Raw genomic sequence first — 114312 nt, forward strand, 5'->3', positions numbered from 1 at the left:
ACGCCGCCGAACGCGGCGAATGCGCGGGCGTGTGCGTCGAACAGCATCTCGTGACTCTGGGTGGGATAGGCGACCAGCCAGAAGGCGCGGCTGACGTTCAGCTTGACGTGGGCGACCTCCAGGCGTCGCCGCAGGCCGCCGATGAAGGCGTATTCACAGCTCCAGTCGAACTGGAACGCCTCGCCGGGCTCGAAGGCCAGTGGTACGTAGGCCTTTCTGCGCGGAGCTTCGGCCAGCTCCTCGTGCCAGCGCCGAACAAACGCGCTGACGCGGCCGTGCTGCCGGCATAGCCCTCGCCGCGGATCGCCTCGAACATGAACCGCGCAGTGCGCCGGTCACGCTTCGGGCGATGACTGTCAGCCCGCAGCCAGCCCGTCAGCTGTGCGGCCCACTCGTCGACGACGCTTGGACTGACGCGCTTCGGATACTTCGGCTCGACGGCATCGGTCTGCCGCAGCCAGCTGCGCACCGTGTTTCGGGACAGGCCCGTACGCCTCGCAATCTCGCGCAGCGGGTCCTTCTCGCGGAAATACATCCGCCTGATCTTGGCCAATATGCCCACCGTGATCACCTTTGTATCCCCTGCTCAAGGATTGAGCAGGGCATTCAATCACGTGGGTCAAAATTCGATGAAAATTGCACCCCTTAGTGGGTCAGTTCTGCGTGGACATCAACAAAAGTACGCTTGCCCCCAATACTGCCCCCAGTTGCCCCTGGCTGTCCATGGAATCGCTTGGACACATCTGGAATTAAAAAACCCGCGAAGCCTTGCGGCCTCGCGGGTTTCGAGACTTCCTTGGATAGCCTTGGAAGGGAATTTGGTGGGCCCGGCGGGGTTCGAACCCGCGACCAATCGATTATGAGTCGACTGCTCTAACCGCTGAGCTACAAGCCCTGATGAGAAGCGAAGCGTATTACACGCCGCCCCGACAAAGAAGCCGGGCCGGCATTGTAACAACAAAGGAGACAAACGCCACCGGCATCACGCGGATGCCGGCGGCGTTCGCAGGAGAGACGCTGGAAATCAGTTCCCTTCGAGGAACGACTTCAGCTTGTCGGAACGGCTCGGGTGACGCAGCTTGCGCAGCGCCTTGGCCTCGATCTGACGGATCCGCTCGCGCGTGACGTCGAACTGCTTGCCGACTTCCTCGAGCGTGTGATCGGTGCTCATCTCGATACCGAAGCGCATCCGCAGCACCTTCGCCTCGCGCGGCGTCAGCGAATCGAGCACGTCCTTCACGACGTCGCGCATGCTCGCATGCAGCGCGGCATCCGCCGGCGCGACCGTGTTGTTGTCCTCGATGAAGTCGCCGAGATGGGAATCGTCGTCGTCACCGATCGGCGTTTCCATCGAGATCGGCTCCTTCGCGATCTTCATGATCTTGCGGATCTTGTCTTCCGGCATCTCCATCTTCTCGGCGAGCGTTGCCGGATCCGGCTCGAGACCGGTTTCCTGCAGGATCTGCCGCGAGATGCGGTTCATCTTGTTGATCGTCTCGATCATGTGAACCGGAATACGGATCGTGCGCGCCTGGTCCGCGATCGAACGCGTGATGGCCTGACGGATCCACCACGTCGCATAGGTCGAGAACTTGTAGCCACGACGGTATTCGAACTTGTCCACCGCCTTCATCAGGCCGATGTTGCCTTCCTGGATCAGGTCGAGGAACTGCAGGCCACGGTTCGTGTACTTCTTCGCGATCGAGATCACGAGACGCAGGTTCGCCTCGGTCATTTCGCGCTTCGCCTGGCGTGCCTTCAGCTCGCCGGCCGCCATCTGGCGGTTGGTTTCCTTCAGGTCCTTCAGCGGCAGCACGACGCGCGCCTGCAGGTCGAGCAGGCGCTGCTGCTGTTCGCGGATCGCCGGGACGTTACGCGACAGCACCGCGCTGTACGGATGGCCTTCAGCGGCGATCTTCTCGGACCAGTCGAGATCCGTCTCGCTGCCCGGGAAGCGTGCGATGAATTCCGAACGCGGCATGCCGCACTTGTCGACGACGATGTGCAGGATCTGGCGCTCGACCTGACGCACTTCGTCCACCTGCGCACGCAGCGTGTCGCACAGGCGTTCGACGGTACGCGCGGTGAAGCGGATCGTCATCAGTTCGGTCTGGATCGTTTCCTGCGCCTTCAGGTAGGCCTTCGACTTGTAGCCTTCCTTTTCGAACGCGCGACGCATCTTGTCGAACCACTCGCTGATCTGCGAGAACTTGTCGAGCGAGGCACGCTTGAGGGCTTCGAGCTGGGCGGCGTTGGCCGATGCCTGCGCGGCACCGTCGTCTTCCTCCTCTTCCTCTTCTTCCTCTTCCTCCTCGGCTTCCTCGTCTTCGTTCTCGATGGCTTCCGCTTCCTTCGCGGAGAAGCCGTCGGTATCGGCGGAGTCCGAAGCATTCGGATCGAGCAGGCCGTCGACGAGCTCGTCGACGCGGATCTCTTCGTTCGCGACGCGCTCGGCCATCGCGAGAATGTCGGCGATCGTCGTCGGGCACGCGGAGATGGCCATCACCATGTGGCGCAGGCCGTCCTCGATCCGCTTCGCGATCTCGATTTCGCCTTCACGCGTGAGCAGCTCGACCGTGCCCATCTCGCGCATGTACATCCGGACCGGATCGGTCGTGCGGCCGAATTCCGAATCGACGGTGGACAGCGCGACTTCCGCTTCCTCTTCGACTTCATCGTCCGACGACGCGGCGGGCGCGTTGTCGTTCAGGAGCAGAGTTTCCGCGTCCGGCGCCTGCTCGTAGACCGCCACGCCCATGTCGTTGAACGTGCCGATGATGCCTTCGAGGGCTTCGGTCTCGGTGAAGTTGTCCGGCAGGTGGTCGTTGATTTCGGCGTACGTGAGGAAGCCGCGCTCCTTGCCGAGCTTGATCAGCGCGCGCAGTTTCACGCGGCGCTCTTCGAGCTCCTCGGCCGTACCCGGCGTGCTCGTCGCGAACGCTTCCTTCAGCAGCGCCTTTTCCTTGGCGCGACGATCGCGCACCTTGGATTTGCCCGGTGCAGCCGCCGCTGCTACGGGCTGCTCGTCGCTCTGATTTGCGTCGTCTTCGACGGATACTTCGTTCAGCTTTTTGGTCATGGAGTTCGCCGTACCGGCTATATCGACTCGCGGCTGCTGGACGACAGCCGGTTGAACCGTGGGTGCATGAGTAGTACGTACTGCCGTTTCGTCCGCAGCGGCAGTCGTGTCCCTTGCGCTTTTCGCACTTGCCCGCTTCGCCGCCGGCTTGGCCGGCCCGGAGTCGGGTCTGGCGGCAGCCCGTGTTCTGGCTACCGTCGCCGGCGCAGCCTGAGCAGTGCCGGCCGCGGTTTTCTTTCCTGCAGGGGCTGACGTGGCTGAAGACGTTGTCCTGGTGGAAGAAGCAGACTTGGCCGCTGTGACCTTCTTGGTCGGCTCCGTCGAGCCCTTGCCTGTTGCTTTCTTTCCGCCTGTCGTCTTTGCCATCGCGATTCTCGCCTCTGCTTAGAAAACAAACCGCTGGAAACCTTATATTATAGCACGCTGGGGAACCCTCTCTAAGCTCCCCGGCCGCCTACAGCCCGAGCCGACGCTTCATGTCGGTTCGCTGCTGGTTCAATTCCGTCAATTCGGCCAATTCCTCGGGTGTGAAGGTGGATTGCCGCGCCAGCCTGTCGAGCCGGTCGCAGCAGGCGTCGTAACGCATCTTGAGCACCGCCGCCTGCAGCTCCTCCCCCGCGATCCGTTCCTGTTCACGCTGCCGCTCGGGCACCGTCTCGTCTTCCGGATTCTGTAACAGCAAGTCGCGGACGTTTTCATCATAGTCCAGAATTTCGCGGAAGATTTCCTCGTAAGTCGCCCCGTTCGAGGACGTCCGAAGGACATCCGACAGCAGCCGGAACTCCGCGCCGTCGCCCAGCGCGCGCGCATGATCGACCACTTCCGCGAACAGTTCGCCGATGCGCGGCAACGCGCGCAGGGTCGCAAGCTGTTCGTCGTCGAGCTGCGACGCGATGCGCGGATGCATCACCAGCGTGCGCAGCGCACGCTTTTCGCTGTCCGTCACTCGGCGCCGCTCGCTGCGCGCGGGCGCCTGGCGCGGCGGTGCCGCGATCCGCGTATCGACGTCGGACAGCCCCGCGACTTCCTCGAACGGGATGTCGAGGCGATCGGCAAACATGTGCATGATCTGCGCACGCAGCGCGTTCGCGGGCAGCGCCTGCAACAACGGCTTCGCATCGAACAGCGCCTTCGCGCGGCCCTCCGGCTGATCGAGCGCCTTGCCGGAAATTGCTTCGTTCAGCAGAAATTGTGACAGCGGCATCGCGCGCTCGACCTGCTCGGAGAACGCATCCTCGCCGAACTCGCGTACATAGCTGTCCGGGTCGTGCTCGGCCGGCAGAAAAAGGAACCGGATCGTGCGGTTGTCCCCGGCATGCGGCAGGCATGCCTCGAGCGCGCGCCGGGCCGCCCGCCGCCCGGCCGAATCGCCGTCGAAACTGAAAATGACCGTATCGGTCTGGCGCAGCAGCTTCTGCACGTGAATCGGCGTGCATGCGGTGCCGAGCGTCGCGACCGCGTTCGGGAACCCGAGCTGCGCGAGCGCAACGACGTCCATGTAGCCTTCGACGACCAGCACGTACTTGCGCTCGCGAATCGCGAGCCGCGCCTCGAACAGGCCGTACAGTTCGCTGCCTTTGTTGAACAGCGGGGTTTCAGGCGAATTCAGGTACTTCGGCTCGCCGCTGCCGAGCACGCGGCCACCGAAGCCGATCACCTGCCCCTTCACGTTGCGGATCGGGAACATGATCCGCTCGCGGAACCGGTCGTAGCGGCGTGCGACGCCCTGCGCATCGGTCTTCTCGCTGACGATCACCAGCCCCGACTCGACGAGCGACTCGTCGCGATAGTCCGGGAACGCGGCTTCGAGGTTCTGCCAGCCGTCCGGCGCATAGCCAAGCCCGAAGCGTGCAGCGATCTCGCCGGTCAGGCCCCGGTTCTTCAGATACTGGATCGCGACGGTCGCGCCGCGCAACTGCTTGCGGTAGTAATCGCACGCGGCGGTCATCGCGTCGGACAACGCGGTCGCAACCGATTTCGACACCGGCGCCGGGTAGTCACCGCCGCCACCGCTGCCTCCACCACCGACACGCATCGACGGCTCGTGCGGCACGGTCAGGCCGACGGACTGCGCGAGTTCCTGCACGGCTTCCGGGAACGTGAGCCCCGCGTGTTCCATCAGAAAGCCGATCGCCGTGCCGTGCGCGCCGCAACCGAAGCAGTGATAGAACTGCTTGGTCGGGCTGACGGTAAACGACGGGCTTTTCTCGTTATGGAACGGACACAGCCCCATGAAGTTGGCGCCGCCCTTCTTGAGCTGCACGTACCGGCCCACCACGTCGACGATATCGACGCGGTTCAGCAAATCCTGCAGGAACGAATGCGGAATCACCGTGGGATCGAGCGAAAAAAGACAATACGACACCCCGGCGCACGCACTGCGCGCACCGGAGATACGAGTGTTACTTCGAAAGCGCGGCCTTGACCAGCGCGGAAATGGCCGTCATATCGGCACGGCCGGCGAGCTTGCCCTTCAGGACGCCCATCACCTTGCCCATGTCCTGCGGGCCGGCTGCCCCCGTCTGCGCAACCGCGGCCTGGACTTCGGCGGCCACCTCGGCCTCCGACAGCTGCTCGGGCATGTAGCCGCTCAGCACGACCAGTTCGGCCTGCTCCTTCGCGACGAGATCGTCACGGCCGGCGGCCTGGAACTGGCTGATCGAATCCTTGCGCTGCTTGATCATCTTGTCGATCACGGCCGTGATGCCCGCGTCGTCGAGGGTGATCTGATCGTCGACTTCGCGCTGCTTGATCGCGGCCATCAGCAAGCGAATCGTTGCCAGGCGCTCGCTTTCCTTCGCGCGCATCGCGGCCTTCATGTCTTCGCTGATCTGCTCTTTCAAACTCATCTTTCACCCGGGATGGAAACGTGAATCCGACGCCCGCCAAATGGGCGTCAACACAAAAACCCGCTTGGGACAGTGTCTCAAGCGGGTTGCTCGAATCCGGCATCGGCGGCTCGCCTGATCGGTCGCGCGATCATGCTCGATCTTCCGCGATCACCCGATCGCATGGAGTCGCCGGTGCGCCGCTCAGCGAACCGCGCGGCGCCCAATCATTCAGTACAGCTTCTTCGGCAGTGTCTGGCTGCGGATACGCTTGTAATGACGCTTCACTGCAGCAGCCTTCTTGCGCTTGCGCTCTGCGGTCGGCTTCTCGTAAAACTCGCGCGCGCGAAGTTCGGTCAGCAGACCGTTCTTCTCGATCGTGCGCTTGAAGCGACGCATTGCAACTTCGAACGGCTCGTTCTCTTTAACGCGAATGATCGTCATGATCCGACACGAATAAAGGTTTGCAGGGAAAGACTACCGAGTATAGCAGAGCGATTGCCTAAAGGCACGGGGCCTGGTCCCGCCAAAACGGCGTCGGGCCGGCCCCTCAGGCACTGCGCGAATACTCCGCCGCCGCCTGCCCGGCCGCCGTGCCGGACGCCCACGCCCACTGGAAGTTGTAGCCGCCGAGCCAGCCCGTCACGTCCACCGCCTCGCCGACGAAGAACAGCCCCGGCACGCGCGCGCTCATCATCGTCGCCGACGACAGGTCGCGCGTATCGACCCCGCCCTTCGTCACTTCGGCCTTCTTGTAGCCCTCGGTGCCGTTCGGCGTCAGCGTCCAGCCGGACAGCGCGTCGCCGATCTGGCGCAGCGTCTTGTCAGGCAGGTCCGCGAGCCGCGCGTCGGCCGCGACGCGATGTGTGTCGAGCCACGCATGCGCGAGGCGCGACGGCACCCAGTCCGCGAGCAGCGAACCGATCTGGCGCTTCGACGTGCGCTTCGCGTCGAGCAGGTCGGCCACCGTGTCACGCTGCGGTAGCAGATCGACGTGGATCGGGTCGCCAGGCTGCCAGTAACTCGAGATCTGCAGGATCCCGGGCCCGGACAGGCCGCGATGGGTCAGCAGCAGGTCCTCGACGAATTCGCCGCCGCGCTTCTTGTCGCCGGTCGATACGCGCACTTCGAGCGATACGCCGGACAATGCCGCGAATGGCTCCCAGTCGTGCTGCGCGAACGTCAACGGCACGAGCGCGGGCCGCGTGTCGATGAGTTTGTGACCGAACTGCTTGGCGAGCCGGTAGCCGAAGTCGGTCGCGCCGATCTTCGGGATCGACAGGCCGCCGGTTGCGATGATCAGTGCGCGCGCACCGATCGTCCCGGCCTGCTGCGTGTCCAGCACGAAGCCGTCGGCCGGCGCATGGCGCACCGCGTCGACGACGACGGGCCGGCGCCACGCGATGCCGCCCGCATCGCACTCGTGCTTCAACACGTCGATGATCGCGTCGCTGCCGTGGTCGCAAAAGAGCTGACCCTTGTGCTTTTCGTGCCAGGTCACATGATGGCGCTTGAGCAGCCCGAGGAAGTCGCGCGGCGTATAGCGCGCCAGCGCCGAGCGCGCGAAATGCGGATTCGACGACAGGTAGTTGTCGGGGCCGGCGTACAGGTTCGTGAAGTTGCAGCGGCCGCCGCCCGAGATGCGGATCTTCTCGGCGAGCCGCGGCGCGTGATCGATCAGCACGACGCGGCGGCCGAGCTGCCCGGCGACCGCGGCGCTCATCATTCCGGCGGCGCCCGCGCCGATCACGGCGATGTCATAAGTTTCCATGGCGCGGATTGTACCTGCCCGGCATCGGGCCCGGGCCGCGGCCAGCGGCGTCAGGCCCTCGCCTGCTATACTTTCAGGTTACGTTGACCTTCCGGTGGCGCGCCCGATACGGTGCGCCCCGCCCTCACCATGCTCGTTCTCGGCATCGAAAGCTCCTGTGACGAAACCGGGCTCGCGCTCTACGACACGCAGCGCGGCCTGCTCGCGCACGCGCTCCACTCGCAGATCGCCATGCACCGCGAATACGGCGGCGTCGTGCCCGAGCTCGCGTCGCGCGACCACATCCGCCGCGCGCTGCCGCTGCTCGAGGAAGTGATGGCGCAAAGCGGCACGCGCCGCGACGACATCGACGCAATCGCGTTCACGCAAGGCCCCGGCCTCGCCGGCGCGCTGCTGGTCGGCGCGAGCATCGCGAACGCGCTCGCGCTCGCGTGGAACAAGCCGACCGTCGGCATCCATCATCTCGAAGGCCACCTGCTGTCGCCGCTGCTCGTCGACCAGCCGCCGCCGTTCCCGTTCGTCGCGCTGCTGGTGTCCGGCGGACACACGCAACTGATGCGCGTGACCGACGTCGGCGTGTACGAGACGCTCGGCGAAACGCTCGACGATGCGGCCGGCGAGGCGTTCGACAAGACGGCCAAGCTGATCGGCCTCGGCTACCCGGGCGGCCCGGAAGTGTCGAAGCTCGCTGAAACCGGCACACCGGGCGCGGTCGTGCTGCCGCGCCCGATGCTGCATTCGGGCGACCTCGACTTCAGCTTCAGCGGCTTGAAGACGGCCGTACTCACGCAGATGAAGAAGTTCGAAGCGGCGAAGCTCGAAGGTGAAGCGCTCGAACGCGCGAAGGCCGACCTCGCGCGCGGCTTCGTCGACGCGGCAGTCGACGTGCTCGTCGCAAAGTCGCTCGCCGCCCTGAAGAAGACGAAGCTCAAGCGCCTCGTGGTCGCGGGCGGTGTCGGCGCGAACCGCCAGTTGCGCGCCGCGCTGTCGGCTGCCGCGGCCAAGCGCGGCTTCGACGTGCATTACCCCGATCTCGCGCTCTGCACCGACAACGGCGCGATGATCGCGCTCGCGGGTGCATTGCGGCTCGGCCGCTGGCCCGAGCAGGCGAATGCCGACTACGCATTCACGGTGAAGCCGCGCTGGGATCTCGCGTCGCTCGCACGCTGAATCACGCAACGCGGCGCCGCACGCAAGAAAACAAAAGGCCGCTCGGTTTGAGCGGCCTTTCTCATTGGCGCGACAAAACGCCGCGGCGTTATGCAGCCTGCCGCTTGTCGCGTTCGATCAGCGCATACGCGCTGTGATTGTGGATCGACTCGAAGTTCTCGGCTTCGAGCACGTACGCGACCACGCGCTCGTCCGCATCGAGGCGCTGCGCGACGTCGCGCACGAGATCCTCGACGAACTTCGGGTTCTCGTATGCACGCTCGGTGACGAACTTCTCATCCGGACGCTTCAACAGGCCCCACAGCTCGCACGACGCCTCTTCCTCCGCGATGCGGATCAGCGCCTCGACCGGCAGGTCGGCCGCAAGTTCTGCTTCGATCGTCACGTGCGAGCGCTGGTTGTGCGCGCCGTACTGCGAGATCTTCTTCGAGCACGGGCACAGGCTCGTCACGGGCACGAGCACCTTCAGGAACAGGCGCGTATTGCCGTTGCGGCTTTCGCCCGCGAGCGTCACTTCATAGTCGAGCAGGCTCTGCACGCCCGACACCGGCGCAGTCTTGTTCACGAAGTACGGGAACGTGACCTCGATGCGGCCGGCCTCGGCTTCCAGCTTCGCGAGCATCGACGCAAGCATCGCGCGAAAACGCTCGACCGTCAGCGGCGCACGGTTCTCTTCGAGCAGCGCGACGAAACGCGACATGTGCGTGCCCTTCTGGTCGGCCGGCAGGCGGACATCGAGGTTCCAGACACCGACGGTCGGCTGCACGTCGCCGCTTTCGGTACACACCGTCAACGGATGCCGGACCGCCTTCACGCCCACGCGCTGAATCGGAATCTGGCGGGTATCCACCGTGCTCTGCACGTCGGGCATCACGAAGGCGGGATTCATCTGGTTCATCTTGTTCAATCCTTGTAAGCCGCGCGTTCGACGACGCGCACGCCGCGTCACGCGGCAGCCGGAAAAGCAACATGGGCCCGCAGGCCCATGTTTTCCGCATCAATGAAGACCGGTTGCGTCAGTCGCACCGGCACCGCCCGCGGGCGGTACCGGCTTATGCGACGCGCTTCGCCTGACCGGCGACGTCGGCCGCCGGATTCAGAAAGCGTTCGCGAATCGATTTCGCGATACCCGCGCCGTCGAGGCCGCATTGCGACAGCAGCTTCGCGGGGTCGCCGTGATCGATGAACAGGTCAGGGAGGCCCAATTGTAGTACGGGTCGGATAACCCCACTCTCCATCAGGGCTTCCACGCAGGCCGAGCCCGCGCCGCCCATCACGCAGCCTTCCTCGACCGTGACGAGGTAGTCGTGCGTCTCGGCGAGTTCGCGCACGAGCGCCGCATCGACCGGCTTCACGAAGCGCATGTTCGCGACGGTTGCATCGAGCTCCTCGGCTGCGGCGAGCGACGGAGCGACCATCGTGCCGAACGCGAGGATCGCGACACGCTTGCCTTCCGGCTGCGACGTGCGGCGACGCACCTCACCCTTGCCGAGCGGGATCTCGGTGAATTCCTTCACCGTCGCCACGCCCGTGCCCGCACCGCGCGGATAGCGCACCGCGGTCGGGTTCGGCTGCTGCAGCGCCGTGTGCAGCATCTGGCGGCATTCGTTCTCGTCGGACGCAGCCATGATCGTCATGTTCGGAATGCAGCGCATGAATGCGAGATCGTACGCGCCCGCATGCGTCGCACCGTCGGCGCCAACGAGGCCCGCGCGGTCGATCGCGAACACGACCGGCAGGTTCTGCAGCGCGACGTCGTGGATCAGCTGGTCGTACGCACGCTGCAGGAACGTCGAGTAGATCGCGACGACGGGCTTCAGCCCTTCGGTCGCGAGGCCGCCCGCGAACGTCACCGCGTGCTGCTCGGCGATACCGACGTCGTAGTAGCGATCCTTGAAGCGCTTCTCGAACTCGACCATGCCCGAGCCTTCGCGCATCGCGGGCGTGATGCCGACGACGCGCGAATCGCGCTCGGCTTCATCGCACAGCCATTCACCGAACACCTGCGTGTACGTCTTCTTCGCGGGCGTGGGCGACGGCTTGATGCCTTCGGCCGGGTTGAACTTGCCGGGGCCGTGATAGAGCACGGGATCCGCTTCGGCGAGCTTGTAGCCCTGGCCTTTCTTCGTCACCACGTGCAGGAATTGCGGGCCGCGCAGTTCGCGGATGTTCTGCAGCGTCGGAATCAGCGAATCGAGATCGTGACCGTCGATCGGGCCGATGTAGTTGAAACCGAATTCTTCGAACAGCGTAGCCGGCACGACCATGCCCTTCGCGTGCTCCTCGAGCTTGCGCGCAAGTTCGAGCACCGGCGGCGCAACGCTCAGCACGCGCTCGACGCCCGCGCGCGCGGCCGCATAGAAGCGGCCGGACATCAGGCGGGCGAGATGGCGATTCAGCGCGCCGACCGGCGGCGAGATCGACATGTCGTTGTCGTTCAGGATCACGAGCACTTTCGCATCTTCCGACACGCCCGCGTTGTTCATCGCCTCGAACGCCATGCCAGCCGTCATCGCACCGTCGCCGATCACCGCGATCGAGAAGCGGTCGTCGCCGTTCAACTGGCTGCCGATCGCCATGCCGAGCGCGGCCGAGATCGACGTGCTCGAGTGCGCGGTGCCGAACGTGTCGTATTCGGATTCGCTGCGGCGCGGGAAGCCCGAGATGCCGTCCTGCTGGCGCAGCGAATGCATCTGGTCGCGGCGGCCCGTCAGGATCTTGTGCGGGTAGGTCTGGTGGCCCACGTCCCAGACGATGCGATCGTTCGGCGTGTTGAACACGTAGTGCAACGCGATCGTCAGCTCGACCGTCCCGAGGTTGGACGACAAATGGCCGCCCGTTTTCGACACGCTGTCGAGCACGAACGCGCGCAGTTCATCCGCGAGCGGTTGAAGTTGGCGACGATCGAGGCGGCGCAAATCCGCCGGGTCGTCGATGGTTTTCAGCAAGTCGTACATCGTCGTTCCATTGTAGGAAATCAAACGCGCCCGCATTCTGTTGCACGCACCGTAGCATGTACGCGGCGGCGGGCTTTCGCGTCAGCTGACCCGGTTCACTACCAGGTCGGCAAGTTCGGCGAGACGCTGTGCGCGTGCGCCGAACGGTTTCAGCGCGTCGTGCGCTTCGGCGCGCAGTTGTGCTGCGAGCTCGCGCGACGCCTCGAGGCCGAGGATCGACACATAGGTCGGCTTGTCGTTCGCCGCGTCCTTGCCGGCCGTCTTGCCGAGCGTCGCCGAATCGGTCGTGACGTCGAGAATGTCGTCGACGACCTGGAAGGCCAGACCCACGGCCCCCGCGTATACATCGAGCGCAGCCATCGTTTCCGCGGACGGCGTCTCGCCGGCCAGTGCGCCCATCCGCACGGCCGCGCGCAGCAGTGCGCCCGTCTTCATCCGGTGCATCGTCTCGAGCTGCTCACGCGTCAGCTTGAGGCCGACGCTCGCCAGGTCGATCGCCTGCCCGCCGGCCATGCCGATCGAGCCGCTCGCCAGCGCCAGTTCGCGCACGAGTGCAGCCTGCTGCACCGGCGACAGCGCAGCGGCGTCGGTCAGCGCAACGAACGCCTGCGACTGCAGCGCGTCGCCGACGAGCAGCGCCGTCGGCTCGTCATACTGCACGTGCACGGTCGGCTTGCCGCGACGCAACGCGTCGTCGTCCATGCACGGCATGTCGTCGTGCACGAGCGAGTAGACGTGGATCATCTCCAGTGCCGCCGCCGCCGCATTGCGCGCCGCTTCCGTCGCGCCGGTCAGTTCGCCTGCTGCATGGCACAGCAGCGGGCGAACGCGTTTGCCGCCGCCGAGGACCGCATAGCGCATCGCCTCGTGGAGTTTCTCCGGCACCGCGGTTTCAGCGGGCAAATAGTGGCCGAGTGCGTCCTCGACACGGTCAAGCACAGACCGCATCCATTGTTCGAATGTCATAGATCGTCGTCTTCGCCGTCCGTGGCGGCCGTTCCGGACGAAAGCGGCTTCAGCGTCGCGCCGTCAAGCACGCGGACCTGCTGCTCCACTTTCTCAAGCTGCTGTTGGCAAAACGCAACGAGGGTCGCACCGCGGCGATACGCCGCCAGTGAATCCTCGAGGCTCAACGCGCCGCCTTCCATCCGGGCAACCAGCGTCTCGAGTTCCGCGAGCGCCATCTCGTAATTGTCCGGCAACGGTTCGGTGCCATTACCGGGCGGCGTGGCGCCTGGGGATGCGGTTTTCGCCATGGACGAGGGTGTCAAATTTCAAAACAAGTCGGACATTCTACGGCAAAAGAGAATTTTCCGACCTGCCGTCTTGGGCACCCGGCTACATATTCCGGCCCCACCTTCGATGCACATTGTGCGCCTTTCGATTGGCACCCGACAAAAAATTGACACAAATCAGGCACTTAATCCTAGCCTTGCGAGGCGAACCGGGTATAATTCCGCGTTTCCCTAAATCGATTTTTCGATGGTTGGGTTGTTCACTGCTTTCACGCTAACACCGGGAGTGGGAATGTCCAATCTGAGCGATGCGCTTCAGTTGAAGTCGGCCCACAGCCAGCTTCCAGTCACTGCATACTTCGATGAGGCGCTACTCGAGCGCGAGATCGAAACCCTCTTCAAGAAAGGACCTCGTTACATCGGGCACGAGTTGATGGTGCCCGAGGCGGGGGATTATTTTGCGCTGCCGTCCGAGAACGAAGGCCGTGTACTGGTTCGCAACCCGGCGAACCAGATCGAACTGCTGTCGAACGTCTGCCGCCACCGGCAGGCCATCATGCTCAATGGGCGCGGCCATACGCAGAACATCGTGTGCCCGCTGCACCGCTGGACGTACGATCTGGAAGGCGAATTGCTCGGCGCGCCGCACTTCCCCGACAAGCCGTGCCTGAACCTCGGCAAGAGCCCGCTGCAGAACTGGCAGGGGCTGCTGTTCGAGGCCGAAGGCCGGAACGTCGCGCGTGACCTCGCCAACCTCGGCACGAAGCATCACTTCGACTTCTCCGAGTACCACTTCGATCACGTCGAAGTGCACGAGTGCGATTACAACTGGAAGACGTTCATCGAGGTCTACCTCGAGGATTACCACGTCGTCCCGTTCCACCCGGGCCTCGGCAGCTTCGTGTCGTGCGATGACCTCAAATGGGAGTTCGGCGACTGGTACAGCGTGCAGACGGTCGGCGTGCACAACGCGCTCGCGAAACCGGGCAGCGCGACCTACCAGAAATGGCACGAGCAGGTGCTGAAGTTCCGCAACGGCGTGCCGCCGGAGTTCGGCGCGATCTGGATGGTCTACTACCCGGGCCTGATGATCGAGTGGTATCCGCACGTGCTCGTCGTGTCGTGGCTGATCCCGCGCGGCCCGCAGAAAACGACCAACATCGTCGAGTTCTATTACCCCGAGGAAATCGCGTTGTTCGAACGCGAATTCGTCGAGGCAGAACGCGCCGCCTATATGGAAACGGCCGTCGAGGACGACGAGATCGCGATGCGGATGGACGCAGGCCGCCGTGCGCTGATGGCACGCGGCGAGTCGCAGGTCGGCCCGTACCAGAGCCCGATGGAAGACGGCATGCAGCACTTCCACGAGTTCCTGCGCCGCCACCTCGGCGACATCTGACGATCGGTGCGGCGCTTTGACGCCGCACGGCATCCGGCAGACGAAAAGACGGGCTTCGGCCCGTCTTTTTTTGTTTAGACTTGGAATGTCAGGCCATTCGCACTCCAGGGAGCCGTCATGCCACACACTCACTACACCACGCTCATCTCCGCCGCCAATCTCGCCGAGCGCCTGGCGGCGGCGCCCGGCAGCGTCGCGCTGTTCGACTGCCGCTTCGATCTCGTCGATCCCGCTGCCGGCGAAGCCGCGTATGCGGCCGGCCATATCCCCGGCGCCCAGTACCTCCATCTCGATCGCGACCTGTCGGGCCGCAAGACGGGCACCAACGGCCGCCATCCGCTACCGACCCGCGATGCGCTCGCCACGTTGCTCGCGAGCCGCGGCCTCAAGCAGGGCCAGCAGGTCGTCGCGTACGACGCCCAAGGCGGCGCCTATGCGGCGCGCCTGTGGTGGCTGCTGCGCTGGCTCGGCCACGATTCCGTCGCAGTGCTCGACGGTGGCCTGCAGGCCTGGGAAGCCGCCGGCCAGCCGCTGGCAACCGACGTACCGCACCCGGCCGCCGGCGATTTCCGCGCGGCTGCGCCGCTCGAATCGACGGTCGACGCGGCAGCCGTGCTCGCCAACGTGAACGCGCCCACGCGTGTCGTGATCGATGCGCGCGCACCCGATCGCTACCGCGGTGAAAACGAAACGATCGATCGTGTGGGCGGCCACATCCCCGGCGCGCGCAACCGCTTCTTCAAGGACAACCTGACCGCCGACGGCCGCTTCAAGACCGGCCATGAGCTGCGCGAGGCGTTTTCCACCGTGCTGGCGGGCACCGAACCGAACCGCGTGATCCTGCAATGCGGCTCCGGTGTCACCGCATGCCACAACGCGCTTGCACTGGAGGTTGCGGGCCTGCACGGCGCGTCGCTGTATCCGGGCTCCTGGAGCGAATGGAGCGCCGATCCGTCACGACCGATCGCAACCGGCCCGACACCGTAAGCGCCGGCGCGGCGCAGTCGCAACGAAGCGGCGGCATATGCCGCCGCTTGCCGTTTACATCACGCCATACTTGCGGAGCCACGCGATAGCGCGCTTCCAGCTCTCCTCCGCATCGGCCTTCACGTAGCTCGGCCGGTAATCGGCAAAGAATGCGTGACCGGCATCCGGATACACGACGATCTCCGATTCGCGCGCGAGCTTCGAATCGCTCGCCTGGATCGCCTTGCGCATGTCCGCGAGCGACGCCTGCGTGATGTTCGTATCCTTCTCGCCATAGAGCCCGAGCACGGGCACCTTCAGCAACGATGCATGATCGACCGGGTTGAACGGCGTCATCTCGTCGGTCTTGCCTTCGACGAACCCGTACCATGCAACGGCCGCACGCACGTGCGGGTTGTGCTCCGCATACAGCCAGCTCTGGCGGCCACCCCAGCAGAACCCGACCACGCCGAGACGCGACAGGTCGCCGCCGTTCTTGCCGGCCCACGCGACGGTCGCATCGAGATCCTCGCTAACCTGCCGGTCCGGCACCTTGCTGATGATGTGCTCGTACAGATCCTTGATCGTCGGATACTTCGCCGCATTGCCCTGCCGCGCGAACAGGTCGGGCGCGATCGCGAGATAACCGAGCTTCGCGAAGCGGCGGCAGACATCGGCGATGTGCGCGTGCACGCCGAAGATCTCGTGGATCACGATGACGACCGGCAGGTTCGTCTTGTCCTTCGGCTGCGCGCGATACGCGGGCACGCTCGCGTCGCCTGAGCGGATCTCGACGGTATCGACGTCCAGCCCTTCGCTGTCGGTCGTGACCGTCTGCGCCGACACGGGCAGCACGGCTGCCGCGAAGGCACCGCCCAGCGCGGCCTGCATGAACTTGCGGCGGGAGAACGGAACGTGGGGAACCAGGCTGTCGACTTCGGGTTTCAACATGAATGCACTCCTCGATTGGGCGCCGCCGTCACGATCACGGACACGGCATGACTGGGCATCGCGCCGGCGCGCGGCGCGGATGTCGCGGCGGTTGGCACCCCGCCGCAAACGGAAACCCGGACAAGATGCCCAATAATCCGTTGTCGCGTCAACTGTCGGATATGTAAGACTCGATTACGACCTGTTGATTCGACACGTCGATCGACGCACAAAAAACCACAGGCGGCCCGTCGAATCGCGATGCAACACGCCGCATGCCGAGCGCCGTTGCGCGATCGGAAGCCTGCGAAGCGAAACGAAAAACACGCGGTCGATATTGCCCGTCATGCGCAGGCACGGCAGCCCGGCTGCCTGCAAAAAAACGGGCGGAGACTACGCACGACGTGCGCACTCCCCGCCCGCTTGCCGTGCGAACGCGCGCTCAGTGCAGCTTGACGCGCGGCAGCGTCGTGCGCCGCAGCCAGTGCGCGACCGTATCGAGCATCATGCGCGGATAGCCGTGCAGCGCTGCGATGTGCATCCGGTACAGCGACATGTACATGAAGCGTGCGAACAGCCCTTCGATCAGCATGTTGCCGCCGATCAGCCCGCCCATCAGGTTGCCGACTGCGCTGAAATGGCCGAGCGACACGAGCGAGCCCAGGTCGCGATACGTGAATTCGGGCAGCGGGAGCCCGTCGAGCCGGCAGCCGATTGCCTTCAGCAGGAAGTTCGCCTGCTGGTGTGCAGCCTGCGCGCGCGGCGGCACGTTGCGTTCGTTGCCGGGCCATGCGCATGCCGCACAATCGCCGAGCGCGAACACGTTGTCGTCGGTAAAGGTCTGCAGCGTGCGGCGCACGTCGAGCTGGCCGAGCTTGTTGACCTGGAGGCCATCGAGATCGGCGAGCACGGACGGCGCCTTGATGCCGGCGGCCCAGACCGTCAGGTCGGCACGCACCGTCTTGCCGCTCGCCGTATGGACGGCCCCGGGCGCCACCTCGGTCACGCGCTCGGCGAGCATCAGCCGCACGCCGATCTTTTCGAGCAGTTCGGCCGTCGCCGACGACACGCGCTCCGGCAACGCCGGGAGGATCCGCGGCCCCGATTCGATCAGCACGATGCCGACGTCGTGCCGCGGGTCGAGCTTGTGCAGCCCGTAGGCCGACAACACCTGCGCGGTGTTGCGCAGCTCGGCGGACAGCTCGACGCCCGTCGCGCCGCCGCCGACGATCACGACCTGGATGCGCGGTTCGGCCGCCTCGCCCGGCGCGGTCGGCGCCGGCGCCTGGTGCTCGGCGCGCATGCACGCGGCGATCAGCCGCTTGCGGAAGCGCTCGGCTTCGCCAACGGTATCGAGCGCGATCGCATTTTCCGATGCGCCCTGCACGCCGAAGAAGTGAGTCGTACTGCCGATCGCGATCACGAGCGTGTCATATTCCAGCTCGCGGGCCGGCAGCAGTTCCTCGCCGTCGCTGTCGTTGATGGGTGACAGCGTCACGCGCTTCGCCGCGCGGTCGAGCCCGGTCAGCCCGCCCTGCTGGAATTCGAAGCCGTGCCAGCGCGCCTGCGCCGCGTATTCGAGCTCCTGCGTGAACGGGTCCATGCTGCCGGCCGCGACCTCGTGCAACAGCGGTTTCCAGATGTGGGTCGGATTGCGGTCGACGAGCGTGACAAGTGCACGCGCGGGACGATTGCCGCGCGCGCCGTAACGGTCGCCGAGCCGCGTCGCCAGTTCCAGGCCGCCCGCGCCTCCGCCTACGATGATGATCCGATGCATCTGTTCCCCCTTTGCGATTCGAAACTGCTGCCGCCGGACAGTGCGAACGCGATGCATTCGCGCCGCCCGGTGGATTAACCGGTTCGGACATCATCGATGTGCAGTTCGAAGCACTTCGAAGTTTCCGCCCCCGGAACGCGGGGCGCGCTGCCCCCGTGTCAATGACATGCATTGTCCGGGAGCTTGCGCGTTGACCACAAGCAAACCATCTCGATATTCAGCATCCCTGCAACAATATGCCGCAGGAATCGGGAGCCGCGCGGCGGTGCGTCAGTGTGCCTCTTCCCAGTTCGCGCCGGCACCCACTTCGGCAACCAGCGGCACCTTCAGCTTCGCCACGCCGCACATCATTTCCGGCAGTTTCTCGCGCACCAGCGACAGCTCGCCGTCGGGTACCTCGAGCACCAGTTCATCGTGCACCTGCATGATCATCCGCGATGCAAGCTTGTCGCGCGTGAGCCAGTCGTCCACCGCGATCATCGACAGCTTGATCAGGTCGGCCGCCGTGCCCTGCATCGGCGCATTGATTGCCGCGCGCTCGGCCGCCTGGCGGCGCGGGCCGTTGCCGCCGTTGATCTCGGGCAGCCACAGGCGGCGACCGAAAACGGTTTCGACGTAGCCCTTCTCCTTCGCGATCGCGCGCGTGTCTTCCATGTACTGCGCGACGCCCGGGTAGCGGGCGAAATAACGGTCGATATAGAGCTTCGCCGCATCGCGCGTGATGCCGAGGTTCGACGCGAGCCCGAACGCGCTCATCCCGTAGATGAGCCCGAAGTTGATCACCTTCGCGATCCGCCGCTGGTCGGAATTGACCTCGAGCGGCGTCACGCCGAACACCTCGGCGGCCGTCGCGCGGTGGATGTCCTCGCCCTGCGAGAACGCACGCAGCAGGGATGCGTCGCCCGAGATGTGCGCCATGATCCGCAGTTCGATCTGCGAATAATCGGCCGACACGATCCGGTGGCCCGGCGACGCGATGAACGCCTCGCGGATCCGCCGGCCTTCGGCCGTGCGCACCGGAATGTTCTGAAGATTCGGATCGTTCGACGCAAGGCGGCCCGTGACCGCGACGGCTTGCGCGTAATTCGTGTGCACGCGGCCCGTGGCCGGGTTCACCATGCGCGGCAGCTTGTCGGTATACGTCGACTTCAGCTTCGACAGCCCGCGGTGCTCGAGCAGCAGCTTCGGCAGAGGGTAATCCTCGGCCAGTTTCTGCAGCACTTCTTCGTCGGTCGACGGTGCGCCGCTCGGCGTCTTTTTCACGACCGGCAACTGCAGCTTGTCGAAGAAGATCTGCCCGATCTGCTTCGGCGAGCCGAGATTGAATTCGCCGCCCGCCAGCTCGTACGCCTGCGCTTCGAGCTCGATCAGGCGCGTCGCGATTTCGGTGCTCTGCGCCTGCAGGCGTGCGTTGTCGATCAGCACGCCCGTGCGCTCCATCTTGCGCAGCACGAGCGACACGGGCATCTCGATCTCGCGATACACGCGCTCGAGGCCCGGTTCGCGTGCAACCTGCGGATACAGCACGTGGTGCAGTTGCAGCGTGACGTCCGCATCTTCAGCCGCGTACTCCGCGGCCTGCGCGAGCGCCACTTCGTCGAAACCGATCTGCTTCGCGCCCTTGCCGGCCACGTCTTCATACTTGATCGTCTTGACACCCAGATGACGCAGCGCCAGGCTGTCCATGTCGTGCGTGCGGTGCGATTCGACCACGTACGATTCGAGCAGCGTGTCGTGCTCGATGCCGTTCAGCGCGATGTCGTAGTTCGCGAGCACCTGCGCATCGTACTTCAGGTGCTGGCCGACCTTCTTGCGATCGGCCGATTCGAGCCACGGCTTCAGCCGCGCGAGCACTTCGTCGAGCGGAAGCTGTTCGGGCATGTCGGGGCCGCGGTGTGCAACCGGCAGGTATGCAGCCTTGCCCGGCTCGACCGAGAACGACAGGCCGACGAGCCGCGCCTGCATCGGGTCGAGCGACGTCGTCTCGGTGTCGAGCGCGGTCAGCGCGGCCGCGTTGATCTTTGCGAACCACGCGTCGAATTGCTCCCAGGTCTGGATCGTGTCGTATTCGCGGACGATGTCGGCCGCCACCACCGGCGCCGGCTCGCCTTCCGCCGCATCGGCACCGCCGCCTTCCGCCGGTGCGCTGTCGACTTCGCGCAGCCAGGTCTTGAAGCCGTAGCGCGCGAAGATGTCGCGCATCAGGTCGCGTGCTTCGCCGTCGGTCTTCAACGACGCTTCGATCGATTCGAGATGCGGCGCGAGATCGCAGGCCGTCTCGACGGTCACGAGCGTGCGGCCGAGCGGCAGGAAATCGAGTGCGCGGCGCAGGTTGTCGCCGACCACGCCCTTGATCTCGGCCGCATGCTCGATCACGCCGTCGAGGCTGTCGTACTGCGCCAGCCATTTCACGGCCGTCTTCGGCCCGCACTTCTCGACGCCCGGCACGTTGTCGACGGTGTCGCCAATCAGCGCGAGGTAGTCGATGATGCGCTCGGGCGGCACGCCGAACTTCGCGATCACGCCGTCGCGGTCGAGCGTCTCGTTGGTCATCGTGTTGACGAGCGTGACGTGGTCGGTGACGAGCTGCGCGAGATCCTTGTCGCCCGTCGACACGATCACGTTCATCCCGTGCCGCTCGGCTTCGCGCGCGAGCGTGCCGATCACGTCGTCGGCCTCGACGCCTTCGACCATCAGCAGCGGCCAGCCGAGCGCACGCACGGCGCCGTGGATCGGTTCGACCTGCAATGCAAGATCAGGCGGCATCGACGGACGGTTTGCCTTATAGTCGGCATAAAGGTCGTCACGGAACGTCTTGCCCTTTGCATCGAACACGCAAGCGCTATACTCTGCACTGACTTCCTTGCGCATACGGCGCAGCATGTTGATGATTCCGTAGAGCGCTCCGGTCGGCTCCCCGCCAGGGCCACGCAAATCAGGCATCGCATGGTAAGCCCGATACAGATAGCTCGAACCGTCAACCAATAGCAGGGTCTTACCTTCCAGATTTCGTTCTTCAGGCATTATGAACAAGAGAAAAGTGATTCCGAGTCTGCGTTCGCTCGCAGATCAAGAACGCGCGACGGCCAAGAAGGCGCGCGCATCGTGGCAGATGTTCACGATTATGGCAGAGTTTATCGAGGCGACCGAGTACCTGTCGGAGATCCGCCCGGCCGTCAGCATCTACGGTTCTGCCCGCCTCAAACCCGACACGCCGCACTACAAGCTCGCCGTGCAGATCGCGCGCAAGCTGTCCGACGCCGGCTTCGCCGTGATCTCCGGCGGCGGCCCCGGCATCATGGAAGCGGCCAACAAAGGTGCGCACGCCGGCAAGGCGCCGTCGGTCGGCCTGAACATCGAGCTGCCGCACGAGCAGGCCGGCAACCACTACCAGGACATCTCGCTGCGCTTTCGCCACTTCTTCACGCGCAAGGTCACGTTCGTGAAGAACTCGGATGCGGTGATCGTGATGCCGGGCGGCTTCGGCACGCTCGACGAGCTGTCGGAGGTGCTCACGCTGATCCAGACGAAGAAGTCGCGCCTCGTGCCGATCATCCTCGTCGGCAGCGAGTTCTGGCAGGGGTTGCTGCAGTGGTTCCGCGACCAGCTGATCCCGATGCGCCTCATCAATCCGGAAGACATGGACCTGATGCAGGTGATCGACGATCCCGACCAGGTGCTCGACGCAGTGCTCGCATTCTACGAGGACAGCGGCGAGGAAGAGGGTTCGGACGAAGACGGCCATCCGCCGCGCCCCGAAGAAGACCGGATGTTCTATCTGTAATCCATCCGTGGCAGCCGCCGGCCCGACGGCCGGCGTACGGCTTCCCGCGCGGCAGGCATGGCGATCCCGCCGCCTGCCGCGCGTCACTTTGTAACGCGCTGTTAGTCCCGCTCCGCAGCCGCGCGCCGCCGAATGTCAAATTCGCGCGGCCGGCGCCGTGCGACGCAGCGCAGCCCGCCCTGCCCGCAGCCCGCCATTGTCAAATGGTGCGGCCCGATACCCGCTCCCACGCGCCTGCCGGCCGTCAATCCACCGTAACAATCACGCCTCGCCTTTTTCGTCGCGCACCCGCACACTGCATTGTGTCGGCGCGGCGTTCCCCCCGGTGGAACGATCCCCCGCGCTTCCATCGTGTCGCGCCGGCCCATTCATAACGACCTCACGGAAAAGAACATGCAACGCTCGCTGATCGCCCTCGCCTTCGCCGGCCTCGGCCTTACGCTGTCCGGCTTCGCCCACGCCGTCAACGTCGACGTCAACATCGGCACGCCTGCACCGGTCATCGTTGCGCCCGCACCCGTCGTGGTCGCCCCGGCGCCCGCGATCATCGTCGGCTGGCATGGCGACCGCTACTGGGACGGCCGTCGCTACTGGGAACGCCGGGAGTGGGAGGATCACCAGCGCTATCGCGGCCGTGACGACCGCCGCGGCTATCACTGCCCGCCGGGACACGCGAAGAAAGGCGAGTGCTGAACGACACCGCGGTCGCTCGACGCATGGGTCGAAAGCATCGAGCTTCCGCGCACGCTACCTTGAACGGAAATCGACGACGGCTGCCGGGGTAGTCGCGGCGTCGTGCGCCGCCTGCCGGGCATCATGGAATATTTCGGCGGCGCGACGCCGCGGGCGCCCGGGGAACAGCGGCTGGCGATCAAGCGGCGCACGGATGCGATCGCGATGCTCGAAGCCGCTCGCCGCGATGCGCGAGACACATCAAAACCTGTCGCACGTTCGCAGCGCCGAACCCGCGTCTTGAGGCTCGTCCGCGACCCGGCGCGTGTCATGCCGACGCGTCCGCAAACGAAAGCGGTGCAAGATCCGGATGCGCGCCAAGCCGGGCCGCGAGGAAATCCATCAGCAAACGGCTCCGCCGCGGCAGGTGCATGCGCTGCGGCATGCACAGGTGCAGGCCATAGCGGCAGGTCACGTGCCCGGTGAGCAACGGCACGAGACGCCCCTCGCGAATGTGCGCGTGGACCGAATAGCCGAAGAACTGGCCGATCGCGGCACCGCTCAGCACCGTGTCGAGTTCCGCGTCGATGTCGTTGGTCGCGATGAACGGGGCGATCTGTCGTGTATCGATACGGCCGTCGACCAGGAATTCCCACGGAAACGGCTTGCCCGTGCGCGGGTACAGGAACGCGGTGCAACGATGATCGCGCAGTGCGTCGATCGTCCGTGGCTCGCCGTGGCGACGCAGATACGCAGGCGCCGCGCAGACAACCAATTGCAGATCGGCGATGCGCCGTGCGACGAGCCCGCTGTCGGGCAGATTGCCGGTCCGCACGGCAATGTCGATCCGCTGTTCGACGATGTCGGCCATGTCGTCGCTGACGATCAGCTCGGCCGTGACGCCCGGCTGCCGGTCGCAGAATTCGCCGAGCAGCGGCGCGAGAAAGCGCCGGGCCAGCGAATACGGCGCCGCAACACGGATCGTGCCGCTCGCGTGCGCCTGATCGTCGTCGAGCAAGCGCAGCGCGCTCTCCAGCTCCCCGACAGCGCCGCGGCACTGCGCAAGCAGACGTTCGCCCTCGAGCGTCAGCACGATCCCGCGCGTCGAGCGCTGGAGCAGCCGCACGTTCAACAGCGCTTCCAGCGCAGCGACCTGCTTGCTGGCCGCTTGCGGCGTCATGCCCAGCTCGCGGGCGCCCGCGCTGATGCCGCCCGCGGCCGCAATGCGGACGAATACCGTCAGCGCCTTCAACCGATCCATTCGCAGCTCCCGTCAGGCCCGGCACGCCCGGGCAATCGTCCATGGCATCGCAACGCCTGTCCGACCGGTTGAATCGGCTTCAACCGGTCGGGTGCTATTCGCGCGGCACCCTGCTTCGCACAATGGCGCTGTCTTCGATACCCGGCGCCAAACGGCCCGCCGCCATGAACACACTTTCATTTTCAGCCGTTTCGCGAACCGTCGTCGCGGCCGCATTGATCGTCGCTGGTTCGACGCGAGTGACCGCACAGGAAACGGATGCGGGCAGCGGCGTGACCGAGACGGTGCTGCTGCAAACCACGCATGCGTGGGACGGCTCTCGGTATCGCGCCTACCCGTCAGGACAACCGGAGATCACGGTCGTACGCTACACGATTCCGCCGCACGCGGTATTGCCGTGGCATACGCATCCGTCGATCAACATCGGCTACGTGCTGTCGGGCCACCTGACGGCCGTGCGCCGCAGCGACGGCAAGCGGCAGGCGCTTGGCCCCGGCGACGTGGTGCCGGAAATGGTCGACGGCGCCCATCGCGGCGAAACCGGCGACGAGCGCGCCGAACTGATCGTGTTCTACGCCGGAACGCCTGGCGCACCCCTGACGGTGCCCGACCGCCAGGACTGAGCACCTCGACCACGCGCCGGCTCGTCGGCCGGCGCGTTTCCCTTTACATGGAGCCACGCGTCATGTCCGATTCACGAAGCCCGCTAACCTCTCCCGCCACGACGCACCCCCGGCTCGACGGACGCGTCGCGCTCGTCACCGGCGGCGGCACCGGTATCGGCCGGGCGGCCGCGCTCGCATTCGCACGCGAAGGCGCCCGCGTCGCCGTCGCAGGACGGCGCGCGGCGCCGCTCGACGAAACCGTGCGCGCGATTGCCGAGCGCGGCGGCGAAGCCTTCGCGATAGTCATCGACGTCGCCTCCGCCGATGGCGTGCGCGCGCTCGTCGACGCAACGATCGGACGCTACGGCGCATTGCATGCGGCATTCAACAATGCGGGTACGGAAGGCACGTTCGCGCCGATCGTGGAACAGACCGAGGCCGACTTCGACAAGGTGATCGCCACCAATCTCAAGGGTACGTGGCTGTCGATCAAGTACGAAATGGAGGCGATGCTCGCGCACGGCGGCGGTGCGATCGTCAATACGTCGTCGTGGCTCGCGAAAGGCGCGCTTGCCGGCTCGTCGACCTATTCGGCCAGCAAGGGCGCGCTCGATGCGCTGGTGCGCGCGGTCGCGCTCGAAGGCGGCCCGCACGGCATCCGGATCAACAACGTGAACCCCGGCATCATCGACACGCCGATGGCGCGCCGTTTCGGCGACGACGAGATGTTCCGCCCGTTCGCCGCATTCACGCCCGCACGGCGGATCGGCACGCCCGAAGACGTGGCCGACGCGGCCGTCTGGCTCTGCAGCGACGAAGCGCGCTTCGTGACGGGCGAATCGCTCCTGGTCGACGGCGGCTACACGATCGGCGGCATGCGCTGAGCGGCGCCGCGCAGGAGAACGAACCGATGGAATACGTGAGACTGGGAAGGTCCGGGCTGAAGGTGTCGAAGCTGTGCCTGGGCTGCATGACCTACGGCGACCCGTCATGGCGCCCCTGGGTCGCGACCGAGGAGGCGGCCCGCCCTTTCATCCGCTCGGCACTCGATGCGGGGGTAACGTTCTTCGACACGGCCGACATCTACTCGGGCGGCGAGAGCGAGCGCATTCTCGGGCGCGCGCTGCGCGATTTCGCGACGCGCGACGACGTGGTGATCGCAACCAAGGCGTTCTTTCCGACCGGCGACGGGCCGAATGCGCGCGGGCTGTCGCGCAAGCATCTGCTCACCAGCATCGATGCGTCGCTGCAGCGCCTCGGCACCGATTACGTCGATCTCTACGTGATCCACCGGTTCGATCCGGATACGCCGATCGAGGAAACGCTCGATGCGCTCGACACCATCGTGAGGAGCGGCAAAGCTCGCTATCTCGGTGCGTCGTCGATGCATGCGTGGCAATTCATGAAGATGCTCGCGTTTCAGAGGCATCACGGACTCGCCCGATTCGTCTCGATGCAGAGCCAGTACAGCCTGATCTGCCGCAACGACGAGCGCGACCTGCTGCCGCTTTGCATGGAAGAAGGGGTTGCCTGCACGCCGTGGTCCCCGCTCGGCCGCGGGCTGCTGGCCGGCTCGCGCGATGCGGCGACGACGCGGGCCGCAACCGATCGGCAAATGGTGTCCTGGTACGACGGGCGCGACGCGGTCGCGGCGACCGTCGATGCCGTCCGGCAGGTGGCGCAGGCGCGCGGGCTGCCGCCCGCGCGGATCGCCCTGGCATGGGTGCTGCGCCGGCCAGGCATCACCGCGCCGATCGTCGGGTTGTCGAAGCCGCATCACCTGACCGACGCGCTCGCGGCACTCGACCTGACACTCGACGATCGTGAGACCGCGTTGCTCGAAGCCGCATTCGACCGAACGGTCGAACCGGTGCAATGGTGACCGCATCGCCGGCAATCCGATCGAACCAGGATGTCGAAGCCGCGTCGACCATCGCCGCTGCACGACCGCACGCGACCAGCCCTCGAAATCGCGTGCACGGTCACGCCGACCCGCACTGCAAACCGGGTGACGCACGCCCCGGCGGCACCCGGCACGGCCCGCCGGCTGTCGCGCTTACTGGAACGCCACACTCCCTCTAAATCGGGTTCATCGCGGATTACCGGGGAACGCGGCGCGGATCTCGAGGAAGAAGTATTCGTCGTCGCGGCTTGCCGGGCTTGCTCGGCGCAGTGTTCCCTGGCCTCTTCCTCCCGGGCAGGCTTCGCACATCGTCGGCCGACTGGACGCGCTGATCTTTTGACAAACCGTCAGCGCAGATCGGCGCGAAGGTCGCGCACACCGCGCCCCGTCCTCTGGCGCAGGAGCGCGCCCAACGTCGCCCCGTCGATGTAGCCGACCTGAGCGGCCGCGGCTTCCAGGTCCATGCCGCCATGGAGCAGCGCTTGGGCGTGCTCCACGCGTAGGTCCTCGAAATACGCCAGTCAGACGAGAAAAGTGGGACTGTGATGTTCACCCATATGAACGCCGTGATTTAGCAAGCTGTCTTTGCCGACAACAGCCCTTGAGGCAAACCGACCCTGGAATCGATGACTGACAGCGCTGCCTGCAGCCGGCCGGTTCCAGCCGTTCGACACGGCGTTCAACGTCGCTAAAAATATAGTCAGACTTAACGCCTTCTCGTCACTCACCCTGACGGGTGTCCTTGCGATAGTCGGAAGGACTACTGCCGGTCCAGTGCTTGAAGGCGCGGCAAAAACCGGTGGCATCGGAAAAGCCAAGATCAAACGCCAGCACTGCCACGCTCGTGTTCGAGTTCGTCAGCCGATCGACCGCGATATCGCGTCGCAGCCCGTCTTTCACCTGCTGGAAATGTGTTCCCTCTTCCGCAAATCGGCGATTGAGCGTGCGAACGGAAGTATGCAGCGCCTGCGCAAGGCCCTGAATCGTCAGCGGCTGCGCTATGTTCCGCTCAAGATGCTCGCGCGTTTTGGCCACAATGGAGCCGTGATGAAATGCGCTGAATGTCCAGGCCCCCGGCGCGCCTTTCAGGAACGCCCATAGCTCGTGTTTCTCGCGTTTGAACAGCTCGGCACAATCCTGGTACGAGAAATAAATGCTCGTCATCCCGGCATCAAAGTGCACCGCTCCGGGGAACAGGAATGCATAGTCTTCGACATGCCTCGGCCTGGCGAAACTGAACTCGGCCCGGTGCAGGATGATCTCCCTGCCTAGCAGCCATGATGCGATGCCATGCGCCAGCTTCATCATCAACTCGTGCCCAAGCGGAGTGACCTGCGTATCAGGCGTCCTTTCCACCAGGGCCAGTCGCACCAGATCGTTCTTCGTCGAAATCTGCAGCCGGTAGTCATCCAGCAGCAAATTCCAGAAACGAACAAACCGATTGAACGCGACCAGCACGGTAGGCGCATCCAGCAGGCTGAGCATCAGATACTTCAACGTGCCGCCCCGGATCGGCCTGGACCAGAGTCCCAGCATCTCGTCGTCGAGCGTCGCCGCGACCGCCTTGTACAGCACGACGTATTGCTGGCGCGTGATTCGCGCATCCGGCTGATTCAGAAGCGACTGCGGGATAGCGGCGCTTGCGAGTAGCTGTGCCGCCACGTCTTCTCCGTGACGGCTGCGAACGGTGCGCAGCATCCCGTGCAGGAAGTGAGCCGAAACGGTGAGAGAACTTTGCCGGGACAGGTTCATGATTCACCTATTATGGCGCATTTTGCATATCGATTGGCACGATGCGCCAGTTCCTCCCCCGCCCCACGCCTATACTGGCAAGCAATTTCCGCGATTCTTGAAATTTACGAGCATTGCCAGATGGCGCATTGCGCCAATCGCTGGCGGCATTTCTTCGTCAGTCAAAAGGGGAGCATCGCTTGAGTACGAGACGTATCGTCGTGACTGGGATGGGTATTGTTTCGCCGTTGGGATGCGGCGTTGAATCGGTATGGAACCGTCTCCTGAAAGGCCATTCAGGCCTGGCCGGGTTGCCCGGCGACGTCACGGAAGGGATTGCATCGAAGGTCGGCGGCGTGGTGCCCATGTTGACGTCAGACTGTCCATGGGGATTCGATCCGGACCTCGCGGTAGAACCCAAGGACCAGAAGAAGATGGACCGGTTCAGCCTGTTTGCGCTCGCCGCGGCACAAGAGGCCCTGACTCAAGCCAGATGGCAACCTGAATCCGAAAAAGCATGCGAAAGGACGGCAACCGTCGTGGGGTCCGGCGTGGGCGGGTTCGGCGCGATCGTGGACGCCGTCAGAATCACGGATAACCGCGGACCAAGGCGGCTTTCTCCTTTTACCGTTCCCAGTTTCCTTGCCAATATGGCCGCGGGCCATATCTCCATCCGTCACGGCTTTCGTGGCCCCCTGGGCGCACCGGTGACTGCCTGCGCTGCCAGCGCACAGGCCATCGGCGACGCAGCGCGCCTGATTCGGGCCGGCGAAGCCGATATTGCCGTGTGTGGTGGCGCCGAGGCCTGCATCGATCGAGTCAGCCTGGGGTCGTTCGCCGCGGCAAGAACCATGTCCACCGGCTTCAACGATCATCCCGCGCAGGCATCGCGCCCGTTCGATACCGGACGAGACGGCTTTGTCATGGGAGAAGGCGCCGGCATGCTCGTCATCGAAGACCTGGAGCACGCATTGCAGCGAGGCGCCACGCCGATCGCGGAAGTACTCGGTTATGGCACGAGCGCCGACGCACACCACATGACGTCTCCGCCCGATGACGGCGCCGGCGGGCGACGCGCGATGGAGCTGGCAATCCGGCAAGCGAATCTTGAACCCGGAATGATCGGGCACTTGAACGCACACGCGACGTCCACGTTCGTAGGCGACATCAGCGAGCTCGCGGCCATCAAGGCGATATTCGGAACAGGTCGAGGCCCCGCCGTATCAGCCACCAAGTCGTCGACAGGACATTTGCTTGGGGCAGCCGGCGGCGTGGAAGCCATTTTCACCGTGCTCGCACTGCGCGACCAGCTCGCGCCGCCTACGCTCAATTTGACGCAGCCGGATTCGGCGGCGGAAGGCATCGACATCGTCAGCGGATCGCCCCGCAAGATATCGACGGAATATGCGATTTCCAATGGCTTTGGTTTTGGCGGTGTCAATGCCAGCCTGGTGTTCCGTGGACTTTGATTCTGGATTAGAGCCGAAAGAAGATCCCGAACGCAGGCCCTGGCGCCATTGACCGCGTCAACGACGGGTACATTGAAGCGTGCAAGCTGGACGCTGGCGCTCATGTTAGACACGAAGGCTCCCCGGATTGTCCGGGGAGCCTTATAACGTAAGGGCTTGTTACTGGAACGCCACTTCCGCGAAGCTTCGCAGCTTGCGGCTATGCAGCTTGTCGAGCCCGTTCGTGCGCAGGATTTCCATCGCCTTCACGCCGATCTGCAGATGCTGATCGACCTGCCCGCGATAGAACGTATCGGCCATGCCCGGCAGTTTCAGCTCGCCGTGCAGCGGCTTGTCCGACACGCACAGCAACGTGCCGTACGGCACGCGGAAGCGGAAGCCGTTCGCGGCGATCGTCGCGCTTTCCATGTCGAGCGCGATCGCGCGGCTCTGCGACAGGCGCTGCACGGGTTCGCGATGATCGCGCAGTTCCCAGTTGCGGTTGTCGACACTCGCGACCGTGCCCGTGCGCATCACGCGCTTCAGTTCGACGCCATCGAGCTGCGTGACATCAGCCACCCCGCGTTCGAGCGCGAGCTGCACTTCGGCGAGCGCCGGAATCGGCACCCACAGCGGCAGGTCGGCATCGAGCACGTGATCCTCGCGCACGTAACCGTGTGCGAGCACGTAGTCGCCGAGACGCTGCGTGTTGCGCAGCCCCGCGCAGTGACCAAGCATCACCCACGCGTGCGGACGCAGCACCGCGATGTGATCGGTGATCGTCTTCGCATTCGACGGGCCGACGCCGATGTTGACCATCGTGATCCCGCTGCCGTCCGCGCGCTTCAGGTGATATGCGGGCATCTGCGGCAGGCGCGGCGGCGCGGCGCCCTCGGCCGGCTCGCCGCCGAGATTCGCGTTGTAGGTGACGACATCGCCCGGCTCGACGAACGCGCTGTACTGGCTGCGGTATGCACGCACCTCGGGATCGTCGCTCTCCGTCATCACCGTGCGGCCCAGCTTCACGAACTCGTCGATGTAGAACTGATAGTTCGTGTAGAGCACGTAGTTCTGGAAGTGCGTGGGCGACGTTGCCGTGTAGTGGCGCAGCCGGTGCAGCGAGAAGTCGACGCGCGCGGCCGTGAACAGCGCGAGCGGATGCGGCTCGCCCGGCGCCGGCTCGAACGTGCCGTTGACGATGCGGTCGTCGAGATACGACAGGTCGGGCGTATCGAAGATGTCGCGCATCGCGAGCAGACGGTCGCGGTCGAGCTCGCCCTCGAGATGGATGCCTTCCGGAAACGCGAAATGAATCGGAATCGGCTGCGACGACACGCCGATCTCGATCTTCACGTGGTGGTTCTTCGCCAGCAGGCGCAGTTGCTCGCGATAGTAGTTCGCGAAGAGATCGGGGCGCGTGACGGTCGTCTCGAACACGCCGGGGCCCGCGACGAAACCGTACGAGCGGCGCGAATCGACGTGCGTGTTGACGTCGGTGCGGATCCGCACGAACGGGTAGCACGCGCGCACGTGCTCGGTGATCGATTCATGGCGGCGATAGCGCGCGAATGCGTCGCGCAGGAAACCCGTGTTCGTATCGTAAATGGCGGACAGCCGTGCGACGGCAGCGATCGGATCGTCGAAAGCCTCGACCGACGGGCTTTCGGGCGTCAGCACTCGGTGCAGGCGGCTCAAATCGTTCTTCATTTTCATACCCTCGTCTGTTCCGACGACATTACCACGGAACCCGGTCACGCTTATGGCCGCCGATCCGCACGCGAGGGCCGGATGGTGCGCAGTATTTGCTAAAATCGGTGGGTTCACTGGAGACTCATCATGAAGCCGCTCATTCTCGTCGCCGCTGCCGCCGCGTTTGCCGCCGCCAGCGTCGCTTACGCCGCCGGCGGCACGCCTGACGCCGACGCGCAGGCTCGGGCCGAGGCCAACGAGGCCGCCGGCCTGCCCGATCTCCGCAAGATCAACCGGCCGGGCGCCGAAGTCACGTCCAAAGTCGACTTCGCCGACATCCGCCGCACGCCGAGCTTCCACGAAAAGAGCAAGAACGGCACCGAAGTCACCGAGTACCGCGATCGCGGCAAACCGGTCGAAATCGACGTGAAGTCGAACTTCGGCACGCGCTACCAGATGAGCTCGACGCCCGACACGTCGCCGAAGCCGCACGACGCGGGCATCCCGATCACGCGCCTGCCGTCGCTGAACCTGCGCTACTGATTCCGTGGCGCGCCGCACCGAACGCCGCGCGCCGCCTCCCTTCACCTGCTGTCGCGCCACGCCGCCCGCGTGCCGACACCCTGACCTGACGCATCCCGCATGGCCGTTTTCACTGCTGTTTCCGACTCCGATCTCGCGCAATGGATGCGCCACTACGAACTGGGCGACGTGCTTGCGTTCCGCGGCATTCCGTCCGGTATCGAAAACAGCAACTTCTTCCTGACGACGACGCGCGGCGAGTACGTCCTCACGATCTTCGAAAAGCTCACGTCGCAGCAACTGCCGTTCTACCTCGACCTGATGCGCCATCTGGCCGGCCATGGCGTGCCGGTGCCGGATCCGATCCCGCGTGACGACGGCGCGCTGTTCGGCGAGCTGCACGGCAAGCCGGCCGCGATCGTCACGAAGCTCGACGGCTCGGCCGAACTCGCACCGGGGGTCGAACACTGCATCGAAGTCGGGCAGATGCTCGCGCGCCTGCACCTCGCCGGCCGCGACTATCCGCGCAACCAGCCGAACCTGCGCAGCCTGCCGTGGTGGCAGGAGAACGTGCCGGCGATCGTGCCGTTCATCACGGATACGCAGCGCGCGCTGCTGGAAGGCGAGCTCGCGCACCAGGCCAGCTTCTTCGCATCGGACGACTACGCGGCGCTGCCGGCCGGGCCGTGCCATTGCGACCTGTTCCGCGACAACGTGCTGTTTGCGCACGCGGCACCCGGCACCGGCCACGACGTGCGGCTCGGCGGCTTCTTCGACTTCTATTTCGCGGGTTGCGACAAGTGGCTGTTCGACGTCGCGGTCACGGTCAACGACTGGTGCGTCGACCTCGCGACCGGTGTGCTCGACGTCGCGCGCGCCGATGCGCTGCTGCGCGCGTACCAGACCGTGCGGCCGTTCACGGCCGAGGAGCGCCGCCACTGGAGCGACATGCTGCGCGCGGGCGCCTACCGCTTCTGGGTATCCCGCCTGTACGACTTCTACCTGCCGCGCGCAGCCGAGATGCTCAAGCCGCACGACCCCGGCCATTTCGAACGCATCCTGCGCGAGCGTATCGCGCACACGCCCGCGCTTCCCGAGATCCAAACCGCATGCAACTGATCGAAGTGCCCGCCAAAACGGGCTATGTCTGGTTCCGTCAAGGCGTCTGGCTGTTCCGCCGGAACCCGCTCGCGTTCATCACGCTGTTCTTCACGTACCTGCTGGCGATCACGCTGGTGTCGATGGTGCCCGTGATCGGCTCCGCGCTGCCGCTGGTGTTCATTCCCGGCATCGCGGTCGGCTTCATGGCCGCCTGCCGCGACACGGTGGCCGGCAAGCCCGTGATGCCGACGATCCTCGTCGACGGCTTCCGCTCGTACGGCACCGTCGCGACCCAGCGGCTGCTCGTGCTCGGCGTGATCTACGTCGCGTCGATGGTGCTCGTGTTCGCCGCTTCGTCGTTCGTGGACGGCGGCGCGCTGTTCCACGTGATGATGGGCGCGGCGGACGAAGCGAGCACGACGCCGGAAGCACTCGCCGCGCAAGGCACGCTCGGCGCGCTGTTCTTCGCGACGCTGCTCTACCTGCCGGTCGCGATGCTGTTCTGGTTCGCGCCGGTGCTGGTCGCGTGGCATGACGTCCCGCCCGCCAAGGCGCTGTTCTTCAGCGTCGTCAGCTGCTGGCGCAATCGCGGCGCGTTCGTCGTGTACGGCGTGCTGTGGTTCGGCGTCGCGCTCGGCACGTCGCTCGCGCTGTCGCTGCTGCTGCAGGCGCTCGGCGCCGGCGCCTATGCGCTGACGATCATGATGCCGGTGACGATCATCATCGTCACGATGCTGTACTGCTCGTTCTACGCGACCTATCGCGGCTGCTTCGGCGTACAGGAACCGGGCGCGACCACCACCACGTCGGGCCGCTGAAATCTCCCCGGCCGGCGCGCGTCGCCGGCCCGCCGCTCTCCGCGCCGGGTTGCCTCCCGGCGCCCCTTCCGACCGCTCGCCCTTCCCCGCGTGCGCCAGCGCCTGCCCTCGGCGGCCGCCCCCTGTTCATCCCGATCTTTTGCGCGCAAAATAATTTGCGTGCAAATTGTTCGCGCGTTCGTCGCGCCTCCCGAATCATGGACCGCCTCCCCCCGCTGCCCCAGACGCTCGACGAGCAGCTCTGCTTCGCGCTCTACTCGACTTCGCACGCGATGACGAAGGCGTACAAGCCGCTGCTCGACAAGCTGTCGCTGACCTATCCCCAATATCTCGCGATGCTCGTGCTGTGGGAGCGCGACGACATCGCCGTGAAGGACATCGCCGCGCGGCTCGACCTCGACCCGGCCACGGTCACGCCGCTGCTGAAGCGGCTGGAGGCGCTCGGCTACGTCGAGCGCGTGCGCAGCGCGGCCGACGAACGCGTCGTGAACGTACACGTGACGCCGGAAGGCCGTGCGCTGAAGGACCGCGCGCGCTCGGTACCTGCCGATCTCTTTTGCGCGATGCAGCAATCCCCCGAGTTCCTTGTCAGGCTGCGCGCCGATCTCCAGCAGTTGCGCGACGCGCTGTCAGCCACCAGCGAACGCTGACCGGCGAGCCGGCCCGGCATTGCCGGGCCTTTTCTTCAAAATTTCATTTGCACACAAATTATTTGTGTTCTATATTTTACGCGTGGCCGGCGACACCCCGTTCGACCGGGCCGCTTTTCCTCCCCTTTCCCGACAGGAGCTGCACGATGAACATTCTGTACAAGACCAGCGCCACGAGCACGGGTGGCCGCGACGGCCGCGCGGTATCCGCTGACAACAAGCTGGAAGTGAAGCTGGCCGCGCCGCGTGAACTCGGCGGCACGGGCGCGGAAGGCACGAACCCGGAGCAGCTGTTTGCCGCAGGTTACTCGGCCTGCTTCCTGAGCGCGATGAAATTCGTCGCCGGCCAGGACAAGAAAGCACTCCCGGCCGACACGCAGGTCACGGCGGAAGTGGGCATCGGCCCGAACGACGCAGGCGGCTTCGGGCTCGACGTCGAGCTGCGCGTGTCGCTGCCGGGGTTCGACAAGGCCGACGCGCAAGCGCTGGTCGAAAAGGCGCACCACGTGTGCCCGTATTCGAACGCGACGCGCAATAACGTGCCGGTGCGCCTGACGGTCGTCTGACGCGACGCTAGGCCGCCAATGCAAAAAGGGCGCGTGCGGCTAGATGCCGCACGCGCCCTTTTTGCTGCGTGACTCGCCGGAACGGCGGACCAGCCGGCCCGCCCTGCGCTGCTTAGCGCGCGCCGAACGAGTACGGGCGGTTCATCGCCGCTTCGCGATCGATCTTGCGCATGCGGAATTCGAGATCGTAGATGTCGGTGGCGTCGGCCAGATACGCGTCGGCGCGCTCTTTCGAGGCCTTTTCAGCGTTCTTGGTCAGCATCAGGAAGAGGTGGCTCAGCAGGTACATGGTTGATCTCGCAATCCAAAGGTTCTTTGACTAGGGTTTTCCCGAATTATAGGGAAAACCCTAGACTTTGGCCAGCGTCGATCAGACGATGCGTCGTTCGGTCGCCACAGCGCGCCGATGTGTTTCGAAAAAGGCCCATATCATGGCGCTCGCATCGGGGCCGACCGCCGCATGAAACGGCACGGCTTCATCGCCGCCAGCCCATGCGTGATCGAGCCCTTTCACATGGCAGAGCCGCACGACCGGCTCGCCGTCGCGGCAGACATCGGTGATCTGTGCGCCGGCGTCGCGCGTCTCGACCCGCTCGCCGCCGCGCAGTGCGCCGCGGCTGTCGGCGAGCCCGTTCAGCCGCATGAACTGCACCGTCAGCTGGTCGGCATTCTTCGGTGCGACCACGTGGTCGCCATCGCCCTGGACGATCAGCGCGGGCATGCCCGGATACGCGGCGGCATCGACCAGCGCATCGATGGCCGCGGCCGGGTTCTGCCGCACGCCGCGCCGCATCACGTCCATCGCGGTAATGCCGGAATTCGCCTCGCCGAGCGCGGGGCCCGAGTGCAGCGCCACCGCCGCGAAGCGGTCGGGATGGTGCAGTGCAAGAAGCGACGCGAGGCCCGCGCCGGCCGACAGCCCCGCGACATAGACACGCGAGGCGTCGAAGCCGTGTTCGTCGACGAGCGCGTCGACGAGCGACGCCACCGCGTTCGCCTCGCCGCGCCCCGCACGATCGGTGTCTTCATACCAGTGCCAGCAGCCGTGCGCGTGCGCGCGCTGCGACTGCTCCGGATACAGCACCGCGAAGCCGTGCTTGTCGGCCAGCAGGTTCATCCGCGTGCCCTGCACGAATTCGTCAGCGGACTGCTGGCAGCCGTGCAGCATCACGACGAGTGGCATCGCGCCACGCCGGCGGCCGGGCGGCACGTAGAGGCCGTACGCGAGATGCTGGACGAGGCGCCCGAGCGCGGGCGGCATCGGATGTTCGCCGCGCGTCCACTCGCCGGCCGCCCAGGCGGCCGCGCGCGGGCGAACACGTGATTCGCGCAGCGGGGACAAATCGGATACGGCGGGAGAAACAGCCGCCTCGAGTGCGTCGCGTGCGATGCGCTGCGCATCGCGCGCCGCGCGCTTGGCGTCGGGAGACAACATGCGTTTCATGCCCCCCAGCCACACCTTGGTCAGGCTCTTGGTCATCGATCGGGCTCGCAGTCAGGAAAATAGGGGCACCACAGCGGATGCATCGTTCGACTTTGTGCAATGCACCATAACATTGTTTCTGGGATTTTTCCTGCCCGCGGATAGTTCCCGGCCGCGCAAAAAAGGGGGCTCATGCGCACGCGGCGCTATACTGGGGTTTCGCCGCTTGTATCCGTTGTAGTCGTTCTTCCCGGCTCGCGCGTTGATTTAAGCATCTTCCCCGCCTTCGTTCGTCCCCTTCCCGATGTTCGACCTGTCGTCTCACCTGTGGATCATGATCACCGCGTTCGGCGGCGCCGGCCTGACCTTGCCACTTGCGATCACGATCGCCGTCTGGCTCGCGCTCGGCTACTCGTGGCAGCGCGCGGCCGCATGGCTCGGTGTGCTCGCGGCCGCGATCGGCGTGGTCGCGCTCACGAAGATCGCGTTCCTCGGCTGGGGGATCGGCATCCGCAAGTGGGATTTCACGGGGTTCAGCGGCCATGCGATGCTGTCGACGTCGGTCTATCCGGTCGCGATTTTTCTTGCGCTGATCCGCACGCGCACGCCGGTGCGGATCGCCGGCATCGCGCTCGGGCTCGCGGCCGGCGTCGCGGTCGGCGTGTCGCGCGTGGCGCTCGACGCGCATTCGCCGTCCGAATCAATCACCGGCTGTATCGTCGGCGCGATCGCCGCGCTTGCGTTCATCGCCGGTTCGTGGCGCGCGGTGCCGCACCGCTGGTCGGTGCCCGCGGTCGTCGCAAGCCTCGCGCTCGTCACCGTGGCGCTGCACGGCATCACGGTGCCGTCGCATCGCTGGGTCACCAAGGTGGCGCTGCAACTGTCGGGCCACGAGCGCCCGTTCGTCCGCGCACGCTGGAAGGCCAACCCGAACTACCGCCCCGCATCGCAGCCGTCGCCGCTGCAGCGCACCCGATCGTCGCCGCAAACACTCCGTACGTGACCGGCCGCCCGGCCGTCACGCCCGCCCCTTTTCAGGTCTGACCATTACATGCGCACCGTCGCATGAGCGGTATGTCGAGCGTTATAACCCGCCCTATATTACGATTACGGTTTCCACCCATTCAAAACGAATCCGCCATGCGCTCAACCGTTCGTCCGCTTCGCCGCACCCTGCTCCGCCTGCTGCCGATCGCCACGCTTGCCGCTGCCGGTATCGGGTTCAGCGCGCCCGCTTCCGCTGCCAGCGAACTGGTCGTGTCGGCTGCCGCCAGCCTGACGAACGCGTTCAAGGCCGTCGGCGACGCTTACGAGAAACAGCACCCGGACACCAAGGTGCTGTTCAACTTCGGCGCATCGGACGTGCTGATGCAGCAGATCGCCAAGGGCGCGCCGGCGGACGTGTTCGCATCGGCCGACCAGAAGGCGATGGATCGCGCCGTTGACGAAAAGGTGATCGTGCCCGGCACGCGTCGCGATTTCGCGGCGAACTCGCTCGTGCTGATCGTGCCGGCGGACAGCCACGCGGCCGCACCGGCGTCGCTGAACGACCTGACCGCGCCCGGCGTGAAGCGCATCGCGTATGGCGACCCGGCATCGGTGCCGGTCGGCCGCTACACGGAAGGCGCGTTGCGCGCGGCCGGCGTGTGGGATGCCGTCAGCGCGAAGGGTGTGCTGGCCGCGAACGTGCGCCAGAGCCTCGACTATGTCGCACGTGGCGAGGTCGACGCGGGCTTCGTGTTCGGCACCGACGCCGCGATCATGCCGGGCCGCGTGAAGGTCGCGCTGACGGTGCCGACGAAGACGGCCATCACCTATCCGATCGCCGTGGTCAAGGACAGCCGCCACGCCGCGCAGGCGCAGTCGTTCATCGACTTCGTCGCGTCGCCGCAGGGCCAGGCCGTGCTGTCGACGTTCGGTTTCAAGCCCGCGGGCAAGTGAGCGTAGCGCGATGCAAGATGCCTGGGTACCGCTGCTGCTGTCGTTGAAGGTTGCCGGCTGGGCAACCGCGCTCGACATCGTGCTGGGCGTCGCGGCCGCGTTCGTGCTCGCGCGCTGGCGCTCGCCGCTGCGCGACGTCGTCGATTCCGTGCTGACGCTGCCGCTCGTGCTGCCGCCGACGGTACTCGGCTATTACCTGCTCGTGCTGCTCGGCCGGCGCGGCGTGTTCGGCGCGTGGCTCGACAAGCTCGGCATCGAACTCGTCTTCACGTGGCAAGGCGCGGTGATCGCGTCGATGGTCGTCGCATTTCCGTTGATCCTGAAATCGGCGCGGGCCGCGTTCGAAGGCGTCGATCCGCATCTCGAGCGCGCGGCGCGCACGCTCGGGCTCGGCGAAGCGGCGGTGTTCTTCCGCGTGACGCTGCCGCTCGCCACGCGCGGCATTCTCGCGGGCGCCCTGCTCGCGTTTGCACGCGCGCTCGGCGAGTTCGGCGCGACGCTGATGATCGCAGGCAACCTGCCCGGCCGCACGCAGACGCTGTCGGTCGCGATCTACGCGGCCGTGCAGGCCGGCGACGACAGCACGGCCAACTTCCTCGTGCTGGTGACGTCGATCACCTGCGTGCTCGTGCTGCTCGCGACCGGCTGGCTCGTGCCGTCGCGTGCCCGGCGGAGCCAGCTCACATGAAGCGCCTGTCTCGCCCATCGTCTTTCGTGGCCGGATGGCTTCGGCGGAGGCCCGCATGAGCCTCGTCGTCGACATCCGCAAGACCTACGCGAACGCCGAGCGCCGCTTCACGCTCGATGTGTCGTTCACGGCGACAACGCAGCGCGTCGTGCTGTTCGGGCCGTCCGGCGCGGGCAAGAGCATGACGCTGCAGGCGATCGCCGGCCTGCTGTCGCCCGACGAAGGCACGATCGCGCTGAACGGCGAACCGCTGTTCGACGCCGTGCGCCGCATCGACGTGCCGACCCGCGAACGCCGCGTCGCGTACCTGTTCCAGGATTACGCGTTGTTTCCGCACCTGAACGTGCGCCAGAACATCGCGTTCGGGCTGACATCGGGGCTGCGCAACCCGCGCGCGAAGACGGTGCCGCCGGAAGTCGCGTACTGGCTGCAAGCGTTCGATCTCGAAGCGCTCGCCGGGCAGTATCCGTCGCAACTGTCGGGCGGGCAGAAACAGCGCGTCGCGCTTGCACGCGCACTGGTCGCGCAACCGCGGATCCTGCTGCTCGACGAACCGTTCGCGGCACTCGACGGCGCAATGCGCCAGCGTATGCGTCACGAGCTCGCCGAGCTGCAGGCGCGGCTCGATATCCCGATGGTGCTGATCTCGCACGATCCCGACGATGTCGCCGCGTTCGGCGACCAGGTCGTGCAGTTGAGCGAAGGACGCGTGCAGGCAGCCCCGCCGCACGCCGAGTGGCCGACGCGCGTCGTGTGAGCGCGCGAGGCCGTGGTCGTGGCAAGCACGTTGGAGCCTGAGAGAAGCCGCGCTTAGCGGCATATGCTGAAAGCGGAAACGAAGCCGGTGCCGTGCAGGCGCTGTGCGATGCCGGCTTCGCCCCGCCCTGCCCGCTTCGTCAGCCCGTCACCGCAAGAATCACGCTCGACGCCTTGAATAGCGCGATGGCCTGCCGGCCAACGTCGAGCTGCAGCGCATCGACACTGTCGTTGGTCACGACGGCCGTCAGCGTCCCGCCGCCGTCGAGCGCCAGCGTCACCTCGCTGTTCACCGCACCCGCCGCGACGGTTTCCACGCGGCCGCGCAGCTGGTTCCGTGCGGACACCTTCAGCTCGGGCCCGCCATCGTCGACCGCAAGCACGACCCACGACGCCTTCACCAGCGCGCATGCGTCCGCGCCAGCCTGCAGGCCGAGCGCGTCGGCGCTCTCGTGCGTCAGCACGGCAACGACCGGCTGTCCGCCGGGCAGCGCGAGCGTGACCTCGTCGTTGACGGTGCCGCGCACGATCGAGGCGACCTTGCCGAACAACTGGTTGCGCGCGCTGGTCTTCATCCCGATCCGGCCGATCAGCGCCCAGTCGACGTCGAACCCGGCCACGGCCGCGCTCGCTGCCTCGATGAACCGGCGATGCTCGCGCTCGATCGTGCGAAACGCGGCGATCAGCGACGTCGCGCGCGGCGTCAGCGTCGTGCCGCCGCCACCCTTGCCACCCGTCGAACGTGCGACGAGCGGTTCGCCGGCGAGATTGTTCATCGTGTCGACGGCATCCCACGCAGCCTTGTAGCTGAGGCCGACGGCCTTCGCCGCGCGCGTGATCGAACCGGTGTCGCCGATCGCCGCGAGCAGTGCGATGCGCGTGGCGCCGCCGAGCGTCTGCTCGCCGGCGCGCAGCCATAGCTCGCCGCCCAGTTCGAGCGGTTCGGCGGACGGAAAGGAAGGCGGTGCGTCGGTCATCGGGATGCGCGCGGGAATCGGGCGGCCATTATAGTCAGCGCGTGCCGCTCAACCCGGCTTGCCGTCGAGTTTCGGCGGCCGCAGGCTGGCCAGCAGCGTCTCGGCGTCGCGCGCCGCGCGCTTCTCGAGCGCCGCGCCGTAGCCGCGCACGAACCCGAGCTGGTACGGCGGCGCCGCCAGTTTTTCGAGGTGATGCAGCGCGATCATCGTGTCGTTCGCTTCGCCGAGCACGCTCTGCACGCGCGCGAGCGTCTTGACCGTCTCGGTGCGCGTGCGGCGCGACGCCAGCGACGCGAAGAATTCGAGCGCATAGCGCAGCCGCTTCGCATCGATCCGCACCTGATGACGCGCCGTGGTGTCGAGCGACGTGAGCGACGGCGACGCATAGAGATGACCGAACAGCCGCCGCACGCGCTTCGTCGCGTGGCGCCGCAGCGAGGGCGCGTCGCCGCCTTCTGCCGGCGGCAGCGCAAGCGTGCTCAGCCATTCGAGCCAGCCGAGCGTCAGGCGCGCATAGCGGGCCGTATGCAGCGCCTGCCGCAACTCGCCCCGCGCAGCCGCGCACTGCGCGCGCGCGGCGTCGAGCGTGCCGTTCCACTCGCCGTCGCCGCCGTCGGCCGCGATCAGCGCGGGCAGGCTTTCGGTCGCGAACACGTCCCAGTCGCGCACCGTGCCGAGCAGTGAGGCAAGCCAGCGCAGGTCGACACCGAGCGTGTCCCGCCACTGGCGGTCGGCAAAGTGCGGGAAGAAGCGCATCAGCGTGCGCAGGCGGCGCAGCGCGACACGCATCTGGTGCACGAATTCGGGATCGTCGTGCTCGAGCACGCCGCCTTCGTTGCCGAGCCATTGCGCGGTGATGTCGCCGGACAGCGCGAACAGCGCGGCGCGCTGCGTGCGCACGCCGGTCAGGTCGACGAGCTGTGCCTTGACGGGCCCGCAGGCGGGCGGCTCGGCCGCGCATGCGCGATCGATCACGCTCGTCAGTTGCACGAATGCGGGCCACGCGCCGCTCAGTTCGCGCGCCGCGGCAAACAGCGCGTGCAACGCGGCCGTGCGCGCGGGCAGGGTTTCCCAGTCGGGTGCAGTGAGACGCAGCTCGACGTAGCGGCGCGGCGGCTCGCTACCGCGATGCAACGTGACGTCGTCGAGCGTCATCTCGACCACGACGCCGCTGTCGTCAGCCCACCGCCCTCGCCGCCGCTCGCTGACGAGGCGCAGCGCCGACGATTCCGGCGGTATGCCCACTTCCGGGCGCCCGGTCGTATCCGGCGCCGCGTCGTCGACTTCGCCTGTCGCCGCGCCGGCCTCGGCTGCGGCAGCCGCCTCGGATACGGGTAACGGCATCGCGACGACGATACCCGCATGCTCCGAGTCGAACAGTTCGCGTGCCGTGACACCGGGCGCAAACGCCTTCGTGCGCGACGCGACGACCCGCCTGCCGTGCGCATTCGACTCGACCCATGTCCACCAGCTCGCGCCGGGGCTCGGCTCGGCCTCCTCGACCTGGCACGGCTCGATCGTCACGCGCTCATGGCCGCGGCGCATCCGGACCTGCGGGCAGATCCGCCACGCGCGCACGAGTTCGGCGCCGAAATCGCGCTGCGTGCCGCGGGCGCGATTCGCTGCCTTGACCGGCCACCCTTCCAGCGACAGCGACAACACGATTTCCAGCACACGCGACATGGAGGCTCCTGCACATGAAGAATCGCCGGCGCATCGACCGCGCCGGCGTCGCCCGTGAAGCTGCTTCCATAGTACACGCCACCCCAACTCGCAGGCGAGGATCTGGCCCTGTCGCCCTGTCGCAGGTCAAACGGCGTATTGCGCGAGGCCGTTGCCGAATGACCAATCCTCCTTCAGCACCTCGACAAGACTGATGAATACGTCCTGCTGCCGCACGCCCGGCTGCTGCGCGAGGTTGTCCGCGATCGCCCGGTACAGCGCCCGCTTCTGCTCGAGCGTGCGCGTGTTGTTCGCGGTGATCTGGATCATCACGAGATCGTCGCTGCGTTCGATATCGAGGTAGTGGCGACCGTACACGAAGTTCTCGGCCGCATGTTCGGTGACGACCATGAAGATGTCGTCCTCGGGCACGTTGAACGTGTGCATCAGCGCGCGATGCACACCATCGACGAGCGCCGCGCGGTAGGCGGCCGGTTTGCCTTCGCGGAGTGCGATACGGGTGAATGGCATGGTCCTGCTCCTGTCGGTGAAGTTGACGTTGAAGAACGGAAACACAGCGTCAGGTTAGGCTCGCCGAACTATAATGAACAGTCATTGATGAATATTTCATCCATTTACATCAGAAATGAAAGTCCTTGACCTCGATGCCGTACGCGCGTTCGTGCTGGTCGCCGATCTCGCCAGCTTCACGCGCGCCGCCGATGCGCTCGGCACCACGCAATCGGCCGTCAGCCTGAAGCTGAAACGGCTGGAGGCCCACCTCGGCACGCCGCTGCTCGCGCGCACGCCGCGCGTGGTCAAGCTGGCCGCCGACGGCGAGCATTTCCTGCCGGCCGCCCGCGCACTGCTCGACGCGCACGAACATGCGCTCGGCGCGATCTCGGCTGGCACGTACCGCCTGTCGCTCGGCGTCAGCGAGCACGTCGCGGTGCCCGACCTGCCGGCCGTGCTCACGAGCCTGCACCGGCAGGATCCGGGGTTGTCGCTCGAAATGCATCTCGGAACGTCGACGAACCTGCTCGCGCAATACGACGAACGCCGGTTCGATGCGGTGATCGTGCGGCACGAGCCGGGCGAAGACCCGCCGCGCGAAGACGGCACGCTGCTGTTTTCCGAACCGCTGGCCTGGCTCGCCGCGCCGGACTGGGCGCCGCGCGCGGGCGAGCCGCTGCCGCTCGCGGTGCTGGCCGGCCCGTGCGGCGTGCGGGCCGCCGCGCTGCGCGCGCTCGACCATGCGGGACGGCCGTGGCGCGAGCGCTTTACGGGCGGCGGCGTCGCGGCGGTCACGGCCGCCGCCGCCGCGGGGCTCGCCGTCTGCCCGCTGGCGCGGCGTGTCGCGCCGCGCACGCTGGTCGACGTCGGCGCGAAATTCGGGCTGCCGCCGCTGCCGCTGTCGCAGGTCGTGCTGTATTCGCGGGTGCGCGACGCACGCGCCGCCGCCGCGTTGCGCAGGTTTGCCGACAGCCTTGCAATCTCGGCGTAAACTGACGGGTTTCGCCGCCCGCAATCTCCAGAAGAATTCCGATGAAGCCCGACGCCCGCAAGCACCTCCGTGCCAACCTGCTGATGCTCGCCGCCGCTGCGATCTGGGGCTCGGCTTTCGTCGCGCAACGCCTGAGCCTCGACGTGATCGGCCCGTTCCTGTTCACGGGGCTGCGCTTCCTGCTCGGCGCGCTGGTGCTGGTGCCGCTGCTGATGCTGAACACGGCATCGCGCGCGCAGCTCGCGGCGATTCGCCGTGAGCCGGCGCTGCTGCTGCCGGGCCTCGCGCTCGGCGGGCTGCTGGCGGTATCGATTTCGCTGCAGCAGATCGGCCTGCAGTACACGCGCATCGCCAACGCGGGCTTCATCAGCTCGCTATATGTCGTGATCGTGCCGCTGATGGGCGTGTTCGCCCGTCACCGGATCGGTGCGGGCACGTGGTTCGGCGCGCTGCTCGCGGCGATCGGCCTGTATTTCCTCAGCATCGACGAACACTTCTCGGTGCTGTACGGCGACTGGTTCCAGCTCGCCGGCGCCGTGATCATCGCCGCGCACGTGATGGCCGTCGGCCATTTCGCGAAGCGCCACGATCCGCTCGTGCTCGCGTTCCTGCAGTTCCTCGTGTGCGGCGTGGCGTGCCTCGCGGCCGGCCTCGCCGTCGAGCCGGTCAGCGGCGCGATGCTGCGCGGCGCGCTGCCCACGCTGCTGTACGGCGGCCTGCTGTCGGTCGGCGTCGGCTACACGATGCAGGTCGTCGCGCAACGCGACGCGGCGCCCGCGCACGCGGCCGTGATCTTCAGCATGGAAGGCGTGTTCGCGGCGATCGCCGGCTGGGCCGCGCTCGGCGAAACGCTGTCGCTGCGCGCGCTCGTCGGCTGCGCGCTGATGCTGGCCGGCCTGCTCGCGTGCCAGTTGCTGCCGAACGGCGACGCCCGGAAAAAGGACGAGGACGCGCTGCCGGCGTGACACGCACCGTCCCTATAATGGCGGTTCGCGTGACTTCCACGCCAACCGCTTCCGACAGGCCTGCTCCGTGACGTCCACTTCCGTCGATCCCGCCGCCGACCTGCTGCGCGAACGCGCAGCGCATTACGCCACCCAGGCGGCGCTGTTCCTGCGCGACCAGGCGCTCTCCACCGCGTCGCACGACCTGCGCAGCCCGCTGAACGCAATGCATAGCTGGGCATACGTGCTCGAGCGCCAGCTCGCCAACGCCGATCCGAACCTGCAGCGCGCGCTCGCGGGCATTCGCACGGGCATCGACCAGCAGGTCGCGCTGATCGACGACGTGCTCGACGCGCCGCGCGCGGAATCGCGCACGCTCGCACTCAAGCCGCAGCCGTTCGCGCTGCGCCCGTTGCTCGACGACACGATCGCGCTCGCCCGTTTCGCGCTCGCCGACGCACGACAGGTCACGCTCGACACGACGCTGCCGGACGGCGAACCGTCGTTGACCGCCGACCGCGAACGCATCGCGCAGGCGCTCTGGACGATGCTGACGGCCGCCGTCGAAGCCAGCGCCGCCGGTGCCCGCGCGACGTTCGCGTGCACCCGCGACGCCGTGCAGTTCACCGCGCGCGTCACCTGCACCGTCAACGCCGGCGCACTCGCCGATCCCGCGCAGCCGCACGCGTTCGAAGCGTTCGCCCGGCGCGAGATGCTGCGCGAGCGCGACGCAAAACGGATCGCCTGGACGCTTGCGCTCTGCCAGCGCGTCGCGCTCGCACACGGCGGCACGTGCTCGCACGACGCGTTCGCCGATGGCGCAACCGCCACCATCACGTTCTCCATCCCCGGAGAGGCGCCGGTGTAAGCAATCGGCCGCCCAAGACATTACAGATTCCTTTCCGGCCCTATACTGATGGGCCTGTCATAACCGGAGTGATTCTTTGTTACAGATCTTCGCGCTCATCGGCGCGTTGTTCCTGGTGGCCCTGAACGGGTTCTTCGTCGCGGCCGAATTCGGCCTCGTCAAATTGCGCGCCACGCGCGTCAAGACACTGGCCCGCAAGCACGGCCTGCGCGGCCGCATCCTCGGCATCGTGCACGGCCGGCTCGACGCGTATCTTTCCGCGTGCCAGCTCGGCATCACGCTTGCGTCGCTCGGCCTCGGCTGGGTCGGCGAACCGGCCTTCGCGCAACTGATCGGCCCGCTGCTCGACCTGATCGGCGTACAGTCCGAACGCGTCGTGCACCTGATCTCGCTCGTGTTCGCGTTCTCGCTGATCTCGTTCCTGCACATCGTCGTCGGCGAACTGGCGCCGAAATCGATGGCGATCCGCCAGTCGGAGAAGGTCGGCCTGTGGGTCGCGCTGCCGCTCTATGCGTTCTACTGGGCGATGTACCCGGCGATCTGGGTGCTCAATACGAGCGCCAACGCGGTGCTGCGGCTCGCGGGGCTGTCCGCGGACCACGGCGGCGACGCGCACTACTCGACCGACGAGCTGAAGCTGATCCTGCGCAGCCGCCGCAGCACGGCCGGCAATCCGGCACAGCCGGCGCGCGGCACGTACAGCAACGACGAATGGAACACGCTTGCGCACTCGCTCGATTTTTCGTCGATGACCGTGTCGGACCTGATGCGGCCGGCCCATGAAATGATCGGCCTGCGCCGCGACCTGCCGCTGCCCGACAACATGGAGATCGTCGCGCGGCACCGCTTCAGCCGCTATCCGCTGTTCGAGGATGCGTCGCGCGAACAGGTGAGCGGGCTGATCCACCTGAAGGACCTGCTGCTCGCGCGCCACGCGGGCGCGGCGCTCGAAGACCTGTCCGACTACGTGCGCCCCGTGCAGTACGTGAAGCCCGACACGCCGGCGCTCGATCTGTTCCGCCGCTTCCGCAAAGGCGCGCCGCACTTCGCGCTGGTCGGCAACAAGGGCGAGAAGCCGATCGGCTTCCTGACGCTCGACAACCTGCTCGGCGCGCTGGTCGGCCAGATCCACGACGAATTCCGCCAGGGCGACGCCGACTGGAGCCGCCTCGACGACGGCACGCTGATGGGCAAGGGCAGCCTGCCCGTCGTGTCGCTCGAACAGGCGCTCGGCATCGACATCGACGAAGGCCGCGCGGAATCGGTCGGCGGCCTCGTGATCCAGGCGCTCAGCGACCTGCCGACCGAAGGGCAACGCGTGACGTTCGACCGCTTCGACGTCGTCGTGAAGAAGATGAACGGGCCGCGCATCGTGCTCGTGCGCGTCTACCCGAAGATCGCGAAAGAGGCCGACGAATGACGGCCGCGCTTCGCCGCACGCGATGAACGCCACGCTGCCGCGCTGCTGCGTGATCACGCCGGAACCGGCGTCCGCGTGTGCGGCCGATTGCGCGGCGTTCCTCGACCGGCTGTCGGCCGTGCTCGCGCGCGGCGAGACGCTCGTGCAACTGCGTGTGAAGACGCTCGACGCAGCCGCGTTCGCTTCACTCGCCGCCGAAGCGCTTGCGCGCTGCGATGCGGCCGGCGCACACCTGATGCTGAACGGCCCGATCGATGCGGCCGGCGTGATGCAGCTCGACGGCGCCGGCTGGCACCTCGACGGCACCGCGTTGCGCACCGCCGCGCAGCGGCCGTTGCCGGCCGGACGCTGGGTGTCCGCCGCCTGCCACACGCGCGCCGACCTGCTGCTGGCCGCGCGCGCCGGCGCGGATTTCGTCACGCTGTCGCCCGTATTGCCGACGCTCAGCCATCCCGGTGCGCCGACGCTCGGCTGGACGCAGTTCGACGCGCTGGCCGCCGAGGCCGCCATGCCCGTCTTCGCGCTCGGCGGCATGACGCGCGCGCACCTCGACGATGCACGCCGCCACGGCGCATACGGCATCGCAGGCATTCGCGGGTTCTGGTAGTTCGGGGTTTCCTGCGGCGCAGCTGCGCCCGGCGGTTCGGTCTCTTGCACCTTCACACGCTCACGCGCTCATGCGTTCAGGTTCGGACGCCATCCGCGCCAGGCGCCGTCGTCGATACGACGCGCATCGTGCGTGAGCGCATACCGGTTGACGTCGCCCGTCAGCCACGCGACGAGCGAATACGGCGGCAACACCCCTTCATCGACCCGGTCGCGCGCACGCGCCGGCGTCTCGAACACGACCCGCCCTTTCGGTGCGTCGAACGGCAGCGCCTCGGGGGACAGGTTCAACGCAATGGTCAGCGTCTCGTCGTCGGCGAGCCACCACGATGCAAGCAGCGCGTCGGCATCGCCGTCGCCGTCCGACTTCAGCGCGCTCGCATCCTGCGGCCGGCAATCGGATAGCCGCGGTGCGATCAGCTTCGCGCGCACCGCGAGCGCCGACTGCACGAAATGCGCGCGATCGGCGTCGCGTGCGGTTTCGTCGAAGATCAACGGGATCTGCGGCGTGAGCAGCGACAGCGCAAGCGCGGCCAGACCGGCCTCCTGTCCGTGGCCGCCCTGCCCGCTGTCGCGCCACGCGCCATCGGACAGCACCAGCGACGTCAACGACAGCCCGCCGTCGGCAGTCATGCCCTCGCCCGACCGGACCGGCTGGAACGCCGCCCCGGCCGCGGTCAGCGCGCGGGCGAGCGTGTGGATCGACTGGTGCGCGGAAATGCCTTCGTGGGCCGACGTGTCGCGCCCCGTCAGCCGGTGCAGCGCGCGTTCGCCGCACCCGTTCCACTGTGCATCGAAATGGGTATCGGCAAGATGCGCCGGATGCCGTTCGCTGCCGAGTACGAGATGGATCAGCCGGTCGGCCGGCACGGCCGCGCGCACGCGATCCGCGATCTCGCGCAGCCACGACACGCCGATCCGGTCGGCTTCGCGCAGGCGCAGCCCGTCGCAACGGTACTCGTCGATCCAGTACAGCGCGTTGTCGCAGAAGAAATCGCAGACTTCCGGATGATCGAGCGCGAGCGGCGGCGCCTGCAGCGGATCGTCGCGCGTATGGAAGAACGGTGCCGCGTAGTGGCGCAGCGCATCGGTGCCGCTGCCGAAGCGCGCGTAATCGAGCTCCAGCAGCACCGCGAGGCCGTAGCCGTGCGCGTCGTCGATCAGCGCCTTCAGCGCGTCGGGGCCGCCTTCGGCCGCGAGTGGCGCGAACGGCAGGCTGTCGTGCGGCGACGCCAGCAGTTCCAGCGCGGTCACCCCAAGGCGCGCGAGTTGCGGCAGGCGCCGGCGCACGCCGTCGAAGCCGCCCACCGCATGTGGGCGAATCGCATAGAGCGCGATGTCTTCCCATGCGCGCCCACGCCAGAACGTGTTGCGCCAAGTGAACGCGCGCGGATCGACGACCTCGCTCGGGCCGTTGAGCCCTTCGGGTTGCGAGCGCGACGCGGGATCGGGAATCGACACCGCATCGTCGAGGCGATAGCGGTAAAGCGCACCTGCACCACAATCGACAAAGACTTCGAACCAGTTCCTGCCGGCGGCCGTCATCGGGACGAGCAACGGGCCGAAGCCGCTATCGAGTTCGAGCTGGACCTGCGTGCTGCCCGGCGCCCACACGCGAAAATGCGTGCGCGGCGTCGCGCAGAACGCGCCACAGGGCTGAGCGCCGAACGGCAAGCAGTGAATGTAGTGCTGCGCATACGGATCGTGCGGACAATCGGACATCATGCGCTCCTCGTGCGTACCGAGCGGCATGGCCACGCCAGCGGCGCGGCACATCGGGGCCCGGCATGCGACGGCCAGGCGGGGGGAGAGAAACGAGTATGCGCCGGATTCGCCACCGCGATGCATCGTTTCAGGACATTTTTAAATACGAATCGACCCCGGGAAAACCCGCAGTCCGGCAGGTGCCGGCGAATCAGGTAGCAGCCATACCGGAATGGCTGCTCGCCTTGTTGCACCGGCAGCGCACGCTTACGCTCTGCGCCATGTTCGCGGACACGTCGTCCGCGCCCGACCCGAGGAACCCGTCATGTCGCTTCCCGCCAGCGCCGCCAAATTCGATCCGGCACGCGCACACGACTACGCCGAGCAATCCCGTATCGCGCTCGCCGGCTACGATGCCTGCCACGAACTCACCGCGTGCATGCTCGCGTCGGCGATCGCTGCACCCGATGCGCGGATTCTCGTCGCGGGTGCGGGCGGCACGGGGCAGGAAATCTGCGTGGCGGCCGCGCTCGAGCCGGGCTGGCGGTTCACGGCCGTCGACCCGTCCGCGCCGATGCTCGCGCTCGCGCGCTCGAACGTCGAAGCCGCGGGATTCGACGCGCGCACGACATTCGTCGAGGACGGTGTCGATGCCCTCCCCGACACGCCCGCGTTCGACGGCGCGACGTTGATCGGCGTGCTGCATCACGTCCCGGGCGACGAAGCGAAGGCGGCGCTGCTGCATGCGATTGCGCGACGCCTGAAACCCGGTGCGCCGCTCGTGCTTGCCGGCAACCATCGCCGCTACGCGGACCACCCTCGCCTGCTCGACGCATGGCAGCAGCGCTGGCGCATGAAAGGCGCGACGCCCGACACCGTGCGCGCGCAACTCGCAAAGATCCTGCAGGGCGCCGATCCGCCCGCGTCCGAAGACGCCGTGTTCGGCCTGCTGCGCGAGGCGGGCTTCGATGCGCCGCTGCGCTTTTTCGCGAGCCTGTTCTGGGGTGCGTGGATCGCGGTGCGGCGTGCATGACGGATCGGGACGGCCGGCTGGATGCGGCGCGTCGCGGCGCGCAACGCGCGTCGCGTGCGCGCCGCACGCGCTGGGTATGATGTCGTTCCCGCCCCCACTTCCGGCGTCGACATGCTCACCGTCCATCACCTGAACAACTCGCGCTCGCAGCGCGTGCTCTGGCTGCTCGAAGAACTGGATGTGCCGTACGAGATCGTGCGCTACGAACGCGATCCGAAGACGATGCTCGCGCCGCCCGAATTGCGCGCGATCCATCCGCTCGGCAAGTCGCCGGTCGTCACCGACGACGGCCGCACGTACGCCGAATCGGGCGCGATCATCGAGACCCTCGTCGAACGCTACGGCAACGGGCGCCTGGCGCCGCCGCCCGGCACACCCGAGCGGCACGATTACACGTACTGGCTGCACTATGCGGAAGGGTCGGCGATGCCGCCGCTGCTGCTCAAGCTCGTCGCGCTGCGGATCGCGCACGCGCCGATGCCGTTCTTCGCACGGCCGATCGCGCGCAAGATCGCCGCGACGCTGCAGTCGGGCTTCGTCGATCCTCAGATCGCCCTGCATCTCGGCTACCTCGACGACACGTTGAGCCGCACCGGCTGGTTCGTCGGCGACGGCTTCAGCGCAGCCGACATCCAGATGAGCTTTCCGCTCGAAGCCGCGACCGCGCGCGGGGGCGGCAGCCGGTATCCCGCGATCGCGCGTTTCCTCGACGCGATCCACGCACGGCCCGCGTACCAGCGGGCGCTGGAGCGCGGCGGCCCGTACGACCTGCTCAAGTAGCCCTAGTAGCGCTAGTAGCCCTGGCCTGCGTCAACTCAGCAGGCCCGCCGCGACGTTGATCGACAGCCCGAGCACGGCCATGTTGAAGTAGAACGACAGGATCGACTGCGCGAGCACCGAGCGTCGCGCAGAGCGGTTCGCCAGCGACACGTCGGCCGTCTGCGACGCGACCGCGAGCGTGAACGCGAAATACAGGAAATCCCAGTAATCGGGCTCCGGTTTCTGGTCCGGGAAACGCAGCGCGCGATCGTTGCTCGGCGAGCCGTAATAGAGCCGCGCATAGTGCAGCGTGAAGATCGTCGGGATCAGGAACCACGCGCCGAACAGCGTCGCGCCCGTGATCGCGTAGTGGCTGAGCCCCGCGCTGAAGCCGACGCTCTTGGCGGTCGCGAGCTCGATCGCGATCGCGGCGACGCTCGCGACGGTCGCGAGGCACACGACGGTCAGCACGGTCGTCGCGTTTTCATCCTCGCGGATCGCGACTTCGCGCACCTTGTGATGATGCGCGGTGACCATGCGCACCCACATCAGCACGAGATACAGCCAGATCGTGCAATCCCAGCCGATCAGCGCACGCACGGTCGGACGCAGCGGAAACGGCAGCAGCAGCGCGCACAGTACGCCGGCGACGAACGCGGCGACCATGCGCGGCCGGTTGCGTAATACCTGGGGATAAAGCGTCATCGTGTGATTCCGAAAGCAGATGGAAAGGGTTCGGCCGGTGCGCGGGGCAGCCCGTCGCACCGCACCGATGGGTACTGCCCCGATTATCGTCATTCCAACGTGACGTGGCGATGGGCGCGAGCGCCTAAGATAAGGGGATGACTGCCACCGCCCCCCTCTGCCGCCATCCGGCGAACACGGCCGGCCGCGACTTCGTCGTCGGCGACCTGCACGGCTGCGTGGATGTGCTGCGCGCACTGCTGCACGACATCCGCTTCGATCCGGCGCGCGACCGCCTGTTTTCGGTCGGCGACCTCGTCGACCGCGGCCCTGCATCCGAAACCACGCTCGACCTGCTCGACCGCCCGTGGTGCCACGTCGTGCGCGGCAATCACGAGGAAGTGATGAGCCTCGTGGCGCGCGGCAAGCTGTCGCCCGACGCGTGGCGCGGAATCGGCGGCGACTGGGGCGCCGACCTGCCGCCGGAACGGCTGCACGCGCACGCGGCGCGCGTCGACGCGCTGCCGCTGGTGCGCGTGATCGGCGACGGCCCCGGGCGCTTCAACGTGCTGCATGCGGAATTCTTCGGCTCGGACGCCGATCTCGACACGGGCAGCTATTCGCACGACGTGCGCGAGCGGCTGATCTGGGGCCGCGATCTCGTCCAGGGGCTCGCCGATCCGGCGCGGCAGGCCGGGCTGTCGCTGACCTGCACCGGACACACGCCGGTGCGCGCACCGCAGCGGATCGGCGCGCAGTGGTTTATCGACACGGGCGCGTTCGCGCCGGCCGGTCGGCTCACGCTCGCCGAGCCCCGCACCGGACGCACCTGGTCGATGACGCAGGCCGAAGCGCGCGAACGCCACGCAGGCGACTGGCCGTTACCCTGACGCGCTGATGCCCTGATGCCCTGACGCGCGCGAGCGGGCCCTAGCCGACCTGGTTCAGCTCGAACACCGCATCGACGACCGAGCCGTTCCAGTTGTATTCGAGGTAGGCCGCGTGATGGCAGTCGCGCAGCAGCGCGGTGCGGAACGCCGCCAGGCACTCGCCGCGCGGGTCGCGCACCGACGGATAGACGATCCCCGCGACGCCGGCATTGCGCACCGCGCGACCGAGCGCCTGCCCGGCGCTGTAATCGAGCGGGTGCAGCAACGCCGGATCGCGTTTCGGCCACATGCGGATGTCGGCCACGTCGCCTTGCGCGATCACCGTATAGAGCCGCATCTGCTGGCGCATCGGCGGTTCCTTCGTCGCAGCCAGGAACAGGGTGCTGTGATAGCGCGTTTCGGCGATCGCCGTATCGCGAGCGCGCGCGCAGTAGAACACGCCATAGCTGCCGTCGGAAAAGCGGCTGCCCTGCGGATTCAGGTGCGTGAACGCGGCCATGATCGGCCCCCAGCCCTGCCCGTAGCGACGCTCGGCGGGCGGCACGAGGTCGAGCGTGCCGACTTCGTTGCGGATGCGGTCGTTGGTCAGCGATTCGAGCGCGTAAAGCGCATCGAAATCGTCCGCCGATGCCACGCGGTCGAACAGGTTGATCGCCGGAAAACGGGTGGGGATCACGCGATAGGCAGGTGCCCAGTCGATCGCGGTCGTGGGCCATTGTTGTGCTTGGATCGGCATCGTCACGCCCAGCCACCTCGCATCGCGTCGAGATATTGCCGGACGGCGACCAGATCGCCGACGTTGCCGGCGAGCATCCGGTCGAGTGCGCGCTTGCCGCCGAACGGCGCCGCGTCGTTGGGCCGCTTGACCCAGGCATCGGCCGCGGACGGCTGCGGCAGCAGGATCTGCAGCGCCTTGTAGATGCCGAGCAACAGCGATAGCCGTTCCAGCGTATCGCGCGGCAGCCGCGCCGATTCCGGCGTGGCCTTCCACTTGAAGAACGTCGAACGGCCGGGCGACCCGAGCAGCACGATCTGCTCGTCGATCGTCAGTTCCCAGTCGCGCGCGATGTTGAAAAACGCGCGCAGGCCGGCCGCCGACATCTGCGCGACCGAGGCCTGTGGCGGGGCGGAATGCGAATCGTAGGCGGGCTGTGACATGATCGTTAGTCTCGGAATGAATCTACTAACAAGATTAGTCCATTTTCGTATTTTTGCAAGGGTCGACACCCGCCAACCGCCTTGCGCCCCCAACAAAATGATATTTTTTGTCCATTCTGGACTCTTATTTTATTTTCTGCGTTAATGGCCGTGCGGACACCATGCGCAGATGCGGTTCGTGTCCGTGAAACCGTGTCGCACAGAACCCGGAAGCACCCCGCCAAGGAACGCACCATGAAGAGACTGATTGCCGCTGTTTCGATCGCCCTGCTCGCGGTATCCGCAGGCCCCGCCGTCGCGAAGGACTGGACCACGATCCGCTTCGGCACCGATGCCAGCTACGCGCCGTTCGAGTCGAAGGCACCCGACGGCAAGCTCGTCGGCTTCGACATCGACCTCGGCAACGAGATCTGTGCGCGCCTGAAGGCGAAGTGCGTGTGGCTCGAGAACGATTTCGACGGGATGATTCCGGCGCTGAAGGCGAAGAAATTCGACGCGGTACTGTCGTCGATGTCGATCACGCCGCAGCGTGCGCAGCAGATCGGCTTCACGACGAAGATCTACAACCAGCCGACGCGGCTCGTCGTGAAGAAGGGCTCGCCGCTGCTGCCGACGGCCGAATCGCTGAAGGGCAAATCGATCGGCGTCGAGCAGGGCACGACGCAGGAAACCTATGCGAAGGCGTACTGGGGCAAGCAAGGCGCGAACGTCGTGTCGTACCAGAACCAGGACGGCGTGTACGCGGACCTGACCTCGGGCCGCCTCGACGCGGCGCTGCAGGATGAAGTGCAGGCCGCGATCGGGTTCCTGAAATCGTCGCGCGGCGCGAACTACACGTTCGTCGGCCCCGAGCTCGTCGACGACAAGGTGCTCGGCATCGGCGCCGGCATCGGGCTGCGCAAGGAGGACACCGACCTGAAGGCGAAGATCGATGGCGCCATCCTCGACATGGTCAAGGACGGCACCTACAAGCGGCTCGCGTCGAAGTACTTCGACTTCGACATCTACGGCGGCTGAAACGGCGTCGCGCGCGTACGGGCGCCACTCCCGTCGCGCGCGTCCGACCGCCCCTCCCCTCACCACCGGACGGCAACGGCATGGCGCCGTTTGCCGTCGCATCGAATGCATCATCCGTCGCACGCGCGCCATGCCGCATCGCGCTTCATTCGGATTGCAGATCGATTGTTCGCGGCGGCGATGGCCGACGCGAACGAATATCGTGCAGCTTCAGTCAGTATGCGAAGACCGGGCGTCGAGGTACCGGCGCCCGTGCGCACATGCCCTTGCGAATCGGGTTCGCATGCAGGAAAGTGCCGACCCGGCGCGGATGACCGGCAATCAGCCGGATCCGCCTCGCACCGGGCGCGGAGAGATGGCCTGTCGATGCATGCCGGCCGGCTGCGAGAACGACGTTCGACCGGCGATGCTCCGAATCACTGCGATCGCGGCCTGCTTGCCGCAGTGTATGGCGATCGATCATTTTTCTTCCCCGTATCAGTCTGATGCTTGTTCCGGCAACCGGACAAGGCCGGTGCCCCGACGATCAGGCGACGACGCCCCGTGCTCGCCGGAACGCGGCTGCTGTGCCGCGCTCCGCCGCCGCATCCCCGCGGACTGTGTCCTGGCCGGTACTGACAGGGTTCGCTGCCGAACCGGACGGACCTTGCATCGTCGACTTTCGCACGTCCACTTTCGCAAGGAGCGGGCCAGCTTCGCGCGAGCCCGTCCGGACAAGGGGTTGACCGGACAGCGTGGCGGCCGGCACAGGTGCGGAATGCGGGAAGTTACGAAACTGAAACACGCGGCGTGCGGCGTGGACGGGCCGCGTGGCGGCCCTGCCTTGCCGGATAAGGCTGAACAATGAAGCTCGGCATTTTTACCGATGGACGGGCGGCCGTTCATCCCGATTCGCCGCGCCAATTTGCGTGGCTGCCGACGCGAAATGTTTCATGCGCTTTACATGCCGCCGGCGGCCCGGAAATCGCCGGTCTTCCGCGGCAGGGATCGGCCGGCACCAGGCCAGCCGACCGCACGGCTATACTCCGAAACCAACGCGCATGATGTTCGCACCGGCGCCTTTTTCCGGCGCATCACGCGCCCCACGACACCGCTCCACACGCTGCCCCGCCACCCGAACGACCGCACCCGATGATCCGCACCTTCTATGCCGCCGAACGCGCCAGACTGCTTCGCTTCGGGGTGTCGGGCCTCGGTTCGACCGCGCTGCACGCGCTGATCGCGGCCGCGATGTTCGCGCTGTTCGACGCGACGCCCGTCGTCGCGAACGCGGTCGCGTTCACCTGCTCGACCGCGTTCTCGTATCTCGCCAACACGCTGTGGAGTTTTTCGTCGCCCGTGACGTGGGGCAACTTCGTGCGCTTTCTCGCCGTCGCCATGGCCGGCCTCGTCGTGACGATGCTGCTTGCGCACGGCACCGGGACGCTCGGGCTCGCCCGCGCGTGGAGCGTCGTCGCGGTCGTGCTGTGCGTGCCGCCCGTCACGTTCGTGCTGCACCGGCTCTGGACCTATCGCTGAACCGGTTCACGCGTCACGCGTGCGCAGCTCAGCCGACCCGTTGATGCCCCGCGTCGCCGGACGGCGCGCCGTCGTGCCCGCCGTTGTTGTCGTGATCGTTCAGCCCGTGTTCGATCATCATCCGGTACAGCGTCACGCGCGAAATGCCGAGTTCGGCCGCGGCCTTGTTGATGCGGTGATCGTTGCGCAGCAGCGCATTCTCGATCGCGGTGCGCTCGGCGAGCGCCCGCGCCTGTTCGAGCGTCACGGGCTCGGTTTCGCCCGGCGTATCGAGCCCGAGATCGTGCGGCGTCAGCAGCCGGCTCTCGGCCATCACGATCGCGCGCCGCACGCGGTTGATCAGCTCGCGCACGTTGCCGGGCCACTCGTAGCGCCGCATCGCGTCGAGCGCCGCCGACGTGAAGCCGCTGATCTTGCGGCCGCTGTCGGCCTTGTACTTCTGCAGCACGTAGTGCGCGAGGATGTCGATGTCCTTGCCGCGCGCGCGCAGCGGCGGCTCGTGGATGCGCAGCACGCACAGGCGGTGATAAAGGTCCGCGCGGAAGCGCCCGGCCTCGACCGCGCCGTCGAGATCCACGTGGGTGGCCGAGATGATCCGCACATCGACCGGAATCGATTCCTGCCCGCCGAGACGCTCGATCTTCCCTTCCTGCAGGAAGCGCAGCAGGCTCGCCTGGCTTTCGACCGGCATGTCGCCGATTTCGTCGAGAAACAGCGTGCCGCCGTTCGCCGATTCGATCCGCCCCGCGCGCCGCTGATTCGCGCCGGTGAACGCGCCGCGTTCGTAGCCGAACAGTTCCGACTGCAGCAGGTGATGCGGAATCGCGCCGCAATTGATCGCGACGAACGGACCCTTGCCGCGGCCGGAACGCTCGTGAATCGCGAGCGCCGTCAGCTCCTTGCCGGTGCCCGACTCGCCCGAGATGAACACGCTCGCGTCGGTCTTCGCGACCTTGCGGATCGTGCTGAACAGCTGCTGCATCGCCTCGCAGTTGCCGATCATCCCGTGTTCGCCGATCGACGCCGCATAGGCCGCCCCATCGACACGATCGAGCGCGGCCATCCCGCGCGCATGGCCGAGCACGTGCGAAATCCATTCGTAGGGCAACGGAAGGGTCACGTAATCGAAGCAGTAGCTGCGGATCAGTTCGCGCACGGCAGGGCCGATCGTGACGCCGGCCTGCGCGATGGAAATCCAGCCGATCGACGGCTGGCTCAGGCACGCCTTCAGCCCGGGATAGTCGCGCGACGTGAACCCGGTGAAATCGACCAGCCCGGCAGCGACGGTCACGCCGGACGTCATGTTCTGCGCGGCGCCGGCCGTCTTCGCAACGGATATTTCCCAGCCGAGCCCGCGCAGTTGCGCAAGCAACGGCTCGTCGGGCGAACGCATGATCACGAACAGCTTGCGTCCGTCCTCGGGCGCGGTGACGGATACATGCGTCGTCTCGGGCACCGCTTGCCCGTTTGCGTCGGGTGACCTAGCAACCATCGTTGTTCCCCGCTTGGCGTTGGTATCGCACCGGTTCGCCGTCGCGCGCGACGGACCTCGATCGAACCGACATATTGGCCGCATTTCCGTCCGAATAAAATCCCCCCGTGCATGAATCGTGCGTGAGGTGGACATTGTCATGAACGGTATATCGATGCGGCCGGCGCGCGGCTAGATGGGTGTTATCCCGGTGGCGTACGCGGTGCAAACCCTGAACGGGCGGCTGCGCGGCGCGCAAAGCCGCGCCGGTGCTGGCGCGCGGCGTTCGCGGGAAATGCGGTGCACCCGGAATCGGCTCGCCGGTGCAGGCATGCGCGGCCGGTCGACCGACCAGCCGGACGCCCGCGCAGCCGGTTCGAATTGATTTTGGTCAATCGTCAGAGGAAGCCGGCTGATGCAGGAACGCAACATGCGCGGCCCGATGCCGCGCACGCCGGTGCAGCGACGGTTTCAGCGGCCCGATGCGAGCGGCGCCGGCGCGTTCGCGCGGCCACGGCCGGCCGGCGTGCCGCCGTGTTCGCCGTAGGCGGCGGCGAGCGCGTCGACCCGCGCGAGATGGTGGTGATTGTCGTGATCCCACGGATGGAAGCCCGGCCGGAAGAAACTCAGCCATTCGCCGGCGATGCGCGGGAACAACCCGCGGCGCGGCCCGTACAGGAACGCGATCATCCGCAGCATGTCGCGCACGTGATGGCCGGCGCCGCGATCGCGCCACAGCAGCGTCGCGTGCATCAGGAACACGGTCGGCCAGAACGTCAGCGTCGTCAGCAGATAGACGCCGATGCGGATCAGGTAACGGCGCAGCCCCGGTTCCATCGCGGTATTCCATACGTCGAACGACACGGCCTTGTGCTCGGTTTCCTCGAGCGCATGCCAGATCCACATCTGGCGGTAGCCCTCGACCGAACCTTCGAGGCGCGTCGGGTCGCGCAGCAGCCAGTCGGCGAGCATCGCCGTGTAGTGTTCCGCCGCGACCGTATGCGCGAGCTGCACCGAATGCGGCAGCTTGCGCTTCATGTAGCCGAGCACCGTCCACACGCGCTTGTCGAGCTTGCGCGCGGGCAGGTGGTTCGCCTGCATCAGTTCGTTGTATTCGATGTGCTCGCGCGTGTGCATCGCCTCCTGGCCAATGAAACCGAGCACCTGCTGCTTCAGCACCGGATCGTCGATCCGGTCGCGATAGTTGCGCACCGAATCCATGAAGAAGCGTTCGCCGGCCGGGAACAGCAGCGACAGCGCATTGAAGAAATGGGTCACGTGCGACCCGAGGCCATGCCAGTCCTTCGCGCGTTCGACCGGCAGGTCGAAGCGCAGGTCGCGGCGCACCGGCATGATCCCCGCAGCGGTGGCGGAAGCGGCTGACTTCATGTTCATCGTTCTCCTGGTTCCGGAGCGGCCCGGCGCATCGTCCGACGCGACCGGCGCGGCCCGGGCGGCGCGTCGCGCACCGCCAAAAATCTTGACATCGACAGATGTAAAGATAGGCCGCCCGTGCCGGCGCGCGCAAGCCGCGCGGTAGATGCGCGCTTCCAAACAGGGCACGGTCGAAGAGGTGGAAAAAAACGGCGCTCGAGCAGTGCCCGGGCGGGGCGGTATTCGAACGCGCGAGCCCGCACGCGAGCCATCCGCGGCGGCCGGCGCCGCATCGCAGCGACGGCCGGAAAGCCCCGTGCGGCGGGCGTTTCGCGGAATCCGGCGACCCTGATCGGCACGCGGCCGAACGCCCCGGTAGCACCGATTCATACACGCGTCGCACTCGCATGGTGCAACCGCCGGCGCGCGGCTTGCGGAACATTCAAACGCGCGTTCCATTTGCGTTTCCGGCGGCCGCGGCTGCGGTGGCCCGCCGCCGCCCTCGACACGCATGCGACGGGCCGAAAACCACGGGCGGCGGCCCGCTGCGCGCTCGCCTACAATAGCGGCTTTACCCATCCTTTTTCAGGAGAAGTCATGTCTGTCATCACGACCGAATCGGGCCTCAAATACGAAGACCTGACCGAAGGCACCGGCGACGTAGCGCAAGCCGGCAAGACCGTCAGCGTCCACTACACGGGCTGGCTGACCGACGGTCAGAAATTCGATTCGAGCAAGGATCGCAACGACCCGTTCGCGTTCGTGCTCGGCGGCGGCATGGTCATCAAGGGCTGGGACGAAGGCGTGCAGGGCATGAAGGTTGGCGGCGTGCGTCGCCTGACGATTCCGCCGCAACTCGGCTACGGCCCGCGCGGCGCCGGCGGCGTGATTCCGCCGAACGCGACGCTCGTGTTCGAAGTCGAACTGCTCGCCATCTGACACGGCACCCAACCCGCCGGCTGACGCCCTGCCCCATGGCACACCTGCCGTCCCCCACCGTCGCACTGCAACGCTACGACACGTTCGAAGCGTCGGACGTGCACGACTTTCACCAGATCGTGCTCGGCATCGACGGCGCGATGGTGATGGCGGTGGACGGCGTCAGCCAGCGGCTCGACCGGCATGGCGCGTGGCTGGTTCCGGCCGGCGCGCGCCACGATTACGCGGGCCTTGGCGAGAACCGCCAGCTCGTGCTCAACCTTCCCCTCGCGTCGCTCGCGGTGCCGCAGCGGCTGTTCGACAGCGCGCGTGCCATGGCGATCGATCCGGCGCTGACGTCGCTGGTCGCGCAAATCGCGGCGGCAGCCGCGCGGCTCGAAGCGCCCGCCGGCAACGCGCAGCACGCGGCCGCGCACCGTTTCCAGTGGCAGGCCGCCGCGCGGCTGTGCGGCGCGCTGCTCGGCGAACGCGGCATCGCCGCGCCCGCCTCGGGCCTCGATTTCGCGCGCATCGACCGCTGGCTGCGCGCACGGCTCGCCGAGCCGCTGCGCATCGCCGATCTCGCCGCGCACTGCGGCTACGGGATGCGCCGCTTTCACCAACTGTTCGTCGAGGCGTTCGGCGAAACGCCGCATCGCTACCTGCAGCGGCTCAGGCTCGACGCGGCCGTGATCCTGCTCGCGGACGGCCGGTATCCGCTCGTCGATATCGCCGGGATGGTGGGCTTCGCGGATCAAAGCACGTTCACGCATGCGTTCACGAAGCGCTTCGGCGTTGCGCCGGGGCGCTGGCGCGGCGACCGGCATTGAACGCAGTCGCGGCCCCGCGCCGAGCGCGTATCGACGCGCGTAGCGGCACGGTTCGGTAAACCGCGTTCATGCCGGCCCGGTCGCGGCCTTCGTCGTTCCCGCTGCGTTCTCGCTGCGTTCCCGTTCACTGCCCCACGCGCTTCGCGTCACGCGTATCGACGCTTCACGTCCCGCTGAAACATCGCCTGCCGATCGCGTCCTACGATTGACGCATGGATACGACCGCACCCTCTTCCGCCTTCCCGCCCGCGCTCGCCCGCGTCGTCGCGACCGTCAGCACCGGTTTCGTCGTCACGCAGCTCGACGTGACGATCGTCAACATCGCGCTCGCACATCTCGCCGGCGACCTGCACTTGCCGGTCGCGGGCCTGCAGTGGGTCGTCGATGCGTACACGCTCGCATTCGCGGTACTGATGCTGTCGGGCGGCGCACTCGGCGACCGTTTCGGCCCGCGCCGCCTGTACATCGCCGGCCTCGTGCTGTTCGCGCTGGCGTCGCTCGCGTGCGGCGCCGCGAGCGCGCCCGCGATGCTGATCGCCGCGCGCGCACTGCAGGGCGTCGGCGCCGCCGCGATGCTGCCCAATTCGCTCGCGCTGCTGAACGACGCGTGCCGGCACGACCCGCACCTGCGGGCGCGAGCCGTCGGCGGGTGGACGGCGGCCGGCTCGATTTCGATTGCGGCCGGCCCTGTCGTCGGCGGCCTGCTGATCGCGGCGTGGGGCTGGCGCGGCATCTTCCTCGTGAACCTGCCGCTGTGCGCGGCCGGGCTGGCGGCTGCGTTCGCGTGGGTACCTGCGCGCTGCGTGGCGGCAGCGCCAGTCGCGTCACCCCGTTCCTCCGTCCGCGCACTCGACCTGCGCGGCCAGTTCATCGCGATCGCGATGCTGACCGCGCTGACCGGCGCCGTCATCGAATGGCGGCCGCTCGGCTTCACGCATCCGGTCGTCGCCGGCGGCTTCGCGCTGGCCGCACTCGCCGCGCTCGCATTCGTCGCGGTGGAAGCGCGCACGGCCACGCCAATGCTGCCGCTGTCGCTGTTCCGCCATCGCACGTTCAGCGCGGCCGTGCTGTTCGGGATCTGCGTGAATCTCACGTACTACGGCACCGTGTTCGTGCTCGCGCTGTACCTGCAGCGCGCACGCGGCGAATCGGCGTTGCAGGCGGGCCTCGCCTTCCTGCCGCTGACGGGTGGCTTCCTGCTGTCGAACCTCGCGAGCGGGCGTGTCGTGGCGCGTCACGGCCCGCGCGCACCGATGCTGGCGGGCGCGCTCGTCGCCGCGCTCGGCTACGGCTCGCTGCATTTCGTCGACGCGTCGACGCCGCTGGCCGTGCTACTCGTGCCGTTCCTGCTGATTCCGTCGGGCATGGGCTTCGCGGTGCCGGCGATGACGACCGCCGTGCTCGCATCGGTCGCGCCCGAACGGGCCGGCATCGCGTCGGCCGTGCTGAATACCGCGCGGCAGGCCGGTGGCGCGATGGGCGTCGCAGCGTTCGGCGCGCTCGCCGGCGGCGGCGCCGCGGGCCAGGTCGTGGACGGGTTGCGGATCGAAACGGCCGTGTCGGTCGCGCTGCTGGTCATCGCCGCACTGCTCGCGACGCGGGTGCGGCCCGATGCGCATCGCGGCGCATCGCCCACGCGTCAGGCGGTGGCGGCGGCCGATTGAACGGATGCGGTCATGCGTCGCCGGGGTCGCGCTGGATCAGGTGACGCCACGGAAACACGTTGCCCTTGAAGTGGCTCACGTAACCGCCGCTGCCGGCCTGGATCACCATGAACGACAACCGCGGATGCAGTGCCTGCAGCACGTCGAGCGCTTCCCGATCGAGACAGGTGTTTCTCAGCGTCAGCGTGTGGAGCCGCTGGCCGGCCTGGCTCCTCAGCAAGCGCTCGTAAGCGTCGAATGACGTCACGCTGCCAACAGCGCGCTCACGCTGCCACGTCGAATGCAAGGCGGTCGACTCGGAGAAATCGAGCCAGCCGAGCGACGACAGGTTGCCGCTGTCCGCCAGACGATCGATGAACTGCTGCGTGTCGTCTCCGCCGCCGATGCGCAGCCGCTCGAGATGCGACAGCGGCACGTCGAAGAAGCCCGCATCGGGCGCATTCGGCACCGTCAGCTCGGTCAGAAACGGCGCTTTCGCAGCAAAGCGGGCAATCTCGCCGCCCTCCTGCATGATCAGGTCGCCGCGCACGATCATCGACTGGTTGCGATCGGCCGGCTCGGTCGGCCGCACATACAGCGAGCGCAGCATCGGGAAACGCGCATCCGAGTCGAGCAGCGGACCGAAATCCCATTCGCGCGTGCCGTTCGCCCCTTCGTCGAGGCCGCTGAACGCAAGGTCGGTCACGAGATCCGCGACGTCCCGCTCGGCCAGGCACTGCAGCGTCCAGTCGAACGGTTCCTCCCAGGCGCCGCCGAAATACCGGACATGGAGCCCGGCCCGCATCGGCGCGACGGCGACATGGTTGAAATCGGTCTGCCACAGCGGCTCCGCCGGATCGGCATGGTCGCGCCCGTCCTCGGCGCCCTCGCGCTCGCAGTAGTCGTGGATACGGCGCTGCAGGTCGAGCAACCGCCGATAGCCGGCGGAATCCAGCGGATGGGACATGGCGATGCGGCTCCGGTCAACGACGATCGCGACAGTCTATCCGACGGTGCAGTTGCCCCGCACGGCGCTTACTGTCGCGTCGTACCGGCTTCGTCTCCGATCTTCCTCACGACCGTCTCGGCCGCCTTCACGGGCCGGCCGTCGTCGTGCCGCAGCGCGAGCTTGCGGATCGCGCGCCCGGTGCTGCGGTCGACCAGCACCGAATGCGGCTCGCCGCGCGCGAACAGGTTCGCCTCGCCCCACTGCCGCAGCATCACGATGACCGGAAACAGCCCTTCGCCCTTTTTGGTCAACGCGTACTCCTGGTACGCGCTGCCGTCCGACGCCGGCACGACGTCGAACACGCCGGCGTCCACCAGCATCTTCAGCCGGTCGGACAGGATGTTGCTCGCGACGCCGAGGCTCGCGCGGAAATCACCGAACCGGCGCACGCCGTCGAACGCATCGCGCACGATCAGCAACGCCCAGCGATCGCCGACGATATCGGTCGCCCGCGCCACCGGGCACGGCGAATCCGCAAGACTTTTCTGCCTGGCCATGTTCCTCTCCGCAATCGTGCCGGCCGCCTTCGCGGCAGCGCCGGCCATCCGTGCACGGACGTCTCGCCCGCCGCACAACAGGTTGCATTTTAAAACTACTTTTCCTACACTCACACCAGTTTCAATTTGCAACTACTCTGCGCGAGGGAACTCATGGAGTCTTCCTGTCATACCGGCACCGTCGCGTCGAACGCGCCCACCCACGCGGCACATCCGGCCGACAGCGGCCGCCTGTCCGCGGCGCGCGTCGCGTTGCTGGCCGTCTGCTGCGCGGCCAGCGTCGCGAACGTCTACTACGCGCAGCCGCTGCTCGACTCGATCGCGCACGATTTCGGCGTGTCGCAGGCGGCCGTCGGTGGCGTCATCACCGCGACGCAGCTCGGCTGTGCGCTCGCGCTGCTGTTCGTCGTGCCGCTCGGCGACCTGCTGAACCGCAAGCGCCTGATCACCGTGCAGCTTCTGCTGCTGACGGCGGCCTGCATCGGTGTGGCCGCATCGTCAACGCGCCTCGCGCTGCTGGCCGGGATGGTCGCCGTCGGGCTGCTCGGCACCGCGATGACGCAAGGGCTGATCGCATGCTCGGCCGCGCTCGCGGGCGCCGGCGAACGCGGGCGCGTGGTGGGTGCCGCGCAAGGCGGCGTCGTGGTCGGGTTGCTGGCCGCGCGCTCGCTCGCGGGTGTCGTCACCGATATCGCGGGCTGGCGGGCCGTCTATCTGGTGTCGGGTGCGCTCGCGATCGCCATGCTCGTCGTGCTGTCGAGACTGTTGCCGGACGAGAACAGGCCGCGCGAGCGCATCGGCTATGCGGCGCTGCTGCAGTCGATGGTGTCGCTGCTGCGCGATGAACGCGTGCTGCGTGTGCGTGGCGCGATCGCGCTGCTGATGTTCGCGGCATTCAGCATCTTCTGGAGCGCGCTGGTGCTGCCGCTGAGCGCACCGCCGCACGCGATGTCGCATACGCAGATCGGCGCGTTCGGCCTCGTCGGCGCACTGGGCGCGGCGGCGGCCGCCCGCGCGGGCCGGCTCGCGGATCGCGGGCGCGGCCAAGCGACGACCGGCGCCGCGCTCGCGCTGCTCGCGTGCTCGTGGCTGCCGCTCGCGTTCGGCGATACGTCGATTCCACTGCTGATCGTCGGCATCGTGCTGCTCGATGTCGGCGGGCAGGCCGTCCACGTCGTCAACCAGAGCATGATTCTCGGCGCGCGGCCCGATGCGCATGCGCGCCTCGTCGGCTGCTACATGCTGTTCTATTCGGCCGGCAGCGGGCTCGGCGCGATTGCGTCGACGATGATGTATGCACGCGCAGGATGGACCGGCGTCTGCGTGCTCGGCGCGGCCGTGAGTGTGGCAGCGCTCGGCGTCTGGGCCACGACGCTCAGGCGCGCGTGATGCGTGCCGGCGCCGCGTATCGCATGGAGAAGGCCGGCCTGCCCACTGCGGGCGGCCGGCACACGAACCGGCCGCGCACGCGCGCCGGTTCGGCTTTCGGGGCGGCGCGCCGGTAGCACGGCGCGCCGCGGGCGCTCAGCCTGCCGCCTGGATCGCCTCTTCGTACACGCCGGCAACACGCCGCGCGATCACCGCGTTGTCGAAATGATCGCGCGCATAGCGCTTGCACGCGGCCTCGTCGGGCAGCGTGATCGTGCCCGACAGCGCGGCGCCGAGCCCTTCCGCGATCGCATCGGCGCCCGTGGACGGCAGCACGAGATCGTTGGACAGCCCGGCAACCGCCTCCGGCAGCCCGCCGACCGGCGTGACCAGCACGGGCGTGCCGGACGCAAGCGATTCGACGGTGATCAGCCCGAAGCCCTCGAGCGCGACCGTCGGCACGACGCTGACCGTCGCCGCGCGGTACAGCGCCGCGAGATGATTGTCGGGCACGAAACCGAGCAGCTTCACGTTGTCCTGCAGCCCGGCCGCATCGATGCGCTGCTGCAGCTCCTCGCCGATCTTGCCCTTGCCGGCGATCAGCAGCAGCACGTCCGGGTGACGGTGCTTGAGCAGGCCGATCGCGTCGACCAGGTCCTCCAGCCCCATGCGCCGCACGAGCCGCCGCACGGCCAGCACGATCGGCCGGTCCTGCGGCAGTTGCAGCTTGTGCCGGGCCTCTGCCGGCGTGAGCGGCGTATCGAATTGCGCGGTATCGACGCAGCCGGGAATCACGCGCACGCGCGACGGGTCGATCCCGTAGCGATTCGTCAGGATCTGACCGAACGCCTGCGACAGCACGATCAGCCGCGACGAACGCGTATAGACGGCCTGTTCGAGATAGCGCTTCGCGCGCTGGCCGAGCGACGCGGCGCCCTCGACCTGGCTTTCGTCGGCCCACGGCCCCTGGAAGTGCGACACCTGCGGAATCCCGCGGGTGACGTCGAGGCCAGGGAACGTGTACAGCGCGAAGTGCGACGAGATCACGTCCGGCCGCTCGCTGCGGATCTCCTCGCGCAGCGCGCGGCGCGCGGCGAGCATCCGGCGCGCGAGCGACTCCGATGCGGGGCCGAAGCCCTGGATCGCACCGTCCGTGTCGTCGGCGACCTTCGGCGAGCCGGCGACGAGCCCGCGCACCTCGACGCCCGCGCCCGGCAGCGCGCCGACGAGCGAGTAGTACATCCGGTCGAGGCCGCCCGCGCGTTCGGGGAACCAGTGCATGCCGATTTGCAACGACTTGATCGGCCGGGAAGAGTGGGACATCACGTTTGCTCCTGCGTGACCGCATGCTCGGCCCGCTCGAAAGCGGACGGCTGCGAGGGTTGGCCGATGCGCCGGTAAAGCGCGACGTACTGGGCGCCCATGTGCGCCCAGCCGAAACGGGTCATCAGTTCGCGGGCTGCGTCGCCCATCGCGCGACAGGTGTCGCGCGATGCCGCGAGCGAGCCGATCGCCTGCGCGAGCGCCGCCGGATCGTCCGGATCCTCCAGCACGATCCCGCATTCGCGCGTGATGATTTCCGCGCCGCCCGCCGTGCGCGCGGTGACGATCGGCAGCCCGGCCGCCATCGCCTCCAGCAGCGACAGGCTCATCGCTTCGTAGCGCGACGGAAATACATATGCGTCGACCGAGCGCATCAGCGTCGGCATGTTTTTCACGAGACCGAGGAAATGCACGCGCGAATCGATGCCGAGCGCACGCGCCTCCTCCGGATACGGGCTGCCGGGCAGATAGCCGGCCACCGCCAGATGGACGTTCGCCGGCAGCTTCGTCAGCGCCTTCAGCACGGTGCCGAGGTTCTTGCGCGGCGTGCGCAGGTCGCCGACGAACAGCAGCAGGAACGCATCGTCCGGCAGCTTGAACGCCGCGCGGTCGGCCTGCGCGCCCGCGAACGCGCTGCCGTCGACGCCGTTGTAGATCACGCTGATCTTGCGGCTGTCGATGCCGAGCCCGGCGATCTCGTCGGCCACCTTCTGCGACACGGCCGTGATCGCGCGCGAGCGCCGGTAGGCCCAGCGCTCGAGCGTGGTGTTCACGCGCGTATAGACGTACTGGTAAGCCGACCACAGCCCCTTCGTGGGCCCGAACGGATAGTACGGACTCTTGAACCAGCCGCCGTGCACGAAGTGCGCGGTATTCACGTCGGCCTTGATCCACGAAATGAAGCCGTTCACGTGCAGCACGTCGTATTCGTCGCGGTGCGCGCGCAGCCAGGCCGCGCTCTTCAGCGCGAACACCTGCTGCTTGACGAGATTCGACGGCCAGAAGCCGCCGACCTTCACGGGCACCCAGCGCACGCGCGGGTCGGCCAGCAGCTCGGGCGCGACGTGCGACGCGACCAGCGTGACCTCGTAGTTCTCGGCCAGCGCCGCGCGCGCGATTTCGTAATTGACGCGGCCCTGCCCGTCGTTATGACGCACGACGTGCGTGACGATCGCGATTCTCAATGGTCGCCTCCCCGTAAACGCGCGGCGGCCAGCAGGCGTTGTGCCTTTTGCCAGTGCGCCGCGGAAAGAATCGAAAAAATGGCTGTGAACATCAGCAGGCCACCCGTGCCGATCAGCGAGTTCGTGAACACGAGCATCGCGAAGGTCGACAGGCACAGGCTCAGGCACGCGCCGACGAACTTGTCCTTGCGCAGCTTGAACGCCGCGCGCAGCGTGCGGCCGAACAGCATCACGACGCCCGAGAGGTACAGCAGCGTGCCGGGCCAGCCGAGCACGAACGGCACGTTCATCACGCCGCTGTCGAAGCTGCCGTACTTGCCGAGCTCACCGCTGTCGCTCGACAGCTTCGTGGATGCGCCCGTCGCGCCCATCCCTTCGCCGGCGACGTCGGTGAACGCCGTCTGCGCGAAGGTGGCGTAGAACTTGTTGCGGTCGTCGTAGCTGCGGTCGTCCTTCAGGTTCGTGATCGATTGCAGACGCGCGCCGAGACGATCGGCCACCGGCCCGACGGTCAGCAGCGGCACGCAGAGCCCGACCAGCACGACGCCGCTGATCAGGATCCGCATCCGCACGCGGTTGTTCGACTGCGCGAGCTGGATCGCGAGCGCGATCACCCAGCCGCCCCACGTCGAACGCACGAGGCACAGCGCGAACGACACGAAGCCGGCCGCCCCCGCGAACCAGCGGATCTTCTGCGGCGCGGCAAACACGAACACCAGCGCACCCATGATCGCGAACGCGAACGGCCCCGACGAGTTCATCGTGCTGAACACGCGCACGCCGTACGGCACCGGCTCGCCCTGCGAACCCATGTCGGAACCGATCATCCACAGCACGTCCCACTGCGGCATCACGAAGTACTGCACGACGCCGTACAGGCCCATCACGAGCATGCCCCACATGAACGTGGACAGCAGCACGTCGCGGTACTCGGGGTAGTCGCGCGCGTTGACCATGATGTGAAAGCCGATCAGCACCGGGTACACCCAGTTCGCGAGGTCGTAGGTCGCGGCCATGACGCCGCTCGACACGATCCCGACGAGGTACGCGTACGCGAGCCCGAACAGCATCAGCAGGATGGGGATCCCGCGCCGCTGCGCGAGCACGCGGTAATGCCGGATCAAACCCAGGCCGGCGATCATCGTCACCGCGAGCGGCGCGACCTGGATCAGGCTCGTCGGCGTGAACGCGCCCTTCGACCAGTCGGCGAGACGCCGCACTTCCGGGCTCAGGAACCACACCCACCACATGAATCCGACGTAGCGCGCCGGACTCTTGAAATACAGCCAGATGCCGACCGCGATGGCCAGCACCGGAAACGCGAGCGTCAGCACCTTGCCCTGGTGAATGGCGATCAGCGCGGCGGTGAACGTCCACAGCCCGGCCTGCCCGACCCAGTGCTTCGGCTCGGGCAGCCAGTTGCGGTTGCGCGACGATGCGCGTTCGGCGGCAATGGTACTCATCGATCCGCTCTCAACGCGACGACGGGCGCGAATCCGCGAGCGGCATATCCAGGCCCGCGGCGGCCGGCGTCCGGCGCCGGCGCAGCATCTCGCGCGTGATCCGCACGTGCTGCTCGGCGAACGCCTGCGTGGTCAGGTCGCGCTCGCGCAGGCACGCGGCGGCGGCCCGCGCGCAGCCCAGCGCCGCGACCGGATCGGCCACGAAGCGATCGGCGGCCTGGCGCATCGCCTGCGCGTCGAACGCCGGCACATAGGCGGCCGTATCGTGCGGAAAGTAGTCGCTGAGCCCGCCGACGTCGGACACGATCATCGGCTTGCCGACGGCCGCCGCCTCGAGCATCACGGTGATGCCCGACGCATGGAAGTTCGGCCGCAGCGGCACGACGATCACGTCGGCCCACGCGTACAGCTCGTGCTGCTTCGCGAGCCCCGACGCCGAGCCGATCTTCACGTTCGGCGCATGCCACTCGCGCGGCACGCGGCGTCGCGTCGCGAGCCGCACGTCGTAGCGCGCGTCGCCGCCGAACGCGGCCAGGAACGTGCGCCAGTCGCGGTCGCGGTCGTTGCCGATCGCCGCGATCCGCAGCGGCCGGTTCGGTTGCCATTGCTGCGGCTCGGTGAGCGGGAAGTCCTGCGTGTTCAGCCCGTAGTAGACGAACTCGGCATCGCGCCCGAGATAGCGGCGGCACAGGTCGGCGTTGTCGCGGGCGAGCGTGGTCAGCGCGTCGGCGCGCGCGATCAGCTTGCGGTACAGCCAGCGACGCGGGCCGCCGAAGCTGCCCCACTTGTCGAACAGCCACACGCTCTGCGCGAGCAGCAGCGGGCGCTTGCCCTGCGCGCCGGCAAGCTTCAGGATCAGCGAGGCCGCGAGGTGCTCCTGCTCCGTGTGCGTCCAGATCACGTCGGTGTTCAGCAGCGCGGCGCGGTTGCGCCACGCATGCACGACGTCGAAGCCGAGCGCTGCCTTCAGCGCGCGGCGCGCGAGGCCGACGATGCGGCTCTCGCCGCCGTCCTGCGAATAGGTCAGCCGGAATTCGTCGGATTCGGCATGGTGGTAGCCGTACAGGCAGCCGATGTCCTCGCCTTTCCGGTAGGTACGCGGATCTGCGCCGTAAAACAGGTGAACGTGGACGTTCGTTGCAGCTTTCGTTGCAGTCATGCGAGCCCTCCGTGGGTGGTCGCGCGCGAGGCGCGCAGACCGTTCAAGACGTCACCGGCGGCATCGCCGCACGGTGGGGGGCAAGGTTCGCGCGGCGGGCATCGCGCGCACCGCGGCGCACTGCGCGCCAGTGCTCGCGGATCCGCTCGCGCTGTGCCGTATGCAGCGACAGCAGCACGTGCGCGAGGCCCGGGTAGACGCGCGTACCGACCAGCGTCCACCACCACCACGCGATCTCGCGCCGGAGCGGCGGCAGATGCTCGCGCAAGATCAGGTGCATGTTGTACGCGCCGTTGCTGATCGCATTCAGCGACGCGGCATCGCGCCGGTCGTCGTCGAAGCGCTCGGCCGGAAAATGATCGACCGCGATCGCCGGGTCGTAGACGAGCTTCCAGCCGTCGCGCTGCACGCGCATGCTGAATCCCATGTCGTTGTGCACCTGCGCGCCGGCGCCGCGCAGCCGCGTATCGAAGCGCAGCCGCTCGATCGCGGCGCGGCGGTAGCTCATGTTCGCGCCTTTCAGCATGTCGACTTCGCGCATGCCGCCGACACCGAGGTGATGATTGCCGACGATCTTGCCGGACAGCGTGAGCTGGCCCACGAGTTCGCGCGATTCGTCGAGCACGCGGCCCTTCTCGTGCACCCAGTCGCGCCCGCCGACCGCGCCCACGCGCGGATCGGCCTCGAATACCGATTCGACGCGTGCAAGCCAGTCGGGGTGCGGCGCCGCATCGTCGTCGGTGATCGCCACGATGTCGCCGTTCGCGGAGTCGAGCCCCTTGTTCAGCGCGGCGACCTGGCCCGGCACGTCGACCGGCACGATGCGCAGCGGCAGCGCGCCGCCGACCGCCGGATCGGCAAGCCGCTCATGCGTGGCATCGTCCTCCGGGCGCGCGACGACGATCACCTCGTCGGGCAGCCGATGCTGCCGCTGCAGCGCCAGCAGGCAGCGCGCGAGGTCGGCTGGGCGCCGGTAGGTCGGAACGAGCACGGAAATTTTCATCGTTGGTTCTCCTGTCGGCCGGGCGGGCAACGCTCGCTGCCCGCCGGGTTACGTGCGATGCGGATCAGGCGCTCAGGTACTCATGCACGGCCGCATAGCCGCGGCCGTAGCCGCGCGCCTTCGGCGGTACGCCGTTGAAGATCCCGCCTTCCAGGTCGACACCCGCGGTGCGCAGGCGCTTGATCGCGTCGGCGATCTCGCCTTCGGTATGCATGCCCGAGCGCAGCACAAGGAACGTCGAGCCGGCCATGCGGCCGATGATGGTCGCGTCGGTCACCGCCAGCACCGGCGGCGAATCGATCAGCACGACGTCGTAGCGCTTGCCGAGCCCTTCCAGGTATTGCGGCAGGCGCGTCGACATCAGCAGCTCCGACGGGTTCGGCGGGCGCGTGCCGGCCGAGATGAACGACAGGCCCTGCACCGGCGTCTCGCGCACGGCCTCCTCGAGCGCCGACTGGTCGCTCAGCAGCTCGGACAGGCCCGGCTGCGAGGTGAGGCCGAAATAGCGGTCGAGCAGGCCGCGGCGCATGTCCGCGTCGATCAGCAGCACGCGCTTGCCCGAATGCGCGAGCAGCACCGCGAGGTTGACCGTCAGGAAGCTCTTGCCGATGCCGGGCGTCGGGCCGGTCAGCACGATCACGCGGTTCTTCGCATCCATCATCGCGAACTGCATCGCGGTGCGCAGGCTGCGCAGGCTCTCGACGCTGAGATCCTTCGGACGCAGGCTCGCGAGGATCGGCCGCGCGCGGCTGCCGCTCTTCTCCGCCTGCGCGTCGAGCTTCACCTGCTCGGCGCTTTGCGGCACCAGCCCGTACAGCGGCAGGTTGAATGCGCGCTCGATGCGGTCGGGATCCTCGATGCCCTGGAACAGGTTGCGGCGCAGGAACACGACGCCCGTGCCGAGGATCAGCCCGAGGAACACGGCGGCCGACAGGATCAGCACCTTCTTCGGCTTGACCGGATCGCCCGGACGCAGCGCCGAATCGATGAGGTGGATGTTGCCGCCCGTGCCGGCCTTCTGCACCGACAGCTCCTGCACGCGGTTCAGCAGCAGCACGTAGATGTCTTCGGCAACCTTCGCGTCGCGCTGCAGCTGGACGGCCTTCACTTCGGTGGCCGGCAGGCTGCGGAAGCGGTTGCTGAACTTGTCCTTCTCGCCCTGCAGCTCCGCGAGCTGCTGCTTCGCGGCGATCACCATCGGATGCGAATCGGTGAAGCGCTGCGCGAGCGACGCGAGCTGCAGGCGCTGCGCGGCGATCTGCTGCTCGTACTGCACGCTGCCCTCGAGGTAGACCTTCGCCTCGTCGCTCGCGTTGATCGAGCCCGACGTGCGCTGGTACTGCGTCAGCGCGGCTTCCGCGCGTTCGAGGTCGGCCTTCAGGCGCGGCTCCTCGCCCTTCAGGAAGTCGAGCATCTTGGTCGCCTCGGCCTGCTTCGCGACCACGTGCTGGTTCAGGTACGACTGCGCGAGCGCGTTCGCGATCGCGGCGGTCTGGTCCGGGTCCTTGCCTTCGAGCGAGATCTGCACGACACCCGTCTGCTTGCCCTGCTCGGTCACCTGGATGCCGGTCTGGAAGCCGCTGATCGCATCGAGATCGTTGTAGCGAACCACCGTGAACTGCGTGCCGGGGCGCGCGACCAGCTTCGACACGAGCAGCGTCACGCCGCCGCCCTGCGCCGATTCGCCGACATGGCCCGACAGCAGCCGCATGCCGTTCCGGTCGACGATCGAATAGGTGCCATTCGGGCCGGCCGTCAGCGTCAGCTTCTTGCCTTCGAGCGCGGGCACGACATTGATCGAATCGACGTCGGCGACTTCGCCGCCCCACGCGTACGACTTCAGGCCGAGCCACGGCCGGCCCGGTTCGCCCGGCGTCGCGATGCGCGCGGCGAGGCTGCCGATCACCGGCAGCGTCTTCGGCACGACCGAGAAATTCAGCTTGAACTGCTCGACCACCGGCGCGACCACGCCACGGCTCTTGATGATCTCGATTTCCGCATCGGTCGGGGCCTGCTGCGGGCCGCTGTTGATCATCGCGCCCGTCTGCGTCTGCGTGAGCGCCTGCGACGTGTTGTCGTTGCCCTCGACCCGCACGTGCACGTCGGCCTGGTAGACCGGCTTCGCGATGTAGCAGTAGAGGCCGGCGAGCGCGACGACCGTCACCGCGATGCCGAGCAGCAGCCAGATGTCGTCCATGATCACCTGGAGCAGCTGGCCGAGGACGACGTCCTCTTCCTCGGTTTTCGCGGTCAGGTCCGCGTAGGAGTGTTTCGCTTGCGTGTTCACCATTCGTTCCCGCTTGAGTGGTGCCGGGGCGGAGGCGCCGCCCCGGCGGGCTATCAGCGCGTGATTTGCCGCATGTAGAAGATCGTCTGGATCGTCGGCAGCACCTGCTGCAGCACACGGTTGAACTGCACCGAGCTGGCCGTGCTGACGTAGACGACGTCGAGCGGCTGAAGCGGGAAGCGGCTCGACAGCATCAGCGCATCGGGCTGCGTCATGTCGAGACGGAACACTTCAGGCTTCGTCGGGTTGTCGCGCATGCCGCGCATCACGTAGATCTTGCGCGGGTTCGCGTCGGTGTCGAGGATGCCGCCGCCCGCGGTCAGCGCGTCGGCGATGGTCAGCCTGCCCTTGAGCATCGGCACCGTGACCGGCGTCTTGACCTCGCCCATGATGAACACGCGGCTGTCGCTGCGGTCCGGCACGTTGACGATGTCGCCCGGCTGCAGCATCACGTTCTGCTTCACTTCGCCGCGATCGAGCACGCCGTTCGCGTCGAGCGTGTAGAGCTTGCCGTCGCGCGTCAGGCGCACGCGCTGCAGGTCGGCCTCGTTGGTCGAGCCGCCCGAGCGCGAGATCGCGTCGACGAGCGTCAGCGGCACGTCGCTCACCGCGAGCGGGCCCGGCTGCTTCACCTCGCCGGTCACCTGCACCTTCTGGCTGCGGAACGACAGCACGCGCACGTCGAGCTGCGGATTCTTCACGTAGCGCGACAGCGTGGTGGCCATCTGCTCGCGGATCTGCGCGACCGTCTTGCCGGCCACCTTGATGCGGCCGACGAACGGGAAGAAGATCGTGCCGTCCGAGGCCACCGTCTGGCCGTACGGATCGGCCTGGCCGGGCAGCGCGGTCGTATACGGCTGCTGCAACGCACCCGCGACCGTCTGCGTCGTGTTGCCGCCGCTCGAGAACGACTGGCCCTGCGGCGTCGTCAGCTCGGGGTGGTCCCACACGGTGACGCCGAGGATGTCCTGAGGGCCGACGCGGTACACGTATTCCGACGGATCGGTATAACGTCCCGGCGGCAGCGGATGGTCGACCTGCGCCTTCTGCAGCTGGTCCATCACCACTTTGGCGTCGATGTAATGAACCGGATAGGTTTCGGCCGCTTGCTGCCGGCCTTCGTCCTTCAGGTTCGACGAGTCGAGGTAGTTGCCGGGAGCGGTTGCACAGGCTGACAGGAAAGTCGTCAGCGCGACGGCAAGCGCCACCGGGCGCATCGGGCGTTTCAGCATAGTTTCTGTAGCCATCCTTGAACCAGACGTTCGATCAGTGAGTAGCTCTCGCGGTAATCGGCCTCGGGGCCGCCGTGCGGATCGGCAATCTCGGCCCCTTCCCACTTGCCGAGCAGGTGGACCTTGCCGCGCGCGAACGGATCGACCGATTCGACGGCCGCGATCTGTCCGCGCTCGCTGACGAGAATCAGGTCGGCGTCGCGCACGATCCGGCGCGACAGCCGCCGCGAGCGGTGGGTCGTCGCATCGACGCCCCGCTCGGCGAGCAACTGCCGCATCACCGGATCGATGCCGTCGCCGTCGTTCGCATGCACGCCGGCCGAGTGGAACGTCGGGCGCGGGCCGCCGCGCGACGCGGCGTGCGACTTGAACAGCATTTCCGCTGCCGGGCTGCGGCACACGTTCGCGTGGCAGACGATCAGGATGTTCCGGAACATGGCGTCTCTTAACGAGTGACGGGAAACGGGTTACGCGCTCGCGGGCGCGGTGCCCGGCACACGGGCGGCGACGGCCTGGCGCGAGCCCGGCCGGCCGATCGGGTGGTATTCGATGCCCTGCTCGCTCATCGTCTCCGGCTCGTACAGGTTGCGGCCGTCGAAGATCACCGGTGCTTTCCACAGGCGGCCGAGCGCGACGAAGTCGGGGCTCTTGAATGCCTTCCACTCGGTGACGATCACGAGGGCATCGGCATCGCGTGCGGCCTGCGCCTCGTCGTCGACGAAGGTCAGGCGCTCAAGCCAGCTCGGGTGATCGGCGAGATCGAGCGCGATCACCCGACGCGCTTCCTGCTGCGCGACCGGGTCGTACGCGGCGATGCGCGCCCCGCGCGACAGCAATTCGGCGATCAGCTCGCGGCTCGGCGCTTCGCGCATGTCGTCGGTGTTCGGCTTGAACGCGAGGCCCCAGATGGCGAACGTGCGGCCGGTCAGGTCTTCACCGAAGCGCGCGACGATCTTGTCGGCGAGCACGCGCTTTTGCGTCGCGTTGACCGACGATACGGCCTTCAGGATCTGCAGCGCCTGCCCGTGCTCGTCGGCCGTGCGGATCAGCGCTTCGACGTCCTTCGGGAAGCACGAGCCGCCGTAGCCGCAGCCGGCATACAGGAAGTGATAGCCGATGCGCGGATCGGAGCCGATCCCGCGGCGCACGGCCTCGATGTCCGCGCCGAAGCGGTCGGCGAGGTTCGCCAGCTCGTTCATGAACGAGATGCGGGTCGCGAGCATCGCGTTCGCCGCGTATTTCGTGAACTCGGCCGAGCGCACGTCCATGTACAGCGTGCGTTCGTGGTTGCGGTTGAACGGCGCGTAGAGCTTCTTCATCAGCTCGCGGGCACGCTCGCCCGGCACGTCGTCGTCGCAGCCGATCACGATGCGGTCCGGCCGCGTGAAATCGTCGACCGCCGCGCCTTCCTTCAGGAATTCCGGATTCGACACGACCGAGAACATCTGGTCGCCGCCGCGCTTCGCGAGCTCTTCCGCCACCGCCGCGCGCACGCGCTCGGCCGTGCCGACCGGCACCGTCGACTTGTCGACGATCACCTTGAAGCCCGTCATGTAGCGGCCGATGTTGCGCGCCGCCGCGAGCACGTACTGCAGGTCGGCCGAGCCGTCCTCGTCGGGCGGCGTGCCGACCGCGATGAACTGCACGTCGCCGTGCGCGACCGCGGCCTCGATATCGGTCGAGAAACGCAGGCGGCCGGCCGAGCGGTTGCGCGCGATGACCTCCTTGAGGCCCGGCTCATGGATCGGCACGCCGCCGTTGTTCAGGATGTCGATCTTTGCCTGGTCGACGTCGAGACAGAACACGTCGTGCCCGATGTCGGCGAGACATGCGCCGGTGACAAGACCTACGTAACCGCTGCCGATGATAGTCAGATTCATGATGTGTCGGACCTCTTGACCAATGATTCGAAATTCGTAAAACCGGAATGCCTGCGTGGCGCGATCTCGGTACTCAGTACGCGTTGCTGCCGGTGAAGCCTTTCCAGAGCGTCAGCACGACGATCTTGATGTCGAGCCAGAACGACCAGTTCTGCATGTAGTACAGATCGAGCTTCACGCGTCCCATCATCTTCTCGATCTGGTCGGTCTCGCCGCGAAAGCCGTTGATCTGAGCCCACCCGGTGATGCCCGGCTTGATCCGGTAGCGGAACATGTAGCCCTTGACCAGATCCTTGTAGATGTCGTCGTGCGCGAGCGCATGCGGGCGCGGGCCGACGACCGACATCTCGCCCTTCAGCACGTTGATGAACTGCGGCAGCTCGTCGAGGCTCGTACGGCGCAGGAACCGGCCGACCGGCGTCACGCGCGTGTCGTTCTTCGTGGCCTGCGTCACCTGCCCGGCCACTTCCTGGTGCACCTTCATCGAGCGAAACTTGTAGATCTCGAACTCGTGCCCGTCGATCCCCTTGCGCTTCTGGCGGAAGAACACCGGCCCGCGCGACGTCAGCTTGATCAGGGCAGCGATCAGCACCATCACCGGCGCGAGCGCCGTGAGCGCGGCCAGCGCGAACAGCCGGTCGAACACGAACTTCGGCAGGATCCGCACGTCGGTGATCGGCGACGCCGCGAGGTTGATCGCCGGCACGCCGAGCACCTCGACCACTTCCTGGTTGAAGAACGACAGCGTGCGCACGTCCGGGATGAAGCGGATATTCACGAAGTCGTGGCGGAACACCGTCACGATCTGGTGAATCCGGCGCTCTTCCGTGATCGGCAGCGTGAGCCACAGCTCGCTGATCGCGCGGCTGCGCACCAGCCACACCAGCGATTCGAACTGCCGCTCGATGCGCACGTCGTCGAGCGCCACTTCGCCCGGCGCTTCGGTTTCGTCGTACACGCACACCGGGTTGAAACCGGCTTCCGGCCGCGCCCGCATCTGCGCGATCAGCCGCCGCGCCGCCGGCGTGCCGCCGACGATCGCCACCGCCTTCAGGTTGTAGCCGCCGCGGCGCAGTTGCCGCAGCACGACATGCACGCACGCCTTCGAGCCCGCGAGCAGCGCCATCGTCACGACCGCCCAGTAACCGAGCCACAGCCGCGACAGGTCACCCGACTGATGAAAGCTGAAACTCAGCAGGATGCCCGCGAGCTCGACCACGAGCCACGCGAACGCGACGCGCCCCACCAGCCCGACGAGACGCTTGCCGCGCCATGACTGGTAAATGCCGAAGGCGGGAAAACACACGACGACGAGCAGGCAATCGAACAGCATCATCGTGCGCTGCAGGTCGTTGAGCCAGATGCTGCCACCGTGCAGCGCGGCGGCGATCAGCGCCCCCGTCACGACCATCGCGATATCGATGACTCTCGCCAGCACGCTCAACATGTCTGCTTCCTCTTTGAACAGGCGTTTGCCGAACAGCTCCTTGTGCGACCCTTGCCGCACATTCGATTCAAACGTTGCATGACGCTATTGAAGCGACAAGAAAATTCCTCCTCAAGCGCACAAGTATTTCGAAAAATAATCGGAAATTCTTGCCGCGAAGTTTTTGATTTAATTCGGCATGATTTCCCGAAATGTTCAGGAATCTGGAATTTTCCGGAAGCTTTACGATTTCCGCTCACCCTTTGCGGGCGGTCAAGACCAGCCGATTCCCGGATTTATTTTTTATTTTTTTATTTGCACCGGATGCTAGCGCGGAAAATTCTTCCTGATGCGGGCCTGGCGAATATCAACCAATGGGCCCGGTTTTATTGTCGATTTACTTCATGCTACAACGACAGGCACTGACTTCAACCGTGGAGAGTGTCCTCATGAATGCTCCGGCCGTGGCTGCCGAAACGCGCCATTCTTCTTCCGCCGCCCCCGCCGCCGGCACGCGCGTCGCCGTGCAACCGGTGATTCTCGCCGGCGGTTCCGGCACGCGCCTGTGGCCGATGTCGCGCGAACGTTTTCCGAAACAGCTGATCGGGCTGCTCGACGAACATTCGCTGCTGCAGTCGACCGCGCTGCGCCTCGACGGCCTGACGGCCGACCATCCGCTGAACGACGACGTGCTGATCGTATGCGGCGAGGATCACCGCTTCACCACCGCGGAACAGCTGCGCCTGACCGGCAAAGCTGCGTCGATCATGCTCGAGCCGATCGGCCGCGACACCGCGCCCGCGCTGACGCTCGCCGCGCTGCGCCTCGTCGCCGGCGGCAATGACGCGGTGATGACCGTCATGCCGGCCGACCATGCGGTCGCCGACCTGCCGCGCTTTCACGCCGCCGTCGCGGCCGGCGTGCACTGCGCGATGCAAGGCAAGATCGCGACGATGGGCATCGTGCCCAAGCACGCTGAAACCGGCTACGGCTACATCCGCGTCGGCGCGCCGCTCGGCGACGCCGCGACGGGCAGCCTCGACGTGCGCCGCCTCGACCGTTTCGTCGAGAAGCCGCATCTCGAACTCGCTCAGCAGTACGTCGCATCGGGCGAATACTGGTGGAACAGCGGCATCTTCATCGTTCGCGCGTCGGTCTGGCTGAAGGCGATCCGCCAGCTCGAACCCGCGATCTACGCGGCCTGCGAACAGGCCGTCGCCCAGGGCAAGGCCGATGGCGATTTCTTCCGCGTCGATCGCGATGCATTCGCCGCGTCGCCGTCGAACTCGATCGACTACGCGGTGATGGAGCCGCTCGCGAGCCTGCCGCAACTGTGCGAGAGCGTCGTCGTGCCGCTCGACGCGGGCTGGTCGGACGTCGGCTCGTGGGACGCGATCTGGCAGATCTCGCCGAAGGACGAAGCCGGGAACGTCGGCCGCGGCCACGTGCTGCTCGAAGGCGCGGAATCGACGTTCGCGCATTCGGAAAGCCGGCTCGTCGCCTGCGTCGGCACGCAGAACCTGGTCGTCGTCGAAACCCCCGACGCCGTGCTCGTCGCGGACAAGTCGCGCGTGCAGGACGTGAAGAAAATCGTCGGGCGCATCAAGGCGCAACGCGGCGCGGAAGCTGCCGATCACCGCAAGGTGCATCGCCCGTGGGGCCACTACGACTCGGTCGACATGGGCGAACGCTTCCAGGTGAAACGCATCGTCGTGAAGCCGGGTGCGCGACTGTCGCTGCAGATGCACCACCACCGTGCCGAACACTGGATCGTCGTGCGCGGCACCGCGCGCATCACGCGCGGCGACGAAACGTTCCTGCTGTCCGAAAACGAATCGACGTACATCCCGCTCGGCGTGTCGCACCGCCTGGAGAACCCGGGCAAGATGCCGCTCGAGCTGATCGAAGTGCAGTCGGGCGCGTATCTCGGCGAGGACGACATCGTCCGCTTCGACGATACCTACGGCCGGCAGTAATGCAATGCGCCCCGGGGCGCCGCTTCGACAGCGGCGCCCCGGACCAGGCAGGCATGGAATGACGGGACTTCCGCGCAGGCGTCGTGGCACACGACGGCCCGCGCGTGTCGTCAATACCGCGATCAGCCTACGCGGTACACGTATTCGCGACGCTCCGGCTGCACCGGATCGTTGCGGCTTTCGGACAGCGCGCCCGCGTGACGCTCGGTGATGAAGCGCTTGATGTCCGACTCCGCCCGCGCGAGCGCGGACAGGCCGGCCAGCACTTCGCCTTGCGGCTCGCGCGCCGGCTCGTCGCTCGCGCCATGGCGATCGATCCACTGGCGCGCCCAGTCGAGCGCGAACTGCTCGGCTTCCTCGGCATCGGTGAAGCGCGGGCCGATGAGGCCCGAGCGCTCGACGCGCCGGTCGTCCTGCGAAATCTCGGCCCATGCGCGATACATCAGGTTCTGCACGGGCTGCGCGATGCCGCAGATCGTATAGCCGCGATATTCGTCGACTTGCGGTTCGGCCGCGGCGAAGCTCGCCGACGACGCACGCGCATGGCGCAACTCCACCGCCGGCGCACCCGGCACGACGAACGACACATCGGCCTGCCGGACGACTTCCGCGTCGTCCGGCATGGCCGTCTGCGACGCGCCCTCGCCACCCCAAACGTTTGCGTGCGCGACCGGCAATTGCCACGACTCGGGGTTTTGCCAGAACACGCCGCGCAAGCGATCGTTGTCGGGCACGGGCTCGGCACGACGCGCAGGCACGACCGGCACCGGCGGCGGCGGGATATACGCGAACGTACGCCCGCTGAACTGGGTCAGCACGTCGATCATCTGCAGCAGCGTGCCGGACGCCAGCCATTCCTCGTAGCGGCGACGGCACGTCGGCCCGGACGGATAGCGGCCGGGCAGCTTCGACCAGGCTTCACCGGTCGTCAGGATCCAGAGCACCGCGTTGGCAACGACACGCGGTTCCGCGCGTGGACGCCCACGACGGTTCAGCCGGATGGGTTCATCGGCGATCAGCGTTGAAAGACGAAACCACTCTTCATCGTTAAGCTCATCGAAGAACATAGTAGATCTCTCCACGCAGCCAGGCCGGGGCTGCGATTGGCGGCGCCTTCGCGACACATCGCGTCGCGGGGCGGCCAGGTTGCACATTATGGTTATCCGGTGTTGTGCATGCCGGCGCGACACCGCACTTTCACGGTGCCGCCATTCCCGGCAATGACGCACAAATCACGGTCTCACTCCAATGTGGGAATTTTTGTGCACGAAGCATACCATCCCTAGGGTTTATCTCAATATGACAATGACTTAATGTTACGCACTGAAACAACCTGCCAAGGGCGGGTAATGTATTTACGCATGAATTTTTTTGCGCGATCTTTATGCCCGCCGCTGCAAAGGCCCGCCTGGCGGGGCTCTGGAGCGTATGAAGAATGCCTTTTTATGGGCATTTCCGCGCTGATCCGACCCCTGCCGGCAACAATCCCGTGCATTGCTGCCCGGCATCGGTAAATCAGGGAAAAAAGCGTAACAAGATATTCACGAATCGGTAAATCATTCAAATTCGGCCGATTTTAATTATCTCCGTGCACAATCTTTTTATTGTTTCTCTGCGAGTGATGAAAGCACGGTGACGCACGGCGCACATTTTTCGCCGCATGCAACCTCGTGACGTCTGTTACATCTTCGCGGCGGCAGGCGGGCGACGGCGCCGCATCGCGTGCGGAAATCCCGTTTCGGGTCGGAACGGAAAAATGGAAACCGGCGTGCTGCGGTGTGCTGGACGTGCAGCGGACGTGTCAGTGCAGATCGCCGGCCAGCGATGCGGCCACGTCCGCGTCCACGCGCTGCGCGGGCATCGTGTAGGCCGGGTGATCGCAGCCGATCGACAGCGCCGCCCCGCCCTTGAGCGCCGTGCGCATCGGCGCGCCGAGCTCGAAGCGTACGAAGTGCACGGCCGACGTCTTCTCCGCGTTGTCGCGATCGAGATCCTCGTCGGCGATCGCGTAGACGCTCGCATGCCCGTCGACCTGCAGGTACACGCGATCCTCGATACCGATCAGCCGCGCGAGCGCCGCGCGCCGTTCGATCTCGTGCTCATACTCGATCTGCATCGTTGCCTTCAGGTTCGTGCCGTCGGGCACGAGCGGCAGGTACGCTTCCAGCTCTCCCTCGATGCCCGCCTGGTCGAAGATCTTCTCGATGTGCAGCATCTCCTGGATCTGATAGCGGATCGTCGTCTCGTCTTCGAACAGGAAGCGCAGGTGGTTGCCGAGCGCTACCGCGCGGCGGCGCTTGTACGCGACGAGCCGCGCGTGTTCGGCCTTGCGGATCTTCGCGTACGCTTCGAGTGTCAGCAGGGAGTCGCGGGTCAGCGTCATGGGATGTCCTCGTGGGTCGGGCGGCGGCGGCTCAGATGCCGTACGCGCGGCGCAGCAGCGTGAGCGGATGCGCGAGCGGCGCGGACGGCAGCCCCTTGTCGTCGATGCCCTGCACGATGTGATGGCCGGCCAGCGCGCAGTCCGACGACACGAAATCCGGCTGCGGCTCGGCCATCGCCTTGAACACGGGCCCGCCGATCCGCATCGCGTCCGCATGAAACTCCTTCTTTACGCCAAACGTGCCCGCATGGCCCGAGCAGCGCTCGACGACATTCACGCGCGTATCGGGCACGAGCGACAGCGCGTCGGCCGTCTTGCGGCCGATGTTCTGCACGCGCGCGTGGCACGGCACGTGATACGACACGGTGCCGAGGCCCGTCTTGAAATCGGTCTTCAGCAGCCCGTCGCGATGCCGCGCAATCACGTACTCGAACGGATCCCAGAATGCGTCGGCTACCGCGCGCACCGCTTCGTCGCCGGGGAACATCAGCGGCAGCTCGCTCTTGTACATCAGCACGCAGCTCGGGATCGCGCCGATCAGCGCATAGCCTTCGCGTGCATAGCGTTCGAGCACGGGCAGGTTCACGTCCTTCTTCGCGGCCACGCCGGCGAGATTGCCCTGCTCGAGCAGCGGCATCCCGCAGCAGGCTTCGCGCGTGACGAGCTCGTACGGGATGTCGTTGTGCGCGAGGATCGCGAGCAGGTCGTGACCGATGCCCGGCTCGTTGAAATTCACGTAGCAGGTCGCGTAGATCGCGACCTTGCCGGGCGTGCGTTCGCCGTCGCGCACGGGCAGGCCGTCCGAAGGCTTCGCCGTGCGCCGGAACTTGCGCGGCGCGAATTCCGGCAGCCACGCATGGCGATCGACGCCGAGCGTCGCTTCGAGCGCATGGCGCGCGGGCGGCGTACGGTTCACCGCATTCACCGCCTGCGTGACGATCGGAATGCCGGCGAAATGGCCGAGCGCGTCGGTGTTCGACAGCACCTTGTCGCGCAGCGTCGCTTCGCCGCGCTTGTAGCGCGCGGCCTTGCCGCGCAGCATCAGGTGCGGGAAGTCGACGTTCCATGCATGCGGCGGCACGTACGGGCATTTCGTCATGTAGCAGAGGTCGCAGAGGTAGCACTGGTCGACGACCTTGCCGAACGCTGCCTTCGGCACTTCCTCGATATCGCCCATCGGCGTGTCGTCGACCAGGTCGAACAGCGTCGGAAACGCGCCGCACAACGACACGCAGCGCCGGCACCCGGCGCAGATGTCGAACACGCGCGTCATTTCCGCATCGATCGCGGCCTGGTCGTAGAACGCATCGGACTGCCAGTCGAGCGGATGCCGGGTCGGGGCTTCGAGACTGCCTTCCTTGTGAGGCATGGGGCGCTCCAGCGTGGCGCGCATGCGCGCCAGCGCCGCCCGCGCGATACGGGCGGCGATGAACGAACAGCCGGCCGCTTGCCGGTCGCACGGCCTGCCGTGCGGCCCGCGGCGGCCCGTCAGTCGACGAGACTGTCCAGCGCCTTCGTATAGCGGTTCGCGTGGCTGCGTTCAGCCTTCGCGAGCGTCTCGAACCAGTTCGCGATTTCGTCGAAGCCCTCGTCGCGCGCCGTCTTCGCCATGCCCGGATACATGTCGGTGTATTCGTGCGTTTCGCCGGCGATCGCCGATTCGAGATTCAGCCGCGACGGACCGAACGGCAAGCCCGTTGCCGGATCGCCGACGGCCTCCAGGTATTCGAGATGGCCGTGCGCATGGCCGGTTTCGCCTTCTGCGGTCGAGCGGAACAGCGCGGCGACGTCGTTCTGACCTTCGACGTCAGCCTTCGAAGCGAAATACAGATAACGCCGGTTCGCCTGCGATTCGCCCGCGAATGCGGCCTTCAGGTTCTCTTCGGTTTTGCTGCCCTTGAGTTGAGCCATTTGCGCCTCCGTTCGAATCGGCGCGGCCGCGTGCGAAGCCAGGCCGATCAGGTATGTGGGGAACGATGCGCTCGCCGGGGTGCGCGCATCGTGCACTTCAATCTAGGCGCTCGCGTTCGCATCCCCCAATAGGCTTTTTCAATCCGGGCGATAGTGCCCGGCCGAGCATACGCTGCCGGGAGCGGCCGGCGCACGGTGCGCCGCGCTCGCGCGTGCCGTGTGCGTCACGCGTCCGTCGCGCGCCTGAGCAGCAATTCGCGTTCGCGCTCGTTGCGCGTCAGTTCCGCCGCGCGACGGAATTCGGCCTTGGCTTCATCGGCGCGGCCAAGCTTCGCCAGCAAGTCGCCGCGCACGCTCGGCAGCCAGTGATAGCGCGCGAGCGCGGGATCGTCGCGCAACGCGTCAACGAGTTCGAGCGCCGCGGCCGGCCCGAACGCCATCCCGACCGCCACCGCGCGATTCAGCTCGACGACGGGCGACGGTGCGACTTCGGCGAGCGCGTCATACAGCGCAACGATCTGCGCCCAGTCGGTATCCGATGCATGCCGCGCGCGTGCATGGCAGGCGGCCAGCGCAGCCTGCAGCGCATACGGCCCGCGTACGCCGCCGAGCTTCGTCGCGCGTTCGAGCGCCGCGAGGCCGCGCCGGATCAGCAACGGATCCCAGCGGCTGCGATCCTGGTCGAGCAGCAGCACCGGGCGGCCCTGCGCGTCGGTGCGCGCATGCATGCGCGACGCCTGCAGCTCCATCAGCGCGACGAGCCCGAGCACCTCGCTCTCGTCCGGCGCCAGCCCGGCCAGCACGCGGCCGAGCCGCAACGCCTCGTCGCACAGCGCCGGGCGCGTCCAGTCGTCGCCCGACGTCGCCGCATGGCCTTCGTTGAACACGAGATAGATCACTTCGAGCACCGACGCGAGCCGCGCGGGCCGCGCATCGGCGGCCGGCACCTCGAACGGCACGTGTGCCGCCGCGAGCGTGCGCTTGGCGCGCACGATCCGCTGCGCGACCGTCGGCTCGGGTGTCAGGAACGCGCGCGCGATCTCGCCCGTCGTCAGCCCGCCGAGCAGCCGCAGCGTGAGCGCCACGCGCGCATCGGTCGACAGCACCGGGTGGCACGACGTGAAAATCAGCCGCAGCAGGTCATCGCCGATGTCGTCGTCGCTCGCGTCGGCGAGCGCCTCCGCGATGTCGGGGACGACATGCGCTTCGAGCGCGTCCATCTCGTGGCCGAGCTGGTCGCGCTTCGCCGCGTGGAGCGACTCCTGCCGGACACGGTCGAGCGCGCGACGCTTCACGGCCGTCATCAGCCATGCGGCCGGGTTGTCGGGCACGCCGTCGACGGGCCAATGCTCGAGTGCCGCGACGAGCGTGTCCTGCGCCAACTCCTCGGCCACGCCGACGTCCCGCACCACGCGCGCGGCGCGCGCGATGATCTTGGGCGCCTCGATCCGCCAGACCGCTTCGATCGCACGGTGAGTCGCCTCACGCGTCACGACACCTGCCCCTCGGCGGATGCATCCAGCGGCATGGCCATCAGCTCCCATGCATGGCCGTCCGGATCGTCGAATCCGTGGCCGTACATGTTCGGGTACTCGCGCGGCGCTTGCGGCGCGGAGCCGCCGGCCGCCAGCGCCTTCGCGACGATCGCGTCGACCTCGGCGCGGCTTTCGCACGACAGGCACGACAGGGCCTGCACCTGCGTTGCCGGATCGATGATGGTCTTGCCGGTAAACGTCTGGAAAAACGGCCGCACGAGCAGCATCGCGAAGATCGTGTCGCTGATCTTGATGCAGGCGGCCTGGTCGTTGGTATAGGCCGGCACGACCTCGAAGCCGAGCGCCTGGTAGAACGCCTTGGAGCGCGGCAGGTCGGCCACGGGCAGGTTGATGAAGACCATCTTGTGCATGTCGGGTGCTCCCGGTGAGGTTGGATTCAGGTGAATATTCAGGCGCTGGTGCGGCCGACGTGGAGTTCGCGGAACCGCTCGACCGCGTCGCTCGGCGTGAGGTCGTCAAGCTCGAACAGCGGCCTCACCTCGATCTCGCAATCCATCTCGGCGCCGAACGGCGCGGGGAACCGGCGCGTCCATTCGAGCGCTTCGTCGCGTGAACGCACCTGGATCAGCGTGTAGCCGGCGATCAGTTCCTTCGTTTCGGCGAACGGGCCGTCGATCACCGTGCCCTTGCCGCCCGTGTAGCGCACGCGCCAGCCGCGCGCGCTCGGCCGCAGCCCGTTCGCGTCGAGCAGCACGCCGGCCCTGGCCAGTTCCTCGTGATAGACGGTCATGGCCTCGACCAGCCGGTTGTCCGGCAACGCGTCGGACTCGCTGACGGCGTTCGCCCGGATCATGATCATGAATCGCATCGTTCACTCCTTGTCGTCGGTGGAAGGCAGCACCCGTTCATCGGCGCCTTATCCGGACGACGGCCGGAAGACTGCCGGATCGACCTATTCCGCGACAAATCAGGGTAAATACCGAGTCGCGGCATTCACAGGAAGCACGGGCCGACCGCCCGCACCTCGACCGTGCACCATTGCGCGGCCGGGCACTGGCGTGCGATCTCGATCGCTTCCTCGCGCGTGCCGACGTCGACGAGGAAGAAGCCGCCAACCATCTCCTTCGCCTCCGCGAACGGGCCGTCGAGCAGGCGCGTCTCGCCGTCGCGCACCTGCACGCGCGTCCCGCGCTCGGAGCGCTCCAGCGACTCGACGCCGCGCAGCACGCCGCGCGCCTTCAGCGTCTCGGCGAAATCGACCATCCGCGCGTACAGCGCCTGACCTTCGTCGAGCGTGCGTTCGGCGCGCTGGTCGGTCGGCTCGACAATCAACAGCATGTAAGACATGGATCTCTCCTGTGGGAACGAGGCGCGGCAGCGTTCGCTGCGCGATCGGGATGCGCCGACCGATGCAACAGCGTAGCAGCCGCCGTGCGGCTTGCATCGTCGGCCAATCGGCACTGGCCGGACGGCCATTTCGGCCGCTTCCTGACATTTTGCCGTCAAGATGCCTGCCAGAACCGTCGGATTTTCTTCCTGTGGACCACCCATGTCACGCCTGCTTCCGCCGCTTGCCGTTGCATCGTTCATCGCCCTCGCCACCCTGTTCGCCGTCTGCGGCCGGCCGGCTGCGGCCGCGCCGCCGGTCAGCGCCGGCTGCAACGGCGCAACCACGCCGATTGCCGACCTCCGCGGCGCCGGCGGCCCGTCGCCGCTGGCCGGGCAAACGACCTCGATCGAGGCGGTCGTTACCGCGGCGTTCGGCGGCGCCGACGGCCTCGGCGGCTTCTTCGTCCAGCAGGCCGACGCGCAGCGACGGCACCGGCCGGGCGTCCCGGAAGGCGTGTTCGTGTATGCGCCGAACGCGCACGCGAAGGCCGGCGATCTCGTACATCTCACGGGCCGCGTCGACGAGCGATACGGCCGGACGCAATTCACGCTGTCGGGCGGCATGACCGTCTGCGCACGCGGGCAGACGGTCACACCGGCGACGCTCACGCTGCCGGTCGCCACGCTATCCGTGCTGGCCTCGCTTGAAGGCATGCGGGTGCGCCTGCCGCAAACGCTGACGGTCAGCGATACCCACGAACTCGGCCGCTACGGGAGCGTCGTCCTCAGCAACGGCCGGCTGCGCATCCCGACTCACGTCGCACCGCCGTCCGAGGCTGCCGCGCTCGCGGCAGCCAACGCACGCAACCGCATCGTGCTCGACGACGGCTCGAACCGCCGCGATCCCGCGGCCGTGCGCTATCCGCCACCCGCGCTGAGTGCCGCCAACACGCTGCGCGCGGGCTACACGGTGCGCGGGGTCGAAGGCGTGCTCGAACTGCGCTACGGCGCGTGGCGGCTGCAGCCGGTTGCCGGCGCGGCGCCGGTGTTCGATGCCGCCACGAACCCGCGTACCGATGCGCCGGCCCGGCATTCCGACGCGGACGTGCGCATCGTATCGTTCAACGTATTCAACTATTTCAACGGCGACGGGCATGGCGGCGGATTCGATGCCCCGGCCAACCGTGGCGCGAAAACACCCGCCGCGTTCGCGCGGCAGGAAGCGAAGATCGTCGCGGCGTTGCGTGCGCTGCATGCCGACGTGATCGGGCTGATGGAAATCGCGAACAACGGCCACGGCGACGCGAGCGCCGTGCGGCGCCTCGCCGCGCAACTGGGCGACGGCTGGCACGCGGTCGATCCCGGCACCGGGCGGCTCGGGCGCGATACGATCGCGGTCGCGCTGCTGTACAACAGCCGCGCGATCGAGCCGATCGGGCGCGCGGCGACCGTCGCGCTCGGCGGCCGGCATCGTCCGCCGCTCGCGCAGACATTCCGGCGCATCGGCGGCACACGCGCCTTCACGGTCGCGGTCAATCACCTGAAATCGAAGCGTTGCCCGCATGCGACCGGCGCCGATCGCGACCAGTCGGACGGCCAGGGTTGCTGGAATGCAACGCGCACACGGGCCGCCGCGCGCGTCGCCGACTGGCTCGCCACGTCGCCGACCGGCACCGCGGCCGACGGCGTGCTGCTGATCGGCGACCTGAACAGCTACGCGAAGGAAGACCCGGTTCGCGCGCTCGAATCGCGCGGTTACGCGAACCTGGTGGCCCGCGTCGTCGGCGATGCTGCGTACAGCTACGTATTTCGCGGCGAAGCGGGCAGCCTCGACCACGCGCTCGCCACGCCGGCGCTCGCCGCACGCGTGAAGGCCGTGCACGTCTGGCACATCAACGCCGACGAACCGGTTGCCCTGCAACCCGTGCCCGATTACAAAACGTCCGTGCAACGGTCGTCCTATTACGCACCCGACGCGTACCGCTCATCGGACCACGATCCCGTCGTGATCGACGTCGCGCTTGGCGACAGCGGCACGCTGGCTGCCCCGGGCACGAACCGTGCTCGTCGACACGGTATCGACTAGTGCATTTGCATCTGCACAAGGCGTGCAACGGCACTATTTACCTGGCGGCCCTGGCGACGCCATATTTACCGTGCCTTCACCGCATACCGCAGCCCGGTAGGCCGCTTCGCCCGGAATGCGAATTTTTTTCAACCGCCCTACCGCCCCGTGTGGCGGGGCTTCGAGGCGATCCTGCCGACGAATTGAAAATTTGTCTCGAAACAAAATCGGGCCAAGTGAATCACACAAGTTGCTGGGATTCGTCTTATCTTCAAATTTGCCTTGAATCGAAGGAGGATAAACACCATGGCGCTCACCGACTCGATCGAACACAAGCTGGACCGCGGCCTGTCCGACATTCGTCGCACGGGCCGGCGCGTGGGCCGCACGACGCGCTCGGCCGCCCGCGACCTGCATGCCGACGTCACCGACGATCTGCGCGGGCTGGTCGACGAACTCGAAGATCTGCTGAAAAACGACGGCGACGGCGATATCGCCGCGCTGCGCAAGCGCGTGCAATCCAGGCTCGATGAAGCGCGCAGCGCGCTCGACCATGCGTCGGGCAGCGCGGCCGCCCGGCTGCGCGATTCGGCCGAACGCGTGTCGCAGGCCGTGCACGACAACCCGTGGCAAACCGCCGGCGTCGTCGCCGGCCTCGCGTTCGTTGCGGGCCTGCTCCTTGCCCGCCGTTGACCGGAGCCGGCCGCCCCGCTGCCCGCACCGTCCGTCCTCAATCAGACAACGAAGGAGAAACGCCATGCAGAAAACCCTTGCCATGAAAGCCGCCGCCGCCGTCCTGCTCGGCAGCCTCGCGCTCGCCGGCTGTACGACCACTCCCGACAAACCGGAGAGCGCATCGGCCAGCGCGTCGAAGCGCCAGTCGATCGACGCCAGCGTCAACGCGACGCTGTCGCGCCTCTATTCGACGGTGCCGGGTTCGCGTGAACTCGTCGCGAAATCGCGCGGCGTGCTCGTGTTCCCGAACGTGCTGCAGGCCGGCTTCATCGTCGGCGGCCAGTCCGGCAACGGCGCGCTGCGCGTCGGCGGCAGCACGGTTGGCTACTACAACACGTCGTCGCTGTCGGTCGGCCTGCAGGCAGGCGCGCAGTCGAAGGCGATCGTGTTCCTGTTCATGACGCAGGATGCGCTCGATTCGTTCCGCAAGTCCGAAGGCTGGGCCGCGGGCGCCGACGCCTCGGTCGCGGTCGTGAAGGTCGGCGCGAACGGCGCGGTCGATTCCAACACGGCCACCGCACCGGTCGAGGTGCTGGTCCTGACCAACGCGGGCCTGATGGGCGACCTGTCGGTGAACGGCACCAAGGTCACGAAGCTCAATATCTGACGATGCGGCACGCGGCGTTGCGCCGCGTTTGCTTCCCGGCAGCGCCGCGGCCCCGGCCGCGGCGTTTTCGCATGTGCCGCGCGCAGCGGCTATGATGGCAGGGCCTTTGCGGGCATACTCCCGTTCGGGCCGCCCCACGCCGCGCGCCGCCGCGATCCCGTGACGATCGCGAGCCGATCGCGCCCCGGGCAACGCAATTCAATCAAACCAAGCATCAATCTGCGCGAACGCCATCCATGGAAAGCGGACACGATCACCAAAAATTCTTCTATTTCCTGCTGGCCGCGGTCACCGTCGGACTCTGCTGGATCCTCGCGCCGTTTTCCGGAGCCGTGTTCTGGGGCACCATTCTCGCGATCCTGTTCCAGCCCGTGCAGCGGTGGCTCGCCGCGCGCTTCGGCAAGCGGCGCAACCTGGCCGCGCTCGTGACGCTGTCGCTGATCGTCCTGATCGTGATCCTGCCGCTCGTCTTCGTCGCCGCGACGCTCGTGCAGGAAATCGCGTACGTGTACCAGGAAATCAAGACCGCGCAGCCGAACTATTCGCAATACTTCCAGGACATCATCCACGCGCTGCCGTCGTCGATCCAGCACCTGCTGCAGAAATACGGGCTGACCAACCTCCCGGGCATCCAGAAGAAACTGACCGATGGCGCCGCGCAGATCAGCCAGCTCGCGGCCACCCAGGCGCTCAGCATCGGCCAGAACACGTTCCAGTTCGTCGTGAGCTTCGGCGTGATGCTGTACATGGTGTTCTTCCTGCTGCGCGACGGCGGCGAGATCGGCCGCCGCGTGCGCCGCGCATTGCCGCTCGACGACGAGCACAAGAACCTGCTGCTGGCAAAATTCACGACGGTCGTGCGCGCGACGGTGAAGGGCAACATCGCGGTCGCACTCGTGCAGGGCGCGCTCGGCGGCCTGATCTTCTGGATCCTCGGAATCGAAGGTGTCGTGCTGTGGGGCGCGCTGATGGCATTCCTGTCGCTGCTGCCCGCGATCGGCGCGAGCCTCGTATGGGTGCCTGCCGCGCTCTACTTCCTGATGATCGGCGCGTTCTGGAAATGCGCGATCCTCGTCGCGTTCTGCGTCGGCGTGATCGGCCTCGTCGACAACCTGCTGCGCCCGATCCTCGTCGGCAAGGACACGAAGATGCCCGACTGGGTCGTGCTGATCTCGACGCTCGGCGGGATGGCGCTGTTCGGCATCACCGGATTCGTGATCGGGCCGCTCGTCGCCGCGCTGTTCATGGCGAGCTGGGACATCTACGCACGTTCCGAACAGGCCGAATGACGCGCCGCGTGGCTACGTGCCGCGCACCAGCGGCCACGCGCCGTCACGGATGACGAATGCGGATCACGACGGGCGCCACGGCGCCCGTTTCTTCATCCGCCGCCACCGTCATCACGCCGCCATACGGGCCCACGCGATAGGCATGGCCCGACACCAGCGGCACACTTCGATCCTCATTCGCATCGCGCCACGTTGCACGCACACCCGATGCGGCATCCGGTGCGAACGGCGCACCGTCGGGCCTGACCAGCGCCACATGGGCACCCGGCAGACGCCGGCCATGCGCATCGAACCGCAGCGTGGCCGCCGCACCGCCGCTCGCTACCTCTCGTCCTTCGACCACCACGCCCGCTCGCGCATCGAGCGTCACGTCGTAGAGATCGACGAGCGCGCCGGTGAACCGGACGATGCCGCCCGACGTGGTTTGTCCGGCAGCCATCGCATTCGACATCGCCAGCGCGACTCCCAGCCCGAGAACCATCCTCCGCACGGCTCCATCGCACCATGACGTTCGATAGCGCACTGCCGTTGCCGATGCCGCCCGTTTCGCGTCGTTTCGCATGTTCCCTCTCCTCTGCCGCGTGCCCAGAAAAAAGGCGGCGTGACGCGTCGGTCACACCGCCTGTCTGCTGGCAATCACTTTAGGGAGAGACGTCCGGACAATATATGGGACAAGTCCGAAACTAAGGCCCGGTTGATCGAACGCACCGCGTTCGACACCCCGTCGCGGCCGCGTACGAACGACATCGCACGCCGTGCCGCGGGCCGGTCACGCGCCCGGATCGACGCGCAGCACGAGCTTGCCGCGATGGTCGCCGTCGAACAGGCGGTTCAGCACATCGGGCGCATTCTCGAGACCGTCCGCAACCGTCTCCTCGGCCTTGAGCCGGCCATCGCGCAGCCAGCCCGCGAGCGTCTGCACGGCCTCGCGGCTCTTGCGATAGTCGAGGATCAGGAAGCCGCGCATCGTCAGCCGCTTCGAGATCAGCACGCCGACGTCGTCCGCCGCGCGCCCGCTGTTGTAGTTCGAAATCACGCCGCACAGCGCGACACGCCCGCCGATCACCATCCGCGACAGCACCGCGCGCATCACCTCGCCACCGACGTTCTCGAAGTTCACGTGCACGCCGTCCGGCGTCGCGGCCTTCAGTTGCTGACGGAAATCGTCGGCCTTGTAGTCGACGGCCGCGTCGAAGCCGAGCGTCTCGGTCAGGTAGCGGCACTTGTCCGCGCCACCCGCGATACCCACCACGCGCGCGCCGTGGATCTTGCCGATCTGCCCGGCGATCGAGCCGACCGAGCCGGCCGCCGCCGATACCACGAGCGTCTCGCCCGGCTGCACCGGCGCGATATCGGTCAGCCCGTAGTACGCGGTCAGTCCGCTCATCCCGCACGCACCGAGCAGCGTCGGCAGCGGCAGGCCCGACTGCGCGGGCAGCTTCACGAGCTGCGCGGCCTGGTCGGCCGGCACGACTGCGTAATCCTGCCAGCCGACGAGCCCCTGCACGAGATCGCCTTCCGCGAACCCTGCGTGGCGCGACGCCACCACGCGCCCGATGCCGAGCGCACGCATCACCTCGCCGATCGCGACGGGCGGCAGGTACTGCGGCACGTCGCTCATCCACACGCGGTTGGTCGGGTCCATCGACAGGTACAACACGCGCACGAGCACCTCGCCGTCCGCGAGCGCCGGCACCGGCGTCTCGACGAGCGAAAAGTGTTCGCGGCCGACCCGCCCTTCCGGGCGTGTCTTCAGCAGCAGTTGGCGGTTCACGGGTGTGGACACGATGTTCTCCTCCGGTCGTTGTGGTTCGGGATGCGCGTCAGACGGCGCACATGCCGCCGTCGATCACGAGTTCGGCGGCCGTCACGAAGCGGCTCTCGTCGGACGCGAGATACACGGCCGCGTGCGCGACGTCGTCCGGCTCGCCGAGCCGGCGCAGCGGAATGCCGCGCGCGAGCTTGCGCGTCGCGTCGCGTTCGCCGAGCGTCTGGAACAGCGGCTCGACGATCCCCGTGCGGATGAACGCCGGGTGAATCGAGTTGCAGCGCACGTCGATCTCGCGGCGCGCGCAGTCGATCGCGACCGACTTCGTCAGCGACGCGACCGCCGCCTTCGACGCGTTGTACGCGGTGAAATCCGGCTCGACCTTGAACGCGGCGACCGACGAGATGTTGATGATCGATGCGGGATGGCTCTCGGCCAGATACGACAGCGCATGTTTGCAGCCGAGCACGATGCTCTCGACGTTGATCGCCATCACGCGCCGCCATTCGTCCAGCTCGATCTGCGCGGGCGAGCCGATCGAGCCGACGCCCGCGTTGTTGACGAGCACCGACAGCCCGCCCATCGCATCGACCGCCTGCGCGAGCAGCGCCTGCCAGCGCGCTTCGTCGCGCACGTCCTGCGTCGCGGCGAACGCGACCGGCGTCGCGTGGCCCGCATTGAGTTCCTGCGCGAACGCGTCGAGCACCGCGGCGTCGGCAATGTCGGTCACGAACACGCGCGCGCCCTGCTCGACCATCCGGCGCGCGATCGCGCGCCCGAGGCCGCCCGCGGCGCCCGTGATGTATGCGCACTTGCCGGCAAGGCGCGAAGAAACGACTGTCATGTGACCTGCTCCTATCGTGAATCGTCGTCGCGGAACGCTGCCGCGACGGGTTTGCCGTGCCTTCCCGGCCGATGCGGGCCGGTTGACCGTGCCTCGACATCGCGAGGCGCCGCACGGTTTCCGCGAGTATATCGAGATGAACGTGACGCGCGCCGGACAGGCCCGGCAACCGGCCCGGATTGAACGACAGCCAGCGTACGCGAATGCTGCCAATCGATGAAATGAATAATCGTTATGCCCGGTCATAGACCTGATTCATGACTTCCGCGTACCGGTACGCATGCGCGGGCCGGCGGCATCCGTCAGGCATGTAGACCGGCCGGTTCATCGATTGAGGGAATGACGGAGCGCTGCGCTCCACGCAGACGCGGAAGCAATCGGGAAGATGAACGGATGTGGAATCGTGCAGCCGCCGGGCGAATGCCGGCGGCAAGAGAGAGCGGAGAGCGGCACCAGGGGCGCCGCGACCGGCTACCGTCAGAATCCGTCGCCCGACGGTGCGCGCACGAACGCGCAGAGTTGCGGCGAATGGGTATCGATCATCTGCTGGAACGGCGCGCGGTGCCCGTATGCGATGCCCGACACGAGCAGCAGGCAGACGGCCGCGACGCGCGGCGAGAACGCACGCTGCCGCGCGCTGTCGTAGCCGCGCAGGAACAGCAGCGCGACGAGCGCGCCGAGCATCCAGCCGACGATCACTTCCGGAACGGTGTGCGAATGATCGAACACGCGCGCGACGGCCGTGACCGCGCCGATGGCCAGCCCGGCCGCGATACCGGGCGCCTTGCCCGGCCGGAACGCCTGCCACAGCATCGACAGCGCGACGGTCCACACGGACGTCGACAGCATCGTATGGCCGCTGATCACGCGGAAATCGAATTGCGGCAGCTCGATGCCGCACCCGGCATACAGGATCTTCGTTGCGCCGACGACGCCCATGCCGGCGGCGAGCAGCACGCTCCAGCGAGCGGCGAGGCGCCAGTCGGTCAGCGCGAACCACGCCGCGCACGTCAGCGCGATCGGCAAGGTCAGCGCGGCATCGCCGATGTTGCTGATTTCACTCCACATAACGGACTTCGGTCGACGATCGAAAGGCCGCAGTTTACCGCATGTGCGCAGTGCGACTGTGTCAGCCTGTGACAGGCTGTATCAGCCCGCGACGCCGGTAATCAGCAGCAGGTTCGTGCCGGTGATGACGACGAACAGCGCCCACGCGGCGGCCTGCATCCCGCGCCCGATCGTGTGCTCGCCCATCGTGTTGCGATCGCTGACCGAGCGGATCAGCGGCCACATCGCGAACGGCAGCTGCAGACTCAGCAGCACCTGGCTCCACACGAGCAGCTGCCCGACCGAGTTGTCGCCGAGCCACAGCACGCCGATCAGCGCCGGCACGAGCGCGAGCCCGCGCGTGATCAGCCGGCGCTGGTAGCACGGAATCTTCGTACGCAGGAAGCCGTCCATGATCACCTGGCCGGCGATCGTGCCGGTCAGCGTCGAGCTCTGCCCCGATGCGAGCAGCGCGATGCCGAACAGCAGCGCGGCCGCGCCGCCCGCGATCGGCGTAATCAGCTTGTAGGCCTGCTCGATGTCGGTCACGTTGTGCTGGCCCGTCGCATGGAACGCCGCGCCCGCGACGACCAGGATCGCCGCGTTGACGAGCATCGCGACGAACAGCGACACGCAGGTATCGATGCGCACCAGCGCGAGCGTGTCGCGGATCATCCCGCGCGCACCGCCGACCACGCGCCGCGTCTGCACGACCGACGAATGCAGGTACAGGTTGTGCGGCATGATCGTCGCGCCGACGATGCCGAGCGCGAGCACGATCGCGTCCTTGCGGTCGTGGCCCGGATCGCCCGGCACGAGCCCGCCGACCACCGCGTGCCAGTCGGGCGGCGTGATCGCGACCTGCGCGACGAAGCAGAACGCCATCGTCGCGATCAGCCCGAGCACGATCGCCTCGATCTGCCGGAACCCCTTGCCCTGCAGGCCGAGCACGATCACCGTGTCGAGCGCGGTCAGCACGATCCCCCACGCGAGCGGCACGCCGAGCAGCAGCTTGAACGCGAGCGCACAGCCGAGGACTTCCGCGATGTCGCACGCGATGATCGACACTTCGGCGGTCACCCACTGCACGATGCGGCCGAACCGGCCGTAGCGGTCGTAGCTGGCCTGCGCGAGATCCCTGCCCGCGACGAGGCCGAGCCGCGCCGCGAGCATCTGCAGGAAGATCGCCGCGAGGCTCGAGAACGCGACGACCCACAGCAGCGAATAGCCGAACTGCGAGCCGGCCTGGATATCGGTCGCCCAGTTGCCGGGATCCATGTAGCCGATCGCGACCAGCAGGCCGGGGCCGAAAAAGCGCTTGAGCTTCTGCCAGCGCGGCGCGCCGGCATCGATCGTGATACTGCCCTTTACTTCCGACGGGCAGAAAGGGGCGGTGGCGGTAGTGGGGAGGAAGGGCATGGAAAACGGGGATCGAGATCGCGACAGGACGATTCTACGGGTATCCGCCCGGTTTGCTCCCGCGCAGCGGCACACGCGGCACAATGCCTCCCGGCGCAATCGCAGGCCCCCCCGTCCGCATCGGGCGGCGTGGCGCCACGGGTAAGGATCCTTTCGCGCTCGGTGACGCGAAATTCGGTCGGCGACATCATCATGCGCTGGCGAAACAGCTTCGCGAGCCGCTCGCCGCTGCCGAACCCGGTGCGGCGCGCGACTTTATCGGCCGGCAGCGTCGTGTGGACCAGCATGTGGCACGCGCGCTCGAGCCGCACGTGCTGGACGAACTCGGTCGGCGTCACGCCGATCTCCTTCTTGAAGCGGCGCAGGAAATTGCGCTCGCTCATCGCGGCGGCCTCTGCGGCGTTCGCGATCGAGATGCGGTTCACGCTCTGCGCCCGCAGCCGCTGCGCCGACATCCGGATCGACGGGCTCGCGCTCAGCTCGCGAAAGGCCCACATCGACTGCGTATAGCGTTGCTCGACCGGCCGCATCATGTTGCTGGCGATCTCCTGCGCGGCGCCGTCGCCGAGATCGACGCGAAATATGTCGAGCACGGCGGCGAACACGTCGGTTTCGCCGCCCTGCAGCTCGACCGTCGTGGCGACCCGGCGCCCGGCCCGGCCGGGCCGCGCTTCGATCGCCGCCGACGGACGCTGCATGGCCGCGAGCGCGGGCAGGTCCATCGCGTCGACGATCCAGCGCGCATGACGGCGAATGTCGGTGAGGCGACGCTTCAATGCGTCATCCCAGTTGACGGCCGCGCGGTCACCGTGAAGATGAAAGAACGCGAGCGCGCGGCGGCCGTGCTCGTCGCCGAGCGGATCCGCCGCGATGCTCACGCCGGAGGACGACTGCAACAGCCCCCCGCTTTCGGATACGTACTTCAACTGGTAGTCAGCACTGTATGCGTGCAGGCGATTCGCCAGGTTGAAAGCCTCGCCAAGACGCGCGGCCTGGGCCAACGAAAATCCCGAACTCAAATAGATAACGACCCATCTCTGATCTGCTGCATTCACTGGCCAAGCCCCCGACTTGTTTCGACTTCTTCTAATACCGTCGAACTGTCAGGCTTATATTTGGTTTGAATGCGTGCGACAGGACGGCTATCCCGAAATATGAAGCGACGGCATCTTAGCCGAACGGGTCGCGCCTTTGGCGCGAAATGGCCGACGGGGACAGCATGATGGCGGATTACTACAGGCTGCCGCGGGTTGCTGGCAGGCCTGCGCAGAATTACGCAGGCCGATATCGCAAATTGTTGCGGCTGTACGCGTCTCAATCTGCGCATTTAATTGCGAATTATTGCGCCGGGCATCCAGATAAATGCGCCGCCGAATATCGGCTCAACCGATATTGATACGTATCCAGTCCCATCGATCGTCATGCGAGAAAGCCCGCGCATCCGTTGCCTGCGTATCCATTAGAATCGGTCCACCCTTCACCACGCCGCCCGCACCCGTGCCCGCCGATCACCGACTCGACCTGAACCTGTTTCGCGTGCTCGACGCCGTCTACGTGCATGGCGGCATCGGCGCGGCGGCCCGTGCGCTGCATCTCACGCAGCCGGCCGTCACGCATGCGCTCAACCGGCTGCGCGCGCATTTCGACGATCCGCTGTTCGTGCGGCAGGGCAACCGCGTCGTGGCAACCGAACGCACGCGTTCGATCATCGCGGACGTGCAGCTGCACCTGAAGGGCCTGCAAGGCACCGCGCGCGCGCCGTCGGCATTCGATCCCGCGACGCTCGACCTGAGCATCGCGGTAGGCATTCGCGACGTGCTCGAGTCGATCGCGCTGCCGCGGATCGTCGCCGCGTTCGCCGACGAAGCACCGGGCCTGCGGCTCGTGAGCCGTCGCATCGCGGTGGCCGACATCGAACGCGAACTCGCATCGGGCAATCTCGATCTCGCCGTCGATCGCCGCGTGCCGACCGGCCCGCGCATCGCCACCGAACACCTGCTCGACGATTCGCTCGTCGTCGCGCTGCGCAGCGATCATCCGCTTGCGCGCGATGCGCTGCGGCGCGGCGACTATTTCGCGGCGCAGCATGTCGCGGTATCGTCGCTCGGCGAGCCGCAATCGCTCGACGTGCTGCTCGGCAACGACGGGCGCTTCCGCGATATCCGGCTGACCTGCCAGCACAATTTCGCCGCGTGCCAGATCGCCGCGACCGGCAACCTGCTGGTCACGCTGCCGCACACCTATGCGTTGCGGATGGCCGCGCTGCTGCCGATCGTCGTGCGGCCGCTGCCGTTGCGGCTCAAGCCGTTCCCGCTCCTCGCGTACTGGCACGAATCGCGCGACGCCGATCGCGCGCACCAGTGGGTACGCGAACGCATCGCCGCGCTCGTGCGCAGCAGCGCCGGTGCCGCCGACGCATAGCCGCGTGGCGCACGCCGTCATGATCGGGGCGGTATGCTGACGGCTGCACGCCGCCACGCGGCGCCCGCTTCCCACTTCCCGCTGACCGGAGACTTGCCATGTCGCTCATCCATGCCGCCGCTGCGCTCGACGCGGACGCACCCGACTACGTCGTCCAGCTGCAGGCCGGCACGCACGCGCTGACCGGCGACGAAGCGCCGCGCGAAGGCGGCCAGGATCGCGGGCCGGCGCCGTACGAGTTCGTGCTGGCCGGCCTCGCGCAATGCACCGCCGCGACGCTGCGCATGTATATGCAGCGCAAGGCATGGCCGGCCGCGCGCATCGACGTGCGCACCGAGCTGCATGCCGATCGCGAAGGCACGCAGTACGTGCGCCGCGTCGTGACGCTCGACGGCCCGCTCGACGACGCGCAACGCCAGCGTCTCGCGGAAATCTGCGAGAAGACGCCGGTGACGCAGTTCATCAAGCGCGGCACGCGGATCGACACGACGTTGAACTGATGCACGCGGCACGCGATCGCCGCCTGACATGCAAAACGGGCGGGCCGCGCATGATGCGCGACCCGCCCGTTCATCGATACGGCCCGGCGCTTACAGTCCGAGCGCGGACAGGTCGAGCTTGCCGCCCTTCATCGGCGGGCACCAGAAATACGCGCCCGTCAGCGGCCGCGTGAAGCGGAACAGGCCGTCGACGATCCCGTCTTCCGCACCGCTCATCCGGCGCATCTGCACGTCGAACGCGCGGAACGAGCTGCCGAACGCAACGAAGTAGAGGCCCGCGCGACGCGCGTCCGACCACGGCGACGAACGGCGCAGCATGAACGCCTCGGGCTCGAAGCTTTCCTGCGCGGTGCGCTTCACGTGCGCGAACTCGGGCGCGTCGTCGAGTTCTTCGTTGTCCGAGCGGCGGCGCCCGATGATGTTGTCCATGTCGCCCGACGGAATGCGCTCCATCTGGTCGAAGTCGTGCAGCCATTGCTGGACCGCGACGAAGCTCGCACCGTCGAGCCCCGCGCCCTGCCCCATCACGATCGCCGCGGCCACCGCGTCGTCGCCTTCCGGATTCTCGGTGCCGTCCTCGTAGCCGGACAAATCGCGATCGTTCGAATAGCGGAAACCGTCGACCGCATCCTGCAACGCGAACGCCGGCGCCAGCGCGCGTTCGATCGCCCGCGCGCGCAGCACGATCTCGCCGCGATCGCCGCCGCGCAGCCAGACCCACACGTCGGCCGGCGTCGCCGGCAGCGTGCGGTCCTTCACCGCGAACGCCGGGAATTCGGTCAGGCCCGGCACCGGGTGCCCGAGGTGCGCCGCCAGCGCATGCCCGAACCCGACGACCGTGTCGCGTCCGTCGACGATCTCGCGCAGCGCAGCCAGTGCCGCCGCCACGTTGCCGTCATTCGAAATCGTGAAAGTGAGGTATCGGGCCGCCGTATCGATCGGGGTCAGGATGCCTTGCTGAACGTCGCTCATCGTTTCCTCAGGAATGTATCGTGGTGAATCTGCGAGGGCCGCAGCGTCGTGCGCCGCAGACGCTGAAGTGTAATCGATGCGCGTGCCGGCCCTTGCGCAGCGGCACTGTGGGAGGGCCGCAAAAGAAGGGACAAAACCCTGAATACTAACCGTATCGACGCTGCAACGCCCATTCGTCAGACGTTGCGGCGTGCCCGGCAGTGCTGATAGAATCGTTTCACGTCTTTTCGGCGTCCTTTCAACCGTTCACTTCAGGGGAGGTGCAGATGTTCCGAATGCCAGCAACCTTCCCGAACGTGGTCCCACGGCTCAGCTGATCCAGCCCGCCGTCCGCGCCGGCTCCCGAGTTTTCCGCTAACCCGTCAGCCGCGCCGTTTCCCGACAGCCCGTTTCGTTTCGCCGCACGGTTTCCGCGCGGCCCGGCTGTTGCGTTTTCGATATTCTCCGAACCGGAAAGTCCCGTCGCGCGATGCGCCGGGCAACGATAAATGACCAGAAAAACCTCCCATCTGGGCGGCCAGGCATTCCACGCCGTCTTCGGCTTTACCTTCCGTTACTGGCGCAAGCAGCCGGCCCGCACCGCCACGGTCGCGAGCCTCGCGCTGCTCGCCGCGCTCGCCGACGTGCTCACGCCGCTGTTCGCCGGCCGCCTCGTCGACGCGCTGTCGACCGGCCTGACCGACCGCGCCGCCGCGTGGCATGCGGCCCTCGTCGCGTTCGGCACGCTCGCCGCGCTCGGGCTCGGCGCAACGCTGCTGCGGCAAGGCGTTTACCTGAACATCATCACGCTCACGCTGAAGATGATGAGCGAGATCGCGGCGGCGTCGTTCCATCGCGTGCAGCGCTTCTCGACCGACTGGCACGCGAACAGCTTCGCGGGCTCGACCGTGCGCAAGATCACGCGCGGCATCTGGGCGCTCGACCTGCTGAACGACACCGTGCTGATCGCGCTGCTGCCGTCGGTCACGATGCTCGTCGGCGCCACCGTGCTGCTCGGCACGCATTGGCCCGTGATGGGGCTCGTCGTCGGCGCGGGTTCGCTGCTGTACATCACGGTGACGGTTGCGGTATCGCTCGGCATCGTCGCGCCGGCCGCCCGGCTCGGCAACCTGTGGGATACGCGCATGGGCGGTGCGCTCGCCGATGCCGTGAGCTGCAACGCGGTCGTCAAGGCGTTCGGCGCGGAAACGCGCGAGGAAGCGCGGCTCGCCCGCGTGATCGGCAAGTGGCGGCAACGCACGCGCCGCACGTGGGTACGCGGCACGTTCAACGGCGGATTGCAGGGCGCGATGCTCGTCGCGATGCAGGCCGCGATGATCGGTGTCGCGCTGCGGCTGTGGGCGAACGACGAGGCGAGCGTCGGCGACATCGCGTTCGCGCTGACGATGTTCTTCATGCTGCAGGGCTACCTGCGCGACGTCGGCATGCACATCCGCAACTTGCAGCGCTCGGTGAACGACATGGAAGAACTCGTCGCGCTCGAACGCCAGCCGCTCGGCATCGACGATCGCCCCGGCGCACCGGCGATCCGCATCGGGCAAGGCGAGATCCGCTTCGAGCACGTGACGTTCCGCTACGGCAACCATCCGGTGCCGCTGTACGACGATTTCTCGATGCGGATCGCGCCGGGCGAGCGCGTGGGCCTCGTCGGCCACTCGGGGTCGGGCAAGACGACGTTCATCAAGCTGATCCAGCGCCTGTACGACGTGTCGGGCGGCCGCATCACGATCGACGGCCAGGACATCGCGCGCGTGCGGCAGGATTCGCTGCGCAGCCAGATCGCGATCGTGCAGCAGGAGCCCGTGCTGTTCCACCGCACGCTCGCGGAGAACATCGCGTATGCGCGCCCCGACGCGAGCCGGGCCGACATCGAGCGCGCCGCGCGGCTCGCCAGCGCGCACGGCTTCATCGCCGCGCTGCCGGACGGCTATGACACGCTCGTCGGCGAACGCGGGATCAAGCTGTCGGGCGGCGAACGCCAGCGGGTCGCGATCGCGCGCGCGTTCCTCGCGGATGCGCCGATCCTGATCCTCGACGAAGCCACGTCGAGCCTCGACAGCGAAAGCGAACTGCTGATCCAGCAGGCGATGGAGCGGCTGATGGTCGGCCGCACGACGCTCGTGGTCGCACACCGGCTGTCGACCGTGCGCGCGCTCGATCGGCTGCTGGTGCTCGATCGCGGCAAGGTGATCGAGGAAGGCAGCCACGACGCGCTGATCCGCATCGACGGCGGCATCTACCGCCGGCTGTTCGAACGGCAGGCGCTGGAGCTCGCGAAGGGGCTCGCCGATTCGCCGCGGCACGTGGCGGACGATGAAGCCGGGCCGCTGGGGGAGCCGGCCGAGGTGTGACGCAAGGGTGTCGCTACATGCGCCGGCGGTGCGGTCATCACCGCCGGCGCATGTAGACAGACGGATCCGGATCGAGGCCATGCCAGGTGCACGGCCTTTTTTTGCGCCTGCGAATCGCGCCGGCCACCCCGAAGCCGCGCACCGCAAGGCCACCGCTTCCGGGATCACTTATCATGTCGACCAGGAAATTTGCGACTAGGGATCGACCATGTTTACAGGAATTGTCCAGGGCGTTGCCACCATCAAGACCATCGCCGATCACGGGGAACTGAGAACCTTCAGCATCGCATTCCCGGAGCGGTTTACCGACGACATCGAGATCGGCGCCAGCGTCTCGGTCGACGGCGTCTGCCTGACGGTGACGACCATCCATTCGCCGGAGCTGATCGACTTCGACGTGATGCTGCCGAGCCTGCGGATCACCACGCTGGCCGAGCTCGCGACGGGTGCCCACGTCAACGTCGAGCGGGCGGCGAAGGACGGTGCGGAGATCGGCGGGCATCCGCTGTCCGGCCATGTCGACTTCACCGGGACCATCCGGCACATCGCGTCGTCCGAACACAACCGGATGGTGCGCATCGGCGTGCCGGACGCATTCAAGCGGTACGTGTTCGCGAAGGGCTATATCGCGATCAACGGCTGCAGCCTGACGGTGTCCGACGTCAACCGCGACGAAGGCTGGTTCGATGTCTGGCTGATTCCCGAAACGCGCCGCGCGACGACCTTCGATGCGAAGGGCGTCAACGATACGGTCAACATCGAGATCGAGCGCAGCACGCAGGTGGTCGTGGACACGATCCGGGAATCGGTCAAGGAAACGCTCGGCGAACTGAACGGCGTCGTCACGGCATTGCTGGCGGAAAAAGGCATCGATATCGAGGAGCTGCTGGCGCGCCATGTCGCGCGACTGCCGAAGCAGTAACGGATGCCGGCGCACCAGGGCCTGTTCACGCTCATACCGGGCCCTAGGTGACCCGCTGGATCACCGAGTACCGGCTGCCGTCGGAAAACACCTCGACCCACGGCTCCGATTCCTCGAAGGTCCAGAGGACGAGATCGAGGTCGACCATTTCGTCGTCGTCGGGCCAGGGCATGTTCCACCCGCCCGCGACGGCAACCACCCCGCCCGTGTAGAGCGGGCATTGCGCCATCCACTCACGCGCGTAGTCGTGCGCCGCGATGCCCTTGAAGTTGCCGTTGAATCCCCAGTCGCGTTGCCAGCCATGCGCGTCGAGATAGACGTCGATCGCGGCGGAGCCGAAGCGGAACACCGCGTCGACCGGCGGGAGCGATGTTGCCCTGGATCGGCACAGCGGGCGTTCCGATCGGGCGGGTTGCGTGGCGGTTTCCACACGGCCTGATGCCCCGCTCGCGTCGAGATACACGTTCAGCCATCTGTCGTCGCGCTCGACGGAAAGGCACAACGTGCCCGCCTCGACGCCATGCCAGTAGCCGGTGACGGGCTCGCCGCCATCCGCGAAGCGGTATTGATGGCATGGCCTGGCGAGGCGCTGCGCTTCGGTCAGGAAGTCTTCCAGCGTCATTGGATGGTGTTCTCCCGGTTTGCGGCACCTTCGGCGCCGCATGGATGCGTCGGGCGGCCGCCCGCGACCGGAAACGGTCCGTGCTCACCCGATGGCATGGACGCCACGACAAAGCGCTCGATGTCGGCCGCTACGTGTTCGGGTGTGCCGTCGCTCGCAAACCGCTTGCAGCTCACGCGCATGAACGCAGGGAACCGATCGCGGATCTTGCGCATCTCGTCGGCCTCATTCGCGTTCAGATACGGCCGGGACATTTGCCGGCCCACGATCAGTTTCGCGCAACGCTCGAGGTCGAACGAAGGTAACAGGAGCGCGGTGAATCCGTCCTCCTCGATGCGACGGCGAAGTGCCGGATAGGCCGGCCCGATCAGATAGGCCAGCAACGACACGCTCCCTCTTCGACATCGCATGCGTCGCGCTCCCGAAGGATGCGCGACGAATCTGCCCAGCGCGCCCGCGTCACTCCGCCTCCGCCTGCGCGCCCTTCCCCACCGCCACGCGCTGCGCGCGGTAAATCCCCGCGTGCCCCGAGAACAGATAAGCGACGACACACGCGACGATCGCGTACACGCCGATATCCGCGCCGAACAGTTCGATCGCCATGATCGTCGACGCGATCGGTGTATTGGCCGCGCCGGCGAACACCGCGACGAACCCCAGCCCCGCGAGCACGGGCACCGGCAGCGCCAGCACCTGGCCGAGCGCGTTGCCGAGCGTCGCGCCGATGTAGAACAGCGGCGTCACTTCGCCACCCTTGAACCCCGACGCGAGCGTGACGACGGTGAACGCGAACTTGCCTGCGAAATCGTAGAGCGGCAGCGGGCCGTGAAACGCGGCCTCGATCGTCGGGATGCCGAGGCCGAGATACTGCGGCACGTTCAGCACGGTGGCGGCCCCGGCAACCAGCAGGCCGCCGAGCACCGGCTGCAGCGGCGCGTAGCGGACGGCTCGCCTGAACCACGCGGTCAGCGCATGCGTCGCGAACGCGAACAGCCGCCCGACCACGCCGAACGCGATGCCCGCGATGACCGTCACGGCCAGCCCCGTCGCCGACACGGCCGGCACGAACGGAATCGCATAGGCCGTGTGATGCACGCCCCATGCACGGCATACGACGTCTGCAACGATCGCGGATGCGACGCAGGTCAGCAGCGCGTCGTATCGCACACGCCCGATCGCGAGTACTTCGAGCCCGAACACGGCGCCCGCGAGCGGCGTGCCGAACACCGACGCGAAACCGGCCGCGATGCCGCCCATCAGCAGCACGCGGCGATGTTCGCGATCGAGACGGAACACCTGAGTGACGCGATCGGCGAGCGCGCCGCCCATCTGCACGGCCGTGCCCTCGCGGCCTGCCGAGCCGCCGAACAGGTGCGTGACGACGGTCGCGACGAGCACGAGCGGCGCCATCCGCTTCGGCACGAGCGCCTTCGGGTCGTGAATCTCGTCGATCAGCAGGTTGTTGCCGCGCGCGACGGACTGGCCGAAACGATGGTAGATCCAGCCGGTCGCGAAACCGGCGGCCGGCAGCCCCCATAGCAGCCACGGATGCGCAACGCGCGTACCGGTCGCCCAGTCGAGCGCGATCAGGAACAGGGCGGAAGCCGTGCCGGCCAGAGCGCCAAGCAGGGCCGAGAGCGCGAGCCAGCGGCACACATAGCGCACGGTCGCGAAAAGATCGGCAGAAGTCGTGAAAAACATGATTTCCAGATTCGACGGAACATCAAAACCTGGGCGGCAGAATACCGCATGGACGGCCTGCGACCTCCTGACGACCCAGGAACACGCAGGCATCATCAGCCGGGCTGACCGGCGGTTGAGGGCCGCACCGCGCGCAACGCGCCATACGACCGCAGGGAGGCATGCCATCTCCGCTGGCCGCCATTGTACGCGACGCCCCGCGCCGCCCGCAATGCAGCTGCCGGCACACCGGAACGGGACGGCGTCGCGCGCCCCTCGCGCGCCGTCAGTCGCGCAGCGGGCGCGTGATGCGCGAGATCAGCTGGGGCGCGATCCGCTCGAGCGGCAGGATCGCCGACGCCGCGCCGATCGCCGCGGCCGCCTTCGGCATCCCGTAGACGGCGCTGGTCGCCTCGTCCTGCGCGATCGTGTGGCAGCCCTTCGCGCGCATCGCCTTCAGGCCGAGCGCGCCGTCGCGCCCCATGCCCGTCAGCAGCACGCCGAACGCTTCGGCCTGCCAGCCGTCGGCGACGCTGTTGAAGAACACGTCGATCGACGGCCGGTACGGCGTCTCGACCGGATGCCGCGTATAGCCGAGCACGCCGCGCGGCGACAGATACAGGTGATCGTTGGTCGCCGCGAGCAGTACCTCGCCGGCCTGCGGCACGCTGCCCTGCCGCGCGACGCGCACCGGCAGCCGCGTATAGCCGTCGAGCCATTCGGCCATCCCGAGCGCGAACGCCTGGTCGACGTGCTGGACGATCACGATTGCCGCCGGAAAGTCGGCCGGCAGCGCCCGCAGCAGCGCGGTCAGCGCGGTCGGCCCGCCCGCCGACGCGCCGATCGCGACGAGCGTCGGCTGGCCGCGCTCGGGTGCGGGCCCCGGCGGCACGAGCGCCGCGGTGCGGCTTTCGAGCAGCCGGCCGATCTGGTCGATCTTCGCGAGCAGCGCCTGCGGCGACGCGCCGGCCGACAGCCCGAGCGCGAGCGTCGGCGTGTCGACCGCATCGAGCGCACCGGCGCCCATCGCCTCGTACACCGACGACGTGTTCGCGCTGACGCTCGCCGTCACGATCAGGATCGCACACGGCGCGCGCGCCATGATCCGGCGCGTCGCGGCGACGCCGTCGACCTTCGGCATCACGAGATCCATCAGCACGAGATCGGGCGGATGCGCGACGCAGAAATCCACCGCCTCGTCGCCGTCGGTCGCGACCCACAGTACGCGGTGGTCCGTGCGCAGCGCGAGCACGCGGCGCAGCGCCTCCACGGCGAGCGGCAGGTCGTTGACGATGCCGATGTTCATCCGCGCGCGCCCCCGATCAGGTCGTGTACGGCGTCGAGCAGTGCCTCGTCGTGGAAGCTGCTCTTCGCGAGGTAGTAGTCGGCGCCCGCGTCGAGCCCGCGACGGCGATCCTCGTCGCGATCCTTGTACGACACGATCATCACCGGCACGCGCTTGAGCATCGGATCGCTCTTGATCAGCGTGACGAGTTCGATGCCGTCCATGCGCGGCATGTCGACGTCGGTGACGACAAGATCGAACGCATCGCTGCGCACCGCATTCCAGCCGTCCATCCCGTCGACCGCGACCGTCACGTCGTAGCCGCGCTTTTCCAGCAGCTTGCGTTCGAGCTCGCGCACCGTCAGCGAATCGTCGACGACGAGCACGCGGCGGCGGCGATCGACGAGCGCGAGTTGCGGATCACGCGTGAGCCGCGCGAGCTGCCCGCCGCGCACGAGCTTGTCGACCGAGCGGATCAGGTCCTCGACGTCGACGATCAGCACTGGGTCGCCGTTCTCGAGCAGCGCGCCGGCCGCGATGTTCTGGATCTTGTGCAGGCGGCTGTCGAGCGGCTGCACGACCAGCATCCGTTCGCCAAGGAAGCGGTCGACCGCGACGCCGTACAGCTCGGGCTCCCCGCCGACCACCACGACCGCCGTGCTCGTGCGCGCGACATTGGGCTCGCCCGCGTCGAGCAGCTGGTGCGCGGCAACGAGGCCCGCGCGCCGGCCGTCGAACGGGAAATGCGGCTGCCCTTCGAGCACGTCGATATCGTCGTGCGCGAGTTCGAGCGTGCGGCGCACGTGCGCAAGCGGGAACGCATACGGCTCGCCGCCGACCTCGACGAGCAGGCTGCGAATCACCGACAGCGTGAGCGGCAACTGCAGCACGAAGCGCATGCCCGCGCCCGGCTCGTTGAAGATCCGCACCGCGCCGCGCACGCCGCGCACCATCTCCTGCACCGCGTCGAGGCCGACGCCGCGGCCCGACACGTCGGTCACCGCCTCGCGCATCGAAAAGCCCGGCAGCAGCAGGAATTCGAGCAGTTCGGGATCGGACAGCCGCGCGGCCGTCTCGTCGTCGGTCAGGCGCTGGCGCACGACGGCCGCGCGCAGCGCGTCCATGTCGACGCCCGGGCCATCGTCGATCACGCTGACCAGCAGCGAACCGGCGCTGTGGCGCGCCTCCAGCGTGACGCTCGCCTCGGCCGGCTTGCCGCGTGCACGGCGCGCGTCCGGCGAATCGACGCCGTGGTCGATGGCGTTGCGCAGCAGGTGGCCGAGCGGCGCGTCGAGCAGGTCGAGGATGTCGCGGTCGACCTGCGTGCCCTCGCCGACGATCGAGAAACGCACCTGCTTGCCGAGCGAGCGCGCGAGATCGCGGACGATGCGCGGGTACGCGCGTGTCGCGTCGCCGAACGGCCGCATCCGACACTGCAACGCTTCGTCGTAGAGCTGCTCGGCGATATGCGTGCTGCGCCGCTCGAAGCGGTCGAATTCGTCCATGCGCTCGGCGAGCGAACGCTGCAGGTCGTTGAGCATGTGCCGCACTTCGTTCATCGACGCGAGCATGCCCGCATCGAGATCGTCGGCGAATTGCTCGACCATCAGATCGAGCGAGCGGGCCGCGTCGCGCTGCGCGCGCTTCACGCGCAGCATCGATTCGGCGAACGGCTTGAGCCAGCGCGATTCGACCAGCGATTCGCCGGACAGGCTCAGCAGCCGGTTCAGCGTATCCGCGCGCACGCGGCGCATCGCGCCGGCGCCGGCCACGCGGCCGGCCTGGGCCGGATCGGGCACCGTGCCCGACACGGCGAGCGGAGGCACCGCGGCGCTGGCCCCGACGGGCTCGTTCGCGGCGCCGTCGTGCTCGCGATACGGCACGACCGACGGCGGCACCGGCGGCGGGACGGCGCCCGGCGCCTGCATCGTCTGCGCGCCGTCGGCCCCTGTCAGCGCCGCCGCAAACACGTCGATCTCCGTCTGCGTCACGGGCTGCCCCTGCGGATCGCCGACGCGCACCAGCAAATCGACGCCCGCCAGCAGCACGTCGACGTGCGTGGCCGTCAGCGCGATCGTGCCAGCCTGCGCGGCGACGAAGCACTCTTCCATCCGCCCCGCGATGTCGACGCCGAGCGGCACGCCGACGATGCGCGCGGCGCCCTTCAGCGAATGCGCGGCGCGCATGCACGCCTCGAGCGCGACGGAATCGGGCTCGCCCGATTCGAGCGCGAGCAGCCGCTCGGACAGCGCCTGGGTCTGCGTGCGCGTCTCCTCGCGATACAGCTCGAGCAGCGACAGGTGGCTCAGGTCGTCATCGCCGCTCATCGCATGCTCCGTGTGACTGCGTCGAACAGGCGGTCGTCGTCGAGCAAACCTACGGACTTGCCGCGCCACGACAGCACGCCGCGCGACAGGCCGGCGCTCGCGCGCCCGACCGTCGCCGGCACGGGCACCCAGTCGGATGCGCCGAAGCGCAGCACGCCCTCGACTTCGTCGACCGGAAACACGACCGGCTCGCCCTGGTGCGCGGCCACCAGCAGCCGCGTGAAGCGGCCATCGCCGCCGCCGCTGCCGCCCTTGCCGGCATCGAGGCCGAGCAGCGCGCCGATCGAGATCGCGATGCGCAGCGTGCCGCGGATGTTGACCACGCCGCGCACGGCCGAATTGCGGCGATGCGGCAGCGAATGGATCGGGCGCGTGCCGGCGATCTCGCGCAGCACGCCGATCGGCAGCGCGAGCCATTCGTCGGCCACACGGAACGCCAGCGCCGCGTGGCGCGTATCGGCGTCGGCGTCGTGCCCGTGCGGTGCGGCGGGCGCGCTCATCCGGCGCGTGGTGTCGGCCATCTCGGCCCCGTCGAGCGGGCGCTCGAGCAGCTTCGCCGCGTGATACGCGTACACCGGGCAGTTCAGGCAGCGCAGGCAGTCGTTCAGCCGCTCGCACGTGCGGTCGCCGCGCGTGCCGATCCGGTTCCAGCAATCGTCGACGTCGATCGTCGTCTCGTCAATGGCAGCGGCGGCGCGGTTCATGAATTCCTCTGGTCATCGCGGTGTCGGTCCCCAACCCGTAGTCTCGTCAGCCGGCCGAGCGCCGTGCGCGCTCGAGCATCCATTGCGCACCCGCGCGATCGCCGCCGACGTCGAGCAGCGTCGCAAGATGGGTCAGCGCTTCGTGGTGCGTGGGTCGCAGGTACAGCGCCTTCCGGTAGAAGTCGCCGGCTTCCGCGGCGCGTCCGCGCGCATCCGCGATCAGCCCGTTCAGGTAGAACGCATCGGCATGCGGCCCGACGCGCGCCGAGAACTGCGCAAGCACGCGCTCGGCCTCGTCGAACGCGCCGGCATTCGCAAGCGCCTGCGCATCTTCCAGCGTCGGTGCGGCGCTTTCGGCGACCGGTGCGACCGGTGCAGCCGATACGGCCGGCGCAACCGTTTCGGCCGTCGCCACCGGCACGTCGGCCCATGCGTCGAACGCGGCCGCATGCACGGCCGGCGGCGGCGCCGCGAACGGCTGACCTGCGTCGCCGAGCCAGGATGGCGGTGCGACCGCCAGCACCGAGCGCGTCGCCGCGAGCGGTGCGACCGTGAAGCGCTCCGCGCGCCGGTACGGCGCCGCCGCCGACAGCGGTGCCGCCGACCGGGCCGCGCATGCGTCAGCCGCCGCCGCGCCGGCGGGCTCGCGATGAAATGCGAAGGCCAGCGGCACACGCGCCGAGCGCATCCCGTGCCGCATTGCGACCCCCGTTTCGGCCGGCCCGACGAACAGCATGCCGTCGTCGGCAAGACGCTCGCCAAGCGAGCGGATCACGCGATCCTGCGCGTCGCGGTCGAAGTAGATCAGCACGTTGCGGCAGAACACGAAATCGTAGCGAATGCCCGTGTCCACGGCCGGTTCGACGAGGTTCGCCTGACTGAACTGCACACACGCGCGCACGCGCTCGTCGAGCAGCCAGCCATCGCGCTTCGGCGTGAAATGCCGCGCGCGAAATTCCGTCGCCGTGCCGCGGAACGCATTGCGCCCGTAGCAGCCGAGCCGCGCCTGCTCGATCGCGCGCACGCTGAGGTCGATCGCGTCGATCGTGAAGCTGGCCGGGTCGAGCCCCGCGTCGAGCAGCGCCATCGCCGCCGAATACGGCTCCTCGCCCGTCGAGCACGGTGCGCTCAGCACGCGGATCACACGGCCGGGCAGCGCGGCGAGCCGTTCGGCCGCGAGCCGCGCGAGCGTCGCGAAGGCCTCGCGGTCGCGGAAGAACCAGGTCTCGGGCACGACGAACAGCTCGATCAGCGCACGCCGCTCGTCGGCCGACGCGTTGAGCTGCTGCCAGTAGGCGTCGAGCGCGTCCTGCGTCACGGGCAGCCGCACCGCCGACGGCAGGCGCTCGCCGTCCGCCTGCAGCGCGTGCACGCGTTCCGTCAGCGCTCGGGTCATGAAGTCGTTGCCGAGCGAATCGGGGTCGATGCCGGTCTCGCGCAGCAGCCAGCCGCGAAATCGCGATTCGGATTCTTTCATGCAGACTCTCCCCCGTGGCCCGGCAGGCCGTCGAACAGATACAGGCGCGCGACGTCGTCGACCAGGTCGGACACCGATACCTGCTGCACGACGCCATCGGGCGTGTTCGCGACGGGCCCGAGCCAGCGCGTGCGCGCGGTCGAGATGCCGCTCGACCGAAACGCCGCGCGGTCGATCCGCATCGTCTGCGTTGCGCGCTCGACGATCAGCCCGACCGTGCGCTCGCCGCCGGCCGCGTCCGCACGGCAGCGGACCATCACGAGCCGCGTCGAACGCAACGCATGTGCGCGGCGCCCGAGCGCCAGCATCGGTACGTCGATCACCGGCACCGGCTGGCTGCCGCGCATCAGCAGCCCGGCGATCCATTCGGGCGCGCCGGGCACGGCCTTCGTGACCGCGAGCGGCAGCACCTCCTCGATGCCGGCCGCGTCGAGCGCGTAGCGCTCGCCGTCGAGCTCGAACATCAGGAACAGCGCGTGTCCGCCATTCTGCGTGTCGGCGCGCGTCACGCGTCGACCTTGAAGCGCGACACGCTGGTACGCAACTGGTTCGCGACGAGCGTCAGGTCGTCGATTGCCTGCGACGACTGGCGCAGCGACTCGGCCGTCTGCTGCGCGGCCTCCGACAGTTGCGACAGCGCCTGCGTGATCTGCTCGGCGCCGTTCGCCTGCGTCTGCATCCCTTCATTGACCATCTGGAAGCGCGGCGCAAGCGTCTGCACTTCGGCGATGATCTGCGACAGCTGCCCGCCGACCTGCTGCACGTCGAGCATGCCGCGGCGCACTTCCTCGGAGAACTTGTCCATCCCCATCACGCCCGCCGACACCGCCGACTGGATTTCCTTCACCGTCTGCTCGATGTCGTAGGTCGCCACCGCCGTCTGGTCGGCCAGGCGGCGGATCTCGGTCGCGACGACCGCGAAGCCGCGGCCGTACTCGCCGGCCTTCTCGGCCTCGATCGCCGCGTTCAGCGACAGCAGGTTGGTCTGGTCGGCCACCTTGGTGATCGTCGCGACCACCTGGTTGATGTTCAGCGCCTTCTCGTTGAGGATCGCGAGCTTCGCATTCACCGAACCGGCCGCGTCCATCACGCTGCGCATCGTCTCGCCCATCCGCGTGAGCCCGCTCTGGCTCACGCCCGCGAGCGTCGCCGACTGTTCTGCCACGCCCGCCACCTCGTTCATCGTGCGCAGCAGGTCGCGCGACGTCGCGAAGATTTCGCGCGAGGTGGCGCCGATCTCCGTCGTCGTCGCCGCGGTTTCGTTCGCGGTCGCCTGCTGTTCGCGCGACGTCGCCGCGATCTCTGCCACCGACGTCGTCACCTGCAGCGACGACTGCTGCGCGCGCGCGACGAGTTCCGTCAGCTCGTCGGCCATCCGGTTGAAGCCCGTCTCGAGCGTGCCGAATTCATCGCGGCGGCGCAGGTCGAGACGGCGCGTCAGGTTGCCGGTACGCATCACGTCGTGCACCTCGACGAGCCGCGCCATCGGTACGGTCACCGAACGGTACAGCAAGTAGCCGAGGCCGAGCGCGGACAGCAGCACGAACCCGACCGCGACCGCGAGCACGACTTCGGTATCCTGCACGGATTCGCGGATCAGTTTCGCGGATTGCTCGGCGAACTTGCGGTTTTCCTGCACCAGCACGTTCGCGTTGCGTATGACCTCGGTCCACACCGGCACCGTCTTCGCGTATGCGGCGA

The 114312-nt window shown here is 67.3% G+C and carries 103 protein-coding genes, 1 tRNA gene, 2 pseudogenes and 1 riboswitch (1 of these 107 only partly in view); of the genes and pseudogenes, 41 read left to right on the forward strand and 65 right to left on the reverse strand.

The window, feature by feature from the left end:
• The 7 genes and pseudogenes from istA to B7G54_RS19665 form a co-directional block, all read right to left on the reverse strand.
• A pseudogene (gene istA, locus B7G54_RS39765) lies at window positions 1-562 on the reverse strand (IS21 family transposase); the annotation flags it as partial.
• Window positions 563-819: 257 nt separating this feature from the next.
• Window positions 820-895 (reverse strand) — tRNA-Ile (locus B7G54_RS19640).
• Window positions 896-1024: 129 nt separating this feature from the next.
• On the reverse strand, window positions 1025-3445 hold the full coding sequence (gene rpoD, locus B7G54_RS19645) for an RNA polymerase sigma factor RpoD (protein WP_085040596.1): 2421 nt from the start codon (window positions 3443-3445) through the stop codon (window positions 1025-1027).
• Between the two features lie 88 nt (window positions 3446-3533).
• A complete protein-coding gene (dnaG, locus tag B7G54_RS19650; RefSeq protein ID WP_085040597.1) occupies window positions 3534-5411 on the reverse strand; it encodes a DNA primase in 1878 nt (625 codons plus the stop codon).
• Between the two features lie 70 nt (window positions 5412-5481).
• The gene (locus tag B7G54_RS19655; RefSeq protein WP_021160855.1) at window positions 5482-5928 is read right to left on the reverse strand and encodes a GatB/YqeY domain-containing protein; all 447 of its coding nucleotides are present in this window, start codon (window positions 5926-5928) and stop codon (window positions 5482-5484) included.
• 210 nt (window positions 5929-6138) lie between these two features.
• Window positions 6139-6351: a 30S ribosomal protein S21 gene (gene rpsU, locus B7G54_RS19660; RefSeq protein ID WP_006479415.1), complete on the reverse strand. Its 213-nt coding sequence runs from the start codon at window positions 6349-6351 to the stop codon at window positions 6139-6141.
• A 106-nt stretch (window positions 6352-6457) separates the two neighbouring features.
• Window positions 6458-7687 carry a BaiN/RdsA family NAD(P)/FAD-dependent oxidoreductase gene (locus tag B7G54_RS19665; protein WP_425266511.1) on the reverse strand — a complete coding sequence of 410 codons (1230 nt, stop codon included), beginning with the start codon at window positions 7685-7687 and terminating at the stop codon, window positions 6458-6460.
• A gap of 120 nt (window positions 7688-7807) precedes the next feature.
• Here B7G54_RS19665 and tsaD point away from each other — a divergent pair, with 120 nt between their 5' ends.
• A complete protein-coding gene (gene tsaD / locus B7G54_RS19670) occupies window positions 7808-8848 on the forward strand; it encodes a tRNA (adenosine(37)-N6)-threonylcarbamoyltransferase complex transferase subunit TsaD (RefSeq protein ID WP_011355802.1) in 1041 nt (346 codons plus the stop codon).
• An 88-nt stretch (window positions 8849-8936) separates the two neighbouring features.
• Here the strand turns inward: tsaD and folE2 are convergent, their stop codons facing one another.
• The 4 genes from folE2 to B7G54_RS19690 form a co-directional block, all read right to left on the reverse strand.
• A complete protein-coding gene (folE2, locus tag B7G54_RS19675; RefSeq protein WP_085040599.1) occupies window positions 8937-9746 on the reverse strand; it encodes a GTP cyclohydrolase FolE2 in 810 nt (269 codons plus the stop codon).
• Window positions 9747-9900: 154 nt separating this feature from the next.
• Window positions 9901-11805, reverse strand: coding sequence for a 1-deoxy-D-xylulose-5-phosphate synthase (gene dxs / locus B7G54_RS19680; protein ID WP_085040600.1), 1905 nt, complete (start codon window positions 11803-11805; stop codon window positions 9901-9903).
• 81 nt (window positions 11806-11886) lie between these two features.
• Window positions 11887-12771 carry a polyprenyl synthetase family protein gene (locus B7G54_RS19685; protein ID WP_069251092.1) on the reverse strand — a complete coding sequence of 295 codons (885 nt, stop codon included), beginning with the start codon at window positions 12769-12771 and terminating at the stop codon, window positions 11887-11889.
• Entirely contained in the window at window positions 12768-13061 is a 294-nt protein-coding gene (locus tag B7G54_RS19690) for an exodeoxyribonuclease VII small subunit (protein WP_006479428.1), read from the reverse strand. The genes B7G54_RS19685 and B7G54_RS19690 overlap by 4 nt, the downstream gene beginning before the upstream one ends.
• Window positions 13062-13332: 271 nt before the next feature.
• On the opposite strand from B7G54_RS19690, the gene B7G54_RS19695 reads away from it, so the two are divergent.
• Window positions 13333-14439, forward strand: coding sequence for an aromatic ring-hydroxylating oxygenase subunit alpha (locus tag B7G54_RS19695; protein WP_085040601.1), 1107 nt, complete (start codon window positions 13333-13335; stop codon window positions 14437-14439).
• A 117-nt stretch (window positions 14440-14556) separates the two neighbouring features.
• On the forward strand, window positions 14557-15426 hold the full coding sequence (locus tag B7G54_RS19700) for a sulfurtransferase (RefSeq protein WP_085040602.1): 870 nt from the start codon (window positions 14557-14559) through the stop codon (window positions 15424-15426).
• A 54-nt stretch (window positions 15427-15480) separates the two neighbouring features.
• On the opposite strand, the gene B7G54_RS19705 is transcribed toward B7G54_RS19700, so the two are convergent.
• From B7G54_RS19705 to polA, 3 genes are all read right to left on the reverse strand, one after another.
• Complete coding sequence (locus B7G54_RS19705; protein ID WP_085040603.1) at window positions 15481-16356, reverse strand: dienelactone hydrolase family protein; 876 nt, start codon at window positions 16354-16356, stop codon at window positions 15481-15483.
• Between the two features lie 421 nt (window positions 16357-16777).
• Window positions 16778-18112, reverse strand: a complete 1335-nt coding sequence (locus B7G54_RS19710; RefSeq protein ID WP_085040604.1) for an NAD(P)/FAD-dependent oxidoreductase — start codon at window positions 18110-18112, stop codon at window positions 16778-16780.
• A 270-nt stretch (window positions 18113-18382) separates the two neighbouring features.
• Window positions 18383-21136 carry a DNA polymerase I gene (gene polA, locus B7G54_RS19715; RefSeq protein WP_085040605.1) on the reverse strand — a complete coding sequence of 918 codons (2754 nt, stop codon included), beginning with the start codon at window positions 21134-21136 and terminating at the stop codon, window positions 18383-18385.
• Between the two features lies 1 nt (window position 21137).
• Between polA and B7G54_RS19720 the strand changes: the two genes are divergently transcribed.
• Window positions 21138-21896, forward strand: a complete 759-nt coding sequence (locus tag B7G54_RS19720; RefSeq protein WP_085040606.1) for an LOG family protein — start codon at window positions 21138-21140, stop codon at window positions 21894-21896.
• 393 nt (window positions 21897-22289) lie between these two features.
• Window positions 22290-22589, forward strand: a complete 300-nt coding sequence (locus B7G54_RS19725; protein ID WP_085040607.1) for a hypothetical protein — start codon at window positions 22290-22292, stop codon at window positions 22587-22589.
• 307 nt (window positions 22590-22896) lie between these two features.
• On the opposite strand, the gene B7G54_RS19735 is transcribed toward B7G54_RS19725, so the two are convergent.
• Window positions 22897-23829, reverse strand: a complete 933-nt coding sequence (locus tag B7G54_RS19735; RefSeq protein WP_085040608.1) for a LysR family transcriptional regulator — start codon at window positions 23827-23829, stop codon at window positions 22897-22899.
• Between the two features lie 164 nt (window positions 23830-23993).
• Between B7G54_RS19735 and B7G54_RS19740 the strand changes: the two genes are divergently transcribed.
• The 3 genes from B7G54_RS19740 to B7G54_RS19750 all read left to right on the forward strand — a co-directional run bounded on the left by B7G54_RS19740 (window position 23994) and on the right by B7G54_RS19750 (window position 26316).
• Window positions 23994-24452, forward strand: coding sequence for a cupin domain-containing protein (locus B7G54_RS19740; RefSeq protein WP_244289384.1), 459 nt, complete (start codon window positions 23994-23996; stop codon window positions 24450-24452).
• A 62-nt stretch (window positions 24453-24514) separates the two neighbouring features.
• Complete coding sequence (locus B7G54_RS19745) at window positions 24515-25318, forward strand: SDR family NAD(P)-dependent oxidoreductase (protein ID WP_085040610.1); 804 nt, start codon at window positions 24515-24517, stop codon at window positions 25316-25318.
• A gap of 26 nt (window positions 25319-25344) precedes the next feature.
• Entirely contained in the window at window positions 25345-26316 is a 972-nt protein-coding gene (locus tag B7G54_RS19750) for an aldo/keto reductase (protein WP_085040611.1), read from the forward strand.
• A gap of 368 nt (window positions 26317-26684) precedes the next feature.
• On the opposite strand, the pseudogene B7G54_RS19755 reads toward B7G54_RS19750, so the two are convergent.
• Together B7G54_RS19755 and B7G54_RS19760 are read right to left on the reverse strand one after the other, a co-directional pair.
• A pseudogene (locus tag B7G54_RS19755) lies at window positions 26685-26858 on the reverse strand (AraC family transcriptional regulator); the annotation flags it as partial.
• A 199-nt stretch (window positions 26859-27057) separates the two neighbouring features.
• A complete protein-coding gene (locus tag B7G54_RS19760; protein ID WP_085040612.1) occupies window positions 27058-28089 on the reverse strand; it encodes an AraC family transcriptional regulator in 1032 nt (343 codons plus the stop codon).
• A gap of 179 nt (window positions 28090-28268) precedes the next feature.
• On the opposite strand from B7G54_RS19760, the gene fabF reads away from it, so the two are divergent.
• Window positions 28269-29537: a beta-ketoacyl-ACP synthase II gene (gene fabF, locus B7G54_RS19765; protein ID WP_085040613.1), complete on the forward strand. Its 1269-nt coding sequence runs from the start codon at window positions 28269-28271 to the stop codon at window positions 29535-29537.
• A gap of 159 nt (window positions 29538-29696) precedes the next feature.
• Here fabF and B7G54_RS19770 read toward each other — a convergent pair whose 3' ends face one another.
• Window positions 29697-31223, reverse strand: coding sequence for an AMP nucleosidase (locus B7G54_RS19770; RefSeq protein WP_085040614.1), 1527 nt, complete (start codon window positions 31221-31223; stop codon window positions 29697-29699).
• A 129-nt stretch (window positions 31224-31352) separates the two neighbouring features.
• Between B7G54_RS19770 and B7G54_RS19775 the strand changes: the two genes are divergently transcribed.
• From B7G54_RS19775 to B7G54_RS19795, 5 genes are all read left to right on the forward strand, one after another.
• The gene (locus B7G54_RS19775) at window positions 31353-31748 is read left to right on the forward strand and encodes a hypothetical protein (protein ID WP_039358086.1); all 396 of its coding nucleotides are present in this window, start codon (window positions 31353-31355) and stop codon (window positions 31746-31748) included.
• 99 nt (window positions 31749-31847) lie between these two features.
• Window positions 31848-32846 (forward strand): homoserine kinase, encoded by a 999-nt coding sequence (locus tag B7G54_RS19780; protein WP_085040615.1) that lies wholly within the window; start codon window positions 31848-31850, stop codon window positions 32844-32846.
• Window positions 32837-33646, forward strand: coding sequence for a BPSS1780 family membrane protein (locus B7G54_RS19785; protein WP_043177806.1), 810 nt, complete (start codon window positions 32837-32839; stop codon window positions 33644-33646). Before B7G54_RS19780 ends, B7G54_RS19785 begins: the two co-directional genes overlap by 10 nt.
• A gap of 197 nt (window positions 33647-33843) precedes the next feature.
• On the forward strand, window positions 33844-34296 hold the full coding sequence (locus B7G54_RS19790) for a MarR family winged helix-turn-helix transcriptional regulator (protein ID WP_085040616.1): 453 nt from the start codon (window positions 33844-33846) through the stop codon (window positions 34294-34296).
• 146 nt (window positions 34297-34442) lie between these two features.
• Window positions 34443-34862: an organic hydroperoxide resistance protein gene (locus B7G54_RS19795; protein WP_011355825.1), complete on the forward strand. Its 420-nt coding sequence runs from the start codon at window positions 34443-34445 to the stop codon at window positions 34860-34862.
• Between the two features lie 112 nt (window positions 34863-34974).
• On the opposite strand, the gene B7G54_RS19800 is transcribed toward B7G54_RS19795, so the two are convergent.
• Both B7G54_RS19800 and B7G54_RS19805 read right to left on the reverse strand, forming a co-directional pair.
• Window positions 34975-35151 carry a DUF3563 family protein gene (locus tag B7G54_RS19800; RefSeq protein WP_085040617.1) on the reverse strand — a complete coding sequence of 59 codons (177 nt, stop codon included), beginning with the start codon at window positions 35149-35151 and terminating at the stop codon, window positions 34975-34977.
• Window positions 35152-35232: 81 nt separating this feature from the next.
• A complete protein-coding gene (locus B7G54_RS19805) occupies window positions 35233-36342 on the reverse strand; it encodes an extracellular catalytic domain type 1 short-chain-length polyhydroxyalkanoate depolymerase (RefSeq protein ID WP_085040618.1) in 1110 nt (369 codons plus the stop codon).
• A 247-nt stretch (window positions 36343-36589) separates the two neighbouring features.
• Here B7G54_RS19805 and B7G54_RS19810 point away from each other — a divergent pair, with 247 nt between their 5' ends.
• The 4 genes from B7G54_RS19810 to B7G54_RS19825 all read left to right on the forward strand — a co-directional run bounded on the left by B7G54_RS19810 (window position 36590) and on the right by B7G54_RS19825 (window position 39671).
• Window positions 36590-37288 (forward strand): phosphatase PAP2 family protein, encoded by a 699-nt coding sequence (locus tag B7G54_RS19810; RefSeq protein WP_085040619.1) that lies wholly within the window; start codon window positions 36590-36592, stop codon window positions 37286-37288.
• 137 nt (window positions 37289-37425) lie between these two features.
• Complete coding sequence (modA, locus tag B7G54_RS19815; protein WP_085040620.1) at window positions 37426-38226, forward strand: molybdate ABC transporter substrate-binding protein; 801 nt, start codon at window positions 37426-37428, stop codon at window positions 38224-38226.
• Between the two features lie 10 nt (window positions 38227-38236).
• Window positions 38237-38914, forward strand: a complete 678-nt coding sequence (gene modB, locus B7G54_RS19820; RefSeq protein WP_085040621.1) for a molybdate ABC transporter permease subunit — start codon at window positions 38237-38239, stop codon at window positions 38912-38914.
• Between the two features lie 55 nt (window positions 38915-38969).
• Window positions 38970-39671 (forward strand): sulfate/molybdate ABC transporter ATP-binding protein, encoded by a 702-nt coding sequence (locus tag B7G54_RS19825; protein WP_085040622.1) that lies wholly within the window; start codon window positions 38970-38972, stop codon window positions 39669-39671.
• Between the two features lie 139 nt (window positions 39672-39810).
• On the opposite strand, the gene B7G54_RS19830 is transcribed toward B7G54_RS19825, so the two are convergent.
• The 3 genes from B7G54_RS19830 to B7G54_RS19840 form a co-directional block, all read right to left on the reverse strand.
• The gene (locus B7G54_RS19830) at window positions 39811-40647 is read right to left on the reverse strand and encodes a TOBE domain-containing protein (protein ID WP_085040623.1); all 837 of its coding nucleotides are present in this window, start codon (window positions 40645-40647) and stop codon (window positions 39811-39813) included.
• 48 nt (window positions 40648-40695) lie between these two features.
• Complete coding sequence (locus tag B7G54_RS19835; protein ID WP_085040624.1) at window positions 40696-42330, reverse strand: CHAD domain-containing protein; 1635 nt, start codon at window positions 42328-42330, stop codon at window positions 40696-40698.
• A 126-nt stretch (window positions 42331-42456) separates the two neighbouring features.
• Window positions 42457-42840, reverse strand: a complete 384-nt coding sequence (locus B7G54_RS19840) for a tautomerase family protein (RefSeq protein ID WP_085040625.1) — start codon at window positions 42838-42840, stop codon at window positions 42457-42459.
• 115 nt (window positions 42841-42955) lie between these two features.
• On the opposite strand from B7G54_RS19840, the gene B7G54_RS19845 reads away from it, so the two are divergent.
• The 5 genes from B7G54_RS19845 (at window position 42956) to B7G54_RS19865 (ending at window position 47652) form a co-directional block, all read left to right on the forward strand.
• The gene (locus B7G54_RS19845) at window positions 42956-43813 is read left to right on the forward strand and encodes a LysR family transcriptional regulator (RefSeq protein ID WP_085040626.1); all 858 of its coding nucleotides are present in this window, start codon (window positions 42956-42958) and stop codon (window positions 43811-43813) included.
• A gap of 41 nt (window positions 43814-43854) precedes the next feature.
• Window positions 43855-44778, forward strand: a complete 924-nt coding sequence (locus tag B7G54_RS19850) for a DMT family transporter (RefSeq protein ID WP_085040627.1) — start codon at window positions 43855-43857, stop codon at window positions 44776-44778.
• 67 nt (window positions 44779-44845) lie between these two features.
• Entirely contained in the window at window positions 44846-45625 is a 780-nt protein-coding gene (locus B7G54_RS19855) for a sensor histidine kinase (RefSeq protein ID WP_085040628.1), read from the forward strand.
• A gap of 76 nt (window positions 45626-45701) precedes the next feature.
• Window positions 45702-47045 (forward strand): hemolysin family protein, encoded by a 1344-nt coding sequence (locus B7G54_RS19860; protein ID WP_085040629.1) that lies wholly within the window; start codon window positions 45702-45704, stop codon window positions 47043-47045.
• A gap of 22 nt (window positions 47046-47067) precedes the next feature.
• Window positions 47068-47652, forward strand: a complete 585-nt coding sequence (locus tag B7G54_RS19865) for a thiamine phosphate synthase (protein ID WP_085040630.1) — start codon at window positions 47068-47070, stop codon at window positions 47650-47652.
• Window positions 47653-47720: 68 nt separating this feature from the next.
• Here B7G54_RS19865 and B7G54_RS19870 read toward each other — a convergent pair whose 3' ends face one another.
• A complete protein-coding gene (locus B7G54_RS19870; protein ID WP_085040791.1) occupies window positions 47721-49373 on the reverse strand; it encodes a DUF3459 domain-containing protein in 1653 nt (550 codons plus the stop codon).
• Between the two features lie 307 nt (window positions 49374-49680).
• Here B7G54_RS19870 and B7G54_RS19875 point away from each other — a divergent pair, with 307 nt between their 5' ends.
• Both B7G54_RS19875 and B7G54_RS19880 read left to right on the forward strand, forming a co-directional pair.
• A complete protein-coding gene (locus B7G54_RS19875; RefSeq protein ID WP_085040631.1) occupies window positions 49681-50388 on the forward strand; it encodes a class I SAM-dependent methyltransferase in 708 nt (235 codons plus the stop codon).
• A gap of 111 nt (window positions 50389-50499) precedes the next feature.
• Window positions 50500-51168, forward strand: a complete 669-nt coding sequence (locus B7G54_RS19880; RefSeq protein ID WP_085040632.1) for a glutathione S-transferase — start codon at window positions 50500-50502, stop codon at window positions 51166-51168.
• Window positions 51169-51198: 30 nt separating this feature from the next.
• On the opposite strand, the gene B7G54_RS19885 is transcribed toward B7G54_RS19880, so the two are convergent.
• Window positions 51199-51852, reverse strand: a complete 654-nt coding sequence (locus B7G54_RS19885; RefSeq protein WP_085040633.1) for a DUF1345 domain-containing protein — start codon at window positions 51850-51852, stop codon at window positions 51199-51201.
• A 137-nt stretch (window positions 51853-51989) separates the two neighbouring features.
• Here B7G54_RS19885 and B7G54_RS19890 point away from each other — a divergent pair, with 137 nt between their 5' ends.
• Entirely contained in the window at window positions 51990-52721 is a 732-nt protein-coding gene (locus B7G54_RS19890) for a metallophosphoesterase (protein ID WP_085040634.1), read from the forward strand.
• Window positions 52722-52761: 40 nt separating this feature from the next.
• On the opposite strand, the gene B7G54_RS19895 is transcribed toward B7G54_RS19890, so the two are convergent.
• Both B7G54_RS19895 and B7G54_RS19900 read right to left on the reverse strand, forming a co-directional pair.
• Window positions 52762-53457, reverse strand: a complete 696-nt coding sequence (locus B7G54_RS19895) for an RES family NAD+ phosphorylase (RefSeq protein ID WP_085040635.1) — start codon at window positions 53455-53457, stop codon at window positions 52762-52764.
• A gap of 2 nt (window positions 53458-53459) precedes the next feature.
• On the reverse strand, window positions 53460-53879 hold the full coding sequence (locus B7G54_RS19900) for an MbcA/ParS/Xre antitoxin family protein (RefSeq protein WP_085040636.1): 420 nt from the start codon (window positions 53877-53879) through the stop codon (window positions 53460-53462).
• 234 nt (window positions 53880-54113) lie between these two features.
• Between B7G54_RS19900 and B7G54_RS19905 the strand changes: the two genes are divergently transcribed.
• Window positions 54114-54896 carry an ABC transporter substrate-binding protein gene (locus B7G54_RS19905; RefSeq protein ID WP_011355847.1) on the forward strand — a complete coding sequence of 261 codons (783 nt, stop codon included), beginning with the start codon at window positions 54114-54116 and terminating at the stop codon, window positions 54894-54896.
• Window positions 54897-56027: 1131 nt separating this feature from the next.
• Complete coding sequence (locus tag B7G54_RS19915; protein WP_085040638.1) at window positions 56028-56414, forward strand: GtrA family protein; 387 nt, start codon at window positions 56028-56030, stop codon at window positions 56412-56414.
• A 28-nt stretch (window positions 56415-56442) separates the two neighbouring features.
• On the opposite strand, the gene B7G54_RS19920 is transcribed toward B7G54_RS19915, so the two are convergent.
• A complete protein-coding gene (locus B7G54_RS19920) occupies window positions 56443-57906 on the reverse strand; it encodes a sigma-54 dependent transcriptional regulator (protein WP_085040639.1) in 1464 nt (487 codons plus the stop codon).
• 450 nt (window positions 57907-58356) lie between these two features.
• Entirely contained in the window at window positions 58357-59274 is a 918-nt protein-coding gene (locus tag B7G54_RS19925; protein WP_085040792.1) for a metal-dependent hydrolase, read from the reverse strand.
• A 582-nt stretch (window positions 59275-59856) separates the two neighbouring features.
• Here B7G54_RS19925 and B7G54_RS19930 point away from each other — a divergent pair.
• The 3 genes from B7G54_RS19930 to B7G54_RS19940 all read left to right on the forward strand — a co-directional run bounded on the left by B7G54_RS19930 (window position 59857) and on the right by B7G54_RS19940 (window position 62671).
• Entirely contained in the window at window positions 59857-60198 is a 342-nt protein-coding gene (locus tag B7G54_RS19930; protein ID WP_085040640.1) for an FKBP-type peptidyl-prolyl cis-trans isomerase, read from the forward strand.
• Between the two features lie 35 nt (window positions 60199-60233).
• The gene (locus tag B7G54_RS19935; RefSeq protein WP_085040641.1) at window positions 60234-61007 is read left to right on the forward strand and encodes a helix-turn-helix transcriptional regulator; all 774 of its coding nucleotides are present in this window, start codon (window positions 60234-60236) and stop codon (window positions 61005-61007) included.
• A gap of 212 nt (window positions 61008-61219) precedes the next feature.
• Complete coding sequence (locus tag B7G54_RS19940; protein ID WP_085040642.1) at window positions 61220-62671, forward strand: MFS transporter; 1452 nt, start codon at window positions 61220-61222, stop codon at window positions 62669-62671.
• Between the two features lie 10 nt (window positions 62672-62681).
• Here the strand turns inward: B7G54_RS19940 and B7G54_RS19945 are convergent, their stop codons facing one another.
• Entirely contained in the window at window positions 62682-63617 is a 936-nt protein-coding gene (locus B7G54_RS19945; RefSeq protein WP_085040643.1) for a hypothetical protein, read from the reverse strand.
• Between the two features lie 68 nt (window positions 63618-63685).
• A complete protein-coding gene (locus B7G54_RS19950) occupies window positions 63686-64156 on the reverse strand; it encodes a winged helix-turn-helix transcriptional regulator (RefSeq protein ID WP_175130451.1) in 471 nt (156 codons plus the stop codon).
• 153 nt (window positions 64157-64309) lie between these two features.
• Here B7G54_RS19950 and B7G54_RS19955 point away from each other — a divergent pair, with 153 nt between their 5' ends.
• Window positions 64310-65545, forward strand: a complete 1236-nt coding sequence (locus B7G54_RS19955; RefSeq protein ID WP_085040645.1) for an MFS transporter — start codon at window positions 64310-64312, stop codon at window positions 65543-65545.
• A gap of 135 nt (window positions 65546-65680) precedes the next feature.
• Here B7G54_RS19955 and B7G54_RS19960 read toward each other — a convergent pair whose 3' ends face one another.
• From B7G54_RS19960 to B7G54_RS20005, 10 genes are all read right to left on the reverse strand, one after another.
• The gene (locus tag B7G54_RS19960) at window positions 65681-66847 is read right to left on the reverse strand and encodes a glycosyltransferase family 4 protein (RefSeq protein WP_085040793.1); all 1167 of its coding nucleotides are present in this window, start codon (window positions 66845-66847) and stop codon (window positions 65681-65683) included.
• Complete coding sequence (locus tag B7G54_RS19965) at window positions 66847-68031, reverse strand: glycosyltransferase family 4 protein (protein ID WP_085040646.1); 1185 nt, start codon at window positions 68029-68031, stop codon at window positions 66847-66849. The genes B7G54_RS19960 and B7G54_RS19965 overlap by 1 nt, the downstream gene beginning before the upstream one ends.
• Complete coding sequence (locus tag B7G54_RS19970; protein ID WP_085040647.1) at window positions 68028-69494, reverse strand: glucose-6-phosphate isomerase; 1467 nt, start codon at window positions 69492-69494, stop codon at window positions 68028-68030. Before B7G54_RS19970 ends, B7G54_RS19965 begins: the two co-directional genes overlap by 4 nt.
• A 10-nt stretch (window positions 69495-69504) precedes the next feature.
• Window positions 69505-70653 (reverse strand): glycosyltransferase family 4 protein, encoded by a 1149-nt coding sequence (locus B7G54_RS19975; protein WP_085040648.1) that lies wholly within the window; start codon window positions 70651-70653, stop codon window positions 69505-69507.
• A gap of 43 nt (window positions 70654-70696) precedes the next feature.
• On the reverse strand, window positions 70697-71656 hold the full coding sequence (locus tag B7G54_RS19980) for a glycosyltransferase family 2 protein (RefSeq protein ID WP_085040649.1): 960 nt from the start codon (window positions 71654-71656) through the stop codon (window positions 70697-70699).
• A gap of 64 nt (window positions 71657-71720) precedes the next feature.
• Window positions 71721-73946 carry a polysaccharide biosynthesis tyrosine autokinase gene (locus B7G54_RS19985; RefSeq protein WP_085040650.1) on the reverse strand — a complete coding sequence of 742 codons (2226 nt, stop codon included), beginning with the start codon at window positions 73944-73946 and terminating at the stop codon, window positions 71721-71723.
• 50 nt (window positions 73947-73996) lie between these two features.
• Window positions 73997-75175, reverse strand: a complete 1179-nt coding sequence (locus B7G54_RS19990) for a polysaccharide biosynthesis/export family protein (protein WP_085040651.1) — start codon at window positions 75173-75175, stop codon at window positions 73997-73999.
• Entirely contained in the window at window positions 75169-75612 is a 444-nt protein-coding gene (locus tag B7G54_RS19995) for a low molecular weight protein-tyrosine-phosphatase (protein WP_059583036.1), read from the reverse strand. The genes B7G54_RS19990 and B7G54_RS19995 overlap by 7 nt, the downstream gene beginning before the upstream one ends.
• 30 nt (window positions 75613-75642) lie before the next feature.
• Window positions 75643-77055, reverse strand: coding sequence for a UDP-glucose dehydrogenase family protein (locus B7G54_RS20000; RefSeq protein WP_085040652.1), 1413 nt, complete (start codon window positions 77053-77055; stop codon window positions 75643-75645).
• A gap of 73 nt (window positions 77056-77128) precedes the next feature.
• Window positions 77129-78502 (reverse strand): undecaprenyl-phosphate glucose phosphotransferase, encoded by a 1374-nt coding sequence (locus B7G54_RS20005; protein WP_085040794.1) that lies wholly within the window; start codon window positions 78500-78502, stop codon window positions 77129-77131.
• 428 nt (window positions 78503-78930) lie between these two features.
• Here B7G54_RS20005 and B7G54_RS20010 point away from each other — a divergent pair, with 428 nt between their 5' ends.
• Complete coding sequence (locus tag B7G54_RS20010; protein WP_085040653.1) at window positions 78931-80457, forward strand: mannose-1-phosphate guanylyltransferase/mannose-6-phosphate isomerase; 1527 nt, start codon at window positions 78931-78933, stop codon at window positions 80455-80457.
• Between the two features lie 122 nt (window positions 80458-80579).
• Here the strand turns inward: B7G54_RS20010 and B7G54_RS20015 are convergent, their stop codons facing one another.
• The 8 genes from B7G54_RS20015 to B7G54_RS20050 form a co-directional block, all read right to left on the reverse strand.
• Window positions 80580-81524, reverse strand: coding sequence for a transposase (locus tag B7G54_RS20015; RefSeq protein WP_085040654.1), 945 nt, complete (start codon window positions 81522-81524; stop codon window positions 80580-80582).
• 734 nt (window positions 81525-82258) lie between these two features.
• On the reverse strand, window positions 82259-82840 hold the full coding sequence (locus B7G54_RS20020; RefSeq protein ID WP_085040655.1) for a DUF3501 family protein: 582 nt from the start codon (window positions 82838-82840) through the stop codon (window positions 82259-82261).
• Window positions 82841-82871: 31 nt separating this feature from the next.
• The gene (locus tag B7G54_RS20025; RefSeq protein WP_085040795.1) at window positions 82872-84209 is read right to left on the reverse strand and encodes a heterodisulfide reductase-related iron-sulfur binding cluster; all 1338 of its coding nucleotides are present in this window, start codon (window positions 84207-84209) and stop codon (window positions 82872-82874) included.
• A 119-nt stretch (window positions 84210-84328) separates the two neighbouring features.
• Complete coding sequence (locus B7G54_RS20030; RefSeq protein ID WP_085040796.1) at window positions 84329-84751, reverse strand: rubrerythrin family protein; 423 nt, start codon at window positions 84749-84751, stop codon at window positions 84329-84331.
• A gap of 224 nt (window positions 84752-84975) precedes the next feature.
• Window positions 84976-86244: an RNA polymerase sigma factor gene (locus tag B7G54_RS20035; RefSeq protein ID WP_085040656.1), complete on the reverse strand. Its 1269-nt coding sequence runs from the start codon at window positions 86242-86244 to the stop codon at window positions 84976-84978.
• Window positions 86241-86657, reverse strand: coding sequence for a VOC family protein (locus tag B7G54_RS20040; protein WP_085040657.1), 417 nt, complete (start codon window positions 86655-86657; stop codon window positions 86241-86243). The genes B7G54_RS20035 and B7G54_RS20040 overlap by 4 nt, the downstream gene beginning before the upstream one ends.
• A 38-nt stretch (window positions 86658-86695) precedes the next feature.
• A complete protein-coding gene (locus tag B7G54_RS20045; RefSeq protein WP_085040658.1) occupies window positions 86696-87115 on the reverse strand; it encodes a YciI family protein in 420 nt (139 codons plus the stop codon).
• Between the two features lie 125 nt (window positions 87116-87240).
• Complete coding sequence (locus tag B7G54_RS20050; protein WP_085040659.1) at window positions 87241-87594, reverse strand: YciI family protein; 354 nt, start codon at window positions 87592-87594, stop codon at window positions 87241-87243.
• A 202-nt stretch (window positions 87595-87796) separates the two neighbouring features.
• Here B7G54_RS20050 and B7G54_RS20055 point away from each other — a divergent pair, with 202 nt between their 5' ends.
• From B7G54_RS20055 to B7G54_RS20070, 4 genes are all read left to right on the forward strand, one after another.
• On the forward strand, window positions 87797-89662 hold the full coding sequence (locus B7G54_RS20055) for an ExeM/NucH family extracellular endonuclease (protein WP_085040660.1): 1866 nt from the start codon (window positions 87797-87799) through the stop codon (window positions 89660-89662).
• A gap of 285 nt (window positions 89663-89947) precedes the next feature.
• On the forward strand, window positions 89948-90334 hold the full coding sequence (locus B7G54_RS20060) for an ElaB/YgaM/YqjD family protein (protein WP_069750125.1): 387 nt from the start codon (window positions 89948-89950) through the stop codon (window positions 90332-90334).
• Between the two features lie 64 nt (window positions 90335-90398).
• Entirely contained in the window at window positions 90399-90983 is a 585-nt protein-coding gene (locus B7G54_RS20065; protein WP_085040661.1) for a BPSL1445 family SYLF domain-containing lipoprotein, read from the forward strand.
• Window positions 90984-91219: 236 nt separating this feature from the next.
• A complete protein-coding gene (locus B7G54_RS20070) occupies window positions 91220-92272 on the forward strand; it encodes an AI-2E family transporter (RefSeq protein ID WP_085040662.1) in 1053 nt (350 codons plus the stop codon).
• A 43-nt stretch (window positions 92273-92315) separates the two neighbouring features.
• Here the strand turns inward: B7G54_RS20070 and B7G54_RS20075 are convergent, their stop codons facing one another.
• The 6 genes from B7G54_RS20075 to B7G54_RS20100 form a co-directional block, all read right to left on the reverse strand.
• The gene (locus tag B7G54_RS20075; RefSeq protein ID WP_085040663.1) at window positions 92316-92834 is read right to left on the reverse strand and encodes a thioesterase; all 519 of its coding nucleotides are present in this window, start codon (window positions 92832-92834) and stop codon (window positions 92316-92318) included.
• Window positions 92835-93041: 207 nt separating this feature from the next.
• Window positions 93042-94058: an NADP-dependent oxidoreductase gene (locus B7G54_RS20080; RefSeq protein ID WP_085040664.1), complete on the reverse strand. Its 1017-nt coding sequence runs from the start codon at window positions 94056-94058 to the stop codon at window positions 93042-93044.
• 37 nt (window positions 94059-94095) lie between these two features.
• Window positions 94096-94884 carry an SDR family oxidoreductase gene (locus tag B7G54_RS20085; RefSeq protein WP_085040665.1) on the reverse strand — a complete coding sequence of 263 codons (789 nt, stop codon included), beginning with the start codon at window positions 94882-94884 and terminating at the stop codon, window positions 94096-94098.
• A 477-nt stretch (window positions 94885-95361) separates the two neighbouring features.
• The gene (locus B7G54_RS20090; RefSeq protein ID WP_085040666.1) at window positions 95362-95952 is read right to left on the reverse strand and encodes a phosphatase PAP2 family protein; all 591 of its coding nucleotides are present in this window, start codon (window positions 95950-95952) and stop codon (window positions 95362-95364) included.
• A gap of 81 nt (window positions 95953-96033) precedes the next feature.
• Window positions 96034-97350: an Nramp family divalent metal transporter gene (locus B7G54_RS20095; protein WP_085040667.1), complete on the reverse strand. Its 1317-nt coding sequence runs from the start codon at window positions 97348-97350 to the stop codon at window positions 96034-96036.
• Entirely contained in the window at window positions 97299-98351 is a 1053-nt protein-coding gene (locus B7G54_RS20100; protein ID WP_085040668.1) for a helix-turn-helix domain-containing protein, read from the reverse strand. The genes B7G54_RS20095 and B7G54_RS20100 overlap by 52 nt, the downstream gene beginning before the upstream one ends.
• A gap of 496 nt (window positions 98352-98847) precedes the next feature.
• Here B7G54_RS20100 and B7G54_RS20105 point away from each other — a divergent pair, with 496 nt between their 5' ends.
• Both B7G54_RS20105 and B7G54_RS20110 read left to right on the forward strand, forming a co-directional pair.
• Window positions 98848-99771: a LysR family transcriptional regulator gene (locus tag B7G54_RS20105; RefSeq protein ID WP_085040669.1), complete on the forward strand. Its 924-nt coding sequence runs from the start codon at window positions 98848-98850 to the stop codon at window positions 99769-99771.
• Between the two features lie 98 nt (window positions 99772-99869).
• Window positions 99870-100271, forward strand: a complete 402-nt coding sequence (locus B7G54_RS20110) for an OsmC family protein (protein WP_059493590.1) — start codon at window positions 99870-99872, stop codon at window positions 100269-100271.
• Window positions 100272-100361: 90 nt separating this feature from the next.
• Here the strand turns inward: B7G54_RS20110 and B7G54_RS20115 are convergent, their stop codons facing one another.
• Window positions 100362-101243: a Dyp-type peroxidase gene (locus B7G54_RS20115; RefSeq protein WP_085040670.1), complete on the reverse strand. Its 882-nt coding sequence runs from the start codon at window positions 101241-101243 to the stop codon at window positions 100362-100364.
• 488 nt (window positions 101244-101731) lie between these two features.
• On the opposite strand from B7G54_RS20115, the gene B7G54_RS20125 reads away from it, so the two are divergent.
• The gene (locus B7G54_RS20125; protein ID WP_085040671.1) at window positions 101732-103594 is read left to right on the forward strand and encodes an ABC transporter ATP-binding protein; all 1863 of its coding nucleotides are present in this window, start codon (window positions 101732-101734) and stop codon (window positions 103592-103594) included.
• 208 nt (window positions 103595-103802) lie between these two features.
• A complete protein-coding gene (locus B7G54_RS20130; RefSeq protein WP_085040672.1) occupies window positions 103803-104516 on the forward strand; it encodes a riboflavin synthase subunit alpha in 714 nt (237 codons plus the stop codon).
• Between the two features lie 43 nt (window positions 104517-104559).
• Here the strand turns inward: B7G54_RS20130 and B7G54_RS20135 are convergent, their stop codons facing one another.
• From B7G54_RS20135 to B7G54_RS20175, 9 genes are all read right to left on the reverse strand, one after another.
• Window positions 104560-105138, reverse strand: coding sequence for a hypothetical protein (locus B7G54_RS20135; protein WP_085040673.1), 579 nt, complete (start codon window positions 105136-105138; stop codon window positions 104560-104562).
• Window positions 105135-105521 carry a hypothetical protein gene (locus B7G54_RS20140; protein WP_244289386.1) on the reverse strand — a complete coding sequence of 129 codons (387 nt, stop codon included), beginning with the start codon at window positions 105519-105521 and terminating at the stop codon, window positions 105135-105137. The genes B7G54_RS20135 and B7G54_RS20140 overlap by 4 nt, the downstream gene beginning before the upstream one ends.
• 76 nt (window positions 105522-105597) lie before the next feature.
• Window positions 105598-106839, reverse strand: a complete 1242-nt coding sequence (locus B7G54_RS20145) for a voltage-gated chloride channel family protein (protein ID WP_085040674.1) — start codon at window positions 106837-106839, stop codon at window positions 105598-105600.
• A gap of 79 nt (window positions 106840-106918) precedes the next feature.
• Window positions 106919-107020: riboswitch (Fluoride riboswitch) on the reverse strand.
• Window positions 107021-107104: 84 nt separating this feature from the next.
• A complete protein-coding gene (cheB, locus tag B7G54_RS20150; protein WP_085040675.1) occupies window positions 107105-108124 on the reverse strand; it encodes a chemotaxis response regulator protein-glutamate methylesterase in 1020 nt (339 codons plus the stop codon).
• Window positions 108121-110430: a hybrid sensor histidine kinase/response regulator gene (locus B7G54_RS20155; RefSeq protein ID WP_085040676.1), complete on the reverse strand. Its 2310-nt coding sequence runs from the start codon at window positions 110428-110430 to the stop codon at window positions 108121-108123. The genes cheB and B7G54_RS20155 overlap by 4 nt, the downstream gene beginning before the upstream one ends.
• The gene (locus B7G54_RS20160) at window positions 110427-111134 is read right to left on the reverse strand and encodes a chemotaxis protein CheW (RefSeq protein ID WP_085040677.1); all 708 of its coding nucleotides are present in this window, start codon (window positions 111132-111134) and stop codon (window positions 110427-110429) included. The genes B7G54_RS20155 and B7G54_RS20160 overlap by 4 nt, the downstream gene beginning before the upstream one ends.
• Window positions 111135-111180: 46 nt before the next feature.
• A complete protein-coding gene (locus B7G54_RS20165; protein WP_085040678.1) occupies window positions 111181-112611 on the reverse strand; it encodes a CheR family methyltransferase in 1431 nt (476 codons plus the stop codon).
• Window positions 112608-113075: a chemotaxis protein CheW gene (locus tag B7G54_RS20170; protein WP_425266512.1), complete on the reverse strand. Its 468-nt coding sequence runs from the start codon at window positions 113073-113075 to the stop codon at window positions 112608-112610. The genes B7G54_RS20165 and B7G54_RS20170 overlap by 4 nt, the downstream gene beginning before the upstream one ends.
• Window positions 113076-113116: 41 nt before the next feature.
• A protein-coding gene (locus B7G54_RS20175) for a methyl-accepting chemotaxis protein (protein ID WP_085040680.1) crosses the window boundary here: on the reverse strand, window positions 113117-114312 show its 3' portion. The gene runs 481 nt beyond the window's last position; 1196 of the gene's 1677 nt are visible here — the last part of the coding sequence; its start codon lies beyond the right edge, outside the window; its stop codon occupies window positions 113117-113119.

The organism is Burkholderia puraquae, assembly GCF_002099195.1.
In the GTDB taxonomy this organism is placed as follows: domain Bacteria; phylum Pseudomonadota; class Gammaproteobacteria; order Burkholderiales; family Burkholderiaceae; genus Burkholderia; species Burkholderia puraquae.

Bases quoted from the DNA above. Each gene is read 5' to 3' on its own strand.
- rpoD (WP_085040596.1), bottom strand. From the start codon at position 3,445: ATGGCAAAGACGACAGGCGGAAAGAAAGCAACAGGCAAGGGCTCGACG.
- B7G54_RS19655 (WP_021160855.1), bottom strand. From the start codon at position 5,928: ATGAGTTTGAAAGAGCAGATCAGCGAAGACATGAAGGCCGCGATGCGC.
- rpsU (WP_006479415.1), bottom strand. From the start codon at position 6,351: ATGACGATCATTCGCGTTAAAGAGAACGAGCCGTTCGAAGTTGCAATG.
- tsaD (WP_011355802.1), top strand. From the start codon at position 7,808: ATGCTCGTTCTCGGCATCGAAAGCTCCTGTGACGAAACCGGGCTCGCG.
- folE2 (WP_085040599.1), bottom strand. From the start codon at position 9,746: ATGAACCAGATGAATCCCGCCTTCGTGATGCCCGACGTGCAGAGCACG.
- dxs (WP_085040600.1), bottom strand. From the start codon at position 11,805: ATGTACGACTTGCTGAAAACCATCGACGACCCGGCGGATTTGCGCCGC.
- B7G54_RS19685 (WP_069251092.1), bottom strand. From the start codon at position 12,771: ATGACATTCGAACAATGGATGCGGTCTGTGCTTGACCGTGTCGAGGAC.
- B7G54_RS19690 (WP_006479428.1), bottom strand. From the start codon at position 13,061: ATGGCGAAAACCGCATCCCCAGGCGCCACGCCGCCCGGTAATGGCACC.
- B7G54_RS19695 (WP_085040601.1), top strand. From the start codon at position 13,333: ATGTCCAATCTGAGCGATGCGCTTCAGTTGAAGTCGGCCCACAGCCAG.
- B7G54_RS19700 (WP_085040602.1), top strand. From the start codon at position 14,557: ATGCCACACACTCACTACACCACGCTCATCTCCGCCGCCAATCTCGCC.
- B7G54_RS19705 (WP_085040603.1), bottom strand. From the start codon at position 16,356: ATGTTGAAACCCGAAGTCGACAGCCTGGTTCCCCACGTTCCGTTCTCC.
- B7G54_RS19710 (WP_085040604.1), bottom strand. From the start codon at position 18,112: ATGCATCGGATCATCATCGTAGGCGGAGGCGCGGGCGGCCTGGAACTG.
- polA (WP_085040605.1), bottom strand. From the start codon at position 21,136: ATGCCTGAAGAACGAAATCTGGAAGGTAAGACCCTGCTATTGGTTGAC.
- B7G54_RS19720 (WP_085040606.1), top strand. From the start codon at position 21,138: ATGAACAAGAGAAAAGTGATTCCGAGTCTGCGTTCGCTCGCAGATCAA.
- B7G54_RS19725 (WP_085040607.1), top strand. From the start codon at position 22,290: ATGCAACGCTCGCTGATCGCCCTCGCCTTCGCCGGCCTCGGCCTTACG.
- B7G54_RS19735 (WP_085040608.1), bottom strand. From the start codon at position 23,829: ATGGATCGGTTGAAGGCGCTGACGGTATTCGTCCGCATTGCGGCCGCG.
- B7G54_RS19740 (WP_244289384.1), top strand. From the start codon at position 23,994: ATGAACACACTTTCATTTTCAGCCGTTTCGCGAACCGTCGTCGCGGCC.
- B7G54_RS19745 (WP_085040610.1), top strand. From the start codon at position 24,515: ATGTCCGATTCACGAAGCCCGCTAACCTCTCCCGCCACGACGCACCCC.
- B7G54_RS19750 (WP_085040611.1), top strand. From the start codon at position 25,345: ATGGAATACGTGAGACTGGGAAGGTCCGGGCTGAAGGTGTCGAAGCTG.
- B7G54_RS19760 (WP_085040612.1), bottom strand. From the start codon at position 28,089: ATGAACCTGTCCCGGCAAAGTTCTCTCACCGTTTCGGCTCACTTCCTG.
- B7G54_RS19770 (WP_085040614.1), bottom strand. From the start codon at position 31,223: ATGAAGAACGATTTGAGCCGCCTGCACCGAGTGCTGACGCCCGAAAGC.
- B7G54_RS19775 (WP_039358086.1), top strand. From the start codon at position 31,353: ATGAAGCCGCTCATTCTCGTCGCCGCTGCCGCCGCGTTTGCCGCCGCC.
- B7G54_RS19780 (WP_085040615.1), top strand. From the start codon at position 31,848: ATGGCCGTTTTCACTGCTGTTTCCGACTCCGATCTCGCGCAATGGATG.
- B7G54_RS19785 (WP_043177806.1), top strand. From the start codon at position 32,837: ATGCAACTGATCGAAGTGCCCGCCAAAACGGGCTATGTCTGGTTCCGT.
- B7G54_RS19790 (WP_085040616.1), top strand. From the start codon at position 33,844: ATGGACCGCCTCCCCCCGCTGCCCCAGACGCTCGACGAGCAGCTCTGC.
- B7G54_RS19795 (WP_011355825.1), top strand. From the start codon at position 34,443: ATGAACATTCTGTACAAGACCAGCGCCACGAGCACGGGTGGCCGCGAC.
- B7G54_RS19800 (WP_085040617.1), bottom strand. From the start codon at position 35,151: ATGTACCTGCTGAGCCACCTCTTCCTGATGCTGACCAAGAACGCTGAA.
- B7G54_RS19805 (WP_085040618.1), bottom strand. From the start codon at position 36,342: ATGACCAAGAGCCTGACCAAGGTGTGGCTGGGGGGCATGAAACGCATG.
- B7G54_RS19810 (WP_085040619.1), top strand. From the start codon at position 36,590: ATGTTCGACCTGTCGTCTCACCTGTGGATCATGATCACCGCGTTCGGC.
- modA (WP_085040620.1), top strand. From the start codon at position 37,426: ATGCGCTCAACCGTTCGTCCGCTTCGCCGCACCCTGCTCCGCCTGCTG.
- modB (WP_085040621.1), top strand. From the start codon at position 38,237: ATGCAAGATGCCTGGGTACCGCTGCTGCTGTCGTTGAAGGTTGCCGGC.
- B7G54_RS19825 (WP_085040622.1), top strand. From the start codon at position 38,970: ATGAGCCTCGTCGTCGACATCCGCAAGACCTACGCGAACGCCGAGCGC.
- B7G54_RS19830 (WP_085040623.1), bottom strand. From the start codon at position 40,647: ATGACCGACGCACCGCCTTCCTTTCCGTCCGCCGAACCGCTCGAACTG.
- B7G54_RS19835 (WP_085040624.1), bottom strand. From the start codon at position 42,330: ATGTCGCGTGTGCTGGAAATCGTGTTGTCGCTGTCGCTGGAAGGGTGG.
- B7G54_RS19840 (WP_085040625.1), bottom strand. From the start codon at position 42,840: ATGCCATTCACCCGTATCGCACTCCGCGAAGGCAAACCGGCCGCCTAC.
- B7G54_RS19845 (WP_085040626.1), top strand. From the start codon at position 42,956: ATGAAAGTCCTTGACCTCGATGCCGTACGCGCGTTCGTGCTGGTCGCC.
- B7G54_RS19850 (WP_085040627.1), top strand. From the start codon at position 43,855: ATGAAGCCCGACGCCCGCAAGCACCTCCGTGCCAACCTGCTGATGCTC.
- B7G54_RS19865 (WP_085040630.1), top strand. From the start codon at position 47,068: ATGAACGCCACGCTGCCGCGCTGCTGCGTGATCACGCCGGAACCGGCG.
- B7G54_RS19870 (WP_085040791.1), bottom strand. From the start codon at position 49,373: ATGTCCGATTGTCCGCACGATCCGTATGCGCAGCACTACATTCACTGC.
- B7G54_RS19875 (WP_085040631.1), top strand. From the start codon at position 49,681: ATGTCGCTTCCCGCCAGCGCCGCCAAATTCGATCCGGCACGCGCACAC.
- B7G54_RS19880 (WP_085040632.1), top strand. From the start codon at position 50,500: ATGCTCACCGTCCATCACCTGAACAACTCGCGCTCGCAGCGCGTGCTC.
- B7G54_RS19885 (WP_085040633.1), bottom strand. From the start codon at position 51,852: ATGACGCTTTATCCCCAGGTATTACGCAACCGGCCGCGCATGGTCGCC.
- B7G54_RS19890 (WP_085040634.1), top strand. From the start codon at position 51,990: ATGACTGCCACCGCCCCCCTCTGCCGCCATCCGGCGAACACGGCCGGC.
- B7G54_RS19895 (WP_085040635.1), bottom strand. From the start codon at position 53,457: ATGCCGATCCAAGCACAACAATGGCCCACGACCGCGATCGACTGGGCA.
- B7G54_RS19900 (WP_085040636.1), bottom strand. From the start codon at position 53,879: ATGTCACAGCCCGCCTACGATTCGCATTCCGCCCCGCCACAGGCCTCG.
- B7G54_RS19905 (WP_011355847.1), top strand. From the start codon at position 54,114: ATGAAGAGACTGATTGCCGCTGTTTCGATCGCCCTGCTCGCGGTATCC.
- B7G54_RS19915 (WP_085040638.1), top strand. From the start codon at position 56,028: ATGATCCGCACCTTCTATGCCGCCGAACGCGCCAGACTGCTTCGCTTC.
- B7G54_RS19920 (WP_085040639.1), bottom strand. From the start codon at position 57,906: ATGGTTGCTAGGTCACCCGACGCAAACGGGCAAGCGGTGCCCGAGACG.
- B7G54_RS19925 (WP_085040792.1), bottom strand. From the start codon at position 59,274: ATGAAGTCAGCCGCTTCCGCCACCGCTGCGGGGATCATGCCGGTGCGC.
- B7G54_RS19930 (WP_085040640.1), top strand. From the start codon at position 59,857: ATGTCTGTCATCACGACCGAATCGGGCCTCAAATACGAAGACCTGACC.
- B7G54_RS19935 (WP_085040641.1), top strand. From the start codon at position 60,234: ATGGCACACCTGCCGTCCCCCACCGTCGCACTGCAACGCTACGACACG.
- B7G54_RS19940 (WP_085040642.1), top strand. From the start codon at position 61,220: ATGGATACGACCGCACCCTCTTCCGCCTTCCCGCCCGCGCTCGCCCGC.
- B7G54_RS19945 (WP_085040643.1), bottom strand. From the start codon at position 63,617: ATGTCCCATCCGCTGGATTCCGCCGGCTATCGGCGGTTGCTCGACCTG.
- B7G54_RS19950 (WP_175130451.1), bottom strand. From the start codon at position 64,156: ATGGCCAGGCAGAAAAGTCTTGCGGATTCGCCGTGCCCGGTGGCGCGG.
- B7G54_RS19955 (WP_085040645.1), top strand. From the start codon at position 64,310: ATGGAGTCTTCCTGTCATACCGGCACCGTCGCGTCGAACGCGCCCACC.
- B7G54_RS19960 (WP_085040793.1), bottom strand. From the start codon at position 66,847: ATGTCCCACTCTTCCCGGCCGATCAAGTCGTTGCAAATCGGCATGCAC.
- B7G54_RS19970 (WP_085040647.1), bottom strand. From the start codon at position 69,494: ATGAGTACCATTGCCGCCGAACGCGCATCGTCGCGCAACCGCAACTGG.
- B7G54_RS19975 (WP_085040648.1), bottom strand. From the start codon at position 70,653: ATGACTGCAACGAAAGCTGCAACGAACGTCCACGTTCACCTGTTTTAC.
- B7G54_RS19980 (WP_085040649.1), bottom strand. From the start codon at position 71,656: ATGAAAATTTCCGTGCTCGTTCCGACCTACCGGCGCCCAGCCGACCTC.
- B7G54_RS19985 (WP_085040650.1), bottom strand. From the start codon at position 73,946: ATGGTGAACACGCAAGCGAAACACTCCTACGCGGACCTGACCGCGAAA.
- B7G54_RS19990 (WP_085040651.1), bottom strand. From the start codon at position 75,175: ATGCTGAAACGCCCGATGCGCCCGGTGGCGCTTGCCGTCGCGCTGACG.
- B7G54_RS19995 (WP_059583036.1), bottom strand. From the start codon at position 75,612: ATGTTCCGGAACATCCTGATCGTCTGCCACGCGAACGTGTGCCGCAGC.
- B7G54_RS20000 (WP_085040652.1), bottom strand. From the start codon at position 77,055: ATGAATCTGACTATCATCGGCAGCGGTTACGTAGGTCTTGTCACCGGC.
- B7G54_RS20005 (WP_085040794.1), bottom strand. From the start codon at position 78,502: ATGTTGAGCGTGCTGGCGAGAGTCATCGATATCGCGATGGTCGTGACG.
- B7G54_RS20010 (WP_085040653.1), top strand. From the start codon at position 78,931: ATGAATGCTCCGGCCGTGGCTGCCGAAACGCGCCATTCTTCTTCCGCC.
- B7G54_RS20015 (WP_085040654.1), bottom strand. From the start codon at position 81,524: ATGTTCTTCGATGAGCTTAACGATGAAGAGTGGTTTCGTCTTTCAACG.
- B7G54_RS20020 (WP_085040655.1), bottom strand. From the start codon at position 82,840: ATGACGCTGACCCGCGACTCCCTGCTGACACTCGAAGCGTACGCGAAG.
- B7G54_RS20025 (WP_085040795.1), bottom strand. From the start codon at position 84,209: ATGCCTCACAAGGAAGGCAGTCTCGAAGCCCCGACCCGGCATCCGCTC.
- B7G54_RS20030 (WP_085040796.1), bottom strand. From the start codon at position 84,751: ATGGCTCAACTCAAGGGCAGCAAAACCGAAGAGAACCTGAAGGCCGCA.
- B7G54_RS20040 (WP_085040657.1), bottom strand. From the start codon at position 86,657: ATGCACAAGATGGTCTTCATCAACCTGCCCGTGGCCGACCTGCCGCGC.
- B7G54_RS20045 (WP_085040658.1), bottom strand. From the start codon at position 87,115: ATGCGATTCATGATCATGATCCGGGCGAACGCCGTCAGCGAGTCCGAC.
- B7G54_RS20050 (WP_085040659.1), bottom strand. From the start codon at position 87,594: ATGTCTTACATGCTGTTGATTGTCGAGCCGACCGACCAGCGCGCCGAA.
- B7G54_RS20055 (WP_085040660.1), top strand. From the start codon at position 87,797: ATGTCACGCCTGCTTCCGCCGCTTGCCGTTGCATCGTTCATCGCCCTC.
- B7G54_RS20060 (WP_069750125.1), top strand. From the start codon at position 89,948: ATGGCGCTCACCGACTCGATCGAACACAAGCTGGACCGCGGCCTGTCC.
- B7G54_RS20065 (WP_085040661.1), top strand. From the start codon at position 90,399: ATGCAGAAAACCCTTGCCATGAAAGCCGCCGCCGCCGTCCTGCTCGGC.
- B7G54_RS20070 (WP_085040662.1), top strand. From the start codon at position 91,220: ATGGAAAGCGGACACGATCACCAAAAATTCTTCTATTTCCTGCTGGCC.
- B7G54_RS20075 (WP_085040663.1), bottom strand. From the start codon at position 92,834: ATGCGAAACGACGCGAAACGGGCGGCATCGGCAACGGCAGTGCGCTAT.
- B7G54_RS20085 (WP_085040665.1), bottom strand. From the start codon at position 94,884: ATGACAGTCGTTTCTTCGCGCCTTGCCGGCAAGTGCGCATACATCACG.
- B7G54_RS20090 (WP_085040666.1), bottom strand. From the start codon at position 95,952: ATGTGGAGTGAAATCAGCAACATCGGCGATGCCGCGCTGACCTTGCCG.
- B7G54_RS20095 (WP_085040667.1), bottom strand. From the start codon at position 97,350: ATGCCCTTCCTCCCCACTACCGCCACCGCCCCTTTCTGCCCGTCGGAA.
- B7G54_RS20110 (WP_059493590.1), top strand. From the start codon at position 99,870: ATGTCGCTCATCCATGCCGCCGCTGCGCTCGACGCGGACGCACCCGAC.
- B7G54_RS20115 (WP_085040670.1), bottom strand. From the start codon at position 101,243: ATGAGCGACGTTCAGCAAGGCATCCTGACCCCGATCGATACGGCGGCC.
- B7G54_RS20125 (WP_085040671.1), top strand. From the start codon at position 101,732: ATGACCAGAAAAACCTCCCATCTGGGCGGCCAGGCATTCCACGCCGTC.
- B7G54_RS20130 (WP_085040672.1), top strand. From the start codon at position 103,803: ATGTTTACAGGAATTGTCCAGGGCGTTGCCACCATCAAGACCATCGCC.
- B7G54_RS20135 (WP_085040673.1), bottom strand. From the start codon at position 105,138: ATGACGCTGGAAGACTTCCTGACCGAAGCGCAGCGCCTCGCCAGGCCA.
- B7G54_RS20145 (WP_085040674.1), bottom strand. From the start codon at position 106,839: ATGTTTTTCACGACTTCTGCCGATCTTTTCGCGACCGTGCGCTATGTG.
- cheB (WP_085040675.1), bottom strand. From the start codon at position 108,124: ATGAACATCGGCATCGTCAACGACCTGCCGCTCGCCGTGGAGGCGCTG.
- B7G54_RS20155 (WP_085040676.1), bottom strand. From the start codon at position 110,430: ATGAGCGGCGATGACGACCTGAGCCACCTGTCGCTGCTCGAGCTGTAT.
- B7G54_RS20160 (WP_085040677.1), bottom strand. From the start codon at position 111,134: ATGAACCGCGCCGCCGCTGCCATTGACGAGACGACGATCGACGTCGAC.
- B7G54_RS20165 (WP_085040678.1), bottom strand. From the start codon at position 112,611: ATGAAAGAATCCGAATCGCGATTTCGCGGCTGGCTGCTGCGCGAGACC.
- B7G54_RS20170 (WP_425266512.1), bottom strand. From the start codon at position 113,075: ATGTTCGAGCTCGACGGCGAGCGCTACGCGCTCGACGCGGCCGGCATC.